The 111,720-nt window shown below is 73.5% G+C and carries 108 protein-coding genes and 4 tRNA genes (2 of these 112 only partly in view); 53 read left to right on the forward strand and 59 right to left on the reverse strand.

The features are described from left to right. The 6 genes in view from RDV89_RS05680 to RDV89_RS05705 are tightly spaced (at most 53 nt apart) and all read right to left on the reverse strand, a layout consistent with a single transcriptional unit that may run on beyond the window. Nucleotides 1-1,156, reverse strand: the 5' portion of a protein-coding gene (locus RDV89_RS05680; protein WP_315731972.1) for an oligosaccharide flippase family protein. The gene continues 275 nt to the left of window position 1, outside the view; only the first 1,156 of its 1,431 coding nucleotides appear in the window; it begins with the start codon at nt 1,154-1,156; the stop codon falls past the left edge of the window. A 53-nt stretch (nt 1,157-1,209) separates the two neighbouring features. Beyond that, nucleotides 1,210-2,379, reverse strand: a complete 1,170-nt coding sequence (locus RDV89_RS05685) for a DegT/DnrJ/EryC1/StrS family aminotransferase (protein ID WP_315731973.1) — start codon at nt 2,377-2,379, stop codon at nt 1,210-1,212. Further along, the gene (locus RDV89_RS05690; RefSeq protein WP_315731974.1) at nt 2,376-3,044 is read right to left on the reverse strand and encodes a PglD-related sugar-binding protein; all 669 of its coding nucleotides are present in this window, start codon (nt 3,042-3,044) and stop codon (nt 2,376-2,378) included. Before RDV89_RS05690 ends, RDV89_RS05685 begins: the two co-directional genes overlap by 4 nt. Continuing rightward, nucleotides 3,041-4,180, reverse strand: coding sequence for a DegT/DnrJ/EryC1/StrS family aminotransferase (locus tag RDV89_RS05695; RefSeq protein WP_315731975.1), 1,140 nt, complete (start codon nt 4,178-4,180; stop codon nt 3,041-3,043). The genes RDV89_RS05690 and RDV89_RS05695 overlap by 4 nt, the downstream gene beginning before the upstream one ends. After that, nucleotides 4,177-5,196, reverse strand: coding sequence for an NAD-dependent epimerase/dehydratase family protein (locus RDV89_RS05700; protein WP_315731976.1), 1,020 nt, complete (start codon nt 5,194-5,196; stop codon nt 4,177-4,179). Before RDV89_RS05700 ends, RDV89_RS05695 begins: the two co-directional genes overlap by 4 nt. Beyond that, nucleotides 5,193-6,260, reverse strand: coding sequence for a Gfo/Idh/MocA family protein (locus RDV89_RS05705; protein ID WP_315731977.1), 1,068 nt, complete (start codon nt 6,258-6,260; stop codon nt 5,193-5,195). The genes RDV89_RS05700 and RDV89_RS05705 overlap by 4 nt, the downstream gene beginning before the upstream one ends. A gap of 228 nt (nt 6,261-6,488) precedes the next feature. Between RDV89_RS05705 and RDV89_RS05710 the strand changes: the two genes are divergently transcribed. The 3 genes from RDV89_RS05710 to RDV89_RS05720 are packed head-to-tail and all read left to right on the forward strand — an operon-like array spanning nt 6,489 to nt 8,894. Further along, the gene (locus RDV89_RS05710; protein ID WP_315731978.1) at nt 6,489-7,127 is read left to right on the forward strand and encodes an acyltransferase; all 639 of its coding nucleotides are present in this window, start codon (nt 6,489-6,491) and stop codon (nt 7,125-7,127) included. Continuing rightward, nucleotides 7,124-8,635, forward strand: coding sequence for an exopolysaccharide biosynthesis polyprenyl glycosylphosphotransferase (locus RDV89_RS05715; protein WP_315731979.1), 1,512 nt, complete (start codon nt 7,124-7,126; stop codon nt 8,633-8,635). Before RDV89_RS05710 ends, RDV89_RS05715 begins: the two co-directional genes overlap by 4 nt. A gap of 1 nt (nt 8,636) precedes the next feature. Further along, nucleotides 8,637-8,894 carry a hypothetical protein gene (locus RDV89_RS05720; RefSeq protein WP_315731980.1) on the forward strand — a complete coding sequence of 86 codons (258 nt, stop codon included), beginning with the start codon at nt 8,637-8,639 and terminating at the stop codon, nt 8,892-8,894. 73 nt (nt 8,895-8,967) lie between these two features. Here the strand turns inward: RDV89_RS05720 and RDV89_RS05725 are convergent. Together RDV89_RS05725 and RDV89_RS05730 are read right to left on the reverse strand one after the other, a co-directional pair. After that, nucleotides 8,968-9,039, reverse strand: a tRNA-Val gene (locus tag RDV89_RS05725). Nucleotides 9,040-9,084: 45 nt separating this feature from the next. Further along, a complete protein-coding gene (locus RDV89_RS05730; RefSeq protein ID WP_315731981.1) occupies nt 9,085-9,906 on the reverse strand; it encodes an aminotransferase class IV in 822 nt (273 codons plus the stop codon). A gap of 158 nt (nt 9,907-10,064) precedes the next feature. On the opposite strand from RDV89_RS05730, the gene RDV89_RS05735 reads away from it, so the two are divergent. From RDV89_RS05735 to RDV89_RS05750, 4 genes are all read left to right on the forward strand, one after another. Further along, nucleotides 10,065-10,137: transfer RNA gene (locus RDV89_RS05735), tRNA-Gly, on the forward strand. Nucleotides 10,138-10,166: 29 nt separating this feature from the next. Next, nucleotides 10,167-10,237 (forward strand) — tRNA-Cys (locus tag RDV89_RS05740). A 37-nt stretch (nt 10,238-10,274) separates the two neighbouring features. Further along, nucleotides 10,275-10,349 (forward strand) — tRNA-Val (locus tag RDV89_RS05745). A 55-nt stretch (nt 10,350-10,404) separates the two neighbouring features. Next, nucleotides 10,405-10,992, forward strand: a complete 588-nt coding sequence (locus tag RDV89_RS05750) for a DUF6985 domain-containing protein (RefSeq protein WP_315731982.1) — start codon at nt 10,405-10,407, stop codon at nt 10,990-10,992. On the opposite strand, the gene RDV89_RS05755 is transcribed toward RDV89_RS05750, so the two are convergent. The 5 genes from RDV89_RS05755 to RDV89_RS05775 all read right to left on the reverse strand — a co-directional run bounded on the left by RDV89_RS05755 (nt 10,974) and on the right by RDV89_RS05775 (nt 17,083). Then, the gene (locus RDV89_RS05755) at nt 10,974-13,058 is read right to left on the reverse strand and encodes a sensor histidine kinase (protein ID WP_315731983.1); all 2,085 of its coding nucleotides are present in this window, start codon (nt 13,056-13,058) and stop codon (nt 10,974-10,976) included. The two genes, RDV89_RS05750 and RDV89_RS05755, sit on opposite strands and share 19 nt — an antisense overlap. A gap of 1 nt (nt 13,059) precedes the next feature. Next, nucleotides 13,060-14,154: a potassium channel family protein gene (locus RDV89_RS05760; RefSeq protein ID WP_315731984.1), complete on the reverse strand. Its 1,095-nt coding sequence runs from the start codon at nt 14,152-14,154 to the stop codon at nt 13,060-13,062. Between the two features lie 9 nt (nt 14,155-14,163). Beyond that, nucleotides 14,164-14,568, reverse strand: a complete 405-nt coding sequence (locus tag RDV89_RS05765; protein WP_315731985.1) for a hypothetical protein — start codon at nt 14,566-14,568, stop codon at nt 14,164-14,166. A gap of 5 nt (nt 14,569-14,573) precedes the next feature. Next, on the reverse strand, nt 14,574-15,599 hold the full coding sequence (locus RDV89_RS05770) for a YihY/virulence factor BrkB family protein (RefSeq protein ID WP_315731986.1): 1,026 nt from the start codon (nt 15,597-15,599) through the stop codon (nt 14,574-14,576). Nucleotides 15,600-15,682: 83 nt separating this feature from the next. Then, on the reverse strand, nt 15,683-17,083 hold the full coding sequence (locus tag RDV89_RS05775; RefSeq protein ID WP_315731987.1) for a cation:dicarboxylate symporter family transporter: 1,401 nt from the start codon (nt 17,081-17,083) through the stop codon (nt 15,683-15,685). A gap of 128 nt (nt 17,084-17,211) precedes the next feature. On the opposite strand from RDV89_RS05775, the gene RDV89_RS05780 reads away from it, so the two are divergent. Both RDV89_RS05780 and RDV89_RS05785 read left to right on the forward strand, forming a co-directional pair. After that, nucleotides 17,212-18,831, forward strand: coding sequence for a sensor histidine kinase (locus RDV89_RS05780; protein WP_315731988.1), 1,620 nt, complete (start codon nt 17,212-17,214; stop codon nt 18,829-18,831). Then, a complete protein-coding gene (locus tag RDV89_RS05785; RefSeq protein WP_315731989.1) occupies nt 18,828-19,511 on the forward strand; it encodes a response regulator in 684 nt (227 codons plus the stop codon). Before RDV89_RS05780 ends, RDV89_RS05785 begins: the two co-directional genes overlap by 4 nt. 111 nt (nt 19,512-19,622) lie before the next feature. Here the strand turns inward: RDV89_RS05785 and RDV89_RS05790 are convergent, their stop codons facing one another. Then, nucleotides 19,623-21,059 (reverse strand): glycine hydroxymethyltransferase, encoded by a 1,437-nt coding sequence (locus RDV89_RS05790; RefSeq protein ID WP_315731990.1) that lies wholly within the window; start codon nt 21,057-21,059, stop codon nt 19,623-19,625. 442 nt (nt 21,060-21,501) lie between these two features. Between RDV89_RS05790 and RDV89_RS05795 the strand changes: the two genes are divergently transcribed. The 4 genes from RDV89_RS05795 (at nt 21,502) to RDV89_RS05810 (ending at nt 25,028) form a co-directional block, all read left to right on the forward strand. Then, nucleotides 21,502-23,229, forward strand: coding sequence for a nitrite/sulfite reductase (locus tag RDV89_RS05795; RefSeq protein WP_315731991.1), 1,728 nt, complete (start codon nt 21,502-21,504; stop codon nt 23,227-23,229). Continuing rightward, complete coding sequence (locus RDV89_RS05800) at nt 23,222-23,434, forward strand: hypothetical protein (protein WP_315731992.1); 213 nt, start codon at nt 23,222-23,224, stop codon at nt 23,432-23,434. The genes RDV89_RS05795 and RDV89_RS05800 overlap by 8 nt, the downstream gene beginning before the upstream one ends. Then, the gene (locus RDV89_RS05805) at nt 23,431-24,171 is read left to right on the forward strand and encodes a phosphoadenylyl-sulfate reductase (RefSeq protein ID WP_315731993.1); all 741 of its coding nucleotides are present in this window, start codon (nt 23,431-23,433) and stop codon (nt 24,169-24,171) included. The genes RDV89_RS05800 and RDV89_RS05805 overlap by 4 nt, the downstream gene beginning before the upstream one ends. Before the next feature lie 113 nt (nt 24,172-24,284). Further along, nucleotides 24,285-25,028 carry a sirohydrochlorin chelatase gene (locus tag RDV89_RS05810; protein WP_315731994.1) on the forward strand — a complete coding sequence of 248 codons (744 nt, stop codon included), beginning with the start codon at nt 24,285-24,287 and terminating at the stop codon, nt 25,026-25,028. On the opposite strand, the gene RDV89_RS05815 is transcribed toward RDV89_RS05810, so the two are convergent. The 6 genes from RDV89_RS05815 to RDV89_RS05840 all read right to left on the reverse strand — a co-directional run bounded on the left by RDV89_RS05815 (nt 24,992) and on the right by RDV89_RS05840 (nt 29,227). Then, nucleotides 24,992-25,441 (reverse strand): DUF3037 domain-containing protein, encoded by a 450-nt coding sequence (locus tag RDV89_RS05815; RefSeq protein ID WP_315731995.1) that lies wholly within the window; start codon nt 25,439-25,441, stop codon nt 24,992-24,994. The two genes, RDV89_RS05810 and RDV89_RS05815, sit on opposite strands and share 37 nt — an antisense overlap. Beyond that, nucleotides 25,438-26,220 carry a HipA family kinase gene (locus tag RDV89_RS05820; protein ID WP_315731996.1) on the reverse strand — a complete coding sequence of 261 codons (783 nt, stop codon included), beginning with the start codon at nt 26,218-26,220 and terminating at the stop codon, nt 25,438-25,440. Before RDV89_RS05820 ends, RDV89_RS05815 begins: the two co-directional genes overlap by 4 nt. Then, nucleotides 26,217-27,080 (reverse strand): PPK2 family polyphosphate kinase, encoded by an 864-nt coding sequence (locus RDV89_RS05825; RefSeq protein ID WP_315731997.1) that lies wholly within the window; start codon nt 27,078-27,080, stop codon nt 26,217-26,219. The genes RDV89_RS05820 and RDV89_RS05825 overlap by 4 nt, the downstream gene beginning before the upstream one ends. Nucleotides 27,081-27,138: 58 nt before the next feature. Beyond that, nucleotides 27,139-27,684: a regulatory protein RecX gene (locus RDV89_RS05830; protein WP_315731998.1), complete on the reverse strand. Its 546-nt coding sequence runs from the start codon at nt 27,682-27,684 to the stop codon at nt 27,139-27,141. A 97-nt stretch (nt 27,685-27,781) separates the two neighbouring features. Then, nucleotides 27,782-28,828: a recombinase RecA gene (gene recA, locus RDV89_RS05835; RefSeq protein ID WP_438823258.1), complete on the reverse strand. Its 1,047-nt coding sequence runs from the start codon at nt 28,826-28,828 to the stop codon at nt 27,782-27,784. 204 nt (nt 28,829-29,032) lie between these two features. Continuing rightward, a complete protein-coding gene (locus RDV89_RS05840) occupies nt 29,033-29,227 on the reverse strand; it encodes a DUF3046 domain-containing protein (RefSeq protein ID WP_315732000.1) in 195 nt (64 codons plus the stop codon). Between the two features lie 105 nt (nt 29,228-29,332). Between RDV89_RS05840 and RDV89_RS05845 the strand changes: the two genes are divergently transcribed. After that, the gene (locus RDV89_RS05845) at nt 29,333-29,863 is read left to right on the forward strand and encodes a GNAT family N-acetyltransferase (protein ID WP_315732001.1); all 531 of its coding nucleotides are present in this window, start codon (nt 29,333-29,335) and stop codon (nt 29,861-29,863) included. A 23-nt stretch (nt 29,864-29,886) separates the two neighbouring features. On the opposite strand, the gene RDV89_RS05850 is transcribed toward RDV89_RS05845, so the two are convergent. Genes RDV89_RS05850 through RDV89_RS05860 form a run of 3 tightly spaced genes read right to left on the reverse strand, consistent with a single transcriptional unit; the run spans nt 29,887 to nt 32,521 of the window. Then, entirely contained in the window at nt 29,887-30,735 is an 849-nt protein-coding gene (locus RDV89_RS05850) for an ABC transporter permease (RefSeq protein WP_315732002.1), read from the reverse strand. Next, entirely contained in the window at nt 30,735-31,556 is an 822-nt protein-coding gene (locus RDV89_RS05855; RefSeq protein WP_315732003.1) for an ABC transporter permease, read from the reverse strand. Before RDV89_RS05855 ends, RDV89_RS05850 begins: the two co-directional genes overlap by 1 nt. Then, complete coding sequence (locus tag RDV89_RS05860; protein WP_315732004.1) at nt 31,556-32,521, reverse strand: ABC transporter ATP-binding protein; 966 nt, start codon at nt 32,519-32,521, stop codon at nt 31,556-31,558. Before RDV89_RS05860 ends, RDV89_RS05855 begins: the two co-directional genes overlap by 1 nt. A gap of 76 nt (nt 32,522-32,597) precedes the next feature. On the opposite strand from RDV89_RS05860, the gene RDV89_RS05865 reads away from it, so the two are divergent. Further along, nucleotides 32,598-37,307 carry an ATP-dependent helicase gene (locus tag RDV89_RS05865; RefSeq protein WP_315732005.1) on the forward strand — a complete coding sequence of 1,570 codons (4,710 nt, stop codon included), beginning with the start codon at nt 32,598-32,600 and terminating at the stop codon, nt 37,305-37,307. Continuing rightward, entirely contained in the window at nt 37,294-38,115 is an 822-nt protein-coding gene (locus tag RDV89_RS05870; protein WP_315732006.1) for an Fpg/Nei family DNA glycosylase, read from the forward strand. The genes RDV89_RS05865 and RDV89_RS05870 overlap by 14 nt, the downstream gene beginning before the upstream one ends. A 60-nt stretch (nt 38,116-38,175) precedes the next feature. On the opposite strand, the gene RDV89_RS05875 is transcribed toward RDV89_RS05870, so the two are convergent. The 8 genes from RDV89_RS05875 to RDV89_RS05910 form a co-directional block, all read right to left on the reverse strand. After that, entirely contained in the window at nt 38,176-38,511 is a 336-nt protein-coding gene (locus RDV89_RS05875) for a helix-turn-helix domain-containing protein (RefSeq protein WP_315732007.1), read from the reverse strand. A gap of 158 nt (nt 38,512-38,669) precedes the next feature. Continuing rightward, nucleotides 38,670-41,558, reverse strand: a complete 2,889-nt coding sequence (locus tag RDV89_RS05880; RefSeq protein ID WP_315732008.1) for an ExeM/NucH family extracellular endonuclease — start codon at nt 41,556-41,558, stop codon at nt 38,670-38,672. 192 nt (nt 41,559-41,750) lie between these two features. Continuing rightward, the gene (pgsA, locus tag RDV89_RS05885; RefSeq protein WP_315732009.1) at nt 41,751-42,371 is read right to left on the reverse strand and encodes a CDP-diacylglycerol--glycerol-3-phosphate 3-phosphatidyltransferase; all 621 of its coding nucleotides are present in this window, start codon (nt 42,369-42,371) and stop codon (nt 41,751-41,753) included. Beyond that, nucleotides 42,368-43,813, reverse strand: a complete 1,446-nt coding sequence (rimO, locus tag RDV89_RS05890; protein WP_315732226.1) for a 30S ribosomal protein S12 methylthiotransferase RimO — start codon at nt 43,811-43,813, stop codon at nt 42,368-42,370. The genes pgsA and rimO overlap by 4 nt, the downstream gene beginning before the upstream one ends. A gap of 166 nt (nt 43,814-43,979) precedes the next feature. Continuing rightward, the gene (locus tag RDV89_RS05895) at nt 43,980-45,974 is read right to left on the reverse strand and encodes a RodZ domain-containing protein (RefSeq protein ID WP_315732010.1); all 1,995 of its coding nucleotides are present in this window, start codon (nt 45,972-45,974) and stop codon (nt 43,980-43,982) included. Further along, a complete protein-coding gene (locus RDV89_RS05900; protein ID WP_315732011.1) occupies nt 45,971-48,694 on the reverse strand; it encodes a DNA translocase FtsK in 2,724 nt (907 codons plus the stop codon). The genes RDV89_RS05895 and RDV89_RS05900 overlap by 4 nt, the downstream gene beginning before the upstream one ends. A gap of 124 nt (nt 48,695-48,818) precedes the next feature. Then, nucleotides 48,819-49,715, reverse strand: a complete 897-nt coding sequence (locus tag RDV89_RS05905; protein ID WP_315732012.1) for a M56 family metallopeptidase — start codon at nt 49,713-49,715, stop codon at nt 48,819-48,821. Nucleotides 49,716-49,750: 35 nt separating this feature from the next. Beyond that, nucleotides 49,751-50,173 (reverse strand): BlaI/MecI/CopY family transcriptional regulator, encoded by a 423-nt coding sequence (locus RDV89_RS05910; protein WP_315732013.1) that lies wholly within the window; start codon nt 50,171-50,173, stop codon nt 49,751-49,753. Between the two features lie 134 nt (nt 50,174-50,307). Here RDV89_RS05910 and RDV89_RS05915 point away from each other — a divergent pair, with 134 nt between their 5' ends. The 6 genes from RDV89_RS05915 to RDV89_RS05940 are packed head-to-tail and all read left to right on the forward strand — an operon-like array spanning nt 50,308 to nt 58,868. Further along, on the forward strand, nt 50,308-51,825 hold the full coding sequence (locus RDV89_RS05915; protein WP_315732014.1) for a cytochrome ubiquinol oxidase subunit I: 1,518 nt from the start codon (nt 50,308-50,310) through the stop codon (nt 51,823-51,825). Nucleotides 51,826-51,837: 12 nt separating this feature from the next. Next, nucleotides 51,838-52,866, forward strand: coding sequence for a cytochrome d ubiquinol oxidase subunit II (gene cydB, locus RDV89_RS05920; RefSeq protein ID WP_315732015.1), 1,029 nt, complete (start codon nt 51,838-51,840; stop codon nt 52,864-52,866). A gap of 19 nt (nt 52,867-52,885) precedes the next feature. Continuing rightward, nucleotides 52,886-56,353 (forward strand): thiol reductant ABC exporter subunit CydD, encoded by a 3,468-nt coding sequence (cydD, locus tag RDV89_RS05925; RefSeq protein ID WP_315732016.1) that lies wholly within the window; start codon nt 52,886-52,888, stop codon nt 56,351-56,353. Next, entirely contained in the window at nt 56,317-56,973 is a 657-nt protein-coding gene (locus RDV89_RS05930) for a lysoplasmalogenase (RefSeq protein ID WP_315732017.1), read from the forward strand. The genes cydD and RDV89_RS05930 overlap by 37 nt, the downstream gene beginning before the upstream one ends. 18 nt (nt 56,974-56,991) lie before the next feature. Continuing rightward, on the forward strand, nt 56,992-58,065 hold the full coding sequence (locus RDV89_RS05935) for a VOC family protein (RefSeq protein ID WP_315732018.1): 1,074 nt from the start codon (nt 56,992-56,994) through the stop codon (nt 58,063-58,065). Between the two features lie 23 nt (nt 58,066-58,088). Next, complete coding sequence (locus RDV89_RS05940; protein ID WP_315732019.1) at nt 58,089-58,868, forward strand: MOSC domain-containing protein; 780 nt, start codon at nt 58,089-58,091, stop codon at nt 58,866-58,868. A 35-nt stretch (nt 58,869-58,903) separates the two neighbouring features. On the opposite strand, the gene RDV89_RS05945 is transcribed toward RDV89_RS05940, so the two are convergent. Genes RDV89_RS05945 through RDV89_RS05965 form a run of 5 tightly spaced genes read right to left on the reverse strand, consistent with a single transcriptional unit; the run spans nt 58,904 to nt 64,631 of the window. Continuing rightward, nucleotides 58,904-60,595: a ribonuclease J gene (locus RDV89_RS05945; protein ID WP_315732020.1), complete on the reverse strand. Its 1,692-nt coding sequence runs from the start codon at nt 60,593-60,595 to the stop codon at nt 58,904-58,906. Between the two features lie 8 nt (nt 60,596-60,603). Beyond that, nucleotides 60,604-61,506, reverse strand: a complete 903-nt coding sequence (gene dapA, locus RDV89_RS05950) for a 4-hydroxy-tetrahydrodipicolinate synthase (protein WP_315732021.1) — start codon at nt 61,504-61,506, stop codon at nt 60,604-60,606. A gap of 55 nt (nt 61,507-61,561) precedes the next feature. Further along, the gene (locus RDV89_RS05955) at nt 61,562-62,485 is read right to left on the reverse strand and encodes an LLM class F420-dependent oxidoreductase (protein ID WP_315732022.1); all 924 of its coding nucleotides are present in this window, start codon (nt 62,483-62,485) and stop codon (nt 61,562-61,564) included. Nucleotides 62,486-62,528: 43 nt separating this feature from the next. Continuing rightward, nucleotides 62,529-63,800 (reverse strand): dihydrofolate reductase, encoded by a 1,272-nt coding sequence (locus tag RDV89_RS05960; RefSeq protein WP_315732023.1) that lies wholly within the window; start codon nt 63,798-63,800, stop codon nt 62,529-62,531. An 18-nt stretch (nt 63,801-63,818) separates the two neighbouring features. Beyond that, nucleotides 63,819-64,631, reverse strand: coding sequence for a thymidylate synthase (locus tag RDV89_RS05965; RefSeq protein ID WP_315732024.1), 813 nt, complete (start codon nt 64,629-64,631; stop codon nt 63,819-63,821). Nucleotides 64,632-64,683: 52 nt separating this feature from the next. On the opposite strand from RDV89_RS05965, the gene RDV89_RS05970 reads away from it, so the two are divergent. Beyond that, complete coding sequence (locus RDV89_RS05970; RefSeq protein ID WP_315732025.1) at nt 64,684-65,604, forward strand: glycoside hydrolase family protein; 921 nt, start codon at nt 64,684-64,686, stop codon at nt 65,602-65,604. Nucleotides 65,605-65,613: 9 nt separating this feature from the next. Here the strand turns inward: RDV89_RS05970 and RDV89_RS05975 are convergent, their stop codons facing one another. Then, nucleotides 65,614-66,579 (reverse strand): sulfotransferase family protein, encoded by a 966-nt coding sequence (locus RDV89_RS05975; protein WP_315732026.1) that lies wholly within the window; start codon nt 66,577-66,579, stop codon nt 65,614-65,616. A gap of 62 nt (nt 66,580-66,641) precedes the next feature. Next, complete coding sequence (locus RDV89_RS05980; RefSeq protein ID WP_315732027.1) at nt 66,642-66,902, reverse strand: hypothetical protein; 261 nt, start codon at nt 66,900-66,902, stop codon at nt 66,642-66,644. Nucleotides 66,903-66,955: 53 nt separating this feature from the next. Here RDV89_RS05980 and RDV89_RS05985 point away from each other — a divergent pair, with 53 nt between their 5' ends. The 3 genes from RDV89_RS05985 (at nt 66,956) to RDV89_RS05995 (ending at nt 69,507) form a co-directional block, all read left to right on the forward strand. Further along, nucleotides 66,956-68,341 (forward strand): bifunctional adenosylcobinamide kinase/adenosylcobinamide-phosphate guanylyltransferase, encoded by a 1,386-nt coding sequence (locus tag RDV89_RS05985; RefSeq protein WP_315732028.1) that lies wholly within the window; start codon nt 66,956-66,958, stop codon nt 68,339-68,341. Further along, nucleotides 68,338-69,129 carry an adenosylcobinamide-GDP ribazoletransferase gene (locus RDV89_RS05990; RefSeq protein WP_315732029.1) on the forward strand — a complete coding sequence of 264 codons (792 nt, stop codon included), beginning with the start codon at nt 68,338-68,340 and terminating at the stop codon, nt 69,127-69,129. The genes RDV89_RS05985 and RDV89_RS05990 overlap by 4 nt, the downstream gene beginning before the upstream one ends. 120 nt (nt 69,130-69,249) lie before the next feature. Next, complete coding sequence (locus tag RDV89_RS05995) at nt 69,250-69,507, forward strand: hypothetical protein (RefSeq protein WP_315732030.1); 258 nt, start codon at nt 69,250-69,252, stop codon at nt 69,505-69,507. 123 nt (nt 69,508-69,630) lie between these two features. On the opposite strand, the gene gcvT is transcribed toward RDV89_RS05995, so the two are convergent. Then, complete coding sequence (gene gcvT, locus RDV89_RS06000; RefSeq protein ID WP_315732031.1) at nt 69,631-70,743, reverse strand: glycine cleavage system aminomethyltransferase GcvT; 1,113 nt, start codon at nt 70,741-70,743, stop codon at nt 69,631-69,633. 55 nt (nt 70,744-70,798) lie between these two features. Between gcvT and RDV89_RS06005 the strand changes: the two genes are divergently transcribed. Continuing rightward, the gene (locus tag RDV89_RS06005; protein ID WP_315732032.1) at nt 70,799-72,340 is read left to right on the forward strand and encodes a leucyl aminopeptidase; all 1,542 of its coding nucleotides are present in this window, start codon (nt 70,799-70,801) and stop codon (nt 72,338-72,340) included. Here RDV89_RS06005 and mraY read toward each other — a convergent pair. Next, complete coding sequence (mraY, locus tag RDV89_RS06010) at nt 72,319-73,404, reverse strand: phospho-N-acetylmuramoyl-pentapeptide-transferase (RefSeq protein WP_315732033.1); 1,086 nt, start codon at nt 73,402-73,404, stop codon at nt 72,319-72,321. The two genes, RDV89_RS06005 and mraY, sit on opposite strands and share 22 nt — an antisense overlap. A 10-nt stretch (nt 73,405-73,414) precedes the next feature. Next, entirely contained in the window at nt 73,415-73,783 is a 369-nt protein-coding gene (locus RDV89_RS06015) for a hypothetical protein (RefSeq protein ID WP_315732034.1), read from the reverse strand. A 175-nt stretch (nt 73,784-73,958) separates the two neighbouring features. Here RDV89_RS06015 and sucB point away from each other — a divergent pair, with 175 nt between their 5' ends. Together sucB and RDV89_RS06025 are read left to right on the forward strand one after the other, a co-directional pair. Further along, a complete protein-coding gene (gene sucB / locus RDV89_RS06020; protein ID WP_315732035.1) occupies nt 73,959-75,794 on the forward strand; it encodes a 2-oxoglutarate dehydrogenase, E2 component, dihydrolipoamide succinyltransferase in 1,836 nt (611 codons plus the stop codon). An 81-nt stretch (nt 75,795-75,875) separates the two neighbouring features. After that, nucleotides 75,876-76,784: a TIGR01777 family oxidoreductase gene (locus RDV89_RS06025; protein WP_315732036.1), complete on the forward strand. Its 909-nt coding sequence runs from the start codon at nt 75,876-75,878 to the stop codon at nt 76,782-76,784. Here the strand turns inward: RDV89_RS06025 and RDV89_RS06030 are convergent. Beyond that, the gene (locus tag RDV89_RS06030) at nt 76,776-77,405 is read right to left on the reverse strand and encodes a hypothetical protein (RefSeq protein WP_315732037.1); all 630 of its coding nucleotides are present in this window, start codon (nt 77,403-77,405) and stop codon (nt 76,776-76,778) included. The genes RDV89_RS06025 and RDV89_RS06030 overlap by 9 nt on opposite strands. Nucleotides 77,406-77,479: 74 nt before the next feature. Here RDV89_RS06030 and lipB point away from each other — a divergent pair, with 74 nt between their 5' ends. Genes lipB through RDV89_RS06055 form a run of 5 tightly spaced genes read left to right on the forward strand, consistent with a single transcriptional unit; the run spans nt 77,480 to nt 81,941 of the window. Then, a complete protein-coding gene (lipB, locus tag RDV89_RS06035; protein WP_315732038.1) occupies nt 77,480-78,214 on the forward strand; it encodes a lipoyl(octanoyl) transferase LipB in 735 nt (244 codons plus the stop codon). Between the two features lie 26 nt (nt 78,215-78,240). Then, a complete protein-coding gene (locus RDV89_RS06040; RefSeq protein ID WP_315732039.1) occupies nt 78,241-79,218 on the forward strand; it encodes an ABC transporter ATP-binding protein in 978 nt (325 codons plus the stop codon). Then, complete coding sequence (locus RDV89_RS06045) at nt 79,215-80,201, forward strand: ABC transporter permease subunit (RefSeq protein ID WP_315732040.1); 987 nt, start codon at nt 79,215-79,217, stop codon at nt 80,199-80,201. Before RDV89_RS06040 ends, RDV89_RS06045 begins: the two co-directional genes overlap by 4 nt. Before the next feature lie 33 nt (nt 80,202-80,234). Then, nucleotides 80,235-81,197, forward strand: a complete 963-nt coding sequence (lipA, locus tag RDV89_RS06050) for a lipoyl synthase (protein ID WP_315732041.1) — start codon at nt 80,235-80,237, stop codon at nt 81,195-81,197. 36 nt (nt 81,198-81,233) lie between these two features. Beyond that, entirely contained in the window at nt 81,234-81,941 is a 708-nt protein-coding gene (locus RDV89_RS06055; protein WP_315732042.1) for a DUF4191 domain-containing protein, read from the forward strand. 98 nt (nt 81,942-82,039) lie between these two features. Here RDV89_RS06055 and RDV89_RS06060 read toward each other — a convergent pair whose 3' ends face one another. From RDV89_RS06060 to RDV89_RS06070, 3 genes are all read right to left on the reverse strand, one after another. Next, nucleotides 82,040-82,906, reverse strand: a complete 867-nt coding sequence (locus RDV89_RS06060) for a hypothetical protein (RefSeq protein ID WP_315732043.1) — start codon at nt 82,904-82,906, stop codon at nt 82,040-82,042. Nucleotides 82,907-83,027: 121 nt separating this feature from the next. Next, nucleotides 83,028-83,843, reverse strand: coding sequence for an SCO4651 family lipoprotein (locus tag RDV89_RS06065; protein WP_315732044.1), 816 nt, complete (start codon nt 83,841-83,843; stop codon nt 83,028-83,030). A 58-nt stretch (nt 83,844-83,901) separates the two neighbouring features. Beyond that, on the reverse strand, nt 83,902-84,306 hold the full coding sequence (locus tag RDV89_RS06070) for an RDD family protein (RefSeq protein WP_315732045.1): 405 nt from the start codon (nt 84,304-84,306) through the stop codon (nt 83,902-83,904). Between the two features lie 200 nt (nt 84,307-84,506). Between RDV89_RS06070 and glnA the strand changes: the two genes are divergently transcribed. From glnA to RDV89_RS06085, 3 genes are all read left to right on the forward strand, one after another. Continuing rightward, nucleotides 84,507-85,931: a type I glutamate--ammonia ligase gene (gene glnA, locus RDV89_RS06075; protein ID WP_315732046.1), complete on the forward strand. Its 1,425-nt coding sequence runs from the start codon at nt 84,507-84,509 to the stop codon at nt 85,929-85,931. A gap of 1,196 nt (nt 85,932-87,127) precedes the next feature. Further along, a complete protein-coding gene (locus RDV89_RS06080; protein ID WP_315732047.1) occupies nt 87,128-87,274 on the forward strand; it encodes a hypothetical protein in 147 nt (48 codons plus the stop codon). A gap of 172 nt (nt 87,275-87,446) precedes the next feature. Beyond that, nucleotides 87,447-88,490 (forward strand): beta family protein, encoded by a 1,044-nt coding sequence (locus tag RDV89_RS06085; protein WP_315732048.1) that lies wholly within the window; start codon nt 87,447-87,449, stop codon nt 88,488-88,490. On the opposite strand, the gene RDV89_RS20215 is transcribed toward RDV89_RS06085, so the two are convergent. The 3 genes from RDV89_RS20215 to RDV89_RS06095 form a co-directional block, all read right to left on the reverse strand. Further along, entirely contained in the window at nt 88,381-89,100 is a 720-nt protein-coding gene (locus RDV89_RS20215; protein WP_369012402.1) for a sce7726 family protein, read from the reverse strand. The two genes, RDV89_RS06085 and RDV89_RS20215, sit on opposite strands and share 110 nt — an antisense overlap. A gap of 286 nt (nt 89,101-89,386) precedes the next feature. Beyond that, entirely contained in the window at nt 89,387-90,157 is a 771-nt protein-coding gene (locus RDV89_RS06090; RefSeq protein ID WP_315732049.1) for a hypothetical protein, read from the reverse strand. Further along, nucleotides 90,150-90,812, reverse strand: coding sequence for a hypothetical protein (locus tag RDV89_RS06095; protein ID WP_315732050.1), 663 nt, complete (start codon nt 90,810-90,812; stop codon nt 90,150-90,152). Before RDV89_RS06095 ends, RDV89_RS06090 begins: the two co-directional genes overlap by 8 nt. A gap of 74 nt (nt 90,813-90,886) precedes the next feature. On the opposite strand from RDV89_RS06095, the gene RDV89_RS06100 reads away from it, so the two are divergent. Beyond that, a complete protein-coding gene (locus RDV89_RS06100) occupies nt 90,887-91,828 on the forward strand; it encodes an NADP-dependent oxidoreductase (protein ID WP_315732051.1) in 942 nt (313 codons plus the stop codon). A 37-nt stretch (nt 91,829-91,865) separates the two neighbouring features. Next, a complete protein-coding gene (locus RDV89_RS06105) occupies nt 91,866-92,876 on the forward strand; it encodes a 5'-3' exonuclease (RefSeq protein WP_315732052.1) in 1,011 nt (336 codons plus the stop codon). On the opposite strand, the gene RDV89_RS06110 is transcribed toward RDV89_RS06105, so the two are convergent. Next, complete coding sequence (locus RDV89_RS06110; protein ID WP_315732053.1) at nt 92,877-93,248, reverse strand: DUF427 domain-containing protein; 372 nt, start codon at nt 93,246-93,248, stop codon at nt 92,877-92,879. A 357-nt stretch (nt 93,249-93,605) separates the two neighbouring features. On the opposite strand from RDV89_RS06110, the gene RDV89_RS20220 reads away from it, so the two are divergent. The 4 genes from RDV89_RS20220 (at nt 93,606) to RDV89_RS06125 (ending at nt 97,036) form a co-directional block, all read left to right on the forward strand. Continuing rightward, nucleotides 93,606-94,322, forward strand: coding sequence for an SLATT domain-containing protein (locus RDV89_RS20220; RefSeq protein ID WP_369012403.1), 717 nt, complete (start codon nt 93,606-93,608; stop codon nt 94,320-94,322). Continuing rightward, a complete protein-coding gene (locus tag RDV89_RS06115; protein WP_315732054.1) occupies nt 94,319-95,689 on the forward strand; it encodes a reverse transcriptase domain-containing protein in 1,371 nt (456 codons plus the stop codon). The genes RDV89_RS20220 and RDV89_RS06115 overlap by 4 nt, the downstream gene beginning before the upstream one ends. Before the next feature lie 213 nt (nt 95,690-95,902). Then, a complete protein-coding gene (locus RDV89_RS06120) occupies nt 95,903-96,466 on the forward strand; it encodes a hypothetical protein (protein ID WP_315732055.1) in 564 nt (187 codons plus the stop codon). Between the two features lie 15 nt (nt 96,467-96,481). Then, a complete protein-coding gene (locus RDV89_RS06125; RefSeq protein WP_315732056.1) occupies nt 96,482-97,036 on the forward strand; it encodes a hypothetical protein in 555 nt (184 codons plus the stop codon). On the opposite strand, the gene RDV89_RS06130 is transcribed toward RDV89_RS06125, so the two are convergent. Continuing rightward, on the reverse strand, nt 97,024-97,785 hold the full coding sequence (locus RDV89_RS06130; protein WP_315732057.1) for a DinB family protein: 762 nt from the start codon (nt 97,783-97,785) through the stop codon (nt 97,024-97,026). The two genes, RDV89_RS06125 and RDV89_RS06130, sit on opposite strands and share 13 nt — an antisense overlap. A 135-nt stretch (nt 97,786-97,920) precedes the next feature. Here RDV89_RS06130 and RDV89_RS06135 point away from each other — a divergent pair, with 135 nt between their 5' ends. Genes RDV89_RS06135 through RDV89_RS06145 form a run of 3 tightly spaced genes read left to right on the forward strand, consistent with a single transcriptional unit; the run spans nt 97,921 to nt 99,028 of the window. Continuing rightward, nucleotides 97,921-98,271 (forward strand): hypothetical protein, encoded by a 351-nt coding sequence (locus RDV89_RS06135; RefSeq protein ID WP_315732058.1) that lies wholly within the window; start codon nt 97,921-97,923, stop codon nt 98,269-98,271. A gap of 36 nt (nt 98,272-98,307) precedes the next feature. After that, the gene (locus RDV89_RS06140; RefSeq protein WP_315732059.1) at nt 98,308-98,451 is read left to right on the forward strand and encodes a hypothetical protein; all 144 of its coding nucleotides are present in this window, start codon (nt 98,308-98,310) and stop codon (nt 98,449-98,451) included. Between the two features lie 13 nt (nt 98,452-98,464). Then, complete coding sequence (locus RDV89_RS06145; protein WP_315732060.1) at nt 98,465-99,028, forward strand: DUF5709 domain-containing protein; 564 nt, start codon at nt 98,465-98,467, stop codon at nt 99,026-99,028. Between the two features lie 39 nt (nt 99,029-99,067). On the opposite strand, the gene RDV89_RS06150 is transcribed toward RDV89_RS06145, so the two are convergent. Then, complete coding sequence (locus tag RDV89_RS06150; protein WP_315732061.1) at nt 99,068-99,448, reverse strand: DUF3253 domain-containing protein; 381 nt, start codon at nt 99,446-99,448, stop codon at nt 99,068-99,070. A gap of 28 nt (nt 99,449-99,476) precedes the next feature. Continuing rightward, nucleotides 99,477-100,289, reverse strand: coding sequence for a GIY-YIG nuclease family protein (locus RDV89_RS06155; RefSeq protein WP_315732062.1), 813 nt, complete (start codon nt 100,287-100,289; stop codon nt 99,477-99,479). 148 nt (nt 100,290-100,437) lie between these two features. Here RDV89_RS06155 and RDV89_RS06160 point away from each other — a divergent pair, with 148 nt between their 5' ends. The 3 genes from RDV89_RS06160 to RDV89_RS06170 are packed head-to-tail and all read left to right on the forward strand — an operon-like array spanning nt 100,438 to nt 102,796. Then, a complete protein-coding gene (locus tag RDV89_RS06160; RefSeq protein WP_315732063.1) occupies nt 100,438-101,820 on the forward strand; it encodes an MFS transporter in 1,383 nt (460 codons plus the stop codon). Further along, entirely contained in the window at nt 101,817-102,428 is a 612-nt protein-coding gene (locus tag RDV89_RS06165; protein ID WP_315732064.1) for a hypothetical protein, read from the forward strand. Before RDV89_RS06160 ends, RDV89_RS06165 begins: the two co-directional genes overlap by 4 nt. Beyond that, entirely contained in the window at nt 102,425-102,796 is a 372-nt protein-coding gene (locus tag RDV89_RS06170; RefSeq protein ID WP_315732065.1) for a hypothetical protein, read from the forward strand. Before RDV89_RS06165 ends, RDV89_RS06170 begins: the two co-directional genes overlap by 4 nt. 28 nt (nt 102,797-102,824) lie before the next feature. Here the strand turns inward: RDV89_RS06170 and RDV89_RS06175 are convergent, their stop codons facing one another. The 4 genes from RDV89_RS06175 to RDV89_RS06190 form a co-directional block, all read right to left on the reverse strand. Further along, a complete protein-coding gene (locus tag RDV89_RS06175; protein WP_315732066.1) occupies nt 102,825-103,433 on the reverse strand; it encodes a DedA family protein in 609 nt (202 codons plus the stop codon). Between the two features lie 67 nt (nt 103,434-103,500). Continuing rightward, complete coding sequence (locus RDV89_RS06180) at nt 103,501-104,094, reverse strand: cysteine hydrolase family protein (RefSeq protein WP_315732067.1); 594 nt, start codon at nt 104,092-104,094, stop codon at nt 103,501-103,503. A gap of 82 nt (nt 104,095-104,176) precedes the next feature. Next, complete coding sequence (locus RDV89_RS06185; protein ID WP_315732068.1) at nt 104,177-104,581, reverse strand: ATP-binding domain-containing protein; 405 nt, start codon at nt 104,579-104,581, stop codon at nt 104,177-104,179. Then, nucleotides 104,578-105,825 carry a nuclease-related domain-containing DEAD/DEAH box helicase gene (locus RDV89_RS06190; protein WP_315732069.1) on the reverse strand — a complete coding sequence of 416 codons (1,248 nt, stop codon included), beginning with the start codon at nt 105,823-105,825 and terminating at the stop codon, nt 104,578-104,580. Before RDV89_RS06190 ends, RDV89_RS06185 begins: the two co-directional genes overlap by 4 nt. Before the next feature lie 134 nt (nt 105,826-105,959). On the opposite strand from RDV89_RS06190, the gene RDV89_RS06195 reads away from it, so the two are divergent. The 4 genes from RDV89_RS06195 to RDV89_RS06210 all read left to right on the forward strand — a co-directional run bounded on the left by RDV89_RS06195 (nt 105,960) and on the right by RDV89_RS06210 (nt 108,774). Next, on the forward strand, nt 105,960-106,880 hold the full coding sequence (locus RDV89_RS06195) for a DUF4190 domain-containing protein (protein WP_315732070.1): 921 nt from the start codon (nt 105,960-105,962) through the stop codon (nt 106,878-106,880). A gap of 95 nt (nt 106,881-106,975) precedes the next feature. Beyond that, the gene (locus RDV89_RS06200) at nt 106,976-107,860 is read left to right on the forward strand and encodes an aldo/keto reductase (RefSeq protein ID WP_315732071.1); all 885 of its coding nucleotides are present in this window, start codon (nt 106,976-106,978) and stop codon (nt 107,858-107,860) included. A gap of 126 nt (nt 107,861-107,986) precedes the next feature. Beyond that, nucleotides 107,987-108,187, forward strand: coding sequence for a hypothetical protein (locus RDV89_RS06205; RefSeq protein ID WP_315732072.1), 201 nt, complete (start codon nt 107,987-107,989; stop codon nt 108,185-108,187). After that, nucleotides 108,184-108,774: a uracil-DNA glycosylase family protein gene (locus RDV89_RS06210; protein ID WP_315732073.1), complete on the forward strand. Its 591-nt coding sequence runs from the start codon at nt 108,184-108,186 to the stop codon at nt 108,772-108,774. The genes RDV89_RS06205 and RDV89_RS06210 overlap by 4 nt, the downstream gene beginning before the upstream one ends. On the opposite strand, the gene RDV89_RS06215 is transcribed toward RDV89_RS06210, so the two are convergent. The 3 genes in view from RDV89_RS06215 to RDV89_RS06225 are tightly spaced (at most 50 nt apart) and all read right to left on the reverse strand, a layout consistent with a single transcriptional unit that may run on beyond the window. After that, the gene (locus RDV89_RS06215; RefSeq protein ID WP_315732074.1) at nt 108,768-110,411 is read right to left on the reverse strand and encodes a phospholipase D-like domain-containing protein; all 1,644 of its coding nucleotides are present in this window, start codon (nt 110,409-110,411) and stop codon (nt 108,768-108,770) included. The genes RDV89_RS06210 and RDV89_RS06215 overlap by 7 nt on opposite strands. Nucleotides 110,412-110,461: 50 nt before the next feature. Next, on the reverse strand, nt 110,462-111,217 hold the full coding sequence (locus RDV89_RS06220; protein WP_315732075.1) for an SDR family NAD(P)-dependent oxidoreductase: 756 nt from the start codon (nt 111,215-111,217) through the stop codon (nt 110,462-110,464). A 46-nt stretch (nt 111,218-111,263) separates the two neighbouring features. Next, nucleotides 111,264-111,720, reverse strand: partial view of a class I adenylate-forming enzyme family protein gene (locus tag RDV89_RS06225; RefSeq protein WP_315732076.1) — the 3' portion only. It continues 1,124 nt past the right edge of the window; only the last 457 of its 1,581 coding nucleotides appear in the window; its start codon lies off the right edge, out of view; the stop codon is at nt 111,264-111,266.

Genomic DNA, 111,720 nt, shown 5'->3' on the forward strand with positions numbered 1-111,720 from the left:
GCGCGAGGGCGTACGCCGGCAGCACCACGACCGGTCCGACCAGCGCCACTGCGAGCGCGGCGCCCGCCAGCCCGTCCAGGCGCAGGCCCAGGAGGACGGCCGGGACCAGGGCGACCAGCCAGACGGCCTGCACGGACAGCACCCGGGCGGTGCGCCCCGCGACCACCAGGTAGTCGTAGAGCAGCTCGCAGAGGACCCGCGCCACGGCCGCCAGCGCGAGCCAGCGCAGGGGCTCGGCCGCGGCGTGCCAGGCCGGACCGTAGACGACCGCGACCACCGCGTCGGCGCACACGGCGAGGGCGACGCAGCACGGCACCGCGAGGGCGAGGAGTCCCCGAGCGACCAGGCCGAGGGCCTCGTGGGCCGCCGGGGCGTCCGCGCGGCGGCGGGCGAACAGCGGCGGGGTGACCTGCCGCAACGGGGCGGAGAGCAGCTGCACGGGCCAGCCGGCGAGGTTGACCGCGAGGACGTACGCCCCCAGCGCCGTCGGCCCGAGCACCGCGCCGACCACGAGCTGGTCGGCGAACCCGATCCCGAACACGACGGCGCTCGCGCCGGCCAGCGGCACCCCGAAGCGCAGGAGCCCCGGCACGACGGCGGGGTCCCACCCCGCGCGCCACGGCAGCGGCGAGAAGCGCACCAGCAGGATCCCCGAGACCACCGCGCCGACCAGGCGCCCGACGGCCAGGCTGGCGGCGCCCGCCCCGGCGATCGCGAGGGCCAGCGATACGCCTGCCCCCAGCCACAGGTTGACCTGGTCGGCGACCAGACGCAGGTCCTGGCGCAGCTCGCGCTGCAGCAGCGCCGCCGGGGTCGCGACGATCCCGTTGACCAGCACGCACAGGGCGAGCAGCCGCACCGGACCGGTGGCGCCTGGCGCACCCATCGCGGTGGCGAACGGGGCAGCCGCGGCCGCCATCGCCGCCGCCAGCACCGCGCTGCTGGCCACGCTCAGCGCGGTCACCGTCGGCGCGATGCGACGCGGGTCGCCCGGCCACCGCACGATGGCCAGGCTGACCCCGAGGTCGTTGAACGCGAGCACGGCCATCAGCGCGACGAAGGCCACCGCGAACGTCCCGAACTCCTCCGGGCCGACGATGCGGGCGATCGCGATGCCGGTCGCGAGGCCCGCGACCTTCGACAGGGCGGTGTTCACCGCGCTGAACCCGAGGGCCCCCCGCTCCGAGGGGCCGGCGGGGGGCCGGCCCCTCATCGTGCGGCGACCGCTGCGGCCGAGGACCCGGAGGCGGCGCCCACGTCGCGCAGCGCCCGGGCCAGGCACGCGGCCACCCGCTCCTGCTGCGCCTCGGTGATCTGCGGGAACAGCGGCAGGGACAGGATCTCGCCCGCCGCCCGCTCCGCCACCGGGAAGCTGCCCGGGCCCAGACCGAGGTGCCGGTAGGCGCCCGTCAGGTGCACCGGGGTCGGGTAGTGCACCCCGGCCTCCACGCCCGCCTCGCGCAGGGACGCCCACACGCGGTCGCGGTGCGGCACCCGTACGACGTAGAGGTGCTGCACGTCGGTGGCCTCCGGGTCCCCCGGGCTCAGGCGTACGCCCGCGACGTCGGCCAGCAGCGCGTCGTAGCGCCGCGAGGCCTCACGGCGCAGCTCGTTCCACCGCGCCAGCCGCCGCAGCTTCGCCGACAGCACGACCGCCTGCACCGTGTCGAGGCGGGAGTTCATGCCGACGACGTCGTGGACGTACTTGCGCGGCGAGCCGTGCGCCGCCAGCAGCCGCACCCGGGCGGCGACCTCCTCGTCGCCGGTCGTGACGGCGCCGGCGTCGCCGGCGGCGCCCAGGTTCTTGCCGGGGTAGAAGCTCGTGGCCGCCGCGTCCCCCAGGGCGCCCGCCGATCGCCCGGCCCGGTGCGCGCCCTGCGCCTGCGCCGCGTCCTCGACGACGCGCAGACCGTGCGCGGCGGCGACCGCCTCGACCGGCTCCATCGGCACCACCCGGCCGAACAGGTGCACCGGGACGATCGCGCGGGTGCGCGGCCCGACGGCCGCAGCGACCGCCTCGGCGTCGAGCAGCAGCCGCTCGTCGTCGACGTCGACCGGGCGCGGCACCGCCCCGATCCGCGAGACCGCCTCGGCCGTCGCGACGAACGTGTTGGCCGGCAGGACGACCTCGTCGCCCGGCCCCACGCCGACGGCGCGCAGCGCGAGCTCCAGCGCGTCGGTGCCGTTGGCGACGCCGATGCAGTGCCGCGCGCCGACGAACTGCGCGTACGCCTCCTCGAAGGCCCGCACCTCGGGGCCCCCCACGAAGGCGGCCCGGCGCATCACGTCCTCCACCCCGGCGCGGACCTCGTCGGCGACCTCGGCGTGCTGCGCCACGAGGTCCATCAGCGGCACGGTCGGCGGGATCGGCGGGGTCATCGCGCACCCGCTCCGTGCCGACGCCGCGCCACGCCCCGCGCCCGCAGCGGTCGGGCCGGCACCCCGGCCCACGTCTCGCCGGGCGGGAGGTCCTCGAGGAGCACCGATCCCATCCCGAGCACCGCGCCCTCGCCGACGACGACGCCCTCGCGGACGCTCGCGTTCATGCCGATGGTGGCGCCGCGGCCGACGCGGACGCTGCCGCCGAGGCTGACACCGGCGCAGAGGGTCGCGTAGGACTCCACCACGACGTCGTGCGTCAGGGTCACCTGCGGCATCAGCACGACGTGCTCGGCCAGGACCACGTCCGTCGTGAGGACGCTCCCGGCCAGCACGACGGCGCCCCGCCCGGTGCGCCAGGGGGCCCACCGCACGCCCGGGTCGACGATGCAGACGTGGCGCGAGTCCGCGACGCCCATGGCGCGCAGACGCTCCACGAGGCGGCGGCGGGCCGCGCCGCTGCCCGCGCACACCACGACGCGGTCCTCGGGACGGTCGAGCAGCGTGTCGAGCCCGCCGAGGACCCGACGGCCCCCGACGGTGGTGCCCCAGCGGCGGGGGTCGTCGTCGACGAACGCGATCTGCGCGTGCTCGCCGGCGCTCTCCGCCGCGGCCGCGGCCTCGCGTCCCAGCCCGCCCGACGCCACGACCAGCAGCGTGCTCACGCAGCCCTCCCCGCGTCGCGCAGGACGTCGACGACGCGGGCCTGCTCGGACTCCGACATCTGGTGGAAGAGCGGCAGCACGAGGGTGCGCCGGCTCAGCCGCTCCGTCACGGGCAGGCGCGCGCCGCGCGCCAGCCGCCAGTAGGGCCGCTCGAGGTGGATCGCCATGATCCCGCGCCGCGCCGAGACGTCCGCACGCGCGAGCTCGGCGAGCAGGTCGTCGCGCTCGAGCGGGTAGTCGTCGAGGACCTCGACCCAGTACGACTGGAAGTTGGTCCGGCCGTGCGGCGGGTCCGCGACGGGGTGCAGGCCGGGCACGTCGTCGAGGGCCTTCGCGTAGGTCGCGGCGAGCGTGCGGCGCCGGTCGACGACCTCGGCGAGCCGGTCGAGCTGGACCAGCCCGATCGCCGCCTGGAGGTCGGTCATCCGGTGGTTGAAGCCGACCTCGCCGTACTCCTCGTGCGGGGCCAGCGCGTGGGCGTGCCGCTCGGCCGCGCCGGCGCTCATCGCGTGCTCGCGCAGCCTGCGGGCCCGTGCGGCCCAGTCCTCACGCGCCGTCGTCAGCATCCCGCCCTCCCCGGTGGTCAGGACCTTGCGGGGGTGGAACGACCACGCCGTGAGGTCCGCGCCGACCCCGACCGGGCGCCCGCCGTAGGTCGACCCGATCCCGCAGGCCGCGTCCTCGACGAGCACCAGGCCGCGCGCCTCGCACAGGGCCCGCAGCGGCGCGAGGTCCACGGGTACGCCCGCCTGGTCGACGACCACGACGGCCCGCGTGTGGGGGGTCAGGACCCGCTCGACGGTCTCGGCCGTCACGTTGCCCGTGCGCCCGCACACGTCGGCGAACACGGGCTGCGCCCCGACGTAGGTCACCGCGTTGGCGGTCGCGATGAACGAGAAGGACGGCACCACCACCTCGTCGCCGGCGCCGATGCCGGCCACGACGAGCGCCAGGTGCAGCGCGGTCGTGCAGCTGGAGGTGGCCACCGCGTGCGGCGCCTCGACCCGTGCCGCGAAGGCCCGCTCGAACTCCGCGACCCGCGGACCCTGGGCGACCCAGCCGGACGCGATCACCGCGGCGACCGCGTCCGCCTCCTCCTGGCCCAGCCACGGCCGCATCACCGGCAGGCGGCTCACGAGCCCGCTCCGACCAGCGTGCCGCGACCGGCGGCGATCTCCTCGCGCAGCGGGCGCCACCAGGCGACGAGCTCGCGCAGCCCGTCGACGAGGTCCGTCGACGCCTCGAAGCCGAGCGCGTCGCGGGCCGCGCGGGTGTCGGCGAGCCGGCGGGTGACGCCGTTGACCAGCCGCGCCGCGGTGTGCTCGGGCACCAGGTCGGCGCCCATCACGCCGAGCAGCGCCGCCGCCAGCCCACGCAGGCTGGTCTCGGTCCCGCTGCCCACGTTGAACGCGCCCTCGTGGACGGGGGCGGCCGCCGCCAGGAGGTTGGCGCGGGCGACGTCGCGCACGTGGACGAAGTCCATCGTCTGTGACCCGTCGCCCTGGATGACGGGCGGCAGCCCGTCGGCGATCCGCTCCATCCACCGCACCAGCACCTCGGTGTAGGCGCCGTGCACGTCCATCCGCGGTCCGTAGACGTTGAAGTAGCGCAACGCCACCCAGCGCAGGCCGTGGGTCGCCCCGAAGCTGCGGAGCACGCCCTCGTTGAAGCTCTTGGCGGCGCCGTAGAACGTCTCGTTGGCGTGGTGGTGGTGCCGCTCCGGGGTCGGGAACTCTTCGGCCATGCCGTACACCGAGGCCGACGAGGCGGCGACGAGCTTGTCCACCCCGTGCTCGGCGGCGGCCTCCGCCACCGTGAAGGTGCCGTCGACCAGCACCTCGAGCGCCGTGCGCGGCTCCTCCGCGCACCGGGTGATCCGCAGCGCCGCCTGGTGGAGCACGAGGTCCGCGCCGCGCACCAGGTCGTGGACGAGGTCGCGGTCGCGCAGGTCCCCCTCGACGAGCACCAGGCGCCCCGTGGCCGCGGCCGGTCCCAGGTTGGCGCGGCGGCCGCGGCTGAGGTCGTCGAGGACGACCACCTGGGCGGCGCCGGCGTCGAGCAGCTGGTCGACGATCGTGGACCCGATGGTGCCCGCGCCGCCGGTGACCAGCGCGCGGACCCCGGCCAGCGACCCCTGCGCCCGCGCGCTCACGCCGCGCCCCCGACCGTCACGAGCCCGGCCTCGGCGGCGATCGGGACGAACGCGCCGCCGCGCGCCAGGCTGGCGGCAGCCTGCTCGAGGACGGTGAGCACGCGCAGGCCGTCGCGGCCGTCGGTGCGCGCCGGCCGGCCCTCGCGGATCGCGGCGGCCAGCTCGGCCACGACGAGCGAGAGCGGCTCGTGCTCGGGCAGCGCCGGCGACCAGGTGTCGCCGAGGCGGTAGGAGACCCCGGAGCGTCGCCGGTCGTCGGTGTCCTGCTGGACCAGGTCGACGCCGCGGTCGTAGACGCTGAGGCGCTGCACCGGGTTGAGGTCGTCCCACACGAGCGTGCGGCGGGTGCCCCCGACGACCATGCGGCGGATCTTGGTCGGGCTCAGCCAGTTGACGTTGACGTGGGCCAGCGCGCCGCCGGGCAGCGGCAGGGTGAGGTAACCGATGCAGGCCTTGCCGGCCCCGAGCGGGTCGGCGGCGAACGCGGTCACCCCGGTGGGGGCGAGACCGCCGGGGAGGACGAAGTCGAGGATGGCCAGGTCGTGCGGCGCCAGGTCCCACAGCACGTCGACGTCGGGCTGGACGAGGCCGAGGTTGATCCGCGTGGCGTCGACGTAGAGGACGTCGCCGATCGCGCCCTCGTGCACGAGCTCGCGCATCCGCAGCACGGCGGGCGTGTAGCAGTAGGTGTGGTCGGTCATCAGGACGAGCCCGCGCTGCTCGGCGGCGGCCACCATGGCCCGCCCGGCGGCGACCGAGTGGGCCAGCGGCTTCTCCACGAGCACGTGCTTGCCGCTCGCCAGGGCGCGACCGACGACGTCGCCGTGCGTACGCGCCGGGGTGGCGACCGCGACGGCGTCCACGTCGTCGCGCCGCAGGACCTCGTCGAGGTCGTCGGTCGCCGTCACCCCGGGCCGCTCGGCGCTCAGCGCTGCGGCCCGCGCGCGGTCCAGGTCGCAGACGGCGCGCAGCTCCCAGTCCGGCGCCGTCGCGAAGTTGCGCACCAGGTTCGGCCCCCAGTAGCCGGCTCCCACCACGGCCACGCCGAGTCGGTCCCTCGCCATCTGCTTCTCCTCGTCTCGTGAGCCGACCGACCGGCCGACGTCCGAGGCGCATTCGACCCACCGCGCAGCCCCGCCGCAGCGGGCTCCCGGGGAGATACCGCAACTTGGGGAGCGGCCCGCGGACCCCTCCCCCAGATGGGGTAGCGCGGGCCTCCGGAGGCCCTGGCCGGTCCCGGAGCGCCGGAGGCTCCGCAACCACCGACGACCCCAGGACCGACAGGAGCCCCCATGTCACGCGCACCCGCCAGCCCACCGAGCGTCGCCCCCGGCGCGGACGTCGACCCCACGGCGCAGGTGGGCGAGCAGACCCGGGTCTGGCACCTGGCGCAGGTCCGTGAGGGGGCGAGCCTGGGGCGGCGCTGCACGGTGGGGCGTGGTGCGTACGTCGGCCCCGGCGTGCGGGTGGGCGACGACTGCAAGCTGCAGAACCACGCCCTGGTCTACGAGCCGGCCGTCCTGGAGGACGGCGTCTTCGTGGGCCCGGCGGCCGTGCTGACCAACGACCTGCACCCGCGCGCGGTGACCCCGGAGGGCCGGCTGAAGTCGGCCGACGACTGGACGCCGGTCGGCGTACGCCTGCTGCGCGGCGCCAGCGTCGGCGCCCGGGCGGTGTGCGTGGCCCCGGTGACCGTCGGGCGGTGGGCGATGGTCGCGGCCGGCGCCGTCGTGGTGCGCGACGTGCCGGACTACGCCCTGGTGGCCGGTACGCCCGCACGCCGGGTCGGCTGGGTCGGGCCGGCCGGTCGCCGCCTCGAGGAGACCCGGCCGGGACGTTTCCGCTGCCCGGCCTCGGGGCGGGAGTTCGAGGAGCTCGACGGCACCCTGCGTCCGCTCGGGGCCGGCGCGGAGCGGGGCGCGGGGCGATGAGCTCGTCGGTCCTGCGGGAGCGTCGGCCCCGGACCGTCCACGCGGTGCCCCTGGCGGGCAGCGTCGACGTCGTGCCCGCTCCCGCGCCCGCCCCCGTGACCGCCCCCGTGACGGACGCACCGGCCCCGGTGGCCCCGACTTCGCCCGTGTCGTCGTCCGCCCGCCGGCGCCCGCTCGCCTCGCCCACGGTCCTGGTCGCCGATCTCGCGGTCGCCGCGGCCGGGTCGGTCCCGTTCCTGGCCGTCGGCGGGTCGCCGGTCCTCGGCGGGGTGGTCGTCGTGACCTGGCCGGTGCTCGTCGCGGGTTCCCGACGGCGCAGCGCGTCGGGGGCCGCCGCCGGCCCCGTCGTCCGCGCCGGCGTCACCCTCGGCGTCCTGCTGCTGCTCGTCGACGCGTTCGCCCGCTTGACGCCCGATCCCCGCACGCTGCTGCTGCTGGCGCTGGCCGTGACGTTCGCGGGTGTCGTGGTCGGGGCGCTCGTCGAGGCCGGGGAGGCCTACGCCGCCACGCGCCGCCCGCAGCCGCTCCTGCTGGTCGGCCAGGCCGACCAGGTGGTCGCCGCCGTGACCGAGCTGCACCGTCGGCCCGGGCCGTGGACCCCGGCCGCGGTGTGCCTGCTCGGCGCGGAGGAGCAGACCGTGGTCGCCCACGGGATCACGCGGCTCGAGCTGCTGGGCGACCTCGACGACGTCGCCGGGTGGCTGGAGCAGGAGGGCGGCGCCGTCCTGGCCCTGGCCGGTCCCCACCTGCGGACCTCGGAGCTGCAGCGGCTCGGTCGCGCGGTCGGTTCCTCGGGCGGTCGCCTGTTCGTCGGCACCGGTCTGGTCGACCTGCCGGCGGACCGCCTGCGCAGCCACGCGCTCGGCAGCCTGCGTGTGGTGCACGTGCGCCCGAACCGGGCGGCTCCGGCCGCGCGGGCGTCGAAGGTGGTCCTGGAGCGCTCGGCGGCCCTGGTCGGGCTCGTCCTGCTCCTGCCCGTGCTCCTGGCCGTCGCCGTCGCCGTGCGACGCGACTCACCCGGCCCGGTCCTGTTCCGCCAGACGCGGGTGGGCCACCACGGCCGGCCGTTCGTGATGCTCAAGTTCCGCACGATGCACCACGGCGCGGAAGCGAGGCGGGCGGCGCTCGAGGCGGCCACCGGCGGCCGGGGCGTGCTGTTCAAGATCGCCGAGGACCCCCGGGTGACGCCGGTCGGCCGGGCGCTGCGGCGCTGGTCGCTCGACGAGCTGCCGCAGCTGGTGAACGTCGTGCGGGGCGACATGGCGCTGGTCGGCCCCCGCCCGGCCCTGCCGGCCGAGGTGGAGCGCTACCCCGTCGACATGTGCCGCCGCCTCACGGTGCGCCCGGGCATCACCGGGCTGTGGCAGGTCTCTGGCCGCTCCGACCTGTCGTGGCAGGAGACGATGCGCGTGGACCTCTTCTACGCCGACAACTGGTCGCTCGAGCTGGACCTGCGGATCCTGCTGCGCACGTTCGGCGCGGTGCTCGGTCGGCGGGGGGCGTACTGACGTGGACGCCCCGGTGACGTCCGTCGAGCTGCGGCGACCCGACGCCCGCCGCCTGGTGCTGCGCGCCGGCGCTCCCGTCGACGTGCTCGTGGTCGCGTGCGACCCGACGACCGGCAGCGCGGCATACCTCCACGTCGCCCTCGACGCCGTCCCGACGGTCGTGATGGCGCCGCTGGGCGGGGCGGGCGTGGTGATCGAGGTCGTCGACGCGCTCAGCGGCGCGACGCTGGCCCGTTCGGAGGCGGCTCCGCCGGCCTGACCCCGGCAGGCCCCGGAGACGCAGAAACCGCCCCTGTCCTGCATCTCTGCAGGTCAGGGGCGGTCTGTCCCGGTGGGCGATACTGGGTTCGAACCAGTGACCTCTTCGGTGTGAACGAAGCGCGCTACCACTGCGCCAATCGCCCGGGTGCGGTCACGTACGTTAGCGCACAGTTCGCCCGGAGTCCGCATCAGGGGTCGATGTCGCCCGCCTCGCGCTCCTTCCACACCGCTGCGGCCCGCTGCGTCAGCGGGCCCGGCTCCCCCAGGTCCCGCTCGCCCCAGCGCCGCACCGACTGCACGTCGCGGGTCGTGCTGACCAGGAACACCTCGTCCGCCCGCTCCGCGACCGCCAGCGGCTCGTCCACCTCGCGGGCCCCGACCCACTCCAGGACCAGCGCGCGCGTGACGCCGGCGAGGCAGCCGCTGGCCAGCGTCGGGGTACGCAGCTCGCCGTCGACCGCGTAGAAGACGTTCGAGCCCGTCCCCTCGCACAGGTGGCCGGCCGTGTTGGCGAAGACGGCCTCGGACGCGCCGCGCTCCACGGCGTACGCCAGCGCCACGACGTTCTCGGCGTACGAGGTCGTCTTCAGCCCGGCGACCGCGCTGTGCTCGTTGCGCGTCCACGGCACCGACACGACGTCGGTGGCCGCCGGCAGCGGGCTCATGGGCACGGCGGAGACCAGGACCGAGTACGCACCGTCCCCGCGCCCCGAGCCCAGCGGACCCGGACCGCCGGTGACGGTGAGCCGCAGGCGGCCCAGCGGAAGGTGCTCGGCGGCGAGCGTCGCGTCGATGCCGGCGCGCACCGCGTCGATGTCGATGCCCGTCAGCCCGATGCCGGCTCCCGAGGTCATCAGGCGGTCGAGGTGACGCGTCAGTGCGAACGGACGGCCGTCGACGACCTTGATCGACTCGAACACGCCGTCCCCCACGGTCACCCCGTGGTCGGTGGCCGTCAGCACGGCGGCGCCGGGATCTGTCAGGAGGCGGCCGTTCACCCAGGTCTTCATGGGGCGATCGTAGGCCGTCTGACCAGGGGTTTCCCGCCGCGCGGAGGGGCCCTCGTCCACCTGTCCGACACCCCGGGGTGGACCCGATTTTGCACGCCCCTGCCCATCCGCTAATGTTCTCGACGCACGCCGGGCCGGGAAACCGGAGCGGAGCGCAAGCGGACGTAGCTCAGTTGGTAGAGCGCAACCTTGCCAAGGTTGAGGTCGCGAGTTCGAGCCTCGTCGTCCGCTCGGAGAGAAGTAGGTGTACCAGCCTCCACGGTGGAGTGGCCGAGAGGCGAGGCAACGGACTGCAAATCCGTCTACACGGGTTCAAATCCCGTCTCCACCTCGACATCCTCGACCCGGCAACGGGTCGTGGCGTTGAAGGGCGATTGGCGCAGTGGTAGCGCGCTTCCTTGACACGGAAGAGGTCACTGGTTCAAACCCAGTATCGCCCACCAGCACCACCGAACCCCGTTCCGGCCCAGCCGGGGCGGGGTTCTCTCGTTCCCGAGCATGACGCCTCGCGCATCGGCCCCGGACGTTTCGGCCCGCGACGGCTCGGGCAACCCCGCCCGCATGGAGATCCCCGGCTTCGGCACGTTCGCAGATCCCGACGACCTCGGCTGGCACGTCGGCGAGCAGGAGGTGACCGTCCCCGGGCTCCGGGGCGCCCGGGGTCGGTTCGTGCTGGTGGGCCTCGACGACGACGCGTCCGTCGCGCCGCCCGCGCTCCTCGACGCGATGCGGGCCTTCCTCGCGATGGGGTCCGGGACGGCGGACGAGGCCGCGCCGCACGTCCACGCGTACTACCGCGACATGCTGGACCTCGACATGGGTTGGGACGCCTACGTCCCCGGCGACGTGCCGGTCGACCGGATCTGGGACCACGTGCGCGTGGGCGACGAGTTCATGGTCGCCTTCGAGCGGCTGCCCGGCGGCGGCGAGGACGCCTTCGTCAGCATCGAGTCCGGGTGCGACTGGGAGCCCGAGCACGGCCTGATGCTCAGCTTCCGCGGGGGCGACCGCCTCGCGCGCGTCGGCCCGTACGACGGCGGCGTGGTCAACGCCGACCCCGCGGTCGTCTACGCCGGGCTCGCCTGACCGGCCTGACCAGCCCGGTCCGACCGGTCCGACCGTCCGGTCGCCGCCGGCAGCAGCACCTCGATCCGCGTCCCGCGCCCCGCCGGGTTGTCCAGCACCGTGATGGTGCCGCCGTGCCGGTCGACGATGCGGCGGCAGATGGCGAGGCCGAGTCCGGTGCCGGAGTACGCCGTGGCGTGCGCGCGGTAGAACTGCTGGAAGACGAGGTCCTTGCTCTCGTCCGGGATGCCCACCCCGTTGTCGGTGACCCGCAGCGCGACCATCCCCTCGGGCACCTGCGGGTCGGTGCCGGCACCGACCCCGTCCACGACCACGTGCGCGGCGGCACCGGGGTCGACGTACTTCAGCGCGTTGCCCACGAGGTTCTCCAGGAGCTGGCGGATCATCGCCGGGTCGACGTGCAGGCAGGGCATCTCCCCCACCTCCACCCGGTCGGCGGCGTCGCGGCCCCGCGCGACGTCGCGGGCGATCGCGGCCACGTCGGTGTCCTCGGCACGCAGCGGCGCGTCCCGGCTCGTGGCGTGCTGCAGCAGGTGGCGGATCAGGCTCCGCATCCGCGACGAGGCCGACTGCACCCGCTCGACCGCCTGCACCACCAGCGCACGGTCCGGCGAGGCGCCGTCCTCCAGCCCGTCGGCGAGCAGCTCCACCCAGCCGTCGACGGCCGTCAGGGGGTTCTTGAGGTCGTGCGCCACCACCCCGGCGAACGCGACGAGCTCGAGGCGCTGCTGCTCGGCCTCCGTCACGTCGCGGAAGACGGTCACCGACCGGGCCGGGGCACCGTCAGCGGTCGGCATCGGGATCGCGGTGATCTCGACGAGCAGCTCGTCGCCGGCGGCCGTGCGCACGGCGTACCGGCCGTGGACCTCCTCGCCGGCGAGCGCGCGGCGCGAGGGGAAGTCCTCCTCGCCCAGCAGGCGGCCGTCGGCGTCACGCACCTGGTAGGTCCGCTCCGCACCCCACGCCATGCCCCGTGCGGCCGGGTTGCCGAGCAGCACCCGGCCACCTTCCTCGACCACGACGAGACCCTCGTGCATGGTGTCGATGATGGTGCGCAGCAGGGCTGCCTGCTCCGAGGCCGACGCCCGGGCCCCGCGGGCCTCCAGCAGCGCGCTGCGGCGCTCGTCGCGCCCCACGCCGAGCAGCAGACCCGAGACCAGGACCACCGAGACGAACAGCTGGGCGACGACGAGCCCCACCCGGTGGTCCTCGGCCAGGGCGAACGGCCCGGTCCCGTCCAGCGTGAACAGGACCACGACGAGGCCGAGCACCACGCCGTGCACGGTCGCGAAGGCGGTGGAGAAGCGCAGCGCCGCCCAGCCCGTGACGAGCAGCAGGGGGAAGGCGAGCGGCACGTCGGACTGCAGGAAGGCCGCGACGTACACGGCGACGGTCACGGCGGCGAGCGCGACGGCCTCGAGGAGGCCGCCCTCGTCGGCAGGTCGCGAGGTCCGGCGCACCGCGAGCGCCCGACCGACCACCAGCGCGGGCGGCACGACGAGCAGACCGCCGGCGACCGCGCGGCCCACCAGCACCGCGGCGTCCAGGGGATCGGGCGTGGCGCCCTCGACGAGCAGGCCGACGACCCCGGCGAGCCCGCCCAGGACGGCGCCGACGCCGGTCGCGCCGAGCACCCGCAGCAGTCGGTCCGCGGAGTCGATCGGCGCCGCGCCGTCGGCGACGCCCCACACCGGGCGGCACCAGCGACGCAGGAGCCCCACGGTCGCGCCGACCTGCACGAGGGCGCCGAGCACCAGCGCCACGGCGACGCCGACCGGCATCGCGGAGGCCACCGACACGGCGACGAGCACGGCGACGAGCAGCAGGACGTCGAACGAGCGTGCGCCCGCGCCCCGCGAGAGGAACCACAGCACCGCCAGGCCGATCGACGGGGAGACCAGGGACGGCTGTCCCGCGCCCTCGGCGGTGAGACGGCCGAGCGCCGTCACGCCGGCGACCACGGCCGCCCAGGCGAGCGCCCACGGCCACGTCAGGTGACGCAGCGGGACGGGCTCGCGGGCGGAGGTCGGGGCGAGGCGCCCGGACCCGGCGACGGGGCTCGACATCTCAGTCCTCCGTCGACACGGCTTCGCCGTGGGTGCCGGGCCGCGGGGCCCACGGGAGCTCCTCGGCGGGCCGCACCACGATCAGCTGGTCCCCTCGCGCGAGCTGGGTGACGACGGGGTCGTAGTAGCGGTAGACCCGCTCGTCGCGCACCACGGCGATCACCTGGTCGGGCAGCGACTGCGGGGCCTTGCCGACCTCCGTGACCAGCAGGTCCCGCTCGGCGACCTCGAGCCCGTCGCCGTAGGTGAGGAGGTCCTCCATCACCGCACCGAGGGACGGCGAGAGGGAGGACAGCCCCAGCAGGCGCCCCACGGCGTCCGACGAGGTGATGACGGAGTCGGCGCCGCTCTGCTTCATCAGGGGCACGTTCTCCTGCTCGCGCACCGCCGTGACGATGAACGCCTCCGGGTTGAGCTGTCGGACCGTGAGCGTGGCGAGGACGTTGGTGTCGTCGCGGTCGGTCGTGATGACGACCTGCGTCGCCTCGGGCACCCGGGCCCGCCGCAGCACGTCCCGCCGGGTGGCGTCGCCGATCACCAGCGCCAGCCCGTCGGTCTGCGCGTCGTCCTGGGCGGAGGCGCGCGGGTCGACCACGACGACGTCGTCGCGGTCCCACCCGTTGCGCACCAGGGTGTCGACGGCGCGGCGCCCCTTGGTGCCGTACCCCACCACGACCACGTGCCCGGCCATGCGCTTCCTCCATCGGTTGACGCGGAACATCTCGCGGCCCTGCGAGGCGAGGACCTCGAGGGTGGTGCCGATCAGCAGCACGAGGAACCCGACGCGCGCCGGGGTGATCACGAAGGCGTTGACCAGGCGCGCCGGGGTGCTCACCGGGGCGATGTCGCCGTAGCCGGTGGTGCTCAGCGTGACGGTCGTGTAGTAGATCGCGTCGACGAACCCGACCTCGCGCGTGGGGTCGTTGTTGTCGGTGTAGCCCTCGCGGTCCAGGTAGACCAGCAGCACCGTGCCGAACAGGATCGCCATCGCGGCCCCGAGCCGCTTGAACAGCTCGAACCACGGCGAGCGCTGCCGCTCCGGCAGCACCACCCGGCCACCCGATGCGGCCGCTGCGGACGTGGGGGCATCGGGCACGGGGGAAATCTAGTCCACCACGGTGCCGTAGATGAGCACGTTGGCCGCGCTCGCCTCCCCCGCCGGGGGCGTGTCGCTGGAGCCCAGGCTGAACTCGAACGCGTCGCCCTGGGCCGGGGCGGGCGCGTCGGCCGGACGCATCCAGTAGCCGCACAGCTCGGCGGCCTCGCCCTCGCCGTCGACCTCGTCCGCGACGTCCTCGCCCTCGGACGCGCCGTCGAGCGCGTCGGTGGCCTCGGAGACGTCCTCGCCCTGCAGGCACAACGTGTTCGCGTCGGCCGCGAACGAGGCCACCTCGGCGGTGAAGGTGTCGGGCTCGTCGGCGGTGACGACGACGCCGAGCAGGTAGCCGCCGGCCACGCAGATCACGGCACCGAGGCCCACGACGGGTCGGGGCAGGTTCACGTTGGCCACGGCGCTCAGTCTTCCACGGGGCTCCGGTCGGGGCTCTCCCCGGCCTCGCGGCTCCAGCGCGTACGCCTCGCCCGCAGGATCCGGGCGAGCTCGCGGCGGGCGGCGGCCGTGGTCCGCTGCGGGAACACGCGGTCGACGGCCGCGTTGACCGCGGCGCCGATCAGCATCGCGATCGCGAGCAGGTAGAGCCAGATCAGGATGTAGATCGGCGCCGCCAGCGGACCGAAGATCGACGCCGAGTCGGCCGACGTCACCGTCAGGCCCCAGCGCAGCAGGTAGGAGCCGAAGATCCAGCAGCCCAGCGTCCACACGGCCCCGGGCAGGTTGAACGTCCACTTCGTCCGCACGGGCACCGCGACGTGGTAGACGGTGGCGAGGAAGCAGATGCCGAGCACCAGCACGGTCGGCCAGTAGAAGCCGAGCAGGAACTCGAGCCGCTCGGGTGCGACCCGCCCCAGCAGGGTCGGGCCGGCGACCACGAGCGGCAGCGTCACCGCCCCGATCACCAGACCGAGCAGGTAGAGGCCGAACGAGAGGGCGCGGGTCGCCACGATCCCCCGCTTGCCGCCGAGCCCGTGCATGATCGTGATGGTGTCGACGAAGACGTTGAGCGCTCGCGAGCCCGACCACAGCGCCAGCAGGAACCCGATCGAGATGACGTCGAACCGCCCGCCCTCGAGGACCTCGTCGATCGTCGGCACCACCACGCGGTCGACCGCCGCGTCGGTGAGCGCCCGCGACGCCAGCTCGACGACGAAGGCCCGCACCTCGTCGACCTCCGCCTCCGAGAAGCGGTCGGAGACGTAGCCGATCGCGCCGGCGAGGGCGAACACGAGCGGCGGGACCGACAGGATCGCGAAGAACGCGGCCTCCGCCGCCAGGCCCGTCACGCGGTGCCGCAGGCACGCCGCGACGGTCTCGGTGACGACACGCCACAGCAGGCGCAGCACGCGTCGCGGGAGCCCGCGGTGCGCGGCGCCGGCCGAGGTGGCCGGCGGCGCGGTGCTCGCCGGGGTCGCGGGGGCCGTCACCGTCCCACCGTAACGAGGAACGGCCCCCGGACCGCGGCGACGGGGCCGCGGCACGGGGGCCGTTCTGCGAGGCGTACCGGGGATCAGCGCCCCGTGAGCTCGCTCTGCTTGTCCAGCGCGACCTGGCCGGACGTGGCCTGCTCGGGCGTGCCGTGGCCGTGGTCGTCGTCGACCATCGTCTCCTCGTCGAACGGGTCGGCGCCGGAGACGGCCGCCTCGTACTTGGCGCGGTCCAGGCCACCGGTCCAGTGACCGATGAGCACCGTGGCGACGGCGTTGCCGGCGAAGTTCGTCAGGGCGCGGGCCTCGGACATGAACCGGTCGATGCCGACGATGAGGCCGACGCCGTCGACCAGCTCGGGACGGTGGGAGCTGAGGCCGCCGGCCAGGGTGGCCAGACCGGCGCCGGTGACGCCCGCCGCGCCCTTCGAGGCGATCATCATGAACAGCAGCAGCGAGATCTGCTCGCCGACCGACAGCGGGTCGCCCAGCGCCGAGGCGATGAACAGCGACGCCATGGTCAGGTAGATCGCGGTGCCGTCGAGGTTGAACGAGTAGCCGGTCGGGACCACGACGCCCACGGTCGGCTTGTCGACGCCGGCGTGCTCCATCTTGGCGATCAGGCGGGGCAGGGCCGACTCGGACGACGAGGTCGACACGATGAGCAGGAACTCGCGGCCGAGGTACTTCAGCAGCGTGAAGATGTTGATGCCGGCGGCGAGCTTCAGCAGCGTGCCGAGCACGACGAAGACGAAGATCGCGCAGGTCAGGTAGAAGCCGAACATGAGGACGGCGAGGCTCTTCAGCGCGTCGACGCCGGTGGCGCCGACGACGGCCGCGATGGCGGCGAACGCGCCGACCGGGGCGGCCCACATGATCATCGCCAGCACGCGGAAGACGAGCTTCTGGGCGTGACCGACACCGGTGAGGATCGGCTGGCCGGCGCGGCCCATGGCCTGCAGCGCGAAACCGACCAGCAGCGCGACGAACAGCGTCTGCAGCACGGAGCCCGACGTGAGGGCCGAGACCAACGAGGTCGGGATGATGCCGAGCAGGAAGTCCGTGGTGGTGGAGTGGCCGGCCTGCTCGGCGTACTGCGCGCCGGAGGCGGCGACCGAGTCGCTGACCCGCAGGCCCTCGCCCGGGTGCACCAGGTTGCCGACGACCAGGCCGATGGCCAGGGCGAAGGTCGACATCACGATGAAGTAGCCGAGCGCGAGGCCGCCGACGGCACCGACCTTGGCAGCGCTGCGGATCGAGCCGACACCGAGGACGATGGTGCAGAAGATGACCGGCTGGATCATCATCTTGATCAGCGCCACGAAGGCCTTGCCGATGGGCTCGAGCTCGACGGCGACGCCGGGGGCCGCCAGGCCGAGCGCGATGCCCAGCGCCACCGCGATGATGACCGCGATGTAGAGGTAGTGGGTCCGGTTCTTGCGGCGAACCGGTGCCGTCTCGCTCGTCGACGACGACGTGCTCATGGGTGCTCCTCCGTGCTCGGGTCCCGCTGCGCGAGGGGACGTCCGTCACACTGTGCGGTCGGCTGTGAGCGCGGTCACCGTTGTGGTCGTTGTGTTCGCGGTCACCCGGCTCCGGCACAATGCCGGGCATGGCGAGGCGTGGAGGCCCGTCCGCGCGCGGGCGGCAGGACTGGTCGGTCGCCGGCCAGGTCCTCCTGCTGCAGCTCGTCGTCGTGCTGGTGCTGGTCACGGCCGCCGTGGGTCTCGCGGTGCTGGACGCCCGCTCCGACACCCGCGAGAACGCGACGAACCGGGCCGTCGCGGTGGCCGAGTCCCTCGCGGACGCCCCGGCGACGGTCGCCGCGGTCGCCTCACCCGACCCCACCGCGCTGCTGCAGACCTGGACGAGCACGGTGGAGACCGACGCCGACGTCGACTTCGTGGTGGTGATGAGCCCCGAGCGGATCCGCTTCACCCACCCCAACCCCGACCAGGTCGGCGGCCGCTTCGTGGGCGACGTGGGCCGGGCGCTCGAGGGCGAGGTCTTCGTGCAGGAGTACGTCGGCACGCTGGGCCCGTCGGTACGCGCGGTCGTCCCGGTGTTCGCGGACGGTGACGGCGGCGAGGTCGTGGCGCTCGTCTCCGTCGGCGTCAGCGTCGACCGGATCAGCGACGCGGTGCGCGGCGACCTCGCGGCGATCGCGCTGGCCGCGGCCGCCGTGCTGGTCGTCGGGGTGCTGGGCGCCGCGGTCGTCGCGCGCCGCCTGCGCCGCCAGACCCACGGCATGGGCGAGGTCGAGATCACGAGGATGTACGAGTACTACGCCGCCGTGCTCGGCGCGGTGCGCGAGGGCCTGCTGCTGGTCGACGACGACGGGCTGGTCACGCTGGTCAACGACGAGGCGCGCCGGCTGCTCGACCTGCCCGCCGACGGGGTGCTCGGCACCCCGCTGCGCGACCTCGGCCTGCCGCCGGGACTCGTCGCCGCCGTCGCCGAGGGCCGTGTGGCCAGCGACGACCTCTACGTCACCGGCGACAAGGTGCTGGTCGTCAGCTCGTCCCCGGCCGCCTGGGACGACGCCGACGTCGGCTCCGTCGTGACGCTGCGCGACCGCACCGACCTGCAGGCCGTGACGGGTGAGCTGGACGTCGTGCGGGCCCTCTCGGAGTCGTTGCGCGCGCAGAACCACGAGGCGGCCAACCGCCTGCACACCGTGGTGTCCCTCGTGGAGATGGGACGGGCGGACGAGGCCGTCGACTTCGCGACCGAGGAGCTCCAGGTCGCCCAGCTGCTGACGGACCGCGTCGTCGCCGCCACGGGCGACCCGGTGCTGGCCGCCCTGCTGCTGGGCAAGACCGCGGAGGCCGCCGAACGCGGGACCGAGCTGCAGCTGCTCGGCGGCGTGCCGGAGCAGCTGCCGGTCGGCCACCGCGACATCGTCACGGTCGTGGGCAACCTGGTCGACAACGCGCTCGACGCCGTCGGGGCGGCCGAGCGCCGCGTCGTCCGGGTCACCTTCGAGCCCCGCGACCCGGCCCGGCTGCGGATCACCGTCGAGGACAGCGGGCCCGGCCTGACGCAGGCGGAGGTCGCGCACGCCTTCGAGCGGGGTTGGTCCACCAAGGTGGCGCCGGCGGAGTCCGGCGGTCGTGGCATCGGCCTCGCCCTCGTCGCGCAGGTGGCGCGACGCCACGGCGGCGACGTCGCGGTGGGCGCATCGCCGCTCGGGGGCGCCGCCTTCACCGTCGACCTGGGGGGCACGGCATGAGCGTGCGGGTGCTCGTCGTCGAGGACGAGGCGACCGCCGCGCAGGCGCACGCGGAGTACGTCGAGCGGATGAGCGGCTTCGAGGTCGTCGCGGTGGCCCGTTCGACCGCGGAGGCCGTCCGTGCCCTGTCGCGGCACCCCGTCGACCTGGTGCTGCTCGACATGCACCTGCCCGACGGGCACGGGCTCGGTCTCGTGCGCGGCATGCGCGCCGCCGGGCACACCGCCGACGTGATCGCCGTGACCTCGGCCCGCGACGTCGCGATCGTGCGGCAGGCCGTCGCCCACGGCGTGGTGCTCTACCTCATCAAGCCGTTCACCTTCGCCGGGTTCCGCTCGAAGCTGGAGCAGTACGCGGCGTACCGCGCCAGCCTCGCGGGCGCGGACGACATGGCGCAGGAGGAGGTGGACGGGCTGCTGGGCTCGCTGCGGGCCCCCTCGGCCGCTCCCCTGCCCAAGGGGATGAGCGCGGAGACGCTGCGCGACGTGACCATCGCGGTGCGCGACGCGGCCGGCGGCGGGGCGGGGCTGTCGGCCACGGAGGTGGCCGAGGTCGTCGGCGCCTCCCGGGTCACCGTGCGGCGCTACCTCGAGCACCTCGCCGACGCGGGGCGACTGGAGCGGGCGCCGCGCTACGGCGGCACCGGCCGCCCCGAGGTGGAGTACCGCTGGCGGGGCTGAGCCCCGGCGCGGAGCGGTTCCGGACCGGTCCCTGGACGCCGACGGGCCGGCACGTCGCGTGGACGTGCCGGCCCGTCGGGTCGGTCGGGGAGGGCCCGAGGCGGGGTGCGCTCAGGTGAGCTCGAGACCGGGGTAGAGCGGGTGCTTGTCGAGCATCTCGGCGGCGGCCGCGTGGGTGCGGTCGGCGACGCCGTCGGCGATGGCGTACGAGGCCTTCGAGGGGGCGCCGGCCTTGGTCGTGCCGGGCTCGGTGCTGCGCAGCACGTCGACCACGAGGTCGGCCACGCGGTCGAACTCGTCGTGGCCGAAGCCGCGGGTGGTCAGCGCCGGGGTGCCGAAGCGGATGCCGGAGGTGTACCAGGCGCCGTTCGGGTCGCCCGGGACCGAGTTGCGGTTCGTGACGATGCCGGCGTCGAGCAGGGCCGACTCGGCCTGGCGGCCCGTCAGGCCGAACGAGGTGACGTCGAGCAGCACGAGGTGGTTGTCCGTGCCCCCGGTGACCAGGTTCGCGCCCCGCTTCAGGAAGCCCTCGGCGAGCGACTGCGCGTTGTCGGCGACCTGCTGGGCGTAGGTCGCGAACTCCGGGCGACGGGCCTCCGCGAGCGCCACGGCCTTGGCGGCCATCACGTGCGAGAGCGGGCCGCCCAGCACCATCGGGCAGCCGCGGTCGACGCTCGGGGCGTACTCCTCCGTCGCCAGCACGAGGCCACCACGGGGGCCACGCAGCGACTTGTGGGTCGTGGTGGTCACGACGTCGGCGTAGGGGACCGGGTTCTCCTCGCCGGTGAACACCTTGCCCGCGACCAGACCGGCGAAGTGCGCCATGTCGACCATCAGCGTGGCGCCGACCTCGTCGGCGATCTCGCGCATCTTGGCGAAGTTCACGCGGCGGGGGTACGCCGAGTAGCCCGCGACGAGCACGAGGGGCTTGAACTCCTTGGCCTTCGCGCGCAGGGCGTCGTAGTCGAGCAGCCCGGTCTCCGGGTCGGTGCCGTACTGCTGCTGGTGGAACATCTTGCCGGAGATGTTCGGGCGGAACCCGTGGGTGAGGTGACCGCCGGTGTCGAGGCTCATCCCGAGCAGGCGCTGGTTGCCGAGCTCGTTGCGCAGCTCCTCCCAGTCGGCCTCCGTGAGGTCGTTGACGTTCTTGGCGCCGGCCTTCTCCAGCCACGGGCCCTCGACGCGGTGCGCCAGGATCGACCAGAAGGCGACCAGGTTCGCGTCGATGCCCGAGTGGGGCTGGGCGTACGCGTACTCCGCGCCGAAGAGCTCGCGCGCGTGCTCGGCGGCCAGGGACTCGACGGTGTCGACGTTCTGGCAGCCCGCGTAGAAGCGGTGGCCGACGGTTCCCTCGGCGTACTTGTCGCTGAGCCAGGTGCCCATGGTCAGGAGGACCGCCGGGGAGGCGTAGTTCTCCGAGGCGATGAGCTTGAGCGAACCTCGCTGGTCGGCGAGCTCGGCGCGGGTGGCGTCGGCGATGCGGGGCTCGACCGAGGCGATCACCTCGAGGGCCTGTGAGTACGCGCTGCTGATGAGGGCATCCGTCATGACCCTCAGCGTAGTGACGGAGGTCGGTGGACGACGATTTGCGGCGACGGGGGCCCGTACTGCCGCCACCAGGACGGCCCCCGACGTGTGACCTGGGCCTCACGGACGCGCGGGATCCCGCGCCACCAGGCACCCCTGTTCAGGATACGGACGTCCGTCTCGCCAGGCGAGACATTCGGTTGTGGCAAGCCGGTCCGCGGGTTGAGACTCCTGTCCATGGTCACTGCTGCAACGCACGCGCACCTCGTGGTTCGACGCCACGTGGACCTCATGCGCACGCGCAGCATGATGTGTTGCCCGTCCTGACGGTTGCCGCTGCCGGCCCCCACCGGCACCACCCGACCCCGACCTGACCACTCCGGTCGCAGGACCCGGCCCGACCAGCCCCGACACCACTGGTCGTCCCCTGCCCTGCGGTCGCAGACCGCCGAAGGACTCTGCAGTGAACTCCCCCACCCCGAGCCGTACCGCCCCCGCCCGCACTCCCCGCCGCAAGCGTGGCGAGGGCCAGTGGGCGCTCGGCTACACGGAGCCGCTGAACAAGAACGAGCAGTCCAAGAAGGACGACAACCCGCTCAACGTGCGCGCCCGGATCATCAACATCTACTCGAAGCGCGGCTTCGACTCGATCGATCCCGCCGACCTGCGTGGGCGGTTCCGCTGGATGGGCCTCTACACCCAGCGCGCCCCCGGCTTCGACGGCGGCAAGACCGCGATGCTCGAGGAGGAGGAGCTCGACGACCGCTTCTTCATGATGCGCGTCCGCTCCGACGGTGCGCTGCTCTCCCCCGACGCCCTGCGCGCCCTGGGTCGGGTCGGCACCGAGTTCGCCCGCGACACCGCGGACGTCACCGACCGCGAGAACATCCAGTACCACTGGATCCGCGTGGAGGACGTGCCGCAGATCTGGGAGATCCTCGACGCCGCCGGGCTCGACACGCTCGAGGCCTGCGGCGACTCGCCGCGGCCGTTCCTCGGCTCGCCGGTGGCCGGCGTCGCCGCGGACGAGATCATCGACGGCACGTCGGCCCTCGAGGAGATCAAGCGCCGCTACATCGGCGACCCGGCGTTCTCGAACTTCCCCCGCAAGTTCAAGACCGCGCTGACCGGCCACCCCAGCCACGACGTGTCGCCCGAGACCAACGACGTCTCCTTCGTCGGGACCGTCCACCCCGAGCACGGCCCGGGCTTCGACCTGTGGGTCGGCGGCGGCCTGTCGACCAACCCGATGCTGGCCCACAAGCTCGGCGTGTGGATCCCGCTCGACGAGGTCCCCGACGCCTGGGAGGGCGTCGCGAGCATCTTCCGCGACTACGGCTACCGCCGCCTGCGCTCCAAGGCCCGCCTCAAGTTCCTGCTGGCCGACTGGGGCAAGGAGAAGTTCCGGGAGGTGCTCGAGACCGAGTACCTGCAGCGGACGCTCGTCGACAACCCGTCGCCGGAGTCCCCGGAGCGCCAGAGCGACCACATCGGCGTGCACGAGCAGAAGGACGGCAAGCTCTACGTCGGTCTCGCGCCGGTCGTCGGCCGTGTCTCCGGCACGATCCTCACCGCGCTCGGCGACCTGGTCGAGGAGTTCGGTGCGGCGGGTGCGCGGCTCACCGCGTACCAGAAGGTCGTCGTGCTCGGCGTCGACCCGGAGAGCGTCGAGGACTTCCTCGCGGCCGCCGAGGCCATCGGCCTGTCCGGCCGGCCGTCGAACTGGCGGCAGAACACGATGGCGTGCACGGGCATCGAGTACTGCAAGCTCGCGATCGTCGACACGAAGGACCGCAGCCGCGACCTCATCGCCTCCCTCGAGCAGCGCATCCCCGACCTCGACGTGCCGATCACGATCAACGTCAACGGCTGCCCCAACGCCTGCGCCCGCACCCAGGTCGCCGACTTCGGCCTCAAGGGCCAGCTCGTCATGGACGAGGACGGCCGGCAGGTCGAGGGCTTCCAGGTCCACCTCGGCGGAGCGACCGGCCTGAACGCCAACTTCGGCCGCAAGCTGCGGGCGCACAAGGTGACCAGCGCCGGCCTCGACGACTACGTCACGGCCGTGGTCACGGCGTACCTGGACGACCGGCAGGACGGCGAGAGCTTCGCCACCTGGGTCGTGCGGGCCGACGAGGCGCTCCTGCGCGGCGAGCCGGTCGACGCGGCGAGGGAGGTGGCCCGTGTCTGAGCGCGCCGTCCCCTACCACTGCCCCTACTGCGCGGACGAGGACCTGCGTCCCCACGAGGTCACCGACGCCGAGACCGGCGAGGTGTCCTCCCCCGCGGGCGCGTGGGAGTGCCGCTCCTGCCTGCGCGCCTTCTCCGTGCGCCTGATCGGACGGTTGCGCCGCCCGGCCGGCGTCGGCACCCCGTCGAAGGGAGAGACCCGATGATCGCCACCCAGGTCGCCCGCGAGAACCGCGGCAGCCTCACCGAGGGCCGCACGCCCGAGGAGCTGCGCGAGATCGTGCAGCACGTCGGCGCCGAGCTGGAGCTCGCGCCCGCCGAGGACATCATCGAGTGGGCGTACGCCACCTTCGGCGAGCGCTTCTGCCTGACCTCGTCGATGGGCGACGCGGTGCTCGCGCACCTGGCGGCCAAGGTCGCCCCCGGCGTCGACGTCGTCTTCCTCGACACCGGCTACCACTTCGCGGAGACGATCGGCACCCGTGACGCCGTGGCCGCGACGATGGACGTCAACGTCATCACCATCCAGCCCCGTCAGAGCGTGGAGGAGCAGGACGCCGAGCTCGGACCCGAGCTCTTCCGCCGCGACCCCGACCGCTGCTGCGCGCTGCGGAAGGTGGAGCCGCTGCGCACGTCGCTCGACGGCTACGACGCGTGGGCCACGGGCCTGCGGCGCGCCGAGACCAGGAACCGGGTCATCGCCCCGGTGATCGGCTGGGACGCGAAGAAGCAGAAGGTGAAGGTCTCCCCCATCGCCCGGTGGTCCGACGACGACGTCGACCGCTACGTGGAGGAGAACGGGGTGCTGGTCAACCCCCTGGCCTACGACGGCTACCCGTCGATCGGCTGTTGGCCGTGTACGCGGCGCGTCGCGCCCGGCGAGGACCCGCGCAGCGGGCGCTGGGCCGGCACGAACAAGACGGAGTGCGGCATCCACATGTGATGCGGGCACCCGCCCGGTTCTGACACGTCACGCGGGCTCCACGGCGGAGCCTCGCCCCGAACACGCAGCACACACCGGTCGCCCCGCGACCAACTCCCTCGAAGGAGGCCGTCATGGCCGCCCCCGCTCTCATCGCCCTCGCCCACGGCAGCCGGGACCCGCGTTCCGCCGCCACCATCAAGGCCCTCGTCGGCGAGGTCCGCGCCCAGCGCCCCGACCTGCGCGTCGAGGCCGCGTTCCTCGAGCTGTCGAAGCCCACGTTCCAGACCGTCGTCGACAAGCTCGTCCGCGCCGGTCACGACGAGATCGTCGTCGTGCCGCTGCTGCTCTCGGACGCCTACCACGCCAAGGTCGACGTCCCGGCCGCGATCGCCGAGGCCACCGCGCGCCACGAGGGCCTGCAGATCCGCGCGTCGCACATCCTCGGTCTCGAGCAGGTGTTCCTGCAGGTGCTCGACGAGCGGCTGCGCTCCGCGCTGCGGGCCGCCCGCGTCCGTGAGCTCGACGCGCTGGTCCTCGCCGCGGCCGGCTCCAGCGACGCGCTGGCCAACCAGGCCGTCGCCCGCCTGGCCCGGGTCTGGGGCGCGCGCCACAAGCTGCCGGTGACCGCCGCGTTCGCCGCGAGCGCTCCCCCGGCCACCGGCGAGGCCGTGCGCGCGTTCCGCGCGGAGGGTCGTCGCCACGTGGCGGTCGCCTCGCTGTTCCTGGCGCCCGGCAAGCTGCCGGACCGCGCCGCGGAGCTCGCCCTCGAGGCCGGTGCGGTGGCCGTGTCCGCGCCGCTGGGCGCGCACCCGGAGGTCGCCCGCGTCGTGCTGGCGCGCTACGCCGTCGGCGCGGTCGAGCTCGTCCCGGTCTGAGACCCCGGCTCCTGGGGCCTCTCCGGCCCGACCAGCCGGTCCCGCAGCCGGCGCAGCGCGGCTGCGGGATCGGCTGCCACGCCACCGTGGACGGGGCCGGGCTGCACGACGGTGCTGCGCGGCGCCTTGAGGAACCCGAAGCGCGTGCCGGGGGCGTGCCCGCCAGCCGCACCGGCCCGCTCGTCGCCCGCGCACACGCCCTCGACGTACTCCAGCGCGCGGCACAGGGCTCCGAGGTCGAGGGCCGGGAACGCCGCCTGCAGCCGGGCCTCGTCCACGCTCCAGGCAGCGTCGAGGAAGCGCGACTCCTCGCAGTAGAGCACCACGCCGACGTTGAGGAACTCCTCGCGGTCCACGCGCGGCACGCAGCGCAGCACGACGTACTGGTAGGGGTGCTGCTCGGGCCCGCTCACGCGTCCACCCCCGGGAGCCAGGCGCGACCGGCCAGCCGGGCGCGCAGGAACCGCAGGTACGCCTCCCGCACGGCCGCCGGGTCTCCGGCGCCGGGCACGGGGTCGAGCCAGTCGTCGGGGACGCGCGCGACGACGTCGGCCAGCACGTCGCCGCCCAGCGCCTCGCGGGCCTGCGTGTCGTACGCCGCGAGCAGCGGCACCCGGTCGGCGAAGACGTGGTCGTCCACGCGCCAGGGCTGGGCCGCGAAGCGCGCGGGGTCGGTGACGCCGCCGGACCAGGCGTGGTGGAAGTACAGCGACGCGCCGTGGTCGATCGCCCACACGTCGCCGTGCCACAGCAGCAGGTTCGGGTTGCGCCAGGACCGGTCGACGTTCGCGGTGAAGGCGTCCAGCCAGAGCACCGCACGCGCGACCTCGTCGGGGGTCGTGCTGGTCTCGTCGAAGCCGAACGCGCCCGGCAGGAAGTCGACGCCGAGGTTGCGCCCGATGCTCGCGCGCAGCAGGTCCTGGACCTCCTCGTCGGCTTCGTAGCGGGCGATGTCGGCACCCAGGTCGAGGACGACGAGCCGGGGCGTGCGGATGCCGAGCGCCTCCGCGAGCCCACTGACGATCACCTCCGCGACGAGGACCCGCAGGCCCTGGCCCGCTCCGCGGAACTTGCAGACGTACGTGCCCAGGTCGTCGGACTCCACGATCCCGGGCAGGCTCCCGCCCTCGCGCAGCGGCGTGACGTAGCGGACGACGCGCTGGACGTCCAGGGACGGCACCGAGGGGCTCACGCCTGCTCCGCCGCGGTCGCGAGCGGGTCGGCGTCGACGAGGCGGCGGCGCTGCTCGTCGGGGTCGAACGAGGCGCTCGGCCACTCCAGGTCCAGCGCGCGCAGCTCGCGCAGCAGCAGCGAGGCCACGGCGAGGTTGCGGTACCACTTCGACTCCGCGGGGACGACGAACCAAGGCGCGTCGGGGGTCGTGGTGCGCTCGACGGCGATCTCGTACGCGCGCTGGTAGTCCGCCCACAGCGCCCGGTCGTCGATGTCGGCCGGCGAGAACTTCCAGTGCTTGGTGGGATCGTCGAGCCGCTCGAGCAGCCGCCGGCGCTGCTCGTCGGGCGAGACGTGCAGCAGCACCTTGACCACCCGGGTGCCGCCGGCCACGAGCTCGGCCTCGAAGTCGCGGATCGCCGCGTAGCGACGCTCGACCTCGTCGGCCGGCACCAGCGAGCGCACGCGGGCGATCAGCACGTCCTCGTAGTGGGAGCGGTCGAAGACGCCGACCTGGCCCGGCGCCGGGACCCGCGGGCGCACGCGCCACAGGAAGTCGTGGCTCAGCTCCTCGGGGGTCGGGCTGGAGAAGGAGGCGACGCGGACCCCCTGCGGGTCGAGCAGGCGCATCACCTTGCGGACGGTGCCGCCCTTGCCGGAGGTGTCCATGCCCTGCAGCACCAGCAGCACACGGCGGGCTCCCGGTCGGGTGCGTCCCTCCGCGAACAGCCGCTCCTGGAGGTCGGCCAGCTCGGGGCCGAGCGACTCGAGGTGCGCGCGGCCGGCGGCCTTGCCCTCGCTCCAGCCCGGGGTGGCGGACGGGTCGATGTCGGTCAGGGACCAGGGCCCGGTCGGGGCCGGCAGCTCGGAGACGTCCACCGCGCCACTATCCCACCGGGGCGGGGGCAGGCGGGTCGAGGGCCGGCGGGACCGGGCCTCAGAGACCGAAGTCCTCGCCCGCGCCGTCGAGACCGTCGAGCAGCTCGTCGTCGTCGCCACCCTCGCGGTCGCGCCTCAGCTCCTCGGCCACCACCGCGTACGCCACCCCGGAGCCGTAGCCCTTGCGCGCCAGCATCCCCACCAGTCGGCGCGTCGCCACCGCGGTCTCAAGGCCCTGCATCGAGCGCAGCTTGCGGCGCACCAGAACGCGGGCGGTCTCGCGCTCGTCGTCGGGGTCGACCTCGTCGAGCGCCGCCTCGACGGTCGGCGCGTCGATGCCCTTGCGCCGCAGCTCGTGGCCGAGCGCGCGACGCGCCAGCCCCTTCGAGGAGCGACGTCCGTCGACCCACATGCGGGCGAACGCCTCGTCGTCGACGAGGCCCACCTCTTCGAACCGGTCGAGCAGGCGCGTGGCCACCTCCTCCGGCACGTCACGGGAGGCCAGCTTGTCGGCCAGCTCCTTGCGGCTGCGCGCGCGGCCGGTGAGCTGGTCGAGCAGGATGGTGCGGGCGACCCGCTCCGGGTCGGCTTCCTCACCCTCCACCGCTGGGTCGGGGGGTGGAGGGGATGCGGCCTCGCCCGGCGGGCCCGACCGGGCCGACGGGCCCTGCCGGGCCCGTCGACGCGAGCCGCGCGGCCGCTCAGAAGTCATCGACGCCGATCGGCTCGTCGGGCTGGTCGACCTGCGGGCCGACGCCCAGCTTCTCGAGGATCTTCTTCTCGAGCTCGTTGGCGAGGTCGGGGTTGTCGCGCAGGAAGTTGCGCGCGTTCTCCTTGCCCTGGCCGAGCTGGTCGCCCTCGTACGTGTACCAGGCACCCGCCTTGCGGACGAGGCCCGCCTCGACGCCGACGTCGATGAGGCCGCCCTCGCGGCTGATGCCCTTGCCGTACATGATGTCGAACTCGGCCTGCTTGAACGGCGGCGCGACCTTGTTCTTCACGACCTTGACGCGGGTGCGGTTGCCGACCATGTCGGTGCCGTCCTTGAGCGTCTCGATGCGGCGCACGTCGAGGCGCACCGACGAGTAGAACTTCAGCGCCCGGCCACCGGTCGTGGTCTCGGGCGAGCCGAACATCACGCCGATCTTCTCGCGCAGCTGGTTGATGAAGATGGCGGTCGTGCCAGCCCCGTTGAGGGCACCGGTCATCTTGCGCAGCGCCTGGCTCATCAGTCGCGCCTGGAGGCCGACGTGGCTGTCGCCCATCTCGCCCTCGATCTCGGCCTTGGGCACGAGCGCGGCGACGGAGTCGATCACGACGAGGGCCAGGGCGCCGGAACGCACCAGCATGTCGGCGATCTCGAGCGCCTGCTCACCCGAGTCGGGCTGCGAGACCAGCAGGGCGTCCGTGTCGACGCCGAGCGCCTTCGCGTACTCCGGGTCGAGCGCGTGCTCGGCGTCGATGAACGCCACGATGCCGCCGGCGCGCTGCGCGCTGGCGACCGCGTGCAGCGCGACGGTCGTCTTTCCGGAGGACTCCGGACCGTAGATCTCGACGACGCGACCGCGCGGGAGGCCGCCGAGGCCCAGCGCCACGTCGAGCGCGATCGACCCGGTCGGGATCACCTCGAGCGGCGCGCGGGTGTCGTCGCCCAGCCGCATGATCGAGCCCTTGCCGAACTGCTTCTCGATGCTCGCGAGCGCCGTGTCGAGCGCCTTGCCGCGGTCTGCACCAGCCATGGTCCTCATCCCCTCCGGGCCTGCGCCCGAGTCGTCGGCGGCCTCGTGGACCACCCCTGGTTCGTGTGAGCACGACGTTAGGCCGGACCACCGACAACGCGGGCTGGCCCGTCGTCGTCTGGGGAGAAGCTCGACCCGATGTGTGCTTGTGGACAGGAAGCGTAGACGAACATCTGTTCGATCACCGCCACCGTGTCGGCGTGTCGCGACGCGTCAGCGCTCGGAGGCGGGCAGCTCGAGCCGCTCCCACACGGCCGCCCAGACGTCCTTGGGGCTGACGCCCGCCGCCAGCGCCTCGTTCACCGTCCGCCCGCCGAGCGCGGACATCACCTGCATGTCCGCCCACGTCGCGGCGTGCGCCTCCCCGAGGGCGGCCTCCAGCCGACGGCGGAGCTCCGTGTGCCTCATGGGGCGGGCGTGGGACGGGTCGTGGCGGGCATCGGCACCCCTTCATCCTCACCCATCTGCACCTGCCGCGCACCACGGGGACGTCCGGTGCGAGAAGATAGCCGGATGTCGGAGTACTCGACCCGGTCGGCGACCGAGCGTGACCTGCCCAGCATCGCGGCGATCTACAACCACGCCGTGGAGCACACCCTCGCGACGTTCGACCTGGACCCTCCCGACTCGGAGTACTGGCGGGCGCGGCTCGACGGCGAGCACCCGGGCGACCACCTCCTGGTGGCCGTCGACACCGACGACCGCGTGGTGGGCTACGCGTACTCCTGGTCGTTCCGGCCCCGTCCGGCCTACGACCTGACCCGGGAGACGTCGGTCTACCTCGACGGGTCGGTGCGCGGACGCGGGGTCGGCCGGATGCTCTACCCCGCCCTGCTGCAGACGATGGCCGTCTCGGGCGTGCACACCGCGATCGCCGCCGTCTCGCTGCCCAACCCGGCGAGCGAGCGGCTGCACATCGCGTGCGGGTTCACCAAGGTCGGCGAGTTCCGCCAGGTGGGCTACAAGTTCGACCAGTGGATCGACATGGCCTTCTACCAGCGCATGCTGGTCAACATGCCCACCGGCGACGCCGTCCTCGGCTGAGCCGCCCCGGGCGGGGCCGGCACCTAGGACAGCAGCAGACGGTCCAGCCGGCGGCGCACCACGGCGAGCCCGAGCAGGCCGAGACCGACGAGGTAGACGACCGAGAAGGCGGCGCCCCAGGTGACGTGTCCGGTGCACAGCTCGCGCACGAGGACGACGCCGCGGTACAGCGGCGTCACCTCGATCACCCACTGCAGCCAGGTCGGGAACGCGGTGACCGGGAAGAAGGTCGCCGAGAACAGGAACATCGGCAGCGTCGCCAGCGTGACGTACTCGAAGTCCTGCCACGAGCGCATGAACGTGGTGACCGCCATGCAGACCCCGGCGAACGCCCACCCGATCAGCAGGGCGGCGGCGGGCGCCAGCAGGCCCCACCACGAGTCCACGAGCCCCATCGCGACCATCACCAGCCAGAACACGAGGGCGTAGATGCCGCCCCGCGCCAGCGACCACGTCATCTCCCCGCGCGCCACGTCCATGGTGGTCAGCGGGGTGGCGAGCATCTGGTCGAACAGCTTTCCGAAGCGCAGCTTGTGGAAGAAGTTGAAGGTCGCGTCGTAGAGCGCGCCGTTCATCGCCGACGTCGCGAGCATCGCGGGCGCCACGAACGCCGCGTACCCGATCTCCTCCCCGCCGACCTCGAACCCCGAGACCAGGGCCCCGACACCGATGCCGATCGAGAACAGGTAGAGCACGGGCTCGAGGAACCCGGTCGCGAAGGCCATCCAGTAGCGCCGGTACGCCATCAGGTTGCGCAGCGCGACGAGACGGGTGGCCTCGCGCGCCGTCAGCGGCGAGCCGCGGCGATCGCCCCGGCCGGCCCGGTCGCGCCGGGCGGCGTCGGCCGTCAGGGTCGCGTTCAGCAGCGGCATCAGTGCACCATCCTCGCGCCGAGGCGGCGCACGGCCAGCCAGCCGCCGACGGCGGTGAGCAGGGCCAGGTACGCCACGTGCACCACGACCGCGCCCGCGTCCACGGTGCCGAGCGCCACCATCCGGGTGAGGTCGACCCCGTGCCACAGCGGCGTGAGCTTGGCGAGCAGCTCCAGCGGCGCCGCCAGGTTCGCGACCGGGAAGAACGCCCCGGAGAACAGGAACATCGGGATCATCCCGAGCCGGAACAGCAGGTTGAAGGCCCACTCGTTGTCGAGGCCCGCGGAGAAGGCGTAGACGGGCGCCGCGAAGGCGCCGACGACCAGCACCTGCACCGCGACGGTGAGGAGCGGGGCGTACCACGTCGCGAAGAGCCCGAAGGGCGTCAGCACGGCGACGAACGCGGCGCAGGCCAGCAGCGTGCGGAGGCCGACGAAGACCAGGTGCGCCAGGACGATCGCGCCGATGCCGATCGGCGCGGCGTGCATCGCGTAGTACGTCTTGTTCCACTTCACGCCCGACATCACGGGATAGGTGGTCTCGCCGATCACCATCTGCATGGCGTGCGCCGCCAGCAGGCCGGGCGCCACGAACGCCAGGTAGGAGGTCGCACCCTCGAGCTCCGCGGCGTCGGCACGGACGAACCCGCCGAGCAGCACGCCCATCGCGACCACGTAGAGCAGCGGGGTCAGCAGCGCCGAGACCACGCCGCCGCGCCAGGTGCGCCGGAAGACCGTCGACCAGTACGCCGTGAGCCGCAGCGCCGCGGCCACCGTGCCGGGCGGCGCGACGCCGGTGCCCGGGCTCGTCGTCGTGCTCATCAGTCCACCAGCGTCCGGCCGGTGAGGCGCAGGAACACGTCCTCCAACGAGGCGCGCCGCACCAGCGTGGTCGACGGGGTCAGGCCGGCGGCGTGCACGTCGGCGACGGCGCGCTCCCCGTCGGCGCTGTAGAGCAGCAGGCGGTCGGGCAGGACCTCGACGCGCTCCGCGAAGCCCGCCACGCGCTCGGCGAGGTCGACGTGGGAACCGTCGGCGGCGGCGAAGCGGATCTCGGCGACCTCGCGGGCGACGTGCTCGCGCACCAGCTCCGCCGGCGACCCGTCGGCCGCGATCCGGCCCTTGTCCATCACCACGAGGCGGTCGCACAGCTGCTCGGCCTCGTCCATGTAGTGCGTGGTCAGCACGAGCGTGACGCCCTCGGCCTTGAGCCGGAACAGGCGGTCCCACACCACGTGACGGGCCTGCGGGTCCAGGCCGGTGGTCGGCTCGTCGAGCAGCAGGATCTCGGGGCGGTTCACCAGCGACCGCGCGATGGTCAGGCGCCGCTTCATGCCGCCGGAGAGGTCGTCGACCATGGCGCCGGCCTTGTCGCCGAGCTGCACGAAGTCGAGCAGCTCGTCGGCGCGCTCCCGGGCGGCGCGGCGCGGGATGCCGAAGTACCGCGCGTACACCACCAGGTTGTCGCGCACCGTCAGCTCGAGGTCGAGCGTGTCCTCCTGCGGGCACACGCCGATGCGGGCCTTGATCGCCGAGGAGTGCGTGGACGGGTCCATCCCGAGGATGCGCAGCGTCCCGCTCGTCGGCGGCGAGACCGCGGCGACCATCCGCATGGTCGACGACTTGCCGGCGCCGTTGGGGCCGAGGAAGCCGAAGGCCTGGCCGCGCGGCACGTCGACGTCGATGCCGCGCACCGCCTCGAAGGATCCGAAGGACTTGCGCAGGTCGCGCGCGTGGATGAGGACGTCGCCGGCGACCGCCGACCCGCTCCCGAGATGCTCCGTCACGGTGGCACACCCTAGGGCGTGCCACCGACGGGCGGCCCACGGGTTTTTGTCGGTGCCCGCTGTCAGACTCTGGTCCATGCCCCGGCCCACCTCCCCCCTCGCGCGTTTCGGCGAGCCGACGCGTGCCTGGTTCGAGGCCGCGTTCCCCGAGCCGACGGCCGCCCAGGCCGGCGCGTGGGAGGCGATCGGCTCGGGGCGCCACGCGCTGGTGGTCGCGCCCACGGGCTCGGGCAAGACGCTGGCCGCGTTCCTCTCGGCGCTGGACCGCCTGGCCACGGAGGAGACGCCCGAGGACCGGCTGCGGCGCACCCGGGTGCTCTACGTCTCGCCGCTCAAGGCGCTCGCCGTCGACGTCGAGCGCAACCTGCGCACGCCGCTGGTCGGGATCCGGTCCACCGCCGAGCGCCTGGGCCAGGAGGTCGGCGAGGTGACCGTCGGCGTGCGCTCCGGCGACACGTCGGCGGCCGACCGACGTCGCCTCGGCACCCGGCCGCCGGACATCCTCATCACGACCCCCGAGTCGCTGTTCCTCATGCTGACCTCGCAGGCGCGGGAGACGCTGCGCAACGTGAGCACCGTGATCGTGGACGAGGTGCACGCGGTCGCCAGCACCAAGCGCGGCGCGCACCTGGCACTCACCCTGGAGCGGCTGGACGCCCTGCTCGAGCGACCGGCCCAGCGGGTCGGGCTGTCCGCGACCGTGCGCCCGGTGGAGGAGGTCGCCCGGTTCCTCGGCGGCAGCAACCCGGTCGAGGTCGTCTCCCCCGGCTCGCCGAAGGAGTGGGACCTCGAGGTCGTCGTCCCGGTCGAGGACATGACCGCTCCCGGCGAGTACGACGAGGACGACCCCTCCTCGGGCCGCGCCGCCTCCTCGATCTGGCCGCACGTCGAGAACCACGTCCTCGACCTCGTGCTGGAGCACCGCTCGACCATCGTGTTCGCGAACTCGCGACGCGTGGCCGAGCGGCTGACCGGCCGGCTGAACGAGCTGGCCGCCGAGCGCCTGGAGGAGGGCGAGGCGGGCGCCCCCGAGGCGGGCGGGGCGCCGGCGTACCCCGCCCAGGTCGGGGGCGGGTCCGGCACGTCGGCCGGCGCGGCGCCCACGGTCGCGCGGGCGCACCACGGCTCGGTCTCGCGCGAGCAGCGCGAGCTGATCGAGGACGACCTGAAGACCGGCCGGCTGCCCTGCGTCGTCGCGACCAGCAGCCTCGAGCTGGGCATCGACATGGGTGCCGTGGACCTCGTCGTGCAGATCGGCTCGCCCCCGAGCGTCGCCAGCGCGCTGCAGCGCGTCGGCCGTGCGGGCCACCAGGTGGGCGAGACCTCGCACGGCGTGCTGTTCCCGCAGTTCCGCGCCGACCTCGCGCCGACGGCGGTCGCGGTCGAGAGCATGCGCACCGGCGCGATCGAGTCGATGCGCGTGCCGATGAACCCGCTCGACGTCCTGGCCCAGCAGGTCGTGGCGGCGGTGGCCCTCGAGCCGACGACGGTCGACGAGCTGTTCACCATGGTGCGGCGGGCGGCGCCCTACGCCGCCCTGCCCCGCAGCGCCTTCGACGCCACGCTCGACCTGCTCGCCGGGCGCTACCCGTCCGACGAGTTCGCCGAGCTGCGCCCGCGCGTCGTGTGGGACCGCGTGAGCGGCACGCTGACGGCGCGACCGGGCGCGCAGCGGCTCGCGGTGACCAGTGGCGGCACGATCCCGGACCGGGGACTGTTCGGCGTCTTCCTCGTCGGCGCGGAGGCGGGCTCGCCGGGTCGCCGCGTGGGCGAGCTCGACGAGGAGATGGTCTACGAGTCCCGGGTGGGCGACGTCTTCGCCCTGGGAGCGACCAGCTGGCGGATCGAGGACATCACCCACGACCGGGTCCTGGTCACGCCCGCCCCGGGCGTGCCCGGGCGCCTGCCCTTCTGGCGCGGCGACGCCCCGGGACGCCCGACCGAGCTGGGCGCGGCGGTCGGGGCGCTGCACGGCGAGCTGGGTGCGGTGGCCCCCGCGAAGGCGACCGCCCTGGCCCAGCGACGCGGCCTCGACGCGTTCGCGGCGGGCAACCTGGTGGCGTACGTGGGCGAGCAGCGTGAGGCGACCGGCAGCCTGCCCACCGACCGCACGCTGGTGCTCGAGCGCTTCCGCGACGAGCTCGGCGACTGGCGCCTCGTGCTGCACTCCCCCTACGGCGTTCCGGTGCACGCGCCCTGGGCGCTGGCGATCAACGCGCGGCTGCGCGAGCGCTTCGGCGTCGACGGCCAGGCGCACGCCGCCGACGACGGCATCGTGGTGCGCCTGCCCGACACGGGCGAGGACCCGCCCGGCGCGGACGTGGTGGTCTTCGACCCCGACGAGCTCGAGCAGCTGGTGACCGCCGAGGTGGGGTCGTCGTCGCTGTTCGCCTCGCGGTTCCGCGAGTGCGCGGCCCGCGCGCTGCTGCTCCCCCGCCGCGACCCCGGCCGGCGCGCCCCGCTGTGGCAGCAGCGCCAACGCGCGGCGCAGCTGCTGGAGGTCGCGTCGAAGTACCCGTCGTTCCCCATCGTCCTCGAGGCCGTGCGCGAGTGCCTGCAGGACGTCTACGACCTGCCCGGGCTGCTCGAGCTGCACCGGCGGATCGGCACGCGCGAGGTGCAGGTCTCCGACGTCGAGACCCCGGCCCCCTCGCCGTTCGCCCGCAGCCTGCTGTTCGGGTACGTCGCGCAGTTCGTCTACGAGGGCGACTCGCCCCTGGCCGAGCGCCGGGCCGCCGCGCTGGCCCTCGACCCCGCGCTGCTGGCCGAGCTGCTCGGCCGCGCGGAGCTGCGCGAGCTGCTCGACCCCGACGTCGTGCAGGAGGTCGAGGCCGAGCTGCAACGGCTGCCGGAGGAGCGCCGCGCCCGGGACGCGGAGGCGCTCGTGGACGTGGTCCGGGTGATCGGGCCGCTGACCACTGACGAGGCGGCCGCGCGTTCGAAGGAGCCCGACGCCGTCAGCGCCTGGCTCGACGGGCTCGCCGAGGCCCGACGGGTGGTCCAGGTGCGCGTGGCCGGCGAGGAGCGCTGGGCCGTGGTCGAGGACGTCGCGCGGCTGCGCGACGCGCTGGGCGTCGCCGTGCCGCCCGGCGTGCCGCAGGTCTTCACCGAGCCCGTCGAGGACCCGCTGGGCGACCTGGTGGCGCGGTACGCCCGCACCCACGGCCCCTTCACGACGGGCGAGGTCGCCGGGCGGCTGGGCCTCGGCGGTGCCGTCGTCGCCTCGGTCCTGTCCCGCCTGGCGGGCGACGGCCGGGTGGTGGAGGGCGAGTTCCGGCCCGGCGGCTCGGGCTCCGAGTGGTGCGACGCCGAGGTCCTGCGGCGGCTGCGCAGCCGATCGCTGGCCCGCCTGCGCCAGGAGGTCGAGCCGGTCGACCCGGCGGCGCTCGCGCGCTTCCTGCCCGCCTGGCAGTCGGTGCGTGCGGCCGACGTGCCCCCGCCCGAGGATCGCTCCGGGCGTCCGGAGCGATGGTCCGAGGCGCCCGCGCGGTCCCGGCGTCAGGGCGGTCTGCGCGGCGTCGACGGCGTGCTGAGCGTCGTGGAGCAGCTGGCCGGATGCCCCGTGCCGGCGTCGGCCTGGGAGTCGCTCGTGCTGCCGGGTCGCGTGCGCGACTACACGCCCGGCCTGCTCGACGAGCTGACGGCGAGCGGCGAGGTGGTGTGGTCGGGGCAGGGCACGCTGCCGGGGACCGACGGGTGGGTCGCGTTGCACCCGGCCGACACCGTCGACCTCACGCTCGCTCCGGCCGCGCCCTACGACGGCTCCGAGCTGCACGACCGGATCCTCGAGGTGCTCGCGCCCGGCGGCGCCCTGTTCTTCCGGCAGCTCGTCGACCTGACCGGCACCGGTCCGTCGCGGGAGACCGCGCTGACCGACGTGCTGTGGGACCTCGTGTGGTCGGGGCGGGTCACCAACGACACGCTCGCGCCGCTGCGCGGCCGGGTCGGGGGCTCCGGGGCGCACCGCACGCGGCGCGCCACCCCGCGCAGCCGCCCCGGCGGCGGCCGCGGCGTGGGGATCGGCTCGTTGTCGGCCCGACCCTCCGGCGGCCTGCGCGCGCGTCCCACCACCTCCGCCAGCACGTCGGGCCGGTGGGCTCTCCTGCCGGTGCCGGACGACGACCCGACGCGTCGTGGGCATGCCGGCGCCGAGCTCCTGCTCGGTCGCCACGGGGTCGTCACGCGCGGTGCGGTCGTGGCCGAGGGTGCCCCGGGCGGCTTCGCGGCGGCGTACAAGGTGCTGGCCGCCTTCGAGGACACCGGGCGGGTGCGGCGGGGATATTTCGTGGCCGGCCTCGGGGCGGCCCAGTTCGGCACGGCGGGGGCGGTCGACCGGCTCCGCACCTTCTCCGACGCGGCGGACGACGGCGACGACCTGCCGTCGACCTACGTGCTGGCGGCCACGGACCCCGCGAACCCGTACGGTGCGGCACTGCCCTGGCCGGACCCGCCTGCCGACCGCGAGGCGCCGGCCGACGGCGCCGGACGTCACCGGCCCGGTCGCAAGTCGGGGGCCGTGGTCGTGCTCGACGACGGTGCGCTCGCGCTCTACCTCGAGCGTGGGGGCCGCACCCTGCTGACCTTCACCGACGACCCGGAGGCGCTGCGGCGGGCCGCGGTCGCCCTGGCCGGGCCCGTCGTCGCGGGTGGCCTCGGGCAGCTGACGCTGCACCAGGCCGACGGCGTCCCGCTGCTCGGCTCCCCCGACTCCCCGCTGCGCCAGGCGCTCGGCGCGGCGGGCTTCGTCACGACCCCGAAGGGACTGCGTCTGCGTGCCCGAGGGTGACACCGTCTTCCAGGCCGCCCAGCGCGTCGACCGAGCGCTCGGACGCCACCGGCTCGACGTCGTCGACCTGCGCGTGCCCCAGCTCGCGACGGTCGACCTCGCGGGCTCGCTGCACGTCGGCACGGTGGCGCGCGGCAAGCACCTGCTGACGCGCCTCGAGCACGAGAGCGGCGCGTGGACCCTGCACACCCACCTGAAGATGGAGGGCGTCTGGCACGCCTACGGACCCCGGGACCGGTGGCGGCGCCCGGCCCACGAGGCCCGGGTCGTCCTGCGTCGCGGCCAGGTGCAGGCGGTCGGGTTCGCCCTCGGCGTCGTCGAGCTGCTGGCGACGGCCGACGAGGACTCCGTCGTCGGTCACCTCGGACCCGACCTGCTGGGCCCGGACTGGGACGCGAGCGAGGCGTTGCTGCGGCTGCGGGCCGAGCCCGACCGCGGGATCTGGGAGGCGTTGCTGGACCAGCGGCTGCTGGCGGGGGTGGGCAACGTGTTCGCCAACGAGATCTGCTTCGTGGCCGGCCTGCACCCGGCGACGGCGGTGGCGGACGTGGACGACCAAGGTCGCCTGGAGCGGGTGGTCGACCTCGCGCACCGGATGCTGGTGCTGAACCGCGAGCGCGTGAACCGGGTGACGACCGGCGTCGCCCGACCCGGGCGGGACCTGTGGATCTACGGACGCGCCGGCAAGCCGTGCCGGCGCTGCGGGACGACGGTGGTCAAGGCCGCCCGATCGGACTCGCGGGCTCCGGCCCACCAGGGCGAGCGCACGACGTCGTGGTGCCCGCGTTGCCAGCCCGAGCCGGCCTGACGCGACGGGCCAGGCGGCGGGACGGGTCAGGCGGCGGGACGGGTCAGGCGGCGGGACGGGTCAGGCGGCGCTGGCGACGACGTCGCCGGTTGTCCCGGTCGAGGCGCTCGGCGCGACCAGCGGCCGACGCACCAGGATCGGGGTCGCCCCGGCGAGCTCCGCCTCCTCGCGCGCGACCGCCGTGCTGACCTCGGCCAGCACGGACGACAGCGGGAGCTCGAGGGCGGCGCACAGCGAGGCGAGCAGCTCGGAGGAGGCCTCCTTCTGACCGCGCTCGATCTCGGAGATGTAGCCCAGGCTGACCCGGGCACCGGCGGACACCTCGCGCAGCGTCAGACCGCGATCGATCCGCTCACGGCGGAGCACGTCGCCCAGCGAGCGTCGGAAGAGCACCATGCGCGTCCCTCTCTGGTCCGGTCCGGATGACCCCGGGTGCTGTGCAACGCTACCCGATGCCTCCGACATTCCGCGCGGGTCGTCGCGAACGACGACGCCCCCGGCCTCGAGCTCACTCGAGGGCCGGGGGCGCCGCACACGTCGTGCGACCGGGTGGGTCAGCGGGCGGAGACCCAGATCCAGTACGAGTGCGAGACCGACTTGTACGCCGGGTCGCTGGGCACGAACGAGACCGTCACCTGGTGCGAGCCGCGCTGGCTGAACAGCGGGGTCCAGACGTTGCGGCCGTAGCGGTCGTACCAGTACGACGCCGTCGTGGTGGACGACGAGCCGAGCTGACGGGTGGTCACGTAGACGCGACCGGTGATCCGCTCTCCGTCGCGACCGCCGTACCAGACGGCGAGGCGCTTGGGCTTGCCCACGCCGCCGTAGCGGTACGGGTAGGCGGCCTGCACGTTCTGGTAGGTGCCGATCGAGCCCGGGGCCGGCGGCTCGGGCGTGTCGTCGCCCGTCGAGATGCCGACGACGTGCGGCTCGTGGTCCGAGGACCGGTACGGGTTCGGCGCGTGGAAGTCGGTCGCGTTGTAGTTGTAGCGGCTGTACTCGTAGGAGATCGGCTCGACGGCGTTGATCTCCCAGACGTCGGAGCCGGTGACGGTCGCGAGCGCGGCCTCGTTGGCGAAGACGTGGTCGAGCGACCCCGACATGGCCTGGAAGCTGTAGCTCCACTCGCCCTCGGAGACCAGGTTGGTGTAGCCGGCGTCTTCGAGGACCACGACCGGGTCCTCCTTCGAGTACGAGTTGAAGTCACCCGTGAGGAAGACGGCCTCGGTGCCTGCCTCCGTCGCGAACTCGTCGGCGAACGCGGACAGTGCGGTCGCCTGACGCACCCGGTCGCCGTTGAAGGCGCCGGTGATCGGGTTGTTCGCGTTGTCCCCGGTCGCCGCGTCCGAGTTGCTCTTGGACTTGAAGTGGTTGACGACCACCGTGAAGGGGTCGCCACCGTCGATCGGCTGGAAAGCCTGGGCCAGCGGCTCGCGGGCGTTGGAGAAGGCGGGGTCGCCCAGCAGGATGCTGGACTCGCCGACCGTCTCGACCACGTCGGGCTGGTAGATGAACGCCGTGCGGATGACGTCCTCGTTCGTCGGCACAGCGCTGGGCGAGGGGACGAAGGCCCACCGCTCCTCGCCCGCCGCCTCGTTGAGGGCGTCGACCAGCGTCGACAGCGCCTGGTCGCGGTCCTGGCCGAACGCAGCCGAGTTCTCGATCTCCTCCAGCGACACGACGCCGGCGTCGATCGCGTCGATCGCCGCGACGATCTTGGACTCCTGGCGCTCCAGGTTCACGTCGTTCGCCGCACCGCGCGGACCGTTGGGGTTGCAGCGGTTGGTCGTCACACGGTCACCGGCGCGGTCGGTGTAGTAGCTGCACTCGCGGCCCGTCCCGCCCGCGACCCAGTCCTCACCGGTGGTGGTGAAGTAGTTGAGGACGTTGAACGTCGCGATCGTCAGGTCGCCCCCGACGTCCTCGGGCGCGTCGGTGCGCGTGTCCTCGAACGTCGCCGGCCCCCCGTCGGCCGTGGTCTCGAGGCGCTCGGTCGGCTGGAACTTCCAGGCGTTGTTGCGCCAGTCGAAGATGACCGGCTCGGTGATCTGGACCGACGAGTTCACGCGCACGCTCTGCTCGACGTCGATCCACGGGAGCGGGATGTCCTTGTTCGACAGGAAGTCGATCGAGGCACCGTCGTCGAGGCGCACGTCGCGGGCGGCGTTCTGGGCCTGCGCCTGCGCGATCGCCTCGGTGTCGCCCGGGCGGGCGATCTCCGACGGGGTGATCAGCGGGGTGTCGCCGAGCGCGAGCCCGATCTCCGCGTACTGGTTCAGGCTGAAGTTGTTCGTGACCGTGTAGGTCTCGCTCGGCAGGACCAGCTCGCCCTCGTAGCGCTCGCGCTGCGCCTCCCGCTCGACGGCGTCGGTGGTCGCGGGCAGCGCGAAGTCCCGCGCCTTGACGGGAGCGACGACCTCGTCGACGACCGTGTACGAACCGTCGACGGCGTTGACCTGGGTCTGCCCGTTGTACTCGTCGGCCGTGCCGGTGACCTCGACGTACTCGCCGATGGCCGGGTACGCCTTGTCCCCGCCGCCCTGGAAGACGAACACGGCGTTCGAGCCCTGGTCCGGACCCTTCACCTCGTCGCCGGTGCCGGGCGTCTGGATGTAGAAGCCGTTGAAGCCGCCGGTCGGGTAGGTGGCGGTCACGAGGCCGCGGGTCACGACGGGCTGTCCCCGCAGCGGCGTGACGGCTGCGGTGCCCTGGATCTCGGCGATGGTGGCCTCGACCGGCTCGGCCGGCGGCTCGGGCTCGCTGCCGTCGTCGCCCGAGTTCTGCGGCGTCGGTGCACCGACCGCGAAGTCGGCGAGGTTGTTGTCCGAGTCGGTCGCCGCGACCTTGCGGGCCACGCTCGTGGCGTTCGCGGTGCCGGCGGCCGGCGCACCCTCGAAGGTCGTGGTGGCCGAACCCCAGCCGAGGGCGTCGACGAGGCCGGCGTTGCCGGCGACGTCACCGGAGCCGGTGAACGCGCTGGTGCCGTCGACCAGGAGGACCTGACCGGCGGAGCCACTCATCGAGAACGGGACGACCGCGTCCGGCGTGGGAAGGGGCGGCTGGTCCTTGTTGCTCCCCTCCGCCGCCTCGAGGAGGTAGTACCCGCCCGGGGCGACCGCGCCGCTGAGGGGCTCGAACCCGCCGCCACCGCCGGACGCGGAGCGGTACTGCAGCCCGAGGCCGTCGAGGCTGATCTCCTCGGTCGTCGGGTTGAACAGCTCGATGAAGTCGTTCTTGAACGCCCCACCGTTGTTGCCGCCACCGCCGTAGACCTCGGAGATGAGGAGACCGGTGCCCTGCGGGTTCGCGCTGGCGGGACTGGTCGGCACCGCGGCGAGCGCGGCCGCCGAGACGGCGACGGCGCCGACGGCCGCGGTGGCGCCGCGACCGCGGCGCCGGAGGGAGGAGAGGGGCCGGGAGTGATCGGCTGGGAATCGGGGCACGGACGGCCTTTCGGACATCGCCAGAGCAGCCCCGCGCAGGCTCGCGCGCGACTCGACCCGGACGAGACGGATGGACAGCCGGACCAGTCCACAACGAACTGGCCGCTCCGCGCAACGAAAAGCGGTGAACCTTCGGTGACGGTTCGATCGAGGAGGAGGTCGTCCGCGTGTGGTAGACCTCCGCCGGACGCGTCAGTCCGCGGCCGGGGTGCGGAAGGTGTGCCGCTGCTTCCACAGGTCGCGGTAGAACTCGTAGCCCGACCACAGGGTCATGGCCACGGCACCGGCGAGCAGGACCTGCGCGGCGTAGAAGACGACCTCGCCCGGCACGTCGAGCCAGCCGTCGACCTGGCGCAGCGGCAGCGTCAGGAGACCGAGCGCCAGCGCCTGCAGGGCGGTCTTGATCTTCCCGGACTGCGCGGCCGCGATCACGACGTGCTTCGCCACGGAGAGCCGCAGCAGGGTCACGCTCCACTCGCGCACGAGCACGAGGATCGCCACCCACCACCACACGTCGCCGACGATCGCGAGACCGATGAACGCCATCCCGGTGATGGCCTTGTCCGCGATCGGGTCCGCGATCTTGCCGAAGTCGGTCACGATGCCCCGCGCGCGGGCGATGTCGCCGTCGATCTTGTCGGTGACCATCGCGACGAAGAAGATCGCCCACGCGACCGTGCGCCACAGCACCGAGTCCCCGCCGTCGACCAGCAGCGCCCACGCGAAGAACGGCACCGCGACGATCCGCAGCGTCGTGAGCGCGTTGGGCAGGTTGAAGTTGCTGGGCTTGTCGGCCTGGCGGGGCTCGGTCATCGGCGCGTCTCCTCGGCGTCGGTGGGGCGGGCGACCAGGTCGGCACCCTCGCTCGCGACCACCACGGCGGCGACCAGGTCGCCGACCGCCGAGGCCGTCCACGGCGAGCCGTCCGCGGCGACGAGGCGCGTCGTACCGTCCACCTCGGGGCCCTGGTGGGCCGCGCGGCCCTCGGGACCGTCCTCGTCGACCCGCTCGACCAGCACGTCCACGCTCTCGCCGACGCGCTCCTCGGCGCGCTGCGACGTGAGCTCCTCGACGAGCGCGGTGACGTGGTCGACGCGGGCGCGGACCTCGTCGTCGCCGTGCTTGCCGTCGAGGCCGGCGGCCTCGGTGCCGTCCTCGTCGGAGTAGCCGAAGACACCGGTCACGTCGAGGCGTGCGGCCTCGAGGAAGTCGCAGAGGATCTCGAGGTCCTCCTCGGTCTCGCCCGGGAACCCGACGATGACGTTGGAGCGCACGCCGGCCGTCGGCGCGTGGTCGCGCACCCGCTGCAGCAGTGTCAGGAAGCTCTCCGGGTCGCCGAAGCGGCGCATCCGGCGGAGCACGGCGTTGGAGGCGTGCTGGAAGGACAGGTCGAAGTACGGCGTCACGCCCGGCGTCGCCGCGATCGCACGGATCAGGCCGGGCCGGGTCTCGGCCGGCTGCAGGTAGGACACCCGCACCCGCTCGACGCCGTCGACCGCGACGAGCTCCGGCAGGAGGGTCTCGAGCAGCTTCACGTCACCCAGGTCCTTGCCGTAGGACGTCGAGTTCTCGCTGACCAGGAACAGCTCCTTGACGCCCTGCTCCCCCAGCCACCGCGCCTCGGCGAGCACGTCGGCGGGGCGGCGGCTCACGAAGGACCCGCGGAAGCTCGGGATGGCGCAGAAGGTGCAGCGGCGGTCGCACCCGCTGGCGAGCTTGAGCGGCGCGGTCGGACCGCCGTCGAGCCGGCGACGCACGGCGCGGGGCCCGCTGGCGGGGGCCAGGTCGAGCGGCAGGTCGGGGGCGTGGCCGGGCACGCTGAGCCCGGATGCGGCGACGGCGGCGCCGCGCTCGACCGGGCTGATCGGCAGGAGCTTGCGGCGGTCCGCCGGGGTGTGGGGGTGGTGGGCCTCGCCCGCCACGATCGCCTGCAGGCGGGCGGCGATGTCGGGGTAGTCGTCGAAGCCGAGCACCGCGTCGGCCTCGGGCAGCGACTCGGCGAGGTCCGCGCCGTAGCGCTCGGCGAGGCAGCCGACGGCGACGACCGCCTGCGGGCGCCCGCCGTCCTTGAGGTCGGCGGCCGCGAGCAGCGTGTCGACCGAGTCCTTCTTCGCCGACTCCACGAACCCGCAGGTGTTGACCACCACGGTGTCCGCCTGGTCGGGGTCCTCCACGAGGACGAAGCCGCCGGCCTCGAGGCGACCCGCGAGCTCCTCGGAGTCGACCTCGTTGCGGGCGCACCCGAGGGTCACCATCGCGACCGAGAGCGGCTGGGCTGCGCCGGGCGCGTCGTCGGGGGCGGCGGTGCGGTCGGGGGTGGTGGTGGAGGAGGTCATGACCGGCCCGAGTATGCCCCTCGGGCGCCGCACCCGTCGAAACGAGGCGCGGCGCCCGAGCGGGGTCCGTGCGGGACGCGTGGGGTCACGGCGACAGGCTGCGCTGCACCGCGCTGCCGGCCTGGCCGAGCTCGCTGGCCGCTCCCCCGTCGACCGCTGCCGTCACGGCACCGTCGGAGGACGAGACCCGCACCGGCGGGACGGCGTCGACGCTCTGCGACTGCCCCGCGGCCAGCTCGCCCTGCCACACGACCTCGCCCTCGCCGTCGCGCACGGTCAGCGCGACCGCCGCGTCGGGAGCGGTCAGCACGACGCCCACCGGCTCGACGGAGGTCGTCGAGGACGACAGACCGGCGGCGCCGCCGGCGGCCGTCTCCTCATCGGAGCCGGAGAACAGCATCTGCGCGGCCGACCACAGCAGGATCAGCGACATCACCGCGGCCACCAGGACGGACCAGTTCGGACCGCCCCGGGTCGCCCGCATGGAGCCGCCGGGCACGGTCGCCAGCTCCGCCTCGAAGACCCGGCGCGCGTCGATCGGCGCGTCGGCGTACTCCGCGTCGAAGCGCGCGACCGCCTCCGCGCCGTCGACGCCCAGGATGCGCGCCAGGGTGCGCAGGTGGCCGCGGGCGTAGAAGTCGCCGCCGCACGGGCCGAAGTCGTCGACCTCGATCGCCTCGATGACGTGGGGCCGGATCCGGGTGCGCTCGGCGAGCTGGTCGACGCTGAGGCCCAGCCGGCGCCGCGCCGCGGTGAACACGGGTCCCACGACGGGCTCGCGCACGGGCTCCGGGTCGGACTCCACCATCGGGACGACGTCGACGACGGGCTCGTCGCGCTCGTACGCGGCCAGCCCCGGGTCGGTCGGACGCTGCAGCGCGGCCGCCTCCGGCAGCGGTGCCGCCGGAGCGGCAGGCAGCACCGGGGCGGACGGCTCGTCGCGCACGACCTCGGCCCGCACGGCGCGCCGGGTCTCGCGCAACGGGGAGACGGGACTCGCCACCGGAGCTGCCGGTCCGACCGGGGTGGCAGGCGCGGCGTCGTCCGTCGCGCGCGCCTCCACGCCGGCGTCGTCGGTCCCGGCCACGACGGGCTCGTCCTGCTCGTCCTGCTCGTCCTGCTCGCGCTCCGCGCGACGCTCGCCGACCCGGGCCAGCAGGCCGGCGGCCCAGGGGCCGACGCGGCGCGCACGGTCGCCGACCCGCTCGGCGGCCGCGGAGAGGGCGGCCGCCCGCGTGGGCGCCTCCTCGCCCTTGGGCTCGGTCGGGTCCGCGGTCCGGTCCTCGGACGCCGGCTCGGTCGGAACCTCGGCCGAGGCCTCGGTCTCCGGCTCCGTCTCGGTCCGGACCTCGTCCTGGGCCTGGGTCTCCGGCTCGACGGGCGGCAGCACGGTCACCACGTCGACGGCCGGGTCCACGACACGCTCGAGGGTCGCGCCGAGGTCGTCCGCGCCGACGACGCGCGTGGAGACGCCGAGCGGCAGGGCGAACGCGCCGCCGTACCACCGTCGCGCCCACCAGGCGTGCCACCGGGCGCCGCGGTCGAGCGCGGCGACGACCTCGTCGGACTCGAACGGCTCCACCAGCAGCCGCCCGTCGCGCCAGCGGCTCGTGCGCGGCGCGTGGGTGACGTGGTCGACGCTCTCCCACGGCAGGCCCTGCCAGGTGCGGCCGAGCCGCATGCGTACGCCCTGGGCGTCCAGCACCGCGACCGGCACCCGGGCGTCGACGAACGCCGTGAGGTGCGCGAGGGCCACGATCGCGAGCAGTCCGGTGACGCTCCAGCTCAGCACCCCGCCGTCGCCGAGCGCGCGTCCGAGCCAGGCCAGGCCGAGACCGGCGGCGGCGACGCCGACGAGACCGGTGACGAGCCCGCTGCGGCGGACCTCCACGACGTCGTCGGGCCGCGGCGCGGAGGCCGGGTCGTCGACGAGGGTGAGCACGCCGAAGCTCTCCCAGTCGGGGCGCCGGGGCAGTCCGAGACCGAAGGGGTCGCGGCGGGCGGCCGAGTCGGGGCGGTCGGGCAGGACGGCCGGGTCGCGTCCGTCGTGGCCGTGGAACGGGTTCGGGCTGGTGCTCACTGCTCCCCCTGCAACGTGACGATGACGCCGTCGACCTCGTCGGGCTTGACCAGCACGTCGCGCGCCTTGGACCCCTCGCTGGGCCCGACGACGCCGCGGCTCTCGAGGATGTCCATGAGCCGGCCGGCCTTGGCGAAGCCGACCCGCAGCTTGCGCTGCAGCATCGACGTCGATCCGAACTGCGTGGAGACGACGAGCTCGACCGCCTGGATCACCAGGTCGAGGTCGTCGCCGATGTCGTCGTCGAGCTCGCGCTTGCTCTGCTGCGGCGCCGTGACGTCGTCGCGGTAGGTGGGCTGCAGCTGCTCGCGGCAGTGCTTGACCACCTGCGCGATCTCGCCCTCGCCGACCCAGGAGCCCTGCACGCGGATCGCCTTCGACGACCCCATCGGCAGGAACAGGCCGTCACCCTGGCCGACCAGCTTCTCCGCCCCCGGCTGGTCGAGGATGACGCGGCTGTCGGCCAGCGACGAGGTCGCGAACGCGAGCCGCGACGGCACGTTGGCCTTGATCAGACCGGTGACGACGTCGACCGACGGTCGCTGCGTCGCCAGCACCAGGTGGATGCCGGCGGCACGGGCGAGCTGGGTGATCCGCACGACCGCGTCCTCGACGTCGCGCGGCGCGACCATCATCAGGTCCGCGAGCTCGTCGACGATGACCAGCAGGTACGGGTACGGCGACAGCACGCGCTCGCTGCCCGGCGGCACCTCGACCTTGCCGGCGCGCACCGCCTTGTTGAAGTCGTCGACGTGTCGGAAGCCGAAGTTCGCCAGGTCGTCGTAGCGCATGTCCATCTCGCGCACGACCCACGCGAGGGCCTCGGCGGCCTTCTTCGGGTTCGTGATGATCGGCGTGATCAGGTGCGGCACGCCCTCGTACGCGTTCAGCTCGACCCGCTTCGGGTCGACCATGATCATCCGCACCTCGTCGGGCGTGGAGCGCATGAGGATCGAGGTGATCATCGAGTTGATGAAGCTCGACTTTCCGGAGCCGGTGGCACCGGCGACCAGGAGGTGCGGCATCTTCGCCAGGTTGGCGACGACGAACTCGCCCTCGACGTCCTTGCCGAGGCCCGCGACCATCGGGTGCGGCTCCGAGCGCGCCTTCGTCGAGCGCAGCACGTCGCCCAGCGACACGATCTCCTTGTCGAGGTTCGGGATCTCGACGCCGACCGCGGACTTGCCGGGGATCGGGCTGAGGATGCGGACGTCGGCCGAGGCGACGGCGTACGCGATGTTGCGCTGGATGTTGGTGATCTTCTCGACCTTGACGCCGGGGCCGAGCTCGACCTCGTAGCGCGTGACCGTCGGGCCGCGGGTGTAGCCCGTGACCTGCGCGTCGATGTTGAACTCCCCCAGCACCTGGGTGAGCCGCTCGACGATGCCGTCGGAGGCCTTCGAGCGCGCCTTGTGCGGCGAGCCGGCCTTGAGCACCTCGCTGCCGGGCAGCGAGTACGCGATGTCGCCCGAGAGCGACAGCTGCTCCACGCGGGGCGGCAGCTGCGCGTGCGGCGGCGCCTCGAGGTCGCCGTTGTCGTCGCGGGGGGTGCGCCGGGCCGCGGCCGCCGCGGCGGCGCCCGCGGCAGCACCGGCCGCACCGACGGCGGCCGTGCTGGTGCGGTGCTCGTCGTCCGCGGCGGGGTCGGTGTCGGCGGAGCCGGGGGTGGTGTCCCCGGTGTCGTCGCTGCCGACCGACGTGTCCGGCGTCCGGTCGTAGGACTGAGCGAGGTCGAGGGCGTCGGCCTCCCGCTCGCCGTCGGCCTCCTTCTCCGCCTTGCGACGCGCCCGACGCTCCTTGCGGCTCTCGTGCTCGCCGACGAGCGGCGTGTCGTAGGCGGGGTCGCCGGCCTCGGGGTCGAGCTCGTCCGTGGCCTCGCCGGGGCCGCCGTCGGCCGCGCGGCTCGACGTCGCGCCGAGGAGGCGGTCGCGGGCCTCGCGCAGCCGGGCGGGGATCTGGTACACGGGCGTCGCCGTGATGACGAGGACGCCGAAGAAGCCGACCAGCACCAGCAGCGGCACGACCACCCAGGGCGTGCGCAGCAGGTCGAGCAGCAGGCTGGAGACGACGAACCCGATGGCGCCCCCCGCCTCCTCGAGGTCGGTGGTGTCGCCCAGCGCGGGCTCGGGGGTGCCGTTGGCGATGTGCACGATGCCGAGCAGGCCGAACGTCAGCGCGGTCCAGCCGATGACCTGACGCCCGACCGGGCCGTTGCGCTCCGGGTCGCGCATGTAGCGCCAGCCGATGTAGACGAGGGCCAGCGGCACGAAGCCCGCGAGCTTGCCGACCGAGCCGGCGACGACCGTGCGGACCGTGTCGAGCGCGGCGCCGTCGAAGCGCCACCACACGGCACCGGCGACCACGACCGCGAGGCCCATGAAGGTCAGCCCGACGCCGTCACGGCGGTGCTCGGGCTCGACCTCGCCGGCCGCGTTGCCGATGCTGCGGGCCAGGCCGCCGATCGCGTGCGCGATCCCCAGCCACGTCGCCACGATGCCGCGGCCGATCATGCCGAAGAAGCGCAGGACCGGTCCGGGCCCGGTGCGCACGGCGCGCGGGGCGGGGCGCGCCGGGGCGCGACGGGGTGCGGTCTTGCCGGACTTGCCGGTACTCCGGGGACGCGAGGCCGAGCCTCCACGGGTCCCTCCACCTCGGGAGGAACCGTTGCGGGACGTGCTCGAGCTGCGCGACCCCGGCGGGGAAGACGTACGGGTCGCCATGGTCCGAGACCCTAGGTGATCGGCGCGTCCGCACCCGGGTGCTGAGGAGCGTGTCGCGGCACGGGTTACCAGAGGCCTCCGACACAGCCGTCACCGGCCCCGACGCACGGGCTCACCCGGCGGCTCACCAGACGAGGCCGGCGACCGCCTCGAGCCAGGGCGCGACGATGAGCCACGTGGGCAGGACGAGGACGGCCACGGCGACCGCGACCACCGCCGGCCCCTGGCCCCGCGGGACGGACGGCTCGGCGAGCCTCTCCATCCGGGCGAGCAGGTCGGAGCGCGACCCGGTGCCGGCGCCGAGCGCCGCGGCGGGCGTACGCGCCTCCGCGAGCTGCACGAGCGCCTGCGCCAGCGGTCGCCGGCCGGCCGCGCGCACCGCCGTGGCGTCGGCGCACATCTCCACCAGCAGCCGGACCTCCGCCAGCGCCCGGGCGCTGGAGACCCAGCGCGGGAACGCCCGGTGCAGCACGTCGAAGAACTCGACGACGAGGTCGTGGCGGAAGCGCAGGTGCGCCCACTCGTGGGCCAGGACCGCGTCCACCTCGGTCTCGGCGAGGCGCTCGATGACGCCGGCGGAGACCACCACGCGGCCGCGGTGCAGGCCGGGCAGGCAGTACGCGACGGGCGTGTCGCCCTCGAGCACCCGCACCCCGCCCTCACGGGCGCGCCCGAGGAGGTCGACCTGGTCGGCGTGGCGACGTCGGATCCGGCGCAGGTCGGCGCCGACCCGGTGCCCGGAGAGCAGGAGCCGGCCGGCGACCAGTCCCGTGATCGTGAGCGCGACCGCGGCCACGGCGTACTCCATCAGGTGCGGGACGCGCTCGTCGGCCGGCAGGAGGTGGATGGTGACGAGGGCGAGGGTCGCCCCGAGGGCCGCGAGCACCGCGGCGAGCGCGACGGCCTGCCACAGCACGAGCGCGGCGTACGGCGTCCGGCGCAGCCGGTGGGCGCGCGCCAGCAGCGCCGGCACGGGGCCGGCGAGCGCGACGGCGAGGGCGCCGAGCACGAGGGGGGTCATGGGGTCCTCACCCGACCATGGTCGCGCGGACCCGGTCAGGCACCCGGGGACGCGGGGTCGGGGTCGTCGTTGATGCGGGCCAGCGCCTCCCGCAGCGCACGGACCTCGTCCGCGCTCGCCTCCCCCACGAACGCGACCAGCGCACCGGCGCGGTCCTCATGGCCGATGTCCTCGAGCGCTCCGCGCATGAGGTCGGCGGTCATCTGTCCGCGGGACGCGGTGGCGCGGTAGCGGTACGCCCGTCCCTCGCGCTCCTGCACCACGTGGCCCTTGCGGGCCAGGCGGTCCATGACGGTCATCACGGTGGTGTAGGCGACGTCGCGCTGCTCGGCGACCTGGGCGTGCACGTCGCGCACGGTGAGGGTCGCGGAGGTCGGCTGGGACCAGAGGACGTCCATCACGGCACGCTCCAGGTCGCCCAGCGCGGAACGTGACGAAGTCTTGCGGATCGGGGACACGGGAGGAGTGTACCTACGAGCAGACGTCGTACTACAGTGAGTCGTACTTACTACACGGCGTCGTAGATAGCCGGGTGGTGAGCGTGCGGCCGGGGAGAGGCCCCCGACCCGTCCTCTGACTGGAGGTCCGAGCAATGGAGCTCGTCGACATCGCCCGGTGGCAGTTCGGCATCACGACCGTCTACCACTTCCTCTTCGTGCCGCTCACGATCGGCCTCACGCTGATCGTGGCGATCTTCGAGACCTTCTGGCTGCGCACGAAGAACCCCGACTACCTGCGCCTGACGAAGTTCTTCGGGAAGCTCTTCCTCATCAACTTCGCCCTCGGCCTGGTGACCGGGATCGTGCAGGAGTTCCAGTTCGGGATGAACTGGTCCGACTACTCGCGCTTCGTCGGCGACGTCTTCGGCGCCCCGCTGGCCATCGAGGGCCTGCTGGCGTTCTTCCTCGAGTCGACCTTCCTCGGCCTGTGGATCTTCGGCTGGGACAAGCTCCCCCGCCTGGTCCACGCCGCCTGCATGTGGATCGTGCACCTCGGCGTGCTGGCCTCCTCCTGGTTCATCCTCGCGGCGAACTCGTGGATGCAGCACCCGGTCGGCTACGAGTACAACCCCGAGACCGGCCGCGCCGAGCTGACCGACTTCGCCGCGGTCATGTTCAACAAGGTCCAGCTGGTCACCTTCCCCCACGTCGTGCTCGCCGCCTACATGAGCGCCGCGGCGTTCGTCATCGGCATCAGCGCCTGGCTCTACGTCTCCAAGCGGCACGGCGGCCGCGTCGCGACCGAGGAGGAGGTGGCCGCGGGCGAGGCCGAGGCCATCGCCACGACCGCCCGCGGCGAGCGCACGATGTACCGCCGCGGCATCCGGATCTCCGCGGTCATCATGTTCGTCTCCGCGATCGGCGTGATCATCTCCGGGGACGTCCAGGGCAAGGTGATGACCGAGGTCCAGCCCATGAAGATGGCGGCGGCCGAGGCGCTCTACGAGACCGAGCAGAGCTGCGCCCCCTTCTCCGTCTTCACGATCGGGACCCCGGACGGGCAGGAGGAGAAGTTCGCCCTCACCGTGCCCTGCCTCCTCTCGTTCCTCGGCACCGGCAGCTTCGACGGCGAGGTCAAGGGCATCAACGAGCTGCGCGAGACGTACGCCGAGACCTACGGCAGCGACGTCGGCGCGACCTACTACACCCCCGACGACTACGTGCCCAACATCCCCGTCACCTACTGGACCTTCCGCTGGATGATGGGCTTCGGCGCCCTCGGCACCGCCGGCTCCGCGCTGGTGCTGTGGCTGACCCGCCGTCGCCGCGACGAGGTCGTGAACGCGGCCTGGCTGGGCCGCGTCGGCATCGCCCTGCCCGTCGTCACCGTGCTGGCCAGCTCGATGGGCTGGATCTTCACCGAGATGGGCCGCCAGCCCTGGGTCGTGTTCGGCCTGATGACCACCGAGCGCGGCGTGTCCCCCGGCGTCAGCATCCCGGAGGCCTGGATCTCGGTGATCACGCTGACCACGCTCTACGGCGTCCTGGCCGTGATCGAGGTCAAGCTCCTGGCCAAGACCGTCCGCAAGGGACCGGAGGAGTTCGTCGAGCCGCCCGACCCGGGCCGGGCCGACCACGACGACGACGCCCAGCTCACGTTCGCGTACTGAGGAGACAGACCCATGTTCGGACTCGAGCTCACCACCATCTGGTTCGTGCTCATCGCCGTCCTCTGGATCGGCTACTTCGCCCTCGAGGGCTTCGACTTCGGTGTCGGCATGCTCGTGCCGGTGCTGGCCCGCGACGAGACCGAGCGGCGCGTCATGATCAACACGATCGGACCGGTCTGGGACGGCAACGAGGTGTGGCTGCTCGTCGCCGGCGGCGCGACCTTCGCGGCCTTCCCGGAGTGGTACGCCACGCTGTTCAGCGGCTTCTACCTCCCGCTGCTGATCATCCTGGTCGCGCTGATCCTGCGGAACCTCTCGTTCGAGTACCGCCACAAGGGCGACACCGCGTCGTGGCGGGCGCGCTGGGACGTCGCGATGATCGGCGGCTCCTACGTGCCGGCCGTCCTGTGGGGCGTCGCCTTCGCCAACATCACCGCCGGCGTGCCGATCGACGCCGACAAGGAGTTCACCGGCACCCTGTTCACCCTGCTCAACCCCTACGCCCTCCTGGGCGGCGCGGTGACCGCGCTCCTGTTCGCCACCCACGGCGCGATGTTCGTGGCGCTGAAGACCGACGGCGAGATCCGCCACCGCGCCCGTGCCCTGGCGGTACGCCTCGGCGCGGCCGCCGCGGTCGTCGCCGTGGTGTTCCTGACCTGGACGCAGGTGCGCACCGGCGACCTCTCGTCCGCGGTCGCCTTCGTGCTCGCCGCGCTGTGCCTGCTGGCCGGGGTCGCGGCCGCGGCCGCCGGTCGCGAGGGCTGGGCGTTCCTCGGCACGTTCCTCACGATCGTGCTCGCGGTGGCCGGCCTGTTCCTGGCCCTGTTCCCCGACGTGATGCCGTCCTCGACGAGCGCCGCGTACTCCCTGACGACGACCAACGCGGCGGCGACGCCCTACACGCTGCAGATCATGACCTGGGTCGCCCTGGTCTTCACGCCGATCGTGATCGGCTACCAGACCTGGACCTACTGGGTGTTCCGCAAGCGCATCTCCACGCGGCACATCCCCACCGCCCAGCTCACCGCCGCCCGCGACTGACCCGGACGGAGCAGCTGCGATGAAGCCGGTCGACCCACGGGTCCTCCCCCACCTCGACCCCGCACGCGGGTCGCTGGCGGTCGTCGTCGGCGGCAGCGTCCTCGGCGCCGCCCTGCTGGTCGGGCAGGCGCTGGCGCTGGCCGCGCTCGTCGCGCGGCTGGTCGGCGACCCGACCGGCAGCGGCTGGCACCTGCCGGCGGCGCTGTTCGCCGGCGCGCTGGTCGCCCGCGCCGCCGTGACGTACGTCGTCGACGTGGCCGCCGCCCGCGCGGCCACGACGGTCGGCGAGCGGCTGCGCGACCTCGTGCTGGCCGCGGCCCTGCGGCCGGGACCGGTCGACGCCGCGGGCGGGGGGTCGCTCGGGGCGCACGGGGTGCTGGCGACCCGCGGGGTCGCCGCCACCGAGCCGTACCTGACCCGCTACCTCCCGGCGCTGGTGCTGGCCGCGGTCCTCCCCGTGATCACCGTGGTCGCGATCGCGGCGCTCGACTGGGCCAGCGCGCTCGTCGTCGTCCTGACCCTGCCGCTGCTGCCCGTCTTCGCCGTGCTGATCGGGTTGTCGACGCGCGAGCGCGCCGACCGCCAGTGGCGGCTGCTGAGCCAGCTGGCCGGCCACTTCGTCGACGTGGTGCGCGGCCTGCCGACGCTGGTCGCCCACCGGCGCGCCCGCGCGCAGGCGCCCCGGATCCGACAGGTCACCGACCGCTACCGGCGCGCGAACACCGACGTCCTGCGGCTCGCGTTCGCCTCCTCGGCCGCGCTCGAGCTGATCGCGACCATCTCGGTGGCGCTGGTCGCCGTCCTCGTCGGGCTGCGGCTCGCGGGCGGGGGCCTGGGCCTCGAGACCGCGCTGGCGGTCCTGCTGCTCGCGCCCGAGGCGTACTGGCCCGTGCGTCGCGTCGGCGCCGAGTTCCACGCGGCGGCCGAGGGCACCGCGACGTTCGAGCAGATCCACGCGCTGCTGGAGCGCACGGCCGGTTCCGCTTCCTCCCCTGCGCCCACCGAGCAGCCGACCGGGCGCCTGCGGGGCGACCTGCGCCTCGACGGCGTCACCGTCACCTGGCCCGGGCGGACGCGACCGGCCTTCGAGCCGCTCTCCGCGCACCTCCCGGAGCGCGGCCTCACCGTCATCACCGGCGCGTCCGGCGCCGGCAAGTCGACACTGCTGGCGGCGCTGCGGGGTGAGGTGGCGTACGCGGGCTCCCTGCGCGTCGGCGGCACGGAGATCGCCGGCGTGGACCCGGTGCGCTGGTCGCGCGAGGTCGCGGTGCTCGGGCAGCGGCCCTGGCTGCAGGACGCCACGATCGCCGCCAATGTCCGCACCGGGCGGCCCGACGCCACCGACGCCGAGGTGCGCGCGGCGCTCGCGGCAGTGCGCCTCGACGCGGTCGTCGACGCGCTGCCGCTGGACATCGAGACGCCGCTCGGCGAGGACGGCGACGCTCTCTCCGCCGGGCAGCGGGCCCGCCTGGCCCTGGCCCGCGTGGTCGTGAGCGACCGGGCGTACGTCCTGCTCGACGAGCCCACCGCCCACCTCGACGCGGCCACCGAGGCGGTGCTGGTGGACGTCGTGCGCGACCTGGCGGCCGAGCGCTGCGTGATCGCCGTCGCCCACCGCCCCGCCCTCGTCGCCGCCGCGGACCGGCGGATCGAGCTGGTGCGGGCCGGCGTGGAGTACCCGGTTCACCGGGGAACGCTCGACTCAGACCCCGTTCGAACGGGGTCCAGGTCGAGCGATACCCGGTCAACCGGGTACTCGTGGGACGGGAGTGACCCGAGCGACCCGAGCGACCCGGGCACCGACGCCCGCCGGGTCCGGCGCCGGTGGGCGCTCGCGGTGCTGCTCGGCACGGCGTCCTCGGCGTTCGGGGTCGCGCTCACCGCGACCGCGGGATGGCTCATCGTGCGGGCCTCCGAGCAGCCCCCCGTGCTGATGCTGATGGTGGCGATCGTCGGCGTGCGGACCTTCGGCCTGGGCCGCCCGGCCGCCCGCTACGCCGAGCGGCTCGTCTCGCACGACGTCGGTCTGCGCGAGCTGGCCGAGCAACGGGCGCGGGTCTACGACGTGCTGGTGCCGCTGGTGCCGAGCCGCCTCGGTGGACGGCGTCGGGGCGACCTGCTCACCACGGTGGTCGACGACGTCGACAGCCTCCTCGACGACCGCCTGCGGGTGCGGATGCCCGTTGCGACGGCGCTGGGCGTCCTCGGCCTCGCCGCCGTCGTGACCGTGCCGATGCTGCCCGCCGCCGGGCTCGTCGCCGTGGGGCTGGCCGCGCTCGCCGCCGCAGCGACCTGGTCGACCAGCCGCCGGGGCGTGGGTGCGCTGGCCCCCCGCACGGTCGCGGCGCGGGCCGAGCTGTCGGCCCGCACCCTCGGGGTGCTCGACGACGCCCGCGAGCTGCTGGCCTGGCAGCGGGACACGGCCGCCCGCGAGGAGGTACGCGCGGCGGGTCACCGCCTCGGCACCGCGACGGTCGCCGGCGCCGCCCGGGTCGCGCTGGCCCGGTCGTGGGCGAGCATCGCCGCCGCGGCCGCGGTGGTGCTGGTCGCCATCCTCGGTGCGGACGCGCTGGCCGCCGGCGGCGTCGGCGCCCCCGTGCTGGCGCTGCTGCTGCTCCTGCCGCTCGCGCTGGTCGACGTCGTCGTCCCGCTCGCCGACGCCGGGTCGCTGCAGGTCGCCACCGCCGCGGCACGCGCCCGCGTCGACGGTCTCGCCGACCTGGAGCCGGCCGTCGCGACGCCGGCCTCGCCGGCCTCGCTCGCCGACGGCCCGGAGAGCGCGGCGGTGCGGCTGCACCGCGTGGCGGCGGAGTGGGACGCCGGGCGCCCGGCGCTCGCGGCCACCGACCTGGACCTGCGCCCCGGCCGTCGGATCGGGGTCGTGGGCCCCTCGGGGTGCGGCAAGTCGACGCTCGCCGCGGTCCTCGTGCGGTTCCTGGCCCCGACGGCCGGTCGTCACGAGGTCGCCGGGACCGACGTGGCGCTCCTGGACCCGGACGACGTGCGCGCCCGCGTCGGGCTCGTCGACGACGACCCATACCTGTTCGCCTCGACGGTCGCCGAGAACGTGCGGCTGGCCCGCCCCGGCGCGGACGACGCGGCGGTCGACGCGGCCCTGCGGGCCGCCCGGCTCGACCTGTGGCTCGCCGACCTCCCCGCCGGGACGGCGACCCGGATCGGTGACGGGGGCCTCGCGGTCTCCGGCGGCGAGCGGGCGCGGATCGCGCTGGCCCGCGCGCTGCTGGCCGACGCGCCCGTCCTGGTGCTCGACGAGCCGACGGCGCACCTCGACGCCGACACCGCGCGCGAGGTCACCGCCGACCTGCTGGCCGCCGGCGCGGGCCGGTCGCTGGTCTGGATCACCCACGACGGTGTCGGGCTGGAGCAGATGGACGAGGTGCTGCACCTCGAACCGGCCCCGACCGCGTCCGCAGGTGCGATGCTGCCCGGGTGCTCCCCGTCGTCGTCTGGTGCCTCTTCGCGCTGATCGCGCTCGCGAACTGGGCGGCCGTCGTCCGCGGCGACCGCCGCACCGAGGCGGTCGTGAAGCCCGCGGCGCTGCTGGCGCTCACCACCGCCGCGCTGGCGGGCGGCGCCGCCGACGCGCACGCGGGCTGGTGGCTCGTCGTCGCCCTGCTGCTCGGCACGCTCGGGGACGCCCTGCTCCTGGGCGACTCCGACGAGCGGTTCCTCGCGGGGCTCGCGGCGTTCCTGGTCGGTCACGCCGCCTACCTCGTGTGCTTCGCGATGCTGGGCCTGCACGCGTCGGGCTGGCTGGGCGCGGGGGTGCTGGCCGCCGCGGCGGCACTCGTCGCCTCCCGCACGGTGCTCCCGCGCGTGCTGCGCGAGCAGGGGGCCGTCGTGGCGCTGCCGGTCGCCGCGTACAGCCTCGTCATCTGCGCCATGCTCGTGGCCGCGTGGTCGACCGAGCACCTGCTGGTGGGCCTCGGCGCGGCCGTGTTCGTCGCCAGCGACACGGTCCTCGCGCTCGACCGCTTCGACCGGCCGGCCCGCTGGGTGGCGCCGTACCCCCACCTGGTCGTCATGGTGACCTACCACCTCGGTCAGGCGCTGGTGGTGCTCGGCGTGCTGCACGCCCTCGGCTGAGGCGCTAGCGTCACCGGGGTGAGCATCCCGGTGGACCTCGACGACCTGGCGGCCACGCTGGCGGGCTTCGGCACGGCGTACCTGCTGACCTCCCGCGACGGCCGGGTCAAGGCGGTGCACGCGGTGGTCGAGGTCGCCGGCGACGAGCTGCTGGTACGCCGTCCGGGCGGCGGCTCGCTGCGCAACGTGGGGACCGTCCCCGCGACCACCCTCGTCTGGCCGCCCCGCGCCGACCCCGGTTTCTCGCTCATCGTGGACGGCACGGGCGCGGCCGACGGGGACGACGTGCGGGTCAGCCCGACCGGCGCCGTGCTGCACCGGCCCGTCGCGGAGGACGACGAGCGGGCCGCACGGCCGTTCTGGGTGACCGCGTTCGTGGACGTGGCCGAGGAGCACTGGGACCGTGTGCCCGCCTTCTGGGCCGCCGTGGCGGGTCAGCGCCTGGGTCCGTCGCGCGGGGAGGCCGGCGAGTTCGCCTCGCTGGAGCCGCTGCGCGGGCATCCCCACCTGAAGGTGCAACGGGTTCCGTCGACGTCACGGGTGCACCTCGACCTGCACGTACCGGACCCGCACCGCGCCGCGGCACGGGCGGAGCAGCTCGGGGCGCGGGTCGAGCACCGCAGCGAGCACGGCTTCGTGGTGATGCGCTCGCCCGGTGGTCTCACCTTCTGCTTCGTCGCCCACCCCGCCTGCCTGCGCGCGCCGGCCGCGACCTGGCCGGACGGGTCCGTCTCCGCCGTCGACCAGGTGTGCATCGACGCGCCCGCGCGGTTGCACGCCGCGGAGGCCGGGTTCTGGGCCGCGCTCACCGGCTGGGCGCCGCAGGCCTCGAGCGTCGGCTCCGCGTTCTCCTCGCTGCGCCGACCCGAGGGGCAGGCGGTGCGATTGCTCCTGCAGCAGGTCGAGGACGACCGGTCCGAGGTGAGCGCGCACCTCGACGTCGCGTGCAGCGACCGTCGCGCCGAGGCGGCCCGGCACGAGGCCCTGGGGGCCGTCCTCGTCGCCGAGCACGACCGGTGGACCGTGCTGCGGGCGCCGGACGGCGCGGCCTACTGCCTGACCGACCGCGATCCCGTCAGCGGCGTCCTCTGACCGGCCTCCCGCCGACGTCCCCGATGCACGTCCACCGCCTGGGCGTCGCCCCGCTCAAGGGAGCGAGCCACCCCGCGCTGGCGTCGCTGCGCCTCGACGCCGACGGGCCGGTGGGCGACCGTGTGCTCTGCGCGCTCGACGTCGAGCGGCGCACCGTGCTCCGCACGGTGGCCCACCCGCTGCTCCTCGCCGTCGAGGCGCGGCTGCTCGACGCGGACCGCGGGGTCCCGGGCGGGTGGGTGCTACGGACTCCCGGCGGCGAGGCGACGGGTGCGGTCGAGCTCGCCGACCCGGTGGACGTCGACTACTGGGGGCGGCGCGTGGTCGTGCGAACGCTGCGCCCGTCGCCGCACGCCGGGCTGCTCGCGGAGCACCTGGGCCGGGACCTGCGGCTCGCGACACCGCCGCGCGGCGGTGTCGTGTACGGCGGGCCGGTCAGCGTCGTCACCCGGGCGACGGTCCGCGCCCTGGCGGACGCCGCCGGGCTGGCCGAGGCCGAGGAGACGACAGCCGCGCGCCTGCGGGCGACCGTCGTGCTCGCGACCGACGGCGACGAGCCCTTCACCGAGGAGTCGTGGGGCGGTCGCGAGCTCGTCCTCGGTGCGGCGAGGATCCGGGTCCGCTCCCCGATCATCCGGTGCCGTGTGCTCGACCGGCACCCCCGCACCGGCGCGGACCTGCCGCGCGACCGGGGTGTGCTGCGGGCGCTGGGTGCCCTGCGCGAGCGACCCGTCGCCGGCGTGGACGCGGTCGTGACGCAGCCGGGCGCCGTCGCGGTCGGCGACGACGCCCGGCTGGTGTGAGCGGGTGGGGCGGCGCAGCAGCCGGCCCCGGGGCCTCAGGCCTGGATGACGACCGGGACGATCATCGGGCGGCGCCGCAGCGAGTTGCCGACCCAGCGACCGATGACGCGGCGCATCACCTGCTGCAGCTGGTAGGTGTCCGTCGTGCCGTCGGCGATCGCCTGCTCCAGCGCGGTGAGGATCGGCTGGCGCACCTTGTCGAAGGCGGTGGCCTCCTCGGCGAAGCCGCGGGCCGTGATCTCCGGTCCCGTGACGACCTTGCCGGTGACCGAGTCGACGACCACGATGACGGAGATGAAGCCCTCCTCGCCGAGGATGCGGCGGTCCTTGAGGGCCGGCTCGGAGAGACCGCCGACGGTGGAGCCGTCGACGAAGACGTAGCCGCACTCGACCTTGCCGGCGATCCGGGCGACACCGTCGACGAGGTCGACCACCACGCCGTCCTCGGCGAGCAGCACCCGGTCGGCCGGTACGCCGGTCGCCCTCGCCAGGTCGCCGTTCGCCTGCATGTGCCGGATCTCGCCGTGCACCGGCAGGACGTTGCGCGGCTTGACGATGTTGTAGCAGTACAGGAGCTCGCCGGCGCTCGCGTGCCCGGAAACGTGCACAAGCGCGTTGCCCTTGTGCACGACCTTCGCGCCGAGACGCGAGAGGCCGTTGATGACGCGGTAGACCGCGTTCTCGTTGCCGGGGATCAGCGAGCTGGCGAGCACGACGGTGTCGTTCTCCTCCAGGTGCACGAAGCTGTGCGTGCGCTGCGCGATGCGGCTCAGCGCGGAGAGCGGCTCGCCCTGCGACCCGGTCGAGATGAGGACCTGCTGGTGGGCGGGGAGCTTGTTGAGCTCCTTGGCGTCCACGATGAGGCCGGGCGGCACGGTGAGGTAGCCGAGCTCGCGGGCGATGCCCATGTTGCGCACCATCGAGCGGCCGACCCAGGCGACCTTGCGACCGTGCTTGACCGCGCTGTCGAGGACCTGCTGCACGCGGTGCACGTGGGAGGCGAAGCAGGCCACGATGATGCGCTGGTCGCTGTTGTGGAAGACCCGGTCGAGGACGGGCGTGATGTCCTTCTCGTGGGTCGTGAAGCCCGGGACCTCGGCGTTCGTCGAGTCGGTCAGGAAGAGGTCGACCCCCTCCTCGCCGAGACGCGCGAACGCGTTGAGGTCGGTGATCCGGCCGTCGAGCGGCAGCTGGTCCATCTTGAAGTCACCGGTGTGCAGCACGAGGCCGGCGCTGGTGCGGATCGCCACGGCGAGCGCGTCCGGGATGGAGTGGTTGACCGCCACGAACTCGAGCTCGTAGGGCCCGAACGTGATTGTCTCCCCCGCCGCGACGACGTGCTGGACCGTGTTCTTCAGCCGGTGCTCGCGGAACTTGCTCTCGAGCAGCGCCAGCGTGAGCTTCGAGCCGACGAGCGGGATGTCGCCCCGCTCGCGCAGCAGGTACGGCACGGCGCCGATGTGGTCCTCGTGGCCGTGCGTCAGCACGACCGCCTCGATCGCGTCGAGCCGGTCCCGGATCGCGGAGAAGTCCGGGAGGATCAGGTCGACGCCGGGGTGGTGGTCCTCGGGGAACAGGACGCCGCAGTCGACGACGAGGAGGCGGTCCTCGTGCTCGAAGACCGTCATGTTGCGGCCGACCTCGCCGAGGCCGCCCAGCGGGATGACGCGCAGGCCTCCCTTCGGCAGCGGTGCCGGGGCGGACAGCTCGGGGTGCGGGTGGGACAAGCGGACTCCTAGGGGATGAGCCCCGACTCCTCGAGGCCGGCGCGCAAGGCGGCGACCTCCTCGTCGTCGAGGGGAACGAGCGGGCTGCGCACGTTCCGGTTGTCGAGAACGCCGAGCAGCTCGAGTGCTGCCTTGGCGGTGGTCGCTCCGTAGTTCGCGACGCCCATGACGGCGTCGATCGCGGGGAGCATCCGCGTGAAGATCGTGAGGGCGCCCGCGGTGTCGCCGGCGTCGTGGGCGTCGACGAGGGCGCGCAGCTCGTTGCCGGCGGCGTGGCCGACGACGGAGACGAAGCCGACGGCGCCGTGGGCGAGCCAGCCCAGGTTGAGCTCGTCGTCGCCCGAGTAGACGGCGAGGCCGAGGTCGCGGATGCGTACGCCGCGGGCGAGGTCGCCGACCGCGTCCTTGACCGCGACCACCGGCTCCCAGGAGGCCACCTCGGCGTAGGTCTCGAGGGCGATCTGCGAGCCAGTGCGACCGGGGACGTCATAGAGCATGACGGGCAGGCCGGCGGCGTCCACGACGGTGCGGAAGTGCTGCGTGATCCCGCGCTGGCCGGGCTTGCTGTAGTACGGCGTCACCAGCAGGACGCCGTCGGCCCCCTGCTTGGCCGCCTGCTCCGCGAGGGTGACCGAGGTGCGGGTGTCGTTGGTGCCCACACCCGCGACGAGCGCCACGTCCGGGCCGACCGCGTCGCGGACCGCGGCGAGGATCTCGCCGTCCTCGGCGGGCGTGGTGGTCGGCGACTCGCCGGTGGTGCCGGAGACCACGAGGCCGTCGTTGCCGTTCGCCACCAGGTGGCGCGCGATCGCCTGGGTGCCCTCGAGGTCGAGCGCGCCGTCCGCGTGGAAGGCGGTGGCCATGGCGGTGAGGACGCGGCCGAACGGTGCGGCGGGAACAGCGGAGGTCACGGAGGACAGGCTAGCGCTGCCCCGCCCCGATCCCTGCACCCGCCGCGCCCGCGGCTCACACGTGGGGCAGCACCTCGGCCGCGACGAGGCGCAGGTGGTCGAGGTCCGCGAGGTCCAGCACCTGCAGGTAGACGCGCTGGGCGCCCGCCTCCGCGTACCGGCCGATCTTGTCGACCACCTCGTCCGGCGTGCCGGCGAGGCCGTTGGCGCGCAGGTCGGCGACGTCGCGCCCGATGGCGGCGGCGCGGCGCCCCACCTCGGCCTCGTCGGCGCCCACGCAGACGACCAGCGCGTTGGACCACGTCAGGTCGGTCGGGTCGCGGTCGATCGCCTCGCAGGCGCGGGCGACCCGGGCGAACTGGTCGCGGGTGGTGTCGAGGTCGACGAACGGGAGGTTGAACTCGTCGGCGTGGCGGGCGGCCAGCGCCGGCGTGCGCTTCTTGCCCAGGCCGCCGACGAGGATCGGCGGCTTCGCCTGCGCGGGCTTGGGCAGCGCGGGCGAGTCGGTGAGCTGGTAGTGCTCGCCCTGGAAGTCGTACGTCTCCCCCGTCGGCGTCGCCCACAGGCCCGTGACGATCTCGAGCTGCTCGGCGTACCGGTCGAAGCGCTCGCGCGTGGACGGGAACGGGATGCCGTACGCGCTGTGCTCGGCCTCGAACCAGCCCGCGCCGATGCCCAGCTCGACGCGGCCCCGCGACATCTGGTCCACCTGGGCGACCTGGACGGCGAGCACGCCGGGGTGGCGGAACGTCGCCGAGGTCATCAGGGTGCCGAGGCGGATGGTGCTCGTCTCGCGGGCGATGCCGGCCAGGCTGGTCCAGGCGTCGGTGGGACCGGGCAGGCCGGTGCCGCCCATCGAGAGGTAGTGGTCGGAGCGGAAGAACGCGTCGAAGCCGAGGCGCTCGCTCTCCTGCGCGACGGCGAGGAGGTCGTCGTAGGTGGCGCCCTGCTGCGGCTCGGTGAAGATGCGGAGGTCCATGGCGCACAGCCTGACAGGCCGGCCCGCGGCTCCGGGTCCTCCCTCAGCCCAGGGTGGCGGCGAACGCGGCGAGCCGCCTGCGCAGGGTCGGGCCGTCGAGCTCGGGCCGACCGATGCCGGCGTAGTTCGGCGCCCAGCCGGCGACGTGCGGCTCGGCGTAGGTCGCCGCGCGCCGGTCCCACCCGCGCACGTCGGGCACGCGCGCCCCGCGGGCCTGCTCGTACGCCTCCAGCATCAGGTCCGCGGCCGCGACCGACCCGAGCAGCACCAGGTCCTGGCGCGCCCACGCGACGTCGAGCTCGCCGGGGCCGTGGCGTGCCCCGGTCCAGTCGACGATCCCGCTGACCTCGGGTCCGCTCCAGAGCAGGTTGCCGCTCCAGAAGTCGCCGTGCACGAGCACGTCGCCGAGCGAGGCGGGCGCCGCCTCGAGGTCGTCGACCCTCCGCAGGCCGGCGCCGTCCAGCGCGTGCACCGCGGCGAGCGCGCGGCCCATCGCGGGGGCGAGCTGCTCCGGCTCGGCCTCGACCGGCGGCGGGCCTCCGGGCACCCGGGTGGTGACGACCAGCGGACCCCACGGCGTGGTCGTGTCGGCGACGTACGCCGGCACCAGCGCACCGAGGGGTGCCAGCCGCTCCAGCACCGGACGCTCGCGCCCGACGCTCGGGTCGCCCACGGGGAACCAGCGGGCCACGAGGTCACGGCCACCGGAACGCAGGGCGAGGGTCCGCGCGTGGGTGCCGCCGCGCAGGAGCGCGGGCCCCTTCACCGTCGCGTCGCCCGCGCCGCCCCCCGCTCCGAGCAGCTCGGCGAGACCGTCGAGGCGGTCACGGCGCCAGTGCGTGCGCACCGTGAAGCCCGGGTGCGGGGACGTCTCGACCACGGGCCATGCCTCGTCGTCGAGGTCCGGGTAGCGCACGTCGCCCGGCACCTCGAGCGGGATCCGGGTCAGGACCTGGGCGTCGACGAGGCCCGGGGCGGCGAGCGCGGCGGCGTACACCTGCGCCCCGCCCGCGACCGAGACCGGCCGGCCGATCCCGTCGGCGAGCGCGACGGCGGCGTCGAGGTCGGCGGCGACCTGCACGCCCTCGGCCGACCAGCCGGCGTCCCGGGTGAGCACGATCGTGGTGCGCCCCGGCAGCGGTCGGCCGATCGACTCGAAGGTCGTGCGGCCCATGAGCAGCGTCGTGCCGATGGTGCGGCGCTTGAACTCGGCCTGCTCGCCGGGCACGCGCCACGGGATGTCCGGGCCGTCGCCGATCACGCCGCCCGCGGCGACGGCGGCCACGCACGTCACCTCCAGGCCCGCCGGGGTCATGCGGGCCTCATCCGGCGCTCATACGGCGATCGGCGCCTTGATCCCGGGGTGGGGGTCGTAGCCCCTCACCTCCACGTGCTCGAGGTCGAAGGCGTCGATCTCGCGCACCGCGGGGTCCAGCCACAGGGTCGGCAGGGGTCGCGGCTCGCGGGTCAGCTGCAGGCGCGCCTGGTCGAGGTGGTTGAGGTAGAGGTGCGCGTCGCCCAGCGTGTGCACGAAGTCGCCGGGCTCGAGGTCGAGGACCTGCGCGACCATGTGCGTCAGCAGCGCGTACGAGGCGATGTTGAACGGCACGCCGAGGAACACGTCGCCCGAGCGCTGGTAGAGCTGGCACGAGAGCCGGCAGCGGCCGCCGTCCACGCCGGGCGCGACGTAGAACTGGAACAGCGTGTGGCACGGCATCAGCGCCATCCGGTCGATCTCGGCGACGTTCCAGGCGCTGACGACGTGGCGCCGCGAGTCGGGGTCGCGCCGCACCTGGTCGATGATCTGGCGGATCTGGTCGACGGAGCCGCCGTCCGGCGTCGGCCACGAGCGCCACTGCGCGCCGTAGACGGGACCGAGGTCGCCGTTCTCGTCGGCCCACTCGTCCCAGATGCTGACGCCGCGCTCCTGCAGCCAGCGCACGTTGGTGTCGCCGCGCAGGAACCACAGCAGCTCGGCGAAGACGGAGCGGGTGTGCACCTTCTTGGTCGTCACGAGGGGAAAGCCCTCGGAGAGGTCGAAGCGCATCTGGTGGCCGAAGACGCTGAGGGTGCCGGTGCCGGTGCGGTCCGACTTCTCGACGCCCTCGTCGAGCACCCGGCGGACGAGGTCGAGGTAGGCCTGCACGGGCGTGAGACTACCCCCGTCCGGGCCGGCGCCGCGGCTACGCTCGCTGGTCGTGCCCTCCGTCACCCACCAGCTCCCCGACCTCGCCGACCCCGACGCCGTGGTGGTCGTGCCCGCCCCGGCCCCCGGAGCCGGCAACTGGTCCGGCGCCGCGAGCGCGACGCTGGTCGACGGCACCTTCTACCTGACCTACCGGGTGCGCCGTCCGCTCACCGAGGGCCGGGGCGTCACCACCGTGGTGGCGCGCTCGGAGGACGGCGAGCGGTTCGAGACCGTGGCGGAGGTGCACCGCGACGCCTTCGGCGCAGAGTCGTTCGAGCGCCCCGTGCTGGTGCGACGGCCGGACGGCGGCTGGCGGCTCTACCTCTCCTGCGCGACACCGGGCAGCAAGCACTGGTGGATCGAGGCGGTCGACGCCCCGACGCCCGAGGGCCTGGCCGACGGCGAGCGCACCGTGACCCTGCCGGGCGACGACGGCGTCGCGGTGAAGGACCCCGTGGTGGCCGTCGACGCGGGCGGGCGCTGGCACGCCTGGATCTGCGAGCACCCGCTGGGCGAGGTCGGCGAGGAGGACCGGATGAGCACGGCGTACGCCACCAGCGCCGACGGCCTGCGCTGGGACCGACGGGGCACCGTCCTCGCCCCGAGGCCGGGCGCGTGGGACGCCCGGGGTGCCCGGGTCAGCGCGGTGCTCGCGCTCGAGCCGTTGACCGTCCTCTACGACGGCCGCGCCCGCGCGGCCGACAACTGGCACGAGACCACCGGGCTGGCCCGCGCCGCCGAGCCCGCCCTGGGCCCGGCCAGCATGCTCGTCGCCGACGAGGAGGTGCCGGTCCTGCGCTCGCCGCACTCCGACGGCGCCCTGCGCTACGCCGCGGCCGTGCCGCTGCCCGACGGGGGCGTGCGGTTCTACGTCGAGCGGGCCCGACCCGACGGCGCGCACGACCTCGTCACGGTAGTGCGTCCGGCCTGATTGCTCGGGTCAGGCGCCCCGGCGGCTCGCGAACGTCCCGCCGGTGCGGTCGGGGTCGAGCCAGTCGGCGAAGGACTCCCCCGTGACCTCCTCGAGCTGTGCGATGTCCTCGCGGTGCGGCGCCAGCAGCTCGGCGCGCTGCTCCGGCGTCAGCCGTGGTCGGCTGGCCGCGCCACCGCGGTGCAGCTGGCCGACGATCGGCACGCTGATGCGTCGCCAGTGCTCCGGCGCCGCGAACTGCCCGGCGTAGGCCCCCGCGCGGATCACGCGGCCGAGCACCGCGGCGCGCAGGCCCGGCCCGACGTAGCCGCGGGAGTTGTCCGACGGGATCTCGGCCACCTCGATCCCCGGGACGCCCAGGTGCGCGAACACCCGGGCGAGCGTGGTGGCCGGAGCGTCGACGATCTCGCGGTAGCGCAGCACGAGGACCTGCTCGCGGTCGAACAGCGCGTACAGGTCGGCGAGCTGCTCGCCGTAGCGCCCGAGCCCCGAGTAGTGCCAGAACGGCGCCCAGCCGGCGTCGACGCGCTCACGCTCGAGACGCGCCGCCGCGACGAGGTCCCCGACCGGCTCGAGGCCGTCCATCCACAGGTGCATCCAGTTGGAGTACGCCCGGTCGACCGGGTCGCGCAGCACGGCGACGATGCGCGCGGCGGGGTTGTCCGCCGCGATCCGCCGCCGGGCGTCGCGGCTGTAGAGGTAGAAGGGCGTGCTCTCGCCGCGCAGCGCACCCTCGGGCGCGGCGTCGAACTGGGCGAGGTAGTCCTCGCGGCGCCAGATCCACTCCCGCTGGCTGTGCGCGTCGCCCGGGCCGACGTAGGCCGGCGGCGGGGCGTCGCCGCACAGGTAGTACTTCGGCTCCTTCACCGGGCTCAGGTGCAGACCGGGGTGCTGGGCGAGGGCCGCGTGCAACGCGGTCGTGCCCGCCTTGGGCACGCCGACGAGGAAGAAGTCCGGGGGGCGACGCGTGGTCATGGACAAACCCTAGTGACTCACTGCGCTTTCCCGCTGCGCCCGCCGCTCCGTCCGCATGCCGGTCACGTCGCGTGCAGCGACATCGGTCCGTAGACCCTCCGCTCGTCCTCGAACAGGACGACGGCGTCGACGCCCAGCTCGGTCAGGTCTTCGAAGACCTCGCCGACCCACGACTCGGCCTCGGACTGGCTCGCGAAGCGCTGGTCGGCGAGGTCGCCGGTGATCGTGACCTCCTCCCCGGCGGCGTTCTCGAGGCGCCAGGTCCACGGCTGCTCCTCGGGCGGGGGCGTGCGGAAGGTGGACGGCAGGTCGGGGAGGTTCACGTCGCCGACCCTAGGACAACGCCGGTCGGACGGGTAGCGCGAGAATGCCCCGCGTGAGCGTGCGACTCCTCGGCACCGGCGCGGCGGACGGCTGGCCCCAGGCCTTCTGCCGCTGCGCGTCCTGCGGCAGCGAACGGGCGGCCGGACGGGTGCGCTCGCAGACCGCCGCGCTCCTGGACCGGACGGTGCTGCTCGACTGCGGGCCGACCACCCCCGAGGCGGCGCAGCGCGCCGGCGTCGACCTCGCGGACGTCCGCGTCCTGCTGCTCACCCACCAGCACTCCGACCACCTCTCCCCCGCCGCGCTGATGCACCGCGGCTGGGTCACCGACGCCCCGCTGGTGGTCGCCGGTCCGCCCGACGCCGTCGCCGCCGCCCGCGCCTGGCTGCCGCCCGACGCCCCGGTCCGCTGGCTCGAGGTCGCGCCCGGCGAGCGCCACGACCTGGAGGGGTACGCCGTCCGCGTCCTCGCCGCGGCCCACCGCACCGGCCTCGGCGAACCCGGCGCGGTCGAGGCGGTGCTGTACGACGTCACCACCCCCGACGGCGTGCGGGTGCTGCACGCCACCGACACCGGCCCCCTGCCCGCCGCGACGCTCGAGGCGACCGCGGGAGCGGCGTACGACGTCGTGCTGCTCGAGGAGACCTTCGGTGACCGCGACGACCTGGCCGGCGACGGCCACCACGGACTGTCCGCGTTCGCGGCGACCGTGCGCGGGCTGCGCGCGTCCGGGGCCGTCGTCGCGACGACCGACCTCGTCGCCGTGCACCTCTCGCACCACAACCCCCCGACCCCCGAGCTCGCCCGGCGCCTCGCCGCCTGGGGCGCTCGGGTCGTCGACGACGGGACGCTCGTGGGGCCGGGCGGTGCGGTCGGTCCCGCGGTCGGGGGTGTCCCCGGCGGGCGGACGCTCGTGCTGGGCGGCGCCCGATCGGGCAAGTCGGTCGAGGCCGAGCGGTTGCTCACGGCGACCGATCAGGTGGCGTACGTGGCGACGTCCTACCCGCGCGGCGACGACCCCGAGTGGGTGGCACGGGTCGAGACCCACGTGCAGCGCCGCCCGGCGCACTGGACGACGGTCGAGACGCTCGACCTCGTGGGGCTGCTGGAGGACGACGACCCGGCGGCGCTGCTCGTCGACTGCCTGACGCTGTGGCTGACGCGGGTGATCGACCGTCACGACGCCTGGGACCCCGCGGCGCCGTCGCACGCGGACGCCTGGGCCGGTGTCGAGTCCGACGTCGCCGACCTGCTGAGGGCGTGGCGCACGACGGCGCGGCACGTGGTCGCGGTGTCGAACGAGGTCGGGCAGGGCGTCGTGCCGGCGACCGCGTCGGGGCGGATGTTCCGCGACGCGATGGGCCGGCTGAACGCGGCCGTGGCCGCGGCCTCGGAGGACGTGCGCTGGTGCGTCGCCGGGCGGGTGGTCGCGCTGTGAGCGGGTGGACTGACCCGGTGCGGCTGGCGGTCGGCACGCTGTCGGTGCTGCCGACCCGGCCGCCCACCGTGGTGGACCGGGTGGTGGCCGGGCGGGCCATGACACTGGCGCCGGGCCTCGGACTCGTGCTGGCGGTGCTGGTGACGGTCCCGGGCGGGGCACTGGCGGAGCTCGACCGTCCACCGCTGCTGCTGGCCGTCCTCCTGGTCGGCGCGCTGGCCTGGCTGACCCGCGCGATGCACCTCGACGGGCTCGCGGACGTGGCGGACGGCCTGGGTTCGGGGCGCGCGGGCGAGGGCGCCCGCGCGGTCATGAAGAAGTCGGACATCGGCCCGTTCGGTGTCGCGGCCCTGCTGGTCGCGCTGCTGGCGCAGGTCGCGGCGGCCGCGACGCTGCTGGCCCAGGGCTGGTCCGGCGCCCTGGTCGCGGGGCTGGCCGTGGTGGGCGCCCGGGCGGTGCTGGTGTGGCTGTGCACCCCCGCCTTCCCGGCCGCGAGCGGCACCGGTCTCGGCGCGCTCGTCGCGGGCACGGTCCGTCCCCGTACGGCCGGCCTGGTGCTGCTCGGCCTCGCGCTGGCGACCGGAACGGTGCTGCTGGCGCTCGCCGGCGCCGAGGGCGTACGCCTCCCTCTCGCCGCGGCCTTCGGCCTCGCCGCCGGGCAGCTCGCGGCCCTGGCCCTCGCGCGCCGCTGCGTGCGCCGCTTCGACGGCGTCACCGGAGACGTCTACGGCGCGTGCCTCGAGACCGCCCTCACCTCCGCGCTCGTCGTCGCGGCGCTCGTGGCCTGAGGGCGCCCGCGCAACGACGACGGCCCGCCTTCCGGCCCCCAGACGCGCCCGGCGACCCGAGCATCCCCAGCCGCGCCGCGCTCATGGCCAGCGAGGCCCCCGCGGCCCGATGCTGCCCGCATGAGCTCACCCCTCGACCTGCCCGGCCTGCGCGGCCGTCTCGGCGACCAGGGCGGCGTGGTCGCCCGCGCCCACCTGTTGATGCACGGCGCCACGCCCGCCCGGCTCCGTGTCTGGGTCTGGGTGGCCCGACGCGACCTGTGCGCGGTCCAACCGGGCATCGCCCGGATCGGACGCCTGCTCCGGCTGCACGGCTGGCGGGGGACGCCACGCCCGTGCGGCCCCGGGTGCGCCGTCGCCGGCGCCGAGGCGGCCTGAGTCCTCCGGCGAGCACCGCCGCTGCGGAAAGGACCCGACTGTGTGCCGGTTCGCTCGACCTGGGCCCTGTTCAGACGGGGCCCAGGTCGAGCGTTACCCGGTGAACCGGGTAATCCAGACCGCTCAGCGCACCGACACCTCGACGAACGGCGGGCGCACGACGGTGAACGTCTCGGCGCGGCCGCGCACGTCGACGGCGACCTCGTCGCCCTCGGCGACGTCGGGCGCGAGCAGCGCCAGCGCGATACCGGTGCGCAGGGACGGGCTGAAGGTCCCGGAGGTCACGGTCCCGACCTCGCCGTCGCCGCGCAGCACCCGCATCCCCGGGCGCGGGATCCCTCGCTTGACCGCCCGCAGGCCCCGCAGCACGCGTACCGGTCCCGCCTCCTTCTCGGCGACCAGCGCGTCACGGCCCCAGAAGGTCGGCTTGCGCCAGCCCACGGCCCAGCCGAGGCGCGCCTGCACCGGCGTGATGTCGAGGGAGATGTCCTGCCCGTGCAGCGGGTAGCCCATCTCGGTGCGCAGCGTGTCGCGCGCGCCGAGGCCGGCGGGCACGATCCCGTGCTCGGCGCCGGCGGCGACCAGCGCGTCCCACACCTCGAGGGCCGCGGCCGCCGGCGCGACGACCTCGTAGCCGCGCTCGCCCGTGTAGCCGGTCCGGCAGACCGTCACGCCGACGCCTCCCGCGCCGCCGAGCGAGCCCTCCGCGAACGACATGTAGTCGTGCCCCACCGGGAGCCCGGCCGCCGTCAGCACCGCGTCGGAGGCGGGGCCCTGCACGGCGAGCACGGCGTGGTCGCGGTGCTCGTCGGTGACCTCGACCCCCTCCGGCGCGTCCGCGGCGAGACGGCGCACGACCTCGGCGGTGTTCGCGGCGTTCGGCACGAGGAAGACGTCGTCGTCGGCGCGGAGGTAGGCGATGAGGTCGTCGACCACGCCGCCGGAGGCGTCGCAGCACAGCGTGTACTGCGCCTGGCCCGCCCCGATCCGGCCGAGGTCGTTGCTGAGCACCGAGTCCAGGTACGCCGCCGCGCCCGGCCCCCGCACGCTCGCCTTGCCGAGGTGGCTGACGTCGAAGATGCCGACCGCCTCACGCACGGCCGCGTGCTCGGCGGCCACGCCGGTGGCGTACTCGATCGGCATGGACCACCCCCCGAACTCGGCGAGCTTCGCGCCGAGCGCGACGTGGCGCTCGTGCAGCGGCGAGGTCAGGAGCGGGGCGTCACCGTGGGCCATGCCGAGCAACCTACGCGAGGGCGGCGCGGGGACGGTGGCCGATAGAGTCGCGGCTGTGACGTCGTACACCCTCAGCAAGGCCAGCCCCGCCAAGACCCGCGCCGACGCCGTGGTGGTCGGTGTGGTCCGCACCGACGACGGGCCGCGGCTGGCGCCGGGCGCCGAGGAGGTCGCGGCGGCGTACGGTCGCCGCCTCAACCCGCTGCTGCGCTCGGTCGGCGTCACCGGCGCGGAGGGCGAGACCCACGTGCTGCCGGCGGGCGACGCCCTGACGACGCCGCTGCTCGTGCTGGTCGGCCTGGGCGCCGAGGCCGCCGGCGCGGACCCCGCCGCCGTGCGCCGCGCCGCCGGGACCGCCGCGCGCGCCACCACCAACGCCGCCTCCGTCGCCCTGGCGCTGCCCGCCGACACGCCCGCGCTCGTCACCGCGGTCGTGGAGGGCCACGCCCTGGGCGGCTACCGCTTCACGACCTACCGCCGCGACAGCGCGAGCGACGACACCCGGGCCCCCGAGGCCGTCGTGCTCACGCCGGCCGCCCGGCGCGCCGACGTGCAGCAGGCCGCGGAGGACGCCCAGGTCGTCGCCCGCGCCGTCGCCGTCACCCGCGACTGGGTCAACACGCCCCCGGGCGACCTCACCCCGCCGGCCTTCGCCGACGCCGTGGTCGCCGCCCACAAGGCCGCCACCAAGGGCCGCGGCGCCCCGCCCGTCTCCCTCGTCGTGCACGACGAGGCCGCCTTGGCCGAGCTCGGCTGCGGCGGGCTGCTCGGGGTCGGCGCGGGCTCGGACGCTCCCCCGCGCCTGGTCGAGCTGACCTACGCCCCCGACGACGCCGTCGCGCACCTCGCGCTGGTCGGCAAGGGCATCACGTTCGACTCCGGCGGGTTGTCGATCAAGCCCGGCGGCTCGATGAAGACGATGAAGTGCGACATGGCGGGCGCCGCCGCGATCGTGCAGGCGACGCTCGCGATCGCCGCGCTCGGCCTGCCGGTGAAGGTTTCCGCGTTCGCGGCGATGGCCGAGAACATGGTCTCGGGCTCCGCGACGCGCCCCGGTGACGTGCTGCGCATCTACGGCGGCACGACCGTCGAGGTCTCCAACACCGACGCGGAGGGCCGCCTGGTGCTCGCCGACGCGCTCGTGCGCGCCAGCGAAGTCGAGCCCGACGTGGTCCTCGACGTCGCCACCCTGACCGGCGCCATGGTGGTCGCGCTCGGCGAGCGGATCAGCGGCGTGATGGGCAGCGAGGAGGTCGTCGCCGACGTCGTCGCGGCCGGCGCCGCCGCCGGTGAGGACCTGTGGCCGATGCCGCTGCCCGACGAGATGCGCGAGCGGGTGCGCAGCAGCAAGGTGGCCGACCTCGCCCAGCACGACTGGGTCCGGTGGGGCGGCGGCCTGTTCGCCGGCGCCTTCCTGCGCGAGTTCACCGACGGCCTGCCGTGGGCGCACCTCGACATCGCCGGCCCCGCGTTCCACTCCGGTGGCGCGACGGGCCACCTGACCCCGGGCGGCACGGGCGCCGCGGTGCCCACGCTGGTGGCGTACGCCCGCCACCTGGCCGCCGGGAACGGCCCTCAGGCCAGCCAGGACGCGTAGAAGATCCCCAGCCCCAGGGCGACGAAGATCCCGCAGACCACCCAGAACCGCACGACGACCGTCACCTCGGCCCAGCCGATGTGCTCGAAGTGGTGGTGGATGGGCGCGATGCGGAACAGGCGCCGCCCGGTGCCGGTGAAGCGCCGCGTCAGCTTGAACCAGGTCATCTGCAGCAGCACGGACATCGTCTCGAGCACGAACAGCCCGGCGATCACGGCCATCAGCAGCTCGGTGCGCGACATGATCGCCAGGCCGGCGACCGCGCCACCGATGGCGAGCGAGCCGACGTCGCCCATGATGATCCGGGCCGGCTTGGCGTTCCACCACAAGAAGCCGACGCAGGCGGCGGTGATCGCCGCGGCGAAGACCGCGAGGTCCAGCGGGTCACGCACCTCGTAGCAGCGGGCCGCGACGGCGTCCGGGCGCGCCGAGCCGCACAGCTGGTTGCTCTGCCAGACGTTGACGATGACGTACGCCCCGACGATCAGCGCCGCCGACCCGGCGAGCAGGCCGTCGGCCCCGTCGGTCAGGTTCGCCCCGTTCGAGGTCGCGGCGACGATGAACCAGATCAGCACCAGCACGACCACCAGGGGCAGCTTCACGCCCCAGTCGTGGGTGGTGGACAGGTGCTGCGAGGCCGGGTGCACGCCGCGCTCGTCCGCGAACAGCTGCGTCGCCAGCACGCCGAACACCACCGCGACGACGGTCTGGCCCGCCATCTTGTTGCGGCTCGACAGGCCCCGGTTGTCCTGCTTCCACACCTTGATGAAGTCGTCGAGGAACCCGACGGCGCCACAGCCCAGGAAGAGCAGCATCAGCAGCCAGGCGCTCGCGCTCGGCAGCGAGCCGGTGACGAGGGTCGCGGCGAGGTACGCCACCACCGCCGCCACCAGGATGACCGTGCCGCCCATGGTGGGCGTGCCACGCTTGACCTGGTGCGTCGTCGGGCCGTCCGCGCGGATGGGCTGACCGAAGCCGCGACGACCGAACCAACCGATGGCCACGCGCGTACCTGCGAGTGAGAGGACGACGGCGAGGCCGCCGCTGAGGAGGATCGCGCGCACCCCGGGGACCCTACGCGGAGCCGCGGCTCTCGTTCTTCTTGCGTCGGTTGTAGTCGCGCATCCGCTGCGGGATGCCGACGACGGCGGCGTCGTAGGACGGCACCTGGTGCTTGTTCGCGAAGGCGTGGGCCCACTGCACCGAGGGCACGCGACGCCGGGTCCACTCCCCGTCGTGGGCCACGAGCAGCAGCGTCACGTCGCTGACCGCGGTGCGGGGCTCGACGAAGCCCTCGACCCCGCGACGGGTCGTGACGAACTCCTGGAGGTGCTGGGTGTCCATGCCGTCCGCGGCCCGGACCCGGGTCGACCCCGTGCGCGTCGCGTCGCGTGCGGGCGAGCTGAAACGGGGGCGGCGGCGGAATCGGTCGAACAGGCCCATGCACCACATTGTGCCGTCCCCGTCGGCCACCCGTGTTGCTACCCGGGAGTAGGGGCGACACGGCTGCCATCCGGGTGGGGAGAGGGTTCGGTGTAGTGCAAGGATGGTGCCCGACCGGTCTCCCGCCGCGGCCCGCGGGAGGTCAACTCGATCCGACCTTACGAAGAGGAAGCACATGGCGACCGAAGTAACCCTTCCGGCCCTCGGGGAGTCCGTCACCGAAGGCACCGTCACTCGCTGGCTCAAGGAGGTCGGCGACACGATCGCCGTCGACGAGCCGCTGCTCGAGGTCTCCACCGACAAGGTCGACACCGAGATCCCCTCCCCCGTCGCCGGCACGCTCCTCGAGATCAAGGCCGCCGAGGACGACACCGTCGAGGTCGGCGCCGTGCTCGCCGTCGTGGGCGACGAGGGCGAGTCCGCGGGCGACGCCTCCGACTCCGCCACCCCCGAGGCCCAGCCGGCCGACGAGGACGAGGCCGAGAAGAAGGCCGAGCAGGAGGAGGAGATCGTCGAGGAGAAGGGCGAACTCCCCGCCGGCGACGAGACCCCCGAGGCCGAGAAGGACGACTCGCCGGCCGAGAAGCCCGCCGCGTCCGGCGGCTCCGGCAGCGGCTCCGGCACCCCGGTCACGCTGCCCGCGCTGGGCGAGTCCGTCACCGAGGGCACCGTGACCCGCTGGCTCAAGCAGGTCGGCGACGAGGTCGCGGTCGACGAGCCGCTGCTCGAGGTCTCCACCGACAAGGTCGACACCGAGATCCCCTCGCCGGTCGCCGGCACGCTGCTGGAGATCAAGGCCGACGAGGACGAGACCGTGGAGGTCGGCGCCGAGCTCGCGATCATCGGCGACGGCTCCGCCGCGTCCGCCGACCCGGAGCCGGAGCCCGAGCCGGAGCCCGAGCCGGAGCCCGAGCCGGAGCCCGAGCCGGAGCCCGCCAAGGAGGAGCCGAAGGCCGAGGCCCCGAAGGCCGAGCCGAAGCAGGAGGCCCCGAAGCAGGAGGCCCCGAAGCAGGAGGCCCCGAAGGCCGAGCCGAAGCAGGACGCGCCCGCCGCCTCGTCGAGCGACGACGCCGGGGCGTACGTGACGCCGCTCGTGCGCAAGCTCGCCGCCCAGCACGACGTCGACCTGTCGTCGGTGACGGGCTCCGGCGTCGGCGGTCGGATCCGCAAGCAGGACGTCCTCGACGCCGCCGCGAAGGCCAAGGAGGCCGCCGCCCCGGCTGCCGCCCCCGCCGCCGCCCCGGCTGCGTCGGCGCCCGCTCCCGCGGCGAAGGGTGCTGCTCCCGCGGCCCCGTCCCCGCTGCGCGGCAAGACCGAGAAGCTCTCGCGCCTGCGCAAGATCATCGCGACGCGCATGGTCGAGTCGCTGCAGACCTCCGCGCAGCTGACTCAGGTGGTCGAGGTCGACGTCACGAACATCGCCCGGCTCCGGGACGCGCAGAAGGCGGACTTCCACGCTCGCGAGGGCGTCAAGCTGTCCTACCTGCCGTTCTTCGCCAAGGCCGCGATCGACACCCTCAAGGGGCACCCGTCGCTCAACGCCGCGATCGACCTCGACGCCGACACGGTGACGTACTACGACTACGAGAACCTCTCGATCGCGGTCGACACCGAGAAGGGCCTGATCACCCCGGTGATCAAGGAGGCCGGCGACCTGTCGGTGGCGGGGCTGGCGAAGAAGATCGCCGACATCGCCCAGCGCACGCGCACCAACAAGATCGGCCCGGACGAGCTGTCGGGCGGCACGTTCACGATCACCAACCTGGGCAGCTTCGGCGCCCTGTGGGACACGCCGATCATCAACTCGCCGCAGGTCGCGATCCTCGGCCCCGGTGCCGTGGTGAAGCGTCCGGTGGTGATCGACGACCCGAACCTGGGCGAGACGATCGCGGTGCGCCACATGGTGTACCTGGCGCTGACCTACGACCACCGCATCGTCGACGGCGCCGACGCCGGTCGCTTCCTGCGCGACCTGAAGCAGCGCCTCGAGGCGGGTCAGTTCGAGGTCTGAGACCCCGCACCCCGCTCGACCCGACGGCCCCGTCCCCCTCGTGGGGGCGGGGCCGTTGGCGTGGGCGAGCAGGATGGGGGCATGCACGTCGTCATCGCCGGCTCCTCCGGCTTCCTCGGCCAGGCCCTCGTGCGCGCGCTGCGCTCCCGCGACCACCGGGTTACGCGTCTGGTGCGCGGCGACGCCGACGCGCCCGACGCCTCGTCGTGGGACCCGTACGCGGGTCGCCTCGACGCCGCGCTCGTCGCGACCGCCGACGTGGTGGTCAACCTGGCCGGCTCCCCCACGATGGGGAACCCGCACTCCGAGAAGTGGGCCACCGAGCTCCGACGCAGCCGCATCACCACGACGAGCCTGCTGGCCCGCACGGTCGCCGACGCCGAGCGCCCGCCGGCCTTCCTGGCGGGCAACGGCATCTCGTACTACGGCGACCACCGCAACGTGGGCGACCCCGTCCTCGACGAGTCGGCGGACTCGCGCGGCGACGCCCTGCTGACCGACGTCACCCGGGAGTGGCAGGCGGCGGCCGACCCGGCCGTCCGGGCGGGGGCGCGCGTGTGCTTCCTGCGCACGGCACCCGTGCTGGACCGCGCGAGCGCCCCGCTGAACCTGCTGCTGCCGATGTTCCGCCTCGGCGGCGCTGCCCGCCTCGGCGACGGCGCGCAGCACTTCCCGATCATCTCGCTGCGCGACTGGGTCGACGCCGTCGTGTTCCTCGCCGAGCACGACGAGGTGTCGGGGCCCGTGAACCTGTGCTGCCCCGAGGTGCCGACGAACGCGGAGTTCACGAAGGCGCTCGCCTCCCTCGTGCACCGGCCGGCGTTCCTGAAGGTGCCCTCGCCGCTGATCAAGGTCGCGGCGGGCCGCATGGCGCCGGAGGTGCTGGGCTCCCTGCGCACGCGTCCGGCCGCGCTGCTCGACGCGGGCTACGCCTTCCACGACGTCGACGTGCGCGACGTCCTCACCGCGGCGCTCGCCCCCTCAGCCTGAGTCCCTACGCTCCTCCTGCGCCGCCCCCAGGCGCCACCGGCCGCCGTCGCGCTCGAAGGTGAGCTCCCGGGTGGCGCGACCGCGCTCGGGCAGCAGGCCGACCTCCCGCCCCGCCCCGTCGAGGACCCGCGCCCGCGTCATCCGGTCCTCGACCCGCAGCACCAGGAGGTCCTCGTCGACCTCGACCACCTCCAGCCCGACCACCTCGAACCGCAGGTCGTCCACGACCAGGCCGCGCGCGGCGTACGCCTCCAGCACCGCGACGTCGGCGGGCCCCGTGCCGCCGCCGAGCGTGTGCAGCGAGCGCAGCGCGTCGACGTCGCCGGCGGCGTAGGCCGCGGAGCGCGCGGCGTCCCACTCCCGCAGGACGGAGGCCGGGCTCACCCCCGCGGCGCCCGGCCGTGCCGTCCCGCGCTCCGCGCCGGCCGCCTCCCGCGGCCGCTCGGGGGCCTCCGGCGTGCCGGACGCTCCCGTGGCGGTGCTCCCGACGACCAGTACCCCGCCGCCCACGAGCGACGCGGCCCCGATCACGACCAGCGCCAGCGCCGCCAGCAGCAGCGCGACCGGAGGTCGGCTCCGCCCGGCGCGGTGGCGACCCCGTGGCGCGTCGGCTGGCTGCATGCCCCCACTGTCGCCCGGATCGCCGCGCCCTGCCGTGCGCTGTCCACAGGCCCGCCGCGAGTACGCTCGGCGCCATGGCGCTGACGATGCGGACGATCGGTCTCGAGCACCCCGGCGACGGTGTGGCCTACCGCGACGCGTGGGAGCTGCAGCGCGAGGTGCACGCCGAGGTGGTCGCCTCCGCGGCGCCGACCGACGGCACCGTCCTGCTCCTGCAGCACCCTCCGGTCTTCACCTGCGGCAAGCGCACCGACGCCCACGAGCGCCCTCTCGACGCCGGCGGCGCGGAGGTGATCGACGTCGACCGCGGCGGGAAGATCACGTTCCACGGGCCGGGCCAGCTGGTCGGCTACCCGATCGTGCGGCTGCCCGACCACGTCAAGGTCGTCGACTACGTGCGACGCGTCGAGGAGGCGCTGATCGGCGTGTGCCGCGACCTCGGCGTGGCGACCGCCCGGGTGCCGGGCCGCAGCGGCGTGTGGCTGCGCGCCGACGAGCGGGGTCCCGAGCGCAAGATCGCGGCGATCGGGATCCGCGTCGCCAGCGGCGTGACGATGCACGGCTTCTCGCTCAACTGCGACGTCGACCTGGGCTGGTACGACCGCTTCACGCCCTGCGGCATCGCCGACGCGGGCGTCACCTCGCTCTCGGCGGAGCTGGGACGCGACGTGCCGATCGCGGAGGTGCTGCCGCTGGTCGAGGCGCACCTGCGCGACCTGCTGGCCTGGGGCGAGTACACGGCCACGCCCGACTACGAGCCGCGCCCCGAACCGCCGCGGGCGCCCCGCATCGAGCTCGTCACCCCCTGAGGCTCCGTCACCCCCGAGGAGGGCCCATGGTCGAGCACGCCGTCGAGACCCGCGGTCTGAGCAAGACGTTCCGCACCCGGCACGGGGTCCGCACCGCGGTCGACGGCCTCGACCTCCTGGTGCCCGCGACCGGGGTGCACGGCTTCCTGGGCCCCAACGGCTCGGGCAAGACCACGACGATCCGCCTGCTCCTGGGTCTGGCGCGTGCGAGCGCCGGCGAGATGCGCGTGCTGGGCCGGCCGGTGCCGCAGGAGCTGCCGGACGTGATCGGCCGCGTGGGCGCGGTCGTGGAGTCCCCCAAGTTCTCCCCCACCTTCACCGGTCGGCAGAACCTCGACCTCCTGGCCCGCGCCGGCGGGCTGCCGCGCACGCGGGTGGACCGCGCGCTCGAGCAGGTCGGCATGAGCGAGCGCGCGGGCGACCGCTACCAGGCGTACTCGTTGGGCATGAAGCAGCGCCTGGCCATCGCCGCGACGCTGCTGAAGGACCCGGCGCTGCTCGTGCTGGACGAGCCGACCAACGGCCTGGACCCCGCCGGCATCCGCGAGATCCGCGAGCTGGTGCGCAGCCTGGGCGAGGGCGGCGTGGCGGTGCTCGTCAGCTCCCACATCCTCGCGGAGGTCCAGCAGGTGTGCACCTCCGCCAGCATCGTCGGTCGCGGCCGGCTCCTGGCGCAGGGCCCGGTCGAGTCGCTGCTCGGCGCCTCGACGACCTACCGCGTGCGCGTCGCGGACCCCGCCGCCGCGCGGGCCGTGCTCGAGCGGGCCGGCTGGACGGTACGCCCGGAGCCCGCGGCCCCGGGGAGCACGGGGAGCACCGGGAGCACGGGGAGCACGGCCGGCGCGCTGGTCGTGGACCCCGGCCCGGAACCGGCCCACCGGGTGGCGCAGGTGCTGGGCGAGGCCGGCCTCTGGCCCGACGAGCTGACCCCGCTGCGTCCCGACCTGGAGTCGGTGTTCCTCGACCTGACCGCCGAGCACGGTCTCGCGGGCGGTGCCCGGTGATCCGGCTGCTCGGCGTCGAGCTGACCCGGCTGCGGCTGCGGCGCGCGGTCGTGGTGCTGTGCGGCCTGGCGATCGTCGTGCCGGTGCTGATCGCGGCGGCCACGCTGTGGGAGGGCCGCCCGATCGACGCGCGCGACCGCGCCGAGGCGGAGCGGCAGGTCGCCGAGTCGCTCGCGTTCGCCGAGGAGGACGTGGCGCGCTGCGAGGAGGACCCGGAGGACTGGGGCCTGGGTCCCGACGCGGACCCCGGCGAGTGCTTCGACGTGGTGATCGGCGACCCGTCGTTCTACACCGCGGACAACTACCTGTGGCGGACCCCGCTGGACGTCGGGCAGGAGCGCACCAACACGGGCGTCGCGGTCGTGGTGGTGCTCGCGATCGCGCTGATGCTCGTCGGCGCGACCTTCGCGGGCTCCGACTGGGCGACCGGATCGCTGTCGGTGCAGCTGCTGACGGACCCGCGTCGCGGCCGCGTCTGGCTGGCCAAGGGCCTCGCGGTCGGCCTCCTGGCCGCCCTGCTCGCGACCGTGGTGCTCACCCTCTACTGGTCCGCCCTCGGCGGCGCGGCCGCCGCCTGGGACCTGTCCCCGCCCGACGGCGTCTGGGGCGACGTCGTGACGTCGGCGCTCGCGGGCGTCGTGCTGGTCACGGGCGCGGCGGTGACCCTGTACGCCCTGACCATGCTGCTGCGCTCCACCGTCGGCGCACTCGGCGTGCTGGTGGCGGCGTCCGTGGGCTCCACCCTGGTGCCCGCACTGCTGCCGGTCGCGGCGCCGGAGCGTTGGATCCTGCCGTCGCAGGTGTACGCCTTCGTGACCGGCCGCTTCGAGTACTACGACCCGTCGAGGGAGCCGTGCGGCGCGGTGTACGAGGACTGCGTGAGCGCGGTCGGCCGCGGTGACGCGACGGCGTACCTGCTGGTCGTCATGGTGGTCGTCCTCGCCCTGTCGGTCTGGTCGTTCCGCCGCCGCGACGTGCCGTGAACCGGGCGGGACGACGGGCGTAGAGTGGAGCCCGTGACCCAGACGCCATCCGCCGAAGGACGCAAGCTCCTCCGCCTCGAGGTGCGCAACTCGGAGACCCCGATCGAGCGCAAGCCGGAGTGGATCAAGACCCGCGCGAAGATGGGGCCGGAGTACAAGGCCCTCCAGGAGCTGGTGAAGTCCGAAGGACTCCACACGGTGTGCCAGGAGGCCGGCTGCCCCAACATCTTCGAGTGCTGGGAGGACCGCGAGGCCACGTTCCTCATCGGCGGCGACCAGTGCACCCGTCGCTGCGACTTCTGCCAGATCGACACCGGCAAGCCGCAGCCGCTGGACCGTGACGAGCCGCGCCGCGTGGCGGAGTCGGTGCAGTCGATGCAGCTGCGCTACGCCACGATCACCGGGGTGGCCCGCGACGACCTCGACGACGGGGGCGCGTGGCTCTACGCCGAGACGGTGCGTGCGATCCACGAGCTCAACCCCGGCACCGGGGTGGAGAACCTCATCCCGGACTTCAACGCCAAGCCCGAGCTGCTGGCCGAGGTCTTCGACTCACGTCCCGAGGTCCTCGCGCACAACATCGAGACCGTGCCGCGGATCTTCAAGCGGATCCGCCCCGCGTTCCGCTACGAGCGCTCCCTCGACGTGCTCACCCAGGCCCGCGCGGCCGGGCTGGTCACGAAGTCGAACCTGATCCTCGGCATGGGCGAGACCCGCGAGGAGGTCTCCGAGGCGCTGCGCGACCTGCACGAGGCCGGCTGCGACCTGATCACCATCACGCAGTACCTGCGTCCCTCGCTGCGCCACCACCCGGTGGAGCGGTGGGTCAAGCCCCAGGAGTTCGTCGAGCTGCAGACCGAGGCGATGGAGATCGGCTTCGCCGGTGCCCTGTCGGGTCCCCTCGTTCGTTCGTCGTACCGCGCGGGGCGCCTGTACCGTCAGGCCGTCGAGGCGCGCGGCGGCCAACCGCTGCCCGTCGCGACCGCCACCGCCTGACACCGCCTCAGCCAGCCGAAAGTAGGCACCGACCGCATGTCCAGCTCCACGCCCGCCCCGAAGAAGTCCCGTCGCGGCCAGATCGCCGAGACGTTCCGGATGGCGAAGCGGGGCGACCCGCGGCTCGGCCTGATCCTGCTCGGCACGTTCGTCGTCGCGGCGGCGCTCGGCTTCCTCGTCTTCCAGCTGCTGCCCGGCAGCGGATGGCTGTCGATGGTGCTCTCCGTCATCTCGGCGCTGCTCGTCGGCACGCTCGCGACGCTGATCGTCTTCGGTCGCCGTGCGCAGTCGTCGATGTACCGCCAGATCGAGGACCAGCCGGGCTCCGGCGGCGCCGCCCTGCGGATGCTGCGCCGCGGCTGGGACACCTCCGAGGTCATCGCGTTCAACCGCCAGCAGGACGTGGTCCACCGTGCCGTCGGTCGCGCCGGCATCGTGCTGATCGCCGAGGGCAACCCGAACCGCACGAAGCAGCTGCTCGCCGCGGAGAAGCGCAAGCACGAGCGCGTCACCGCGGACACCCCCATCACCGAGGTCGTCGTCGGCCGCGGCGAGGGCCAGGTCCCGCTGCCGAAGCTGGTCAAGCACCTGCAGAAGCTCCCCAAGGCGATCCGGCCGGCGGAGATGACCGACGTGCTCTACCGGCTCAAGGCGCTCGACGCGCAGCGGGGTAAGGTCCCGCTGCCGAAGGGCCCGCTGCCCACGAACATGAAGGGCATGCGCTCGAACATGCGCGGCCGCTGAGCCCCGCTCTCCCGCGCATCCCGGCAGCACACCACCAGCGCCACGCGAAACGCCCCCGGCTCCGAGGACCCGGGGGCGTTCGTGTCGTGCGGGAGCCGTCAGGCGCCGGCGCCCGGGAGGGGCGTGACCGTCGACGGGTCCGGGGCCTCGACGTCGACCTCGACGCCGAAGTCCGAGTACGTCGTCGTGGTCGAGGACTCCGGAACGCCACCGGTGGCCGGCACGTCCTGGGTGGTGCGCACGACGCGACCCTCCTCGTCGAACGCGATGAGCTGCGTCAGCTCCTCGGGGAGCTGGCCCTGCTCGACCAGCGCGGCGAAGTCGTCCAGGCCGAGGGAGGTGTAGTACGCCGCCGTGTCGATGGTGGTCGTGTACTCCTGCGCCTCGACGCCGTCGACGTCCACGACGCCGTCGTACGTGATGGAGGTGGCGGCCTCACCGAACGCCTGGGCGGTCTTCTGCTGGTCGGCGATGACCGTGATCGACGCGCCGAGGGGGTTGCTCGGGTCGGTGAGGTCGACCGACGCGTACTGCGAGCCGCTGGGGTCGACCGCGATGTACATCGTGCCGTCGACCACCAGCGCCGTCTGGGTCTGGCCGCCGGTCGTGATCTCGAGCTCCATCTCCAGGTTCTCGGGGTCGAAGCGGGCCACGCCCGTCTGGCTCTGCTCCTGGCCGCCCGCCTCGGTGACCTGGTCGATCCGGGCGGTCTCCACGGCGGCCGCGGCGTCCGCGTACGCCTCCGAGAACGCGGCGGGGTCGACCTCGTCGCCCTCGGCGGCGCCGTCGATGCCGGTGTCGCCCTCGGTCTCGGCCTCGTCGCCGCCCTCGTCCTGGCTGCTGTTCTCGCCCGAGCCGCCGTTGCTGCTGTCGGAGTCGTCGGAGCCGCAGGCGGCGAGGCCGACGGCTGCGACGGCGCTCACGGAGAGCGCCGCGACGGTACGGCGGATCTTCAGGTGGGACATGGGTTCCTCTCGGGGTGGGGAATGCGGGCCCCTGACCGGGCCCGGCCCCGGCCCTACCCAGCCGCTCACCTGGTGAAACTGGCCGACTCGGCTCGTGGCCGAGCCGTGACCGTTCGCGTCGTCAGAGGGACTGTGCCGCGAACTCGTCGAACGGGATGGCGTCCGCCGGGGCCTCGACGTCGACCTCGACGCCGAACTCGGAGTAGGTGGTGGTCGTGGTGATCTCCGGCGTGACGTCCGTGGCGGGCATCTCCTGCACCATGCGCACGACCCGGCCCTGGTCGTCGAGGACGATGGTCTGGACCGTCTCCTCGGGCAGGGCGTCGGGGTCGACGAGCTGCTGGAGCTCCGGGGCGTCGACGGCCTCGAACATGGCCGCGGTGTCGAGGACGATCCGGTACGCCTCCGCGCCCCCGCCGTCGATGTCGGCCGGGTCCAGGGCAACGACGGAGACCGCGGCCGCGGTCAGCGCGGCGGAGCTCGCCTCCGGGTCCGTGAGGGCGGACATCGTGGCTCCGAACGGGTTGTCGGGGTCGTCGAGGTCCATCGCGACGAACTCGCCCGAGCCGGGGCCAGCCGACGTGTACAGGATGCCGTCGACCAGCAGGACCTCCCCGGCCTCCTCGGATTCCAGGCGCATCCGCGGGTTCTCGGGGTCGAAGGCGACGACGCCGGTCTGGGTGACGACCATGCCCCCCGCGTCCACGGTCACCTCGACGGCGGCCGACTCGACGTCGAAGGCCGTCGCCAGGACCTCCTCGAGCTCGGCGACGCTGATCTCCTCGCCGTTGGCGGCGCGCTCCACGGTGCGGTCGTCGTCACGGGTGCCCGTCCCGGCCTCGGAGGCGGAGTCCTCCCCGCACGCGGTGAGCGTCAGGGCGGCCAGGAGACCCAGCGACACGGCGGCGAGCGAGCGACGGGGGCGAAGGGAGCGCATGGTCGACGACCCTAGGAGACCCGCCGCTCCCCCGCGCGCCTTTCGCTGGGATCCGGTCTCAGCGAAGCGCGGAGAGCGGCACCGTCGCCGTGCCGACGGCGAGGTCGTGCAGGCCGCGGCCGTCGGGGCGGAAGACCAGGGGCGGGATCACCAGCATGATGAGGACGGAGCGGGCGAAGGAGCGGATCGGGTCGACGCCGCCGCCCGACCAGCCGCCGCCGTCGACGCGTACCACCCGCAGGCGCGTGGCGAGCTTGCCGAAGGAGCCGCCGGCCACCGTGGTGAAGATCGTGCTCTCGAGCACGAAGACGATCGAGGTCCACAGGGCCGGGCCGCCGCCGGCGCTGTAGTAGTCGCCGGGGCCGATGAACACGATGACCACCAGCGTGGAGGCGAACCAGTCGATGAGGAGGGCTCCGGCGCGGCGGGCCCAGGAGGCCTGCTCGTTGATCGTGGTCGACACCTGCTGAGCGTATCGGCCCCCGTGGCGGCCTCACCGGACGCACCCGTCGCGACCTGTTACATGCGTGAAACAATCGGGTGACCGTTGCGAAACCGCCTCTCCCTAGGTTGCTTCGCAATCGTCCGGACGCAGGGCTGCGTCCGGACGGCCCACCGAGTACCACGAGCCCCTCGCCACCGGCGTGGGGACGAGGAGGACGAATGTCGTTCGCGAACAGCGACGAGCTGCTCAAGTTCATCAAGGAGGAGGGCGTCGAGATGGTCGACGTCCGCTTCTGCGACCTGCCCGGCGTCATGCAGCACTTCACCGTCCCGGTGTCGTCCTTCGACGAGTCGGTCTTCGAGGACGGCCTCGGCTTCGACGGCTCGTCGATCCGCGGCTTCCAGGCGATCAACGAGTCGGACATGTCGCTGTTCCCGGACCCGACGACGGCGTACATCGACCCGTTCCGCAAGGCGAAGACGCTCAACGTCAACTTCTTCATCCACGACCCGATCACGGGTGAGGCGTACTCGCGCGACCCGCGCAACATCGCGAAGAAGGCGCTCGCCTACCTCGAGACCACGGGCATCGCGGACACCGCGTTCTTCGCCCCCGAGGCCGAGTTCTACATCTTCGACAACGTGCGCTACTCGACCGGCGTGAACGAGGGCTACTACCACATCGACTCCGTCGAGGGCTGGTGGAACTCGGGCAAGGACGGCGAGGACAACCTCGGCTACAAGACCCGCCTCAAGGGTGGCTACTTCCCCGTCGAGCCGTACGACCACTACAGCGACCTGCGCGCCGACATGGTCAAGAACCTCGAGGCCTGCGGCCTCCAGGTCGAGCGGGCCCACCACGAGGTCGGCACCGCGGGTCAGGCGGAGATCAACTACCGCTTCGACACGCTGCTCAAGGCCGCGGACGACGTGATGAAGTTCAAGTACCTCATCAAGAACACCGCGTGGCAGCAGGGCAAGTCCGTCACCTTCATGCCGAAGCCCATCTTCGGGGACAACGGCTCGGGCATGCACGTGCACCAGTCGCTGTGGAAGGGCGGCGAGCCGCTGTTCTACGACGAGGCCGGCTACGGCGGCCTGTCCGACGTGGCGCGCTGGTACATCGGCGGCATCCTCAAGCACGCGCCGTCGCTGCTGGCGTTCACCAACCCGACGGTGAACTCCTACCACCGCCTGGTGCCGGGCTACGAGGCCCCGATCTCGCTCGTGTACTCCTCGCGCAACCGCTCCGCGTCGGTCCGGATCCCGATCACGGGCTCCAACCCGAAGGCCAAGCGCGTCGAGACCCGCTTCCCCGACCCGTCGGCGAACCCGTACCTCGCCTTCGCGGCGCTGATGCTCGCCGGCCTCGACGGTGTCAAGAACAAGATCGAGCCGGCCGCGCCGATCGACAAGGACATCTACGAGCTGCCGCCGGACGAGATGGCCGAGATCGAGCAGGTCCCGACCTCGCTCGGCGCGGTGCTCGACGCCCTCGAGGCCGACCACGAGTACCTGCTCCAGGGTGACGTGTTCACGCCCGACGTGATCGAGACGTGGATCGCGTACAAGCGCGAGCACGAGATCGCGCCCGTGCAGCTGCGCCCGCACCCGCACGAGTTCGAGCTGTACTACGACATCTGATCTGTCCGGTTTTCGCGGCCTCTGAACAACCGCGAAGGACCGCCAGAAACGGCGTCTGACCTGCAGAAACGCCCCTGACAGCCTTCCCGGCTGATCGGGGGCGTTTCGCGTTGTTCGGGGCTGTTTTCGGTCCTGGTGTGACGAGCGGTACGTGCGGGCGGACCTGAGCGGCGCCGTTCCCGCCCTTGCCGTCGGCGCTGCGCCTGACGTCGCGCCGTCCGCACGAGCTCCCCGGCGACGCTCTCCCAGCGCGCTTCCTCAAGCCGGCCCTCGAGCATCCAACTCCCCGATCTGTCGGACGATGCGGCCGCACGCGGCGGGCGAGGCCAGCACGGCGTCGACGTGGTCGCCGAGCGACAGCGGGGTGGTCACCTAGCGGACGGGCTGGTTGTCGCCCTCCGCGGCGCGCCGCTCCTCCGAGGCGAGCCGTCGGCACCGGTCGGTACACCAGCGCCGTGGGCGCCCCGGCCGGGGCCTGAGCGGCACCAGGAGAGGCCGGCCGTATCGCCCGCACACCGGCGCCTCGCTCACGCGCGCCCTCCTGCTCCGCGGTCCACCCAGCACGGTCGCCTCGCAATAGTGCAGGTGCTCTCCAACCCTGACCGCGGCGGGCCCGTACCCGGTCTGGCGCCACGAGTACACGTCTGCTTCGGCACGCCGAGGTAGTCGGCGACCTCCTCGATCGACCAGAGCTGCTGGGCGCGGCGGTGCTTCGCCCGCAGCGTCTCGGCGGGGACCACCTGCGCGGGCACCCCCCGCTCCCCCGGCTCCTCAGCCCACAGCGGCAGGGGCACGTCGTGCCTTCTCGATCCCATGGCTCGCTTCTCGTTATCGGGCGTCCTTCGAGAACGCCCCCAGAACCGAAGAGGCGCGGTCAGGGTCACCCGTGCTGACCACAGGCACCCGAAGTCGTCTCACCACTTGCATTTCGCCAGACGACTCAGGCCCGGTGATGCAAGAGGTGTGACGGTCGGTGAGGTCTTCTCCGAGAGGTGACCTCGCAGTCGCACGTCGGTTCGCGTGCCGCGCTGTGGAGAGGATGTCGGCTGTCCACAGATCCGCTCGGTCGAGGCGACAGATGGCTCGGACGGTCCTACCGTCGCGGACTCTCGACCGAGGAGCCGCGATGGCGAGCATGAGCACCGCTAAGACGCACTGCATTAGCGGCAGTCACGGCGTTGATCAGGGTCGTCGGCATGAACATCGACGCCAAACTGACCGGAATCATGGCGGCACTGCCAACGCTCACATCCGCCTACCTACCGCTCCTAGTCACGATGGTTCTGCCGCGGCTCTTCGAGAGCTACGACCGAAACAACGAAGTCGTTTGGCAGACCGCCTGAGCCGAGCCACACCGCTTCCCCTGCGGGGACGGACAACGACGCATCTGACAGGTCTCCGTTGCGGTGGTTGGGTGACTGCTGTTCCAGTCTGCGGCTGGCATGCCGCGCATCAAGGTCTGGCAACCCTCTGGTTTGTCTGACGAGTGCCCGGCGAGGGCGCTACCGTCCGGCCATGGTTTCTGCGGGGGTAGCACTTACCGATTCCGACTACGTGTGCGTTCTCAAGACCAAACAGGCAGAACTGGATTGCCTCTCTGGGATCGTTCGCGACGCCTTCGTGCCGCTCTTCGAGGCGCCGAGCCGCGAGCGAGCAGCAGGGCTAGTCGTGAAGTGGGGTGCCGGATCCGACGTGTGCTGGGTCCAACCGCTCAACATTGAGGGACTAGACGACCCCAGCTGGGGCGCAGAGATTGACGACATCTTCTCGACCCTTCGCGCAGGGTCGGTCGCCGCAGTGCCCGTAGCGACCCTCGAGGAGGTTCCGGACGCGATCGCAGCGCTGGCCAACGTGATCGCGACGGACGGTCGCGGAATCGTGCTTCGGCTGGACGCCGAGGACCTCGCAGTCTCGACGCCCGCAGTGACGTCGAGCGACCTGGTGGACTTCATGACGTCGTACTCCGTGGTCCACTCGGACATCGACTTGGTCATCGATGCCACTCTCGTCCGAAGCAGCGTCGCCAGCCGCATCTCGATCATCGAATCCGCACTGAAGGTCATCCCGACCATCGGCGCCTGGCGGAGCCTGATCCTTACGTTCTCTGCCTTCCCCGACGACATGGGCAACAAGATGGGGAGGAGCACCGTCGGTAGCTTCGATCGCGCGGACCGCGATGCGTACCTCTCATTGGTGTCTCGTGGCTTGCCGAGGGACGCGACCTACGGCGACTGCGGCATCGGTCTGCCGACCTACCCGAACTCCGATGCCGCGTGGTCGCCCATCCCGAACATCAAGTACACCGACGTTGCCGAGTGGCGAGTTCATCGGGGGGCAAGCAAGAGCGCGCCCAGCCCGCAGTACGTGCAGCTCGCGAAGGACCTCGCCGCCGCGCCCTACTACCGCGGGAGTGGCTTCAGCCATGGCGATGGCTACATCGCTTCGGTGGCTAGCGGGACATCCGCCGGGCCAGGAAACGCGACGACGTATCTGCGCGCCGGACTGTCTCATCACATCGAGCACGTCCTCGATCGTCTCGCCACCCACGGCGAACCTTGAGCACGGTTCGCACCTCGGCACGGAGCTCGTCTAGATCAACGGTCGCCGCGAGGCGCTCCCACGCGGCCTCGCGCGGGAGCGATCGCACACCCTTGTCCTGCCCTCGGGCCGCAAGTAGGCGGACAGCCTCGTCCTTCCACAGAAGTTGCACCAGGGAGGCAGCATCCACTCGCGGATTCTGACGAGGTACTCGGGCATCCGTCAGAAGAACGACGCCGTCAACTTCCCGCGCGATCTGAATACCCCACCACGGGCGAAGCTCACGCCGAGCGTGCTTGAGATGGTTTTCCGCGACGACGAGAACCGCGTAATCCAGCACCTTCGAGTATGTCGCTACCTGCGCAGGTAGGCGATCCAGGGTGTCGCGGGCACTCTTCAGCTCGTATCCGGACAACGCCCCGTTCACGACGGCAACGTCCACACGAGCAGCCCCGCACAGACCCAGCTCCTCGACGAACAGGGTGTCATCCAATTCGTGCTGGTGCTCCAGAGCGAGTCGACCCCGAAGGGCGAACCGAACATCGCTATCTCGCATGGACGTGAGTGTAGGCATCCTCCTGAGCCAGCCGTCAGCGTGTCCTTGCCGGTGAGTCCGACGCGGATGCTGCATACTCCGCGACGGGGCAAACTCGCACTTGCGGAAGCAGCCCGGGGAGAGGCTATGACTAGACGCGACGCTTCCCACTCGGCGCCCGGGCCGCCCCCGAACCACCACCCTGCGTGCGACTCGATCTCAACGCACTCCCGCTCAGCTTCCTCAACCGGCTCTGGGCGGGGTGCCTCGGGCGGTGTTACACGGCTGCTACATGCGACACCCTGTATCCGTCGTCGTAGCAGGCCAGAGACCTGCGGGATCGACATGTACGACATCTGAGCCCTCGGGCGTCGGCGCTCCGTCAGCTCGTCAGGATGCGCAGCGCCGTCACGCCGTCCGATCGCCACGGCTCGGGCACGAGACGCCAGGGACGAGGGTCGTCGGCGAGCGCTCGCGCCAGCCACAGCAGCCGCGAACGGTCGGACCCGGCCGCCGACGCTCGGTCGGCGCGCGGATCGGCGATGACGGACAGCAGGACGACCGCGTCCTCGAGGTGCCGCACACGGTCGCGCGGATCCGACCGGTGCGCGGCGGCCTTGAGCACGACGGCCGCATACGGCGACGGCACGCTGACGGTCGTCACCCGCCCATCGTCGATCTGCAACCGCGCGTGGACCGTGCGGCGCAGCGCTTGGGTGCCGCCCTCGATTGCGATCATCCGGTGTCCGCGCAGACGTTCGACGACACGCGGAGCGGCGTGGTCCGCCACCAGCACGTCCACGACGTCGTCGTCACGCCCCGCGGCGAGGTCGACGATCGCGTCGCCGCGGACGAACCGGTGGGCACTCGCCGACCGATCGACCGCCTGCAGCTCGTAGCCGAGGGACTCGAGCGCACGTGCGGCCTCCCCCGCAACGCCCCGGGTCGTCTCGACGTGCAGCACCATGTCGACGTCACTCGTCGGCCGCACCTCCCCGATGCCGTGGTGGAAGGCGTACAGCTGCGCCATGAGGCCTCCGACCAGGGTCCACCTGGTGTGCGGCAGCACGCGCTCGATCTCGGCGACGTTCGGCCACGGCGCGGTCCACCCCCCGGGAGGTGTCGCAACGTCGAACGAGGTGCGCTCAGCCACGGAAGGCCCTCAGCGCTCGGTCGAGGCCGTCGAGGCCGGCCCGTCGCTCGCGCGCTCTCGAGGACGATGCGAGGTCCAGCGCGGCCAGGGTCGTGCCGCTGCTCGCGAGCCGTTGCACGACGGCGAGGTCCGCGTCCGTGGCCCGCAGGGTGACCGACCCCGCGTCGTCGCGGACGAGCCCGTGGTCCCGCACCACCTCGGCGAGCTCGCTCCGACCGAGGTAGCCGTCGACCGCCGCGGTCGCGGTCAGGCCGAGTCGGCCCGCCGCATCACCCGTGCTGACGAGCCGTGCCGTCAGGTCGGCCGCGACGCTCGAATGGGCCGCGTAGCGAGCCACGCTCGCGCGGCGCCGCGTCCGCTCAGCGAGCTCGCTCGACGTGATGGTGCGCAGGCGCCCCCGGAGACGGGATCGCTGGCTCTCCCCCATCCAGTCGGCCGTGGCCCCGGTGAGCAGCGCCACCGCACCCCACGCCGTCTGCTCCGACCACCCCCGCGAGTGCGACCCACCCCGCGTCGCCACGAGCCGCTCGACGGATTCCCGGTCCACGATGCCGCGCTCGAGACGGCGGAGCTCACCGGCCTCGACCAGGTGCTGGACCTGCCGCGTGGACACGTCCAGCGCGCGCGCGGCGGCAGCGACGGTCATCAGGTCCATGACAGAAAGTTTCGCCTACGCGAAGCTCTGTGCCAAGCGTCTTCTGGTTGTCCCTCGCCGGTACACAGGAACGCATGCGAGCCATCGGAGTGACCGAGTACGGCGGGCCCGAGGCCCTGCACGCGATCGACCTCCCCGCCGAGCCGCTCGGGCCCGGCCAGGTACGGGTACGCGTCCGCGCGGCCGCCGTGAACCCCACCGACACCTACGTCGTCAACGGTGCGCGCAACCGCTCGGGCGTACCCCGCGACACCGCCGACGTGCCCGGGATGGACATCGCCGGCGAGCTGCTCGAGGTCGGCCCGGGCACCGAGACCGACCTGGCACCGGGCGACCGGGTGATGGGCGTCGTCGTGCCGTCGGACCAGCACGGGGCGTACCGCGAGGACATCGTGCTGCCGGTCGGATCCGTCGTCCGCGCACCCGAGGGCACCTCGCACGCCGAGGCGTCCACGCTGCCGATGAACGGCCTGACCGCGCTGCTGGCACTCCACGAGCTGGATCTCGCCCCCGGCGAGGTCGTCGCGGTCACCGGGGCGGCCGGGGCCCTGGGGGCGTACGTCGTCGCGCTGGCCAAGCGCGCCGGCCTCACCGTCGTCGCGGACGCGGCCGAGAAGGACGTGGAGCTGGTGCGCTCGTTCGGCGCGGACCACGTCGTGCCCCGGGGCGACGACGTCGCCGACCGAATGCGTGAGGTCTTCCCCGACGGGGTCGACGGCCTCGTCGACGGCGCGGTGCAGGACGAGAAGGTGCTGGGCGCGGTGAAGGACGACGGCGGCGTGGCGACCGTGCGGTTCTGGAAGGGCGACGGGAGCCGGCAGCTGCGCTTCCACCCGGTGCTGGTGGGCGAGGTGGCCGAGCGCAGCGACTGGCTCGACGAGCTGCGCGAGCTCGCCGAGGCGGGCGTGCTGGAGCTGCGGGTCGCCGACGTCGTCCCGGCGGACCGGGCAAGGGAGGCACACGAGCGACTGGCGGCCGGCGGAGTACGCGGGCGGCTGGTGCTCGAGTTCGCCTGACCCCGGAGCCCGACCGCGGGCCTACGATGGCTCCGCGATGACCGCCACCGACGACGCACCCCGCAAGCTGCTGCTCGTCGTCGACGCCCCGTCCCTGCTGCACCGCAACCACCACGCCCGCGCCCACACCCGCGCGCTCGACCGTGCCGGTCGGCCCGTCTGGGCGCTGCACGGGATGCTGCGCCAGATCATCGAGTCCATCGACCGGTTCGCGCCCGACGCCGTCGTCTTCGGCCTCGACGACCGGACGGCGTCGGTGCGCCGCGACGCGTACCCGGCCTACAAGGCCGGCCGGGCCGAGAAGCACCCCGAGCTCGTCGACCAGCTCGAGCGGGCCGGCGCGCTGCTCGACGCGCTCGGCCTCGCCACGCTCACCCCGCCCGGGCTCGAGGCCGACGACGTCAGCGCCTCGGGGGCCGCGTGGGCCCGGCGCCACGGCTGGGACTGCGTCATCATCACCTCCGACCGCGACGCGTTCGCCCACATCGGCGACCACACGAAGGTGCTGCGGCTGATCGACGGCGGCATCCACGGCTCGCCCCTGCTGGACCCACGACGGCTGCACACCATGTACGGCGTCGCGGCGGAGAACTACCTGGCGTACGCGGCGTTGCGCGGCGACGCCAGCGACAACTTGCCCGGGGTGCCGGGCATCGGGGAGAAGACGGCCGCCGCGCTCCTCGAGGCCGCCGGCTCCATGCAGGCCGTGTGGGCCGACGTCGAGCACGACGAGGGACGCACGGTCGCCGCGGCGCTCGACTCGTGGTCGGCCGACCTCAGCGGCCGTCGCCTGGGCGACCGGGTCGTGCGCCACCTGCGCGCCTCCGGCGCACGGGAGCGCTACGACTTCAACGTCTCGATGATGAGCGGTCGCGACGACCTCGACCTCGGCCTGCGGCCGGACGTCCCGGGCACCCCCGGCCTCCTGCCCCTCGACATCGACCGGGTGAGCCGGGTCGTCGGGTTTCTCAACGTGGAGGCGACGACGTCGCTGGCGGTGCGGGTGCTGACCGGTACGCCCGCCTCCTCGGCCACCCGGTGGGCCTGATCAGCCGACGCTGATCTCGACCTGGTCCGGGTAGAACGCCACGTGACCCGCGATCGATGCGACCGCCTCGTAGGGCTCGTCGTAGCCCCACACCGCGTTCTCCACGCGCTCGTCGCCGTCGACGAGGGAGAAGTAGCCGGACTCGCCCTTGTAGGGGCAGTACGTCGTGTGCTCCGTCCGTTCGAGGGCGGCGGCGTCGACGTCGGCCAGGGGCACGTACTGCACCGGCGGGTACGACGCCTCCTGCAGCGTCAGCGCCCGGTCGGTCTCGGCGATGACGCGTCCGTTGCGGGTGACGACCACCCGGCCGTCCGTGGGCGTCACGTCGATGGGGTGGGACTCGTCGGGGATCAGGTGCGGTCGCTGGGTCATGCGTATCCAACGACGCCGTGTGACGGGCCATTCCGAACAGCGCTTGAGAGCTGGCCAACGACCTTTGACAGAACTGAACGGTAGTCCGAATTCCGTCCCAGCTGTTGATGGGATGCGCCGGAACGTATCGCAGGAACTCGCACCTCGGCTCTACCTTGGCCAACCGTTCCCGTGCGTAGGTTGCAGAAGACTCGCGACGCGCCACCACCCATGCTCCCCTCAAGTGCTGGCGTTCCGCCCACAGACTTGCCGGGTCCTGTAAGTTCTGATGCTGCGTGGAGCGACCGCAGCGGAATCGCTTCTGTGTAGTTGTGCTTTGCACCTTTGACTGTGCGTCGGTGGCTTACCATGCGGCTCATGGCGAGTACCCCCCGTCGGCGATCCGGCAACGCGGCACCGCCGCGTCGCGCCCCCAAACCATCTCAGCCAGAGGGACCCGAACAGCCTCGGCCGAGCCTGCCCTCTGCCCCGGAGTCTCAGGTGCGGCAGTGGGCGAGGACCTTTGAGCGCCGGACCTACATCACTTTCGTGAGTCGTGCGCGCGCCTCGCAACGTTTGCAATTACGCGGCACTTTATGGATGATCGCGCTCTCGGTTGCCTCGGCCGCCACCCTATGCGCATCTGTTATCTCATTGTCAAACACCGCGAGGCCCGTCTCGACGTCCGATCTCTCGGCCACCCTCTTCGCCCTTGCCACATTAGTCCTTTCCCTGATCACGTCGGCACTTAATTATCAATCGCGTTCACGCGATTTGTTCCATAGTTTTCGCGCAATTCAGCGCGTTTCGGCCTCGATAGAGTCACTGCGAGCGACGACCACGACGGACACGGCAATATGCGACTCTAGGGCCGAACTCGAGTCGCGTTACCAGGATGCTCTTGACCAATCCGAGAATCACACCACCGCGGACTACCACCGCGCCATGCCGGAACGAGAGGACCCTGACAAGCGGGAGGCCGATCGACGGAAGCGCCTAGCCGCCATCGCCGGACAGAACGCTTTGAATGTAATCCCGATTGCCGTCGTCGCCTGCAGTTCTGGCTGGCTAGTGTGGGTCATCATCACGTTATGACCACCTCCAACCCCGGTAGACTATTCTGGACGGCGTCCACCCAGAAGTCGCTATTGCATTCACTAGCCGTGACGGTGCCAACGTCCCAAGGAGTTGGCCTCGACGGGATTCACCCAGCGTCGGTTGATGGCTGGACCACGAAACATAAACGCATCCTCGCTGCCAGCGTGAGCAAGTCTTTGCGGACTGGACACTATCGCCTGACAAGCTATCGAGAGGGACTCGCTTCCCGAGGAAGGGGGCGGCATCCTCGAGTTTTTTCGATACCGACCGTTCGTGATCGGGTCGCGCTGCTGGCCCTTAAGTCGACACTTCGCTCAATTTACGGGATCGGCGGCCCGGAGCCGCCACAACGAAAGATGAGTCGAGTCATCGACGCTGTGGACTCCGGTGTCTATGATTATTACTTAAAGATGGATATTCAAGATTTCTTTGGATCCATTCGCCACGAAACCCTGATCTCAACGGTCGCCCAGGACGTTCCGGTCGATCCCGTAATACGCTTCCTCGAGCGCGCACTGCGAAACTCGACCGTTGCGTTCGGCGAGCGGAGTCGCGGCCTTTCGTCTGCGCCAGATGGACTGCCTCTCGGGTTGCCGGTCTCTTCGCAACTTGCCGAGCTGTACTTACGAGACTTTGACAGATCGACACCGCCCACAATCAGATATTTCCGGTACGTCGACGACATCCTCGTCCTTTCCAAGCGTCCAGTCGAGTCGCAGTTCGACCTTCTCGTTGGACGACTGAACCGATTGGGTTTGACAACCCACCCCCTCGGAACCCCTGGCAAGTGCGATTCGGGGAAACTGTCCGAAGGTTTCGATTATCTGGGCTATACCCTTGGGCAGGGTGCCGTGAGGGTCACGCCCGCAGGAATGCGCAAGATCGAGAATCAACTTGCGCGGTTGATCTCGCAGTTGGGTAAGGCGTACCGTTCCACGAGTGGCGCAACAGATTTCCGAAGACTTCTCTGGCGCTTGGAGTTAACAATCGGCGGGTGCATTGTCGACGGGCAGGCCCGGGGCTGGATTCGGTACTACAACCGTACGACGGACCTCACATCCCTAGGCCACCTGGACGCACTGGTGCGTAATCTTTTGCGGCGATACGGACTGCCTGGAGGAACAGTGACGAAACTCTTCACGCAGGCGTACTGGGCCAGCAGAGATAACGATCGATTCCGGCAGTTCGCTCTTGACCTCGACTCCGTCGACGCGGTCGCGGCACGCGAACACCTTCGCGAGCACGAGGAATGGACGACCAGTGCGCTCGCCGCATTAAATGATCTAGAAGCGATTGCTGCGTTCCGTAGGGTCGTCCGTCGCCACGTTGTTGACCTGGAACACGATCTTGAGCCGGCTTCGTGATGACGTAGCCCCCGACGATGTGCGTATTCCGGGGATCACAGCAACATGTTTTCCACGTCGTCGATAGAGGCTTCTAACGACGCGTCGGCCCTCGACGCGACCCGCCGTTTTCCTTGCTCGTGATGGCACGTTCCGATTGATCCGTGACTTCCTGCCACGACGTGTGCTCCTACGGCGCTGAGGGCGCCACACCTTGCGCGGTACTTTCGACCCATGACCACCGCACCCGAGCTCGCCGAGGCCGTCCGCCGTGCCGTCGCGGACCAGCCGTACATGGTCACCGACCAGACGCCCGACGGGTTCACGGTGCAGATCGACGTCGTCGATCAGCAGTGGTGGACCCTCATGTACCGCAAGTCGCTGTCGACGACCTTCGCGCACGTCGTGCGCGTCGACCCCGCGACGAGCACGTACACCGTGACCGACAAGGCGTACACGGTCTCGTGGGAGGCAGGCGTCGACGTCGGCGGCGGGATCCCACGACCCACCCTGCGGGCGTCCGCCTCGACGAAGCAGGGGATCGTGCGCGAAAAGTCGTTCCGCAAGGAGTACGGCATGGACGACGACGGGAACGTCGGCGCCGCCGTCGACTACTCGTTCGACTCCGCCGAGGGCAACCGGCTCATCGACGCCGAGGCCCAGCGGCTCGGGCTCACGAAGAAGATGAACACGACCGCCAAGGTCGGCCTCGTGGTGGCCGCCGTCGCAGTGGGCGGCCTGCTCCTCGCCGGCATCGTCACGCTCGTGGTGCTGCTGCTGACCGGCGTCATCGGCTGAGAGAGGGTCCGACACATGAAGCGCTCCAAGATCCGTCGCCGCCTGGCGAGCTCCCTGTCGGAGGGCCGCATCGTCACCGTCGTTCGTGACGGCCTCGACCTCGAGCGGACCGACGGCCTCGTCGTCGCCCTGGCCGACGACTGGGTGGTCGTCCACGAGCTCTCCGACGGCGTCCACCTCGACACGGTGGTCGCCCTGCGACTGAACGAGGTCTCGCGCATCTGGTTCCGCGACGACGACGCCTACCACCACCGCGCGCTGCAGGGCCTCGGCAGGAAGCCGGCCGTCTTCTCCTGCGCCGACGACGTCGACGCCGCCGGGCTCCTCGCGCTCGCCGCCGACAAGGCGGACCTGGTGTCGATCCACTTCGAGGAGCTCGACGACGAGCCGCTGGCCCTCGGGCGCCTGCTGGAGCTGCGTACCAAGAAGTTCACGCTGCACTACCTCGGTCGCGACGGCGTCTGGGCCCCGCAGACGGAGGACTGGCGCTTCCGCGACGTCACGCGGATAGAGATCGGCGGGCGCTACCTCGACGCGCTCAGCCGGTTCGCGGACCCCTACCCGGCCTGAGCCCCGTCGCCCTGCGGGTCCTGCAGCGTCGCCAGGTCGCGTCGCACGTAGCGCAGGTGCGCCCACTCCTCCTCGAGGACCACGCGTACGCAGTCCCCCACCGTCGGCCGCCAGTCGTCCCCGCCCCAGGGGTTGGCGCGCTCCTCGGCCAGCAGCTCCGGCGTCGCCGTCGCGAGGAAGTCGGTGACCATCTGCTGACGCTCGGCGCGCGCGGCGAGCACCTCGTCGAAGTCCGGCTCGTCGGCGCGGAAGACCGACATGTCGAACCCGCTCTCCGCGGCGCCCGTGAAGATCAGGCCGAGCTCGTGGAACGGCTGCTCCACCCCCAGGATGCCGCGACGCAGCCACGCGTCCGTGGCGAGCACGAGGTGCCGCAGCGTCTGCGCCAGTGACCACTCCTCGTCGACCTGCCGGTCCACGAGCTCGCGCGGCGTGCCGTTGACGGTGGTGCGCCACGCCTCCTGCACCGCGACCCACCCCTCTCGCAGGCCCTCGGGCGTCTCCGCCTTCTGCAATGCGCGGCCGGGGAAGCGCCGGTCCAGCTCGGCCTCCACGAGAGGCACCACGTCGACACCGTTGACGAGGAGCGTGCCGAAGGCCAGGTCGTGGCTGTCGACGTCGAGGCCGTCGAGGTCGACGCCACGCATCGTCATCCCCCGCACGTCCGAGGAGCGCACGCGGACGCCCTTGAGGCTCGCACGCTCGAAGGTCGCGCCCTCGAACTCCTTCGTGCGGGAGTACGTCGTCATGGCTGCCTCGCCCTCGTCGGAGATGCTGACCCCACACGATCGGACGCGCCGCACGCCCGGTCAAGGGCCGCCGGTCCGCGACGCAGGCCGCGGCACGAAGTGAGCGGATCGGCCGACCTGTGACAGGCTCTCGCAATGCCCACCACACGCCGCACCGTGCCCGACCTCGCGCGACGGGCCGAGCAGCAGCTCGCACCCGTCGCCGTCGCCGGTGCCGACCCCGTCACCAACGCCTGGCTCGCCGAGCACGTCACCGCCGCCGACGAGAAGGTCCCGACCGCGCGGGTGATGGGCCAGGTGCTCACCCACCTGCGCGACCGTCCGGGGTCCTGGTCCTGGTCGCCGCGCCTGACGGCCTTCGTCGTCGACGCCGAGAGCGGCGAGCCGATGATCGCGTACGCCGTGCCGGGCCTCGACGACGCGGCCGCCGTGCGCGAGCAGACGCACCGCCGCCTCGCGACCGGCGTTTACAGCGCGGGCGACTGACGCGCTGGCCGGTGCGCGAACGGGTACCGGCCACTCATGAGGTTCCTCAAGGGTGCTGCCCTGTTCGCCATCGGCAAGCGGCTCTACTCCGAGTCCCGCAAGCCGCACAACCGCGCCAAGATCGACCGTGCCGTGCAGTCGTTCCGCGACCGCCGCGCCGGCCGGCGCAAGAAGCACTGAGGGAGGCGCGGAGATGAGCCAGGACCCCACGGGGGCCGAGATCGGCACCGACCCCGCGGTCGACGTCTCGGGCGACACGACCGACAACGAGAACTACCACGGCTACAGCGTCGACGACGAGAACCAGCCGCAGGACACGGGCGACAGCCTCGTCGACGACGACCGTGGGCTCGCCGACCCGCTGGACGAGGGCTACTCGCCGCCGGAGAAGTGGTCCGCCGGCCAGCGCTACGGCAACACCCCGCTCGAGGAGAGCCTGGGCGAGACGCTCGACCAGCGCGTCGAGCAGGAGGTTCCCGAGCCGGACCCGTACGAGGAGGCCGAGCGGGCCGCCGAGGCCGGCGAGCTGAAGACCCTCGTGACCGAGGCGCCGAACGCCGAGGATCCGGCCGCGGTCGGGACCGAGGAGCGCGAGGTCGGCGACGACCGTTCGGGGCGCCTCGTCGCGCCCGACGAGGGCGCGCGCGACGACGTCGAGAAGGACCTGGTCGCGACCGACGTCGGCATCGACGGCGCCGCCGCCGGCGCCGAGGAGGCCGCCGTTCACACCATTGACGAGGACGACCTGCTCACCTGAGGTGCGCGCGGCGGCCGCGACCCACGGGGCGTACGCCCGTCAGCGCGGCCGCCGCACCTCGAACGGCCCGGACGCCGTCGACGGGTCGACGACCCGACCACGCTGCACGATCTCGGCCTCGCCGCGCGCCACCATCCGGCGCGCGGCGCGGCGTGCGGGCTCGGCCAGCGCCCGCTGCTCGTCCGGGTCGTCGCCGGCGACGGCGCGCACCGCGTCCGCCGGCGAGACGCCCCGCCCGCCCCGCGCCCGGCCGCTCAGCAGCTCGGAGAGTGCGGCCTCGAGCCGGCGGTCGACGTCGTTCACACCCCGACGCCGGCAGCTCGTCGAGCAGTAGCGCACCTGGTCCCAGTCGCGCTCCCACTTCTTGCGCCACTCGATGGTGCGCCCGCACGAGCGGCACGTCTTCGGCTCCGGGCGCATGCGGCCAGTGTGGCGCGGGGGTGGAGGGTCAGTTCCGATTCAGGCCGTGGCGCCGGGAATCCAGAGCGTGCTTGAAATGCCCCTCCGCCGCGTCCACCTCGTGCCGGGGCGTCGCCGGGTCGAACACGCGCAGCAGCGAGAAGCGGAACGAGGCGGGGTCGAGGTTGCGCAGCTCGACGTTTCCACCGTGACCGTTCGTCGCATACGCCGTCCACCGTTGCAGGACGTTCTCCGCTCCGTCCGCCTTGCCGACGTAGTGGCGCCCGTCGCGTGTGTCGGTGATGAGGTAGATGCCGACCACCGACGCGAGCGCCGTGCGCCACGCCGCGTACCGGTGCTCGCGTACCACCGCAAGGAGTTGCCGGTGGTCGAGATTCAGGGCGTCGAACCCGGGAAACGGGACCGGCTGCGCGTCTGCGATCTCCACCACCGGGTAGGTCGCCGCCGTGGCTCCACTGAGCCGCCACGTCCTCGGTGAGCGCCAGCCGATCACCAGGCGGTTGCGCAGATCGCCCAGCAGGTCGGTCTCGCTCAGCGCGAACGTGCGTCGATGCTCGTCGCGCACGATCTCCCCGCCGTTCTCGAGGACCTTCCACAGGCGCGCCCGATCACCACCCTCCGGCAGGAACACCACCCAGAACCGCGGCGGCGACACCGGGAAGATCCTCGGGTTGGTGGATTGCGTCCGCGTGTACGCCGCGATCTCCTCGTTGGACGAGTCCGCGTGTATGCCTGCGGTGCCGTCCTCATGCTGTCGGACGTACGCGTGCCTGATCACTAGGACCTCGTCCGCGCCGGTGCCCGCGCTGGCGAGCACGTGTTCGAAGGTCAGCACGAGCAACTCACTTCCTCGTTCGGAAACTGCCTGCCGAGGTGGCGGTGGCGCGGCCCCGGGCCCGCCTCGTAGCGTCCCAGAGTTTCGCTCCCACGAGGAGGCGAACCGCGCGGCGTACCACCCCGTCCTCCCACCTCGGTGCAACGATGAGCCCGTGCACCGTCTCGTGGGCCTCCTGCTGACCGTCACGGTCGGGCTCGTGCTGGCCGACTCGGCGATCGTCACGCTCGCGCTGCCCGAGATGCTCGAGGAGCTGGACGCGACCGTCACCGAGGTGGCGTGGGTGCTGATCTCCTACAACCTCGTGCTCGGGGTGTTCGCGGTGCCGGCGGCCCTGAAGCGCGTACGCGCCCACCCGCGGCTGCTGGCCGCCGTCGGCATCGCGGTCTTCGCGGGCGCATCGGCGTGGTGCGCGGCGGCGCCCACCATCGAGGTGCTCATCGCCGCCCGCTGCCTGCAGGCGCTGGGCGGGGCGTTCGCCCTGGTCGGTGCTCTCGAGCTGATGGTCGCCCTGTGGGGCGAGCGGCGCGGCGTCGCGACCTGGGTCACCGCCGGCGTCGTCGGGACCGCGGCCGGCCCGGTGGCCGGCGGGCTCCTGACCGAGGCCATCTCGTGGCAGGCGATCTTCGTGGCCCAGGTGCCGTTCGCGGCGCTGGCGGTGCCGGCGGCCCTGGCCGTGCGCCCGGTGCCCGCCGCGCCTGCGGAGGACCCCGACCTGGAGGCCTCGCACCGGCCCGTGGTCGGGCACAACGTCACGCAAGCACTGCTCGGCGCGGCGCTGACCGCGGCACTGTTCCTCCTCGTCCTGCTCCTGGTCCAGGGGTGGCGGCACTCCCCCGCCGTCGCGGCCCTCACGGTGTCCGTCATCCCGGTCGCGGCGCTGGCCGCCCGGCCGCTCGCCCGGCTGCTGCGCCCACCGCCCGACGTGGAGGTCGCCGCCGGGTGCCTGCTCGTCGCGGGCGGCCTGGTCGGCCTGGCGCTGCCGCCGTCGGCCGACCTGTGGTGGACGGTCGCCCCGCAGGCCCTGGTCGGGCTGGGGCTCGGACTGAGCGTCGACCAGCTGACCTACCGCGCCATGGAGGGCCGCCAGCCGCGGGCCCGCCACGCCGCGTGGACCATCAGCGCGCGCCACCTCGGCGTCGTCGTGGGCCTGGCCGTGCTGACCCCGGTGTTCACTGCCGACCTCCTGGCCGCCGAGGAGCCTGCGACCGAGGCGATCGCCGCCCTGGTCATCGACGCGCCGCTGCCGCCGGGCGACAAGGTCTCGCTGGCCCGCGCGCTGGGCGAGCACCTCACCGAGCAGCGCGGACAGGTGCCCGAGCTCAGCGGAGCCTTCGCGGACCTCGAGGTGGCCGCCGAGGACGAGGCCGCGGTGTCGACGTTGGAGGCCGACCTCGACGACCAGCTCGACCGGGCGGTGTCCCTGGCGTTCCGCGACTCCTACCTCATCGGCGCGGGCCTGGCCCTGCTGGCCCTGCTCACGGTCGGCGTGACCGCGGCTGCGGGCGCCGTGACCCGCCGCAGGAGCGTCGCGTGAGCCCGCTCCTGCGCCTGGGTGCGCTGCCCGGTCTGGCTCTCGCCCTCGTCGCCGGTGTCGCCGGCGTGCAGGTCGCCGCCGGTGGCGGCGACTTCCGCCCGTTGCAGCCCGCCGACGCGTGCGTCGACCGGTCCGTGACCTCGCAGGCCGACGGCATCGAGGGCCTGACCGAGCAGCTGGTGCTCCTCGGGGTCGACGACGCCGCCTGCACGCTCGACGTCAGTCGCGAGGCGCTCACCCTCGAGCTCGCCCAGCAGGACGAGCCCACCGACGCCCAGGTCGACGCCGTGCGGGAGGGGCTGCGCGCCGCCGTGCAGGAGCTCGCGGACGACGACGCCCTGCCGCCCTCGTCCGAGCTCGTCGACGAGGCGCTCGACAGCGCCGACCTCAACGCCCTCGTCGCCGCTGCGATCCGGGCGCTGCCCGACTCCGTGATCGACGACGCCCTGCCCACCGAGGACGTGCTGCTGCGCGCCGTCGACGAGCTGGACGTGCGCGCGATCCTCTCCGACCTCGACGACGCGGACGCGCTCAACACCGCCGTGCAGGAGGCCGTGGTGCAGGCCGTGCGCGACGAGCTGACCGATCGGGTGAGGAACCTGCTGTGAGCGAGGAGCCGCTGATGGACGAGGTCGCACGCCGGACGAAGCGCCTGCCTCCCCCGCCGCACGTCGTGTTCGAGTCGCTGTCGCAGCCGCGCCGCTCGGCTGTGCGTCCGTGGCTGGACCTGCGCGACGGCGAGGTCGAGCCGCGGGTGCTCGTCGCCGAGGCGCCCGGCCGGGTGGTGTGGTCGACGCTGTGGGCCGACCGTGCCGGCGACGAGATCCACCTGGAGCTCGCAGCGCACGAGAGCGAGACGGCCCTGACCGTCGTCCTCCGCTCGCCGCAGGCCGCGTCGGAGGAGACGACGAAGGCACTGCGCCACCGGCTCAGCCAGCTGTTCTTCGGCGAGCTCCGCGAGTCGTACGGCGCCTGACCCGGGACGATCAGTCGGACGACCGGACTCAGCCGGCCGGCTGCTCCTCCGCCCGCTTCGCCCGCGCGGTCAGCACGCGGTCGAGCACGAAGCCGGCGGTCACGCCGATCCCCATGCCGATCGCCATCGCGAGCAGCGGCTGGTCGCTGAGGCCGAACCCGGCGACGGCACCGATCGTGACCGTGAACGAGGCCCACAGCAGGCAGGCCAGCGCGGCCAGCGGCACCCACGAGCGGTACCGCATCGCGCCGCCCGCCACCAGGTTGACGCCGATCCGGATGACCGGCAGGAACCGCGCGGTGACCACGATGCGCGCGCCACGGCGTACGAACTGACGGTCCGCGGCGCCCAGCATCCGCGCCAGCCGCGGGTAGCGCTTGAGCCGTTCCCGCGGCAGGCGCCGTCCGATCCAGAATCCGGTGCTGTCGCCGACGAGCGCGCCGCAGGCACCGACCGCGAGCAGGCCCACGAGCACGCCGGGCTCGCCCTCGGTCATGGCCAGCGCGGCGACGGCGATGATCACCTCGTCGCTCGGCACCGCCGGGAGGAAGCAGTCGGCCATCACGAGCAGCAGGACCACCGCGTACAGCCACGGGGAGCCCAGCAGCGACCGCGCGAGGTCGAGGAGCGTGTCCACCGGTGCCGCCCTCCCTGACAGCGCCGTCGTTCGGCACCGCACACAGGGTAGAGCGGCGGGGAAACGGTCAGTCGGGCAGCGCCGCCACGTCCGGCGCCACGACGCCGAACAGGTCCGCGATGGCGGCGAGGCTGGCCGCCTGCAGCGCAGGAGCCTCGACCCCGCCGCCGCCCGGCAGCCGACGGGTCGCGGTCGCGCTCGCGACGACCGTCGGGGCGAACCCGAGGCTGAACGCCCCGCGTGCGGTCGAGTTGACGCACATGTGGGTCATGAACCCCGCCACGACGATGCTCTCCTTGCCCGTTCGGCGCAGCCGGTCCTCGAGGTCGGTGCCGACGAAGGCGTTCGGGAAGTTCTTCACGACCACCGGCTCGTCGCCCCGCGGCGCGACCCGGTCGACGATCCGACCGATCTCGGCGCCCACGTCGTAGGGCGAGCCCGCGCCCGCGTCGTGCTGGATGTGCACGACGGGCGTGCCGAGGCTGCGGGCGCGGTCGAGGAGCTCCTCGGCGGCGTCCAGCGCGGCCTCGACCCCCTCCAGCTCCATGACCCCACGCGTGTAGGTGTTCTGCGCGTCCACCATCACCACGACGGAGTCGCCCAGGGACGCCGGCACGTCGCTCATCCCCGTCAGCTCCCGCAGCGTGACCGTCCCACCCATGGCCCGTTCCTCTCCTCGTCCGGCTCGGAGCGCCAGCACACGCCCGGGGAGGTTGCGAGCGCGTTGCGCGACCGTGCGGCGCTCAGCCGAGCCCGAGGCGGTGCGCGACCACGTCGCCGCCGATCCTGCGCACGACCTCCGGGTCGCCGACCACCACGAGCTGGTCCGTGGCCCGCGACATCCCGACGTAGAGCCGCTCGCGCGCCCGGTCGCGGTCGCCCGCCTCGTTGACGCACAGCACGACCGCCTTGCGCTCGAGACCCTTGCAGCCCAGCACGTGGCCGTAGAAGACGTCCTCGGCGGCGAAGTAGGACGACCAGTAGCCCTCCTGACCGTGCCGGTCGGTGGTCGCGATCTGCTCGGGATGCCGGTGGCCGGTGGTCAGCAGCGCGATGCTGCCGGGGCGCCAGCCGTCCTCCAGCAGCGCCTCGACCGCGTCGTCGGCAGCGGTCAGCGCGTCGTCCGTGGACGCGGCGACGAACCTCACCGCCGGTCCGTCGCCGCCGCGGGCACGCATCCGGCTCGGCGCCAGCGGCCCGAACGACTCGTGGATCTGCTTGGTGTTGCGCAGGTTGTGGTCGAGCACGAGCGGCACGAGCGAGACCGGGGCCGGCCGAAGCGGGCGAAGATCCGCTGGTGCTCGTCGGAGAAGACGTAGAGCCCGCCCGCCTCCTCGTCGCGCAACGCAGCCAGGACCGGTATCCACCAGTCGTCGGCGAAGTCCTGCGCCTCGTCCACCACGACCGCGTCGAAACGCTGCCCGTCGGGCAGTCCGGTCGCGAGCTCGCCCATCCGCCGCGGCAGCTCGTGCTCCCAGAAGTCGCTGTCCTGGCGGTCCCCGTCCGGCGCTCCCCACTGGCGACCGAACTCGTGGAACGTGCCGACGAACGCCGGGCGCTGGCGCCGCGACCACGTCGCGACCGTGCGCTTGAGGTGCTCTGCGAGCCCGATCGAGTAGCACAGCAGCGCGACCCGCTGCGGCGGACGGTCCTCGCGCCCGCGGGCCAGCTCCTTCGCCTGCAGCAGCGCCAGCACCGTCTTCCCGCTGCCGGCACCGCCCCGCACCTCGACGCGGTGCAGCAGCCGGGTCACGCCCAGGATCACCGCCTGCTCCTGGGTGAGCCGGTCCGCCGTCGCCGCGCGCTCGTCGGCCTCGGCGTCGACCTCGTAGGAGGTCGGCAGCCGGCCGGTGAGGATGTCCGCGACGTCGAGGACGTCCTCGTAGGTGGGCGGTTCGCGGTCGTGGCGCATGCCCCAGGCGTTGTCACGCACCCGCTCCCCGAGCGACGCCAGGTCGTCGCGGTCGTGCAGCGCCCAGCGCGGAAGCTCGGGGGTGTCGGAGTCGTCGAAGGAGGCGTACGGCGTGACGACCCCGTGCGCCCACGCGACGTGCGTGCGCGAGCCCCACCGCGGGTCGTGCGCGACGTACTCCCGCAGGGCGAACTTGGCGTTGCGAGCCTGGTCGACGGGGTGCACCCGCACGTCGCGGCCGCGACGCTTGAGCCACCAGCCGCCGTCGTACCAGACCGAGCCGCCCTTGACCTCGAGCGTCAGGCAGCCGACGTCCGGCATGAGGACCACGAGGTCCACCTCGTGGTCCTTGGTCTCGTCGGTCAGCCGCAGGTTGGCGATCAGCACGTCGTCGGGGCCCAGGACGGTCCGCAACCGCTCCCACACCAACCTCTCCGACTCGGTTGTGAACTGCGGGTCCTCGGGCAGCAGCAGCGGCATGACGTCACCCTTCCACGCCCCTCCGGCGGTTCGTCGGGTATTCGCTGGACTAGACCGCCAGCGGAAACTGTCGGTGGGTCCCTGCACCGTCCTCCTCGTCCGAAGCAGTCCACCGAGCACGGGGGTCGAGAGAGATGACGGAGCAGAAGGTGCCCACCACGGGCACGGAGGGTCAGGCGCCGCAGGGCGCACACGTGGGGCACGCGGGGTACGCCGCGCCGTGGCCCCCGCAGCAGCCGCCGGCGCCGCAGGGCGGGAGCGGCCTGGCGATCACTGCGCTGGTGGTCGCGGTCGTGTCGCTGCTGCTGTGCTGGGTGCCGATCGTGAACAACCTGTTCGCGGTCACCGCCCTGGTCGCGGTCGTGCTGGGCCTGGTGGCCGCGCGACGCGCGAAGAAGGGTCGCGCCGGCGGGCTCGGGATGGCCCGGGCCGGCTGGATCGTCGGGCTCGTGGCGCTGGCCGGGGTGCTGGCCACGCAGGCGTTCTACGTCGCCGTGCTCGACGAGGTGGGCGAGGAGATCGAACGCTCGAGCGAGGAGGCACAGCAGTCCTTCGACGAGCTCGAGGACGAGGCGGACGGGGACTCCGCCGCGTCGTCCGGCGACGTCGAGCAGCAGGTCGCAGCCGAGGAGGCCGGCGAGGTCCGCGCGCTCGGAACCAGCGCGACGGTCGGCGACTACGAGGTGACCGTGAGTGCGGTCGACGTCGAGGCCGACGCCGCGATCGCGGCGGCCAACCAGTTCAACCCCGCGCCCGACGGCCGCTACGTGCTGGCAACGCTCGACGTGACGTACGTGGGCGCGGACGAGGGCACGCCCTGGATGGACCTGACGACGACGTTCGTGGGCTCGGACGCGCGCAACTACGACGAGTACTCCTGCGACGCGGTGACGCCGAACGCGGGGTACGACCAGCCGACGCTCACCCCGGGCGGCCGGGCGACGTTCGACGTCTGCTTCGACGTGTCGCTCGCGGCGCTGACGGCGCCGCAGGTCTACGTCGAGGACATGTTCTCCTTCGGCGACGAGTCGCGGGAGTACTGGAACGTCGGCTGAGGCGACCTCGCCGGGACCGGTCGCTCGGGCGACCGGCCCCACCACCTCCCCGCTTCAATGGCCGGTGGACACAACCGGTCGACGTAGGAGGACGCATGCGCACGCGCACACTGGGCAACGACACCGTCGGGCACATCGAGGTCGGGGCGATCGGGCTCGGCCTGATGACGTTCGACCAGTCGGGCACGCAGCCGCGCCAGCAGCTCGCCGACACGGTGCGGGCCGCGCTCGACGCGGGGGTCACGTTCTTCGACACCGCCGACGCGTACGGCCCCGGGGACGAGAAGGGCGCCGACGCCCAGGGGGCGAACGAGCTGCTGATCGCGTCGCTGCTCGACGAGCTCGGGGTGCGCGACGAGGTCTTCCTCGCCACCAAGGGCGGGCACGTGCGCACCGAGGGCGGCGGGTGGGACCTCGACAGCCGCCCGGAGCACCTGCACGCCGCCGTCGACGCATCCCTGGAGCGCCTCGGGGTCCAGAGCATCGACCTGTGGCAGCACCACCGACCCGACCCCGATGTGCCCTACGACGAGGTGATCGGCACCATCGGCGACATCGTCGCCACGGGCAAGGTCCGCACCGTCGGGCTCTCGAACGCCGACGAGAGCCAGATCCGGGCCGCCCACCGCGCGCTCGGCGCCCACCTCGTCAGCGTGCAGAACCAGTTCTCCCCCGCGTTCCGCAGCAGCCGCGGCGAGATCGACGTCTGCGCCGAGCTCGGCCTCGCGTTCCTGCCGTGGAGCCCGCTCGGCGGGCTCGGCAGCGCCAAGGACCTCGCACAGGACCACGCCGCGTTCGCCCGCATCGCCGAGGAGCGGGGCGTGAGCGCCCAGCAGGTGGCGCTCGCCTGGGAGCTCGCCCAGTCGCCGGTGGTCATCCCGATCCCCGGCGCTAAGCGACCGTCCTCGATCCAGGACTCCGCGCTCGCGGCCGACCTCGACCTCACCGCCGAGGAGATCGCGGCGCTCGACGCCGACTGAGCAGCCGCCGGGTTGCGGTACCTCCGACAGTCGACGACTACCGGAGGTACCGCGACCCAGGAGGACGGGTACCGGTCGGCGCTCCGACCGTCCGGCTCCCCTCCACCCCGAAGACGAGGTACGCCCGTGTACACCGACGCCCAGCCCTGCGCCGCGTGCGGCAGCGCCGTCGACCTCCGCCCGCACGACCCCGACCGTGCCGACGGCGGCCCGGTCGGCCCCGCCGACGGGGTCGTGGGCGGCGCCGACCCGACCGTGGACGAGCGGGTCTGCACCAACCCCGACTGCCCGACCCGGGCGGCGGGCACCGAGGCGCCGAAGGCGTGAGCCTCGTCGGCCACCAGGCGTACCTGGACGAGGGCGGCGGGCGCGCCGAGGGCGCCGAGCGCGCCCTCACCCTCGCGCCGCTGTGGCCGCGGCGGCCCCGCGCGGTCGTCGTCGGCCTGCGCCCGGTGCCGTGCAGCGTCGAGGCGGGCCACTACTTCCACGGTCCCGTCGGGCGGCGCCAGCTGGGCCGGCTCGCCGGGACCGGGCTGTTCGCCCCGCCGGCGGCGGGCGGCCACCTCGACGACGCCGCGGTGGCCGGGGACGTCGGGCTCGTCAACCTCGTGCTGCGGCCGGGCTCCGGGGCACCCGGTCCCGACGAGCTCGCAGACGGCCGCGAACGTGTGGTCGCCGAGGTGACGTCCCGGCGCGTGGGGCTGGTCGTGTGCCTGACCCGTCAGCCGGCGATCGCGCTGCTCGGTCGCTCCGAGCGCCCGGGGTTCCAGCCCGGCACGCTGCCCGGCGGCGCCGAGGTGTTCCGGATGCCGGGCCCCTTCGCGGCGGCTGCGGACGTCGCACCGGTGCTGACCGAGCTGCGGGCGTGGCTGGACGCCGAGCAGCCGAGCCCGCCGGACCAGCTCGCTCAGTAGGCGTGCGCGTCGCGCAGGTCCTTCGGGCGGCCGTCCGGGTCGTGCACGGTGGCGAGCAGCAGCCGCGCGAGCGGTCGCAGCACGAGCGGGATCCGCTGCAGCGGGAGCCGACGCAGGTGGCCCGCCGGACGCTCACCGACCCGGCCCGACAGGTGCCAGGCGTCGAGGCGGCCCGCGTGCAGGGCGAACTGCTCGAACATGCCCTCGCCGCTCTTGCAGTCGGCCATCGTGCCCTGGTCGAGGACGTCGGGGTCCTCGGGCAGCCGGCCGAGGTGCTCGGCCGCCAGGCGCAGGCGCAGGCCGCGCGCGTGGGTGGGGTCGAGGACCGCGGCCGTGAGCTCGGAGTCGTGCGTCCACGAGCGGCGGTTGAAGTTGTCGGAACCGGTGGTCGCCCAGGTGTCGTCCACGACGCAGACCTTGGCGTGGACGTAGACGGGCGTGCCCTCCCGGTTCTCCAGGGAGTACGCGGCGACCCGGCCGGGTGCGATGTCGTGCAGGCGCTGCAGCGCGCGGCGCCGGGCGAGGCGCTGCGCGGCCCGGTTCACCCCCGTCTTGTCGGGGTGGCGGGGCACCACGATGACCACCCTCAGGCCCTGACGGGCCGCGAGCTGCTGCTCGAGCGCCGCGACCACGTCGTTGCCCCGCGGCTCGTTCTGGTCGCTGCGTCGCCGCCACGGCAGGTTGTGCTCGGTGTTGTGGCTCCAGAAGAACTGGTCCTCGATGTAGACCAGCTCGTCGGCCTGGCCGATGGCCTTGCTGTAGCCGCGCGCCACGCTGCGCTCGCCGCGACGGGCGAAGGCGTACCCGCGGTTCGGCGCCAGCGCGGGGTAGGTGCGCAGCAGCTGCACCGTCACCTCGCCCGCCTCGGGCGGCGCCGGCCGCTGCGGCGGCAGCGGGGAGGGGTCGGTCTCGACGCGCCGCAGCGTGTCGGCGAGCCGGCGCCACGGCGCCCGGGTCAGCGGCGTCGGGTCCTCCCAGCGCTCCCGGAAGGTCGTCTCGACGTCGCGCACCACGGGGCCACGCAGCTCCAGCTGGACGTCGTGCCACGGGCCGCGCTCGCCGTACTCCTCCACCAGCACGCGGCCCTGCGGGTCGCCGAGGTGGTGGTGGTCGTCGCGGCGGTTGCGGGCGAGGTCGATGCCGCCGACGAAGGCGACGTCGCGCTCGGGGTCGTCGGCGTGGCGCACCACGACGAACTTCTGGTGGTGCGACCCGCCCGGGCGCACCCGCATGTCGAGCGAGACCTCCGCGCCCCGCCGGCCGAGCTGCTCGCCGAGGTGACGGTTGTTGGCGGCGAAGAAGCCGACCTGGTCGGCGTGCGAGCGCCACACCAGGCCGCGGACCTCGACCCCCCGCTGCTCGGCGCGGCCGAGCACCTCGACGACCTCGCTGCCCGGCTCGCCGGTCAGCCGCAGGTCGGCGTCGCCCATCCAGTCCGTGAACCAGACGAGGTCGCCGGGGCCGGTGGCCTCGACGACGCGGTGCAGCGCCGCCAGGTAGGCCGTCCCGTCCACGTGGGCGTGGACCCGGTTGCCGCTCGACCACGCGACCGGGTCCGGCGAGCCGGAGATCTCGTCGAGCCGGGTGTCCGGGTTGCCGCGCTCGGACCGCGTCAGCAGCCACCTCTCCTCGTCCACCACCGGGCCAGTATGCGCCCGGTCCGGTCGGGCCGCGACGAGGCCGGTGCTCAGGCCCGCACCATGCCGCCGTCGACGTGCAGGCACGTGCCGGTCGTGTAGTCCGACCCCGGCCCGACGAGGTACGCCACCGCTGCCGCGACCTCGTCCGGCTGCCCCAGGCGGGGCACCGGCAGGTCCTCGACGCCGTACTCCGCGCCGGCCGCCATCGGGGAGGCGATCGGCCCCGGCGCCACCGTGTTGCAGGTGATGCCCCACGCGCCGACCTGGCGCGCGACCCAGCGGCTGAGGTTGATCGCGCCGGCCTTCGCCGAGGTGTAGCCGGCCCCCGAGCGCCCGCCCGCGCCGTCCGCGGAGACCGGGCCGACGCCGCCGACCTTGCCCGAGACCGACGCGATGTTGACCAGGCGGCCGCTGCCCTGCGTCTTCATGTGCGGGAACACCGCCGCCTGGCAGGCGAAGGCCATGGCCGTCAGGTTGGTGTCGAGGTCGCGGCGCCACGTGGCCAGGCTGAGCTCCTCGAACGACTCCCGGCCGCAGGTGCCAGCGCAGTTCACGAGCGTGTCAAGGCCGCCGTGGGCCTCGGCCACCCCGTGGATCGCGGCCTGCAGCGCGTCGACGTCGGTGATGTCGACCCGCACGGCGCCGACGGCCCCGATGCGGCGTGCCGTCTCCTCCACGTGCGGCGCCACGTCGAGCAGGGTGACCCGGCCGCCGTCGGCGACCAGGCGGCGGGCGATCGCCTCGCCGATGCCCTGGGCGGCTCCGGTGACGACGGTGACGCCGGGCAGGGGGCGCGGGCTCATGGGGTCTCCTCGGTGGTGGATCGGGGGGTGGGTGGGGGCTCGGGGCTCAGGCGGAGCCGACGCGGAAGCGTCGGACCTTGCCGACGCCGGTGCGCGGCAGCTCGTCGATCAGGTGCCAGGCCCGTGGACGGGCGGCCGGGGCGAGCACGCTCACGGCGTACGCCTCCAGGTCGGCCGTGGCGGGCGGCGCCGCACGGTCCTTCGCGACGACGTAGGCGACCGGCACCTGGTCGCGCACCGGGTCGGGCTGCGCCACGACGGCCACCTCCAGCACGCCGGGCGCCTGCGCGAGCGCCGCCTCGACCTCGGTGAGGCTGACGTTCTCCCCGGCGACCTTGATGACGTCGTCCACGCGGCCGACGAACCGCAGCGAGTCGACCCCCGGCTCCCAGGCCGCCAGGTCCCCGGTGCGGAACCACACGCGGCGCTCGTCGCCGCCCGGCGTGGGCTCGGACGGCTCGACGGGCTCGAAGGCGCGCGCGTTGATCTCGGGGGCGTCGAGG

Origin of the sequence: Nocardioides imazamoxiresistens (genome assembly GCF_032378595.1) — a bacterium.
In the GTDB taxonomy this organism is placed as follows: Bacteria; Actinomycetota; Actinomycetes; order Propionibacteriales; family Nocardioidaceae; genus Nocardioides; species Nocardioides imazamoxiresistens.

What these genes read in the sequence shown, in the direction of transcription:
- RDV89_RS20215 (WP_369012402.1), bottom strand. Translation starts at nt 89,100, where the DNA reads ATGCAGCATCCGCGTCGGACTCACCGGCAAGGACACGCTGACGGCTGG.
- RDV89_RS06055 (WP_315732042.1), top strand. Translation starts at nt 81,234, where the DNA reads ATGTCCAGCTCCACGCCCGCCCCGAAGAAGTCCCGTCGCGGCCAGATC.
- RDV89_RS06125 (WP_315732056.1), top strand. Translation starts at nt 96,482, where the DNA reads ATGAAGCGCTCCAAGATCCGTCGCCGCCTGGCGAGCTCCCTGTCGGAG.
- RDV89_RS20220 (WP_369012403.1), top strand. Translation starts at nt 93,606, where the DNA reads ATGGCGAGTACCCCCCGTCGGCGATCCGGCAACGCGGCACCGCCGCGT.
- RDV89_RS06220 (WP_315732075.1), bottom strand. Translation starts at nt 111,217, where the DNA reads ATGAGCCCGCGCCCCCTGCCCGGCGTCACCGTCGTCACCGGAGCCGCC.
- RDV89_RS06195 (WP_315732070.1), top strand. Translation starts at nt 105,960, where the DNA reads ATGACGGAGCAGAAGGTGCCCACCACGGGCACGGAGGGTCAGGCGCCG.
- RDV89_RS05850 (WP_315732002.1), bottom strand. Translation starts at nt 30,735, where the DNA reads ATGCCGCTGCTGAACGCGACCCTGACGGCCGACGCCGCCCGGCGCGAC.
- RDV89_RS05905 (WP_315732012.1), bottom strand. Translation starts at nt 49,715, where the DNA reads ATGACCCCCCTCGTGCTCGGCGCCCTCGCCGTCGCGCTCGCCGGCCCC.
- RDV89_RS05915 (WP_315732014.1), top strand. Translation starts at nt 50,308, where the DNA reads ATGGAGCTCGTCGACATCGCCCGGTGGCAGTTCGGCATCACGACCGTC.
- RDV89_RS06085 (WP_315732048.1), top strand. Translation starts at nt 87,447, where the DNA reads ATGGTTTCTGCGGGGGTAGCACTTACCGATTCCGACTACGTGTGCGTT.
- RDV89_RS06025 (WP_315732036.1), top strand. Translation starts at nt 75,876, where the DNA reads ATGCACGTCGTCATCGCCGGCTCCTCCGGCTTCCTCGGCCAGGCCCTC.
- RDV89_RS06120 (WP_315732055.1), top strand. Translation starts at nt 95,903, where the DNA reads ATGACCACCGCACCCGAGCTCGCCGAGGCCGTCCGCCGTGCCGTCGCG.
- RDV89_RS05875 (WP_315732007.1), bottom strand. Translation starts at nt 38,511, where the DNA reads ATGGTGCTCTTCCGACGCTCGCTGGGCGACGTGCTCCGCCGTGAGCGG.
- lipB (WP_315732038.1), top strand. Translation starts at nt 77,480, where the DNA reads ATGGCGCTGACGATGCGGACGATCGGTCTCGAGCACCCCGGCGACGGT.
- RDV89_RS06190 (WP_315732069.1), bottom strand. Translation starts at nt 105,825, where the DNA reads ATGCCGCTGCTGCTGCCCGAGGACCCGCAGTTCACAACCGAGTCGGAG.
- RDV89_RS05995 (WP_315732030.1), top strand. Translation starts at nt 69,250, where the DNA reads ATGAGCTCACCCCTCGACCTGCCCGGCCTGCGCGGCCGTCTCGGCGAC.
- RDV89_RS05685 (WP_315731973.1), bottom strand. Translation starts at nt 2,379, where the DNA reads ATGACCCCGCCGATCCCGCCGACCGTGCCGCTGATGGACCTCGTGGCG.
- RDV89_RS05750 (WP_315731982.1), top strand. Translation starts at nt 10,405, where the DNA reads ATGACGCCTCGCGCATCGGCCCCGGACGTTTCGGCCCGCGACGGCTCG.
- cydB (WP_315732015.1), top strand. Translation starts at nt 51,838, where the DNA reads ATGTTCGGACTCGAGCTCACCACCATCTGGTTCGTGCTCATCGCCGTC.
- RDV89_RS06080 (WP_315732047.1), top strand. Translation starts at nt 87,128, where the DNA reads ATGAACATCGACGCCAAACTGACCGGAATCATGGCGGCACTGCCAACG.
- RDV89_RS05715 (WP_315731979.1), top strand. Translation starts at nt 7,124, where the DNA reads ATGAGCTCGTCGGTCCTGCGGGAGCGTCGGCCCCGGACCGTCCACGCG.
- cydD (WP_315732016.1), top strand. Translation starts at nt 52,886, where the DNA reads ATGAAGCCGGTCGACCCACGGGTCCTCCCCCACCTCGACCCCGCACGC.
- sucB (WP_315732035.1), top strand. Translation starts at nt 73,959, where the DNA reads ATGGCGACCGAAGTAACCCTTCCGGCCCTCGGGGAGTCCGTCACCGAA.
- RDV89_RS06040 (WP_315732039.1), top strand. Translation starts at nt 78,241, where the DNA reads ATGGTCGAGCACGCCGTCGAGACCCGCGGTCTGAGCAAGACGTTCCGC.
- RDV89_RS05840 (WP_315732000.1), bottom strand. Translation starts at nt 29,227, where the DNA reads ATGAGGCACACGGAGCTCCGCCGTCGGCTGGAGGCCGCCCTCGGGGAG.
- RDV89_RS05940 (WP_315732019.1), top strand. Translation starts at nt 58,089, where the DNA reads ATGCACGTCCACCGCCTGGGCGTCGCCCCGCTCAAGGGAGCGAGCCAC.
- RDV89_RS05845 (WP_315732001.1), top strand. Translation starts at nt 29,333, where the DNA reads ATGTCGGAGTACTCGACCCGGTCGGCGACCGAGCGTGACCTGCCCAGC.
- RDV89_RS06105 (WP_315732052.1), top strand. Translation starts at nt 91,866, where the DNA reads ATGACCGCCACCGACGACGCACCCCGCAAGCTGCTGCTCGTCGTCGAC.
- RDV89_RS05785 (WP_315731989.1), top strand. Translation starts at nt 18,828, where the DNA reads ATGAGCGTGCGGGTGCTCGTCGTCGAGGACGAGGCGACCGCCGCGCAG.
- rimO (WP_315732226.1), bottom strand. Translation starts at nt 43,813, where the DNA reads ATGGTGACCCTCGGGTGCGCCCGCAACGAGGTCGACTCCGAGGAGCTC.
- RDV89_RS06130 (WP_315732057.1), bottom strand. Translation starts at nt 97,785, where the DNA reads ATGACGACGTACTCCCGCACGAAGGAGTTCGAGGGCGCGACCTTCGAG.
- RDV89_RS05755 (WP_315731983.1), bottom strand. Translation starts at nt 13,058, where the DNA reads ATGTCGAGCCCCGTCGCCGGGTCCGGGCGCCTCGCCCCGACCTCCGCC.
- RDV89_RS06200 (WP_315732071.1), top strand. Translation starts at nt 106,976, where the DNA reads ATGCGCACGCGCACACTGGGCAACGACACCGTCGGGCACATCGAGGTC.
- RDV89_RS05975 (WP_315732026.1), bottom strand. Translation starts at nt 66,579, where the DNA reads ATGACCACGCGTCGCCCCCCGGACTTCTTCCTCGTCGGCGTGCCCAAG.
- RDV89_RS05810 (WP_315731994.1), top strand. Translation starts at nt 24,285, where the DNA reads ATGGCCGCCCCCGCTCTCATCGCCCTCGCCCACGGCAGCCGGGACCCG.
- pgsA (WP_315732009.1), bottom strand. Translation starts at nt 42,371, where the DNA reads ATGACCGAGCCCCGCCAGGCCGACAAGCCCAGCAACTTCAACCTGCCC.
- recA (WP_438823258.1), bottom strand. Translation starts at nt 28,828, where the DNA reads ATGAGGACCATGGCTGGTGCAGACCGCGGCAAGGCGCTCGACACGGCG.
- RDV89_RS06110 (WP_315732053.1), bottom strand. Translation starts at nt 93,248, where the DNA reads ATGACCCAGCGACCGCACCTGATCCCCGACGAGTCCCACCCCATCGAC.
- glnA (WP_315732046.1), top strand. Translation starts at nt 84,507, where the DNA reads ATGTCGTTCGCGAACAGCGACGAGCTGCTCAAGTTCATCAAGGAGGAG.
- RDV89_RS06100 (WP_315732051.1), top strand. Translation starts at nt 90,887, where the DNA reads ATGCGAGCCATCGGAGTGACCGAGTACGGCGGGCCCGAGGCCCTGCAC.
- RDV89_RS06065 (WP_315732044.1), bottom strand. Translation starts at nt 83,843, where the DNA reads ATGCGCTCCCTTCGCCCCCGTCGCTCGCTCGCCGCCGTGTCGCTGGGT.
- RDV89_RS05900 (WP_315732011.1), bottom strand. Translation starts at nt 48,694, where the DNA reads ATGGCGACCCGTACGTCTTCCCCGCCGGGGTCGCGCAGCTCGAGCACG.
- RDV89_RS06140 (WP_315732059.1), top strand. Translation starts at nt 98,308, where the DNA reads ATGAGGTTCCTCAAGGGTGCTGCCCTGTTCGCCATCGGCAAGCGGCTC.
- RDV89_RS05790 (WP_315731990.1), bottom strand. Translation starts at nt 21,059, where the DNA reads ATGACGGATGCCCTCATCAGCAGCGCGTACTCACAGGCCCTCGAGGTG.
- RDV89_RS05955 (WP_315732022.1), bottom strand. Translation starts at nt 62,485, where the DNA reads ATGGACCTCCGCATCTTCACCGAGCCGCAGCAGGGCGCCACCTACGAC.
- RDV89_RS06145 (WP_315732060.1), top strand. Translation starts at nt 98,465, where the DNA reads ATGAGCCAGGACCCCACGGGGGCCGAGATCGGCACCGACCCCGCGGTC.
- RDV89_RS05865 (WP_315732005.1), top strand. Translation starts at nt 32,598, where the DNA reads ATGCCCCGGCCCACCTCCCCCCTCGCGCGTTTCGGCGAGCCGACGCGT.
- RDV89_RS05705 (WP_315731977.1), bottom strand. Translation starts at nt 6,260, where the DNA reads ATGGCGAGGGACCGACTCGGCGTGGCCGTGGTGGGAGCCGGCTACTGG.
- RDV89_RS06115 (WP_315732054.1), top strand. Translation starts at nt 94,319, where the DNA reads ATGACCACCTCCAACCCCGGTAGACTATTCTGGACGGCGTCCACCCAG.
- RDV89_RS05855 (WP_315732003.1), bottom strand. Translation starts at nt 31,556, where the DNA reads ATGAGCACGACGACGAGCCCGGGCACCGGCGTCGCGCCGCCCGGCACG.
- RDV89_RS05960 (WP_315732023.1), bottom strand. Translation starts at nt 63,800, where the DNA reads ATGACCCCGGCGGGCCTGGAGGTGACGTGCGTGGCCGCCGTCGCCGCG.
- RDV89_RS06180 (WP_315732067.1), bottom strand. Translation starts at nt 104,094, where the DNA reads ATGGGTGGGACGGTCACGCTGCGGGAGCTGACGGGGATGAGCGACGTG.
- RDV89_RS05805 (WP_315731993.1), top strand. Translation starts at nt 23,431, where the DNA reads ATGATCGCCACCCAGGTCGCCCGCGAGAACCGCGGCAGCCTCACCGAG.
- RDV89_RS05710 (WP_315731978.1), top strand. Translation starts at nt 6,489, where the DNA reads ATGTCACGCGCACCCGCCAGCCCACCGAGCGTCGCCCCCGGCGCGGAC.
- gcvT (WP_315732031.1), bottom strand. Translation starts at nt 70,743, where the DNA reads ATGGCCCACGGTGACGCCCCGCTCCTGACCTCGCCGCTGCACGAGCGC.
- RDV89_RS06150 (WP_315732061.1), bottom strand. Translation starts at nt 99,448, where the DNA reads ATGCGCCCGGAGCCGAAGACGTGCCGCTCGTGCGGGCGCACCATCGAG.
- RDV89_RS06030 (WP_315732037.1), bottom strand. Translation starts at nt 77,405, where the DNA reads ATGCAGCCAGCCGACGCGCCACGGGGTCGCCACCGCGCCGGGCGGAGC.
- RDV89_RS06015 (WP_315732034.1), bottom strand. Translation starts at nt 73,783, where the DNA reads ATGGGCCTGTTCGACCGATTCCGCCGCCGCCCCCGTTTCAGCTCGCCC.
- RDV89_RS05780 (WP_315731988.1), top strand. Translation starts at nt 17,212, where the DNA reads ATGGCGAGGCGTGGAGGCCCGTCCGCGCGCGGGCGGCAGGACTGGTCG.
- RDV89_RS05730 (WP_315731981.1), bottom strand. Translation starts at nt 9,906, where the DNA reads ATGAAGACCTGGGTGAACGGCCGCCTCCTGACAGATCCCGGCGCCGCC.
- RDV89_RS06095 (WP_315732050.1), bottom strand. Translation starts at nt 90,812, where the DNA reads ATGGACCTGATGACCGTCGCTGCCGCCGCGCGCGCGCTGGACGTGTCC.
- RDV89_RS06135 (WP_315732058.1), top strand. Translation starts at nt 97,921, where the DNA reads ATGCCCACCACACGCCGCACCGTGCCCGACCTCGCGCGACGGGCCGAG.
- RDV89_RS06060 (WP_315732043.1), bottom strand. Translation starts at nt 82,906, where the DNA reads ATGTCCCACCTGAAGATCCGCCGTACCGTCGCGGCGCTCTCCGTGAGC.
- RDV89_RS05775 (WP_315731987.1), bottom strand. Translation starts at nt 17,083, where the DNA reads ATGAGCACGTCGTCGTCGACGAGCGAGACGGCACCGGTTCGCCGCAAG.